General features: G+C 67.4%; 116 protein-coding genes (1 of these 116 running past the window's edge). 49 read left to right on the top strand and 67 right to left on the bottom strand.

Features of this window, described 5'->3' with window-relative positions; translation table 11 throughout:
- The 5 genes from AC5Y7V_RS25930 to AC5Y7V_RS25910 form a co-directional block, all read right to left on the bottom strand.
- Nucleotides 1–403, bottom strand: partial view of a twin-arginine translocation pathway signal gene (locus AC5Y7V_RS25930; protein ID WP_499882902.1) — the 5' portion only. Its footprint begins 254 nt before the window's first position; only the first 403 of its 657 coding nucleotides appear in the window; it begins with the start codon at nt 401–403; its stop codon lies off the left edge, out of view.
- On the bottom strand, nt 400–1,263 hold the full coding sequence (locus AC5Y7V_RS25925; RefSeq protein ID WP_499882901.1) for an Rv1363c family protein: 864 nt from the start codon (nt 1,261–1,263) through the stop codon (nt 400–402). The genes AC5Y7V_RS25930 and AC5Y7V_RS25925 overlap by 4 nt, the downstream gene beginning before the upstream one ends.
- A gap of 351 nt (nt 1,264–1,614) precedes the next feature.
- Nucleotides 1,615–3,072: a FadD3 family acyl-CoA ligase gene (locus AC5Y7V_RS25920; protein ID WP_499882900.1), complete on the bottom strand. Its 1,458-nt coding sequence runs from the start codon at nt 3,070–3,072 to the stop codon at nt 1,615–1,617.
- A complete protein-coding gene (locus AC5Y7V_RS25915; protein WP_499882899.1) occupies nt 3,069–4,259 on the bottom strand; it encodes an amidohydrolase family protein in 1,191 nt (396 codons plus the stop codon). Before AC5Y7V_RS25915 ends, AC5Y7V_RS25920 begins: the two co-directional genes overlap by 4 nt.
- A gap of 91 nt (nt 4,260–4,350) precedes the next feature.
- Nucleotides 4,351–4,773, bottom strand: coding sequence for a lipoprotein LpqH (locus AC5Y7V_RS25910; protein WP_499882898.1), 423 nt, complete (start codon nt 4,771–4,773; stop codon nt 4,351–4,353).
- Between the two features lie 118 nt (nt 4,774–4,891).
- On the opposite strand from AC5Y7V_RS25910, the gene AC5Y7V_RS25905 reads away from it, so the two are divergent.
- Nucleotides 4,892–5,638 (top strand): enoyl-CoA hydratase/isomerase family protein, encoded by a 747-nt coding sequence (locus tag AC5Y7V_RS25905; protein WP_499882897.1) that lies wholly within the window; start codon nt 4,892–4,894, stop codon nt 5,636–5,638.
- Nucleotides 5,635–6,063 carry an Rv2576c family protein gene (locus AC5Y7V_RS25900; protein WP_499882896.1) on the top strand — a complete coding sequence of 143 codons (429 nt, stop codon included), beginning with the start codon at nt 5,635–5,637 and terminating at the stop codon, nt 6,061–6,063. The genes AC5Y7V_RS25905 and AC5Y7V_RS25900 overlap by 4 nt, the downstream gene beginning before the upstream one ends.
- Here the strand turns inward: AC5Y7V_RS25900 and AC5Y7V_RS25895 are convergent.
- The gene (locus AC5Y7V_RS25895) at nt 5,979–6,692 is read right to left on the bottom strand and encodes a TetR/AcrR family transcriptional regulator (protein ID WP_499882895.1); all 714 of its coding nucleotides are present in this window, start codon (nt 6,690–6,692) and stop codon (nt 5,979–5,981) included. The genes AC5Y7V_RS25900 and AC5Y7V_RS25895 overlap by 85 nt on opposite strands.
- Nucleotides 6,693–6,882: 190 nt before the next feature.
- Between AC5Y7V_RS25895 and AC5Y7V_RS25890 the strand changes: the two genes are divergently transcribed.
- Nucleotides 6,883–8,160 carry a cytochrome P450 gene (locus tag AC5Y7V_RS25890; protein ID WP_499882894.1) on the top strand — a complete coding sequence of 426 codons (1,278 nt, stop codon included), beginning with the start codon at nt 6,883–6,885 and terminating at the stop codon, nt 8,158–8,160.
- Here AC5Y7V_RS25890 and AC5Y7V_RS25885 read toward each other — a convergent pair.
- The 5 genes from AC5Y7V_RS25885 to AC5Y7V_RS25865 all read right to left on the bottom strand — a co-directional run bounded on the left by AC5Y7V_RS25885 (nt 8,157) and on the right by AC5Y7V_RS25865 (nt 12,538).
- Nucleotides 8,157–9,920 carry a PE domain-containing protein gene (locus tag AC5Y7V_RS25885; RefSeq protein WP_499882893.1) on the bottom strand — a complete coding sequence of 588 codons (1,764 nt, stop codon included), beginning with the start codon at nt 9,918–9,920 and terminating at the stop codon, nt 8,157–8,159. The two genes, AC5Y7V_RS25890 and AC5Y7V_RS25885, sit on opposite strands and share 4 nt — an antisense overlap.
- A gap of 170 nt (nt 9,921–10,090) precedes the next feature.
- The gene (locus AC5Y7V_RS25880) at nt 10,091–10,378 is read right to left on the bottom strand and encodes a cytochrome C oxidase subunit IV family protein (protein ID WP_499882939.1); all 288 of its coding nucleotides are present in this window, start codon (nt 10,376–10,378) and stop codon (nt 10,091–10,093) included.
- Entirely contained in the window at nt 10,378–10,944 is a 567-nt protein-coding gene (locus tag AC5Y7V_RS25875; protein WP_499882892.1) for a cytochrome c oxidase subunit 3 family protein, read from the bottom strand. The genes AC5Y7V_RS25880 and AC5Y7V_RS25875 overlap by 1 nt, the downstream gene beginning before the upstream one ends.
- Nucleotides 10,941–11,747 carry a hypothetical protein gene (locus AC5Y7V_RS25870; RefSeq protein ID WP_499882938.1) on the bottom strand — a complete coding sequence of 269 codons (807 nt, stop codon included), beginning with the start codon at nt 11,745–11,747 and terminating at the stop codon, nt 10,941–10,943. Before AC5Y7V_RS25870 ends, AC5Y7V_RS25875 begins: the two co-directional genes overlap by 4 nt.
- Nucleotides 11,748–11,752: 5 nt before the next feature.
- Nucleotides 11,753–12,538 carry a hypothetical protein gene (locus AC5Y7V_RS25865; RefSeq protein WP_499882891.1) on the bottom strand — a complete coding sequence of 262 codons (786 nt, stop codon included), beginning with the start codon at nt 12,536–12,538 and terminating at the stop codon, nt 11,753–11,755.
- Nucleotides 12,539–12,644: 106 nt separating this feature from the next.
- Here AC5Y7V_RS25865 and AC5Y7V_RS25860 point away from each other — a divergent pair, with 106 nt between their 5' ends.
- Complete coding sequence (locus tag AC5Y7V_RS25860) at nt 12,645–13,226, top strand: TetR/AcrR family transcriptional regulator (RefSeq protein ID WP_499882890.1); 582 nt, start codon at nt 12,645–12,647, stop codon at nt 13,224–13,226.
- Nucleotides 13,227–13,288: 62 nt separating this feature from the next.
- A complete protein-coding gene (locus AC5Y7V_RS25855) occupies nt 13,289–13,564 on the top strand; it encodes an Mtp family mycobacterial-type pilin (RefSeq protein ID WP_499882889.1) in 276 nt (91 codons plus the stop codon).
- A 16-nt stretch (nt 13,565–13,580) separates the two neighbouring features.
- Here the strand turns inward: AC5Y7V_RS25855 and AC5Y7V_RS25850 are convergent, their stop codons facing one another.
- On the bottom strand, nt 13,581–13,973 hold the full coding sequence (locus AC5Y7V_RS25850) for a hypothetical protein (protein WP_499882937.1): 393 nt from the start codon (nt 13,971–13,973) through the stop codon (nt 13,581–13,583).
- 216 nt (nt 13,974–14,189) lie between these two features.
- Between AC5Y7V_RS25850 and AC5Y7V_RS25845 the strand changes: the two genes are divergently transcribed.
- The 3 genes from AC5Y7V_RS25845 to AC5Y7V_RS25835 all read left to right on the top strand — a co-directional run bounded on the left by AC5Y7V_RS25845 (nt 14,190) and on the right by AC5Y7V_RS25835 (nt 16,084).
- Complete coding sequence (locus tag AC5Y7V_RS25845; RefSeq protein WP_499882888.1) at nt 14,190–14,888, top strand: Rv1363c family protein; 699 nt, start codon at nt 14,190–14,192, stop codon at nt 14,886–14,888.
- Nucleotides 14,885–15,460: a twin-arginine translocation pathway signal gene (locus tag AC5Y7V_RS25840; protein ID WP_499882887.1), complete on the top strand. Its 576-nt coding sequence runs from the start codon at nt 14,885–14,887 to the stop codon at nt 15,458–15,460. Before AC5Y7V_RS25845 ends, AC5Y7V_RS25840 begins: the two co-directional genes overlap by 4 nt.
- Before the next feature lie 117 nt (nt 15,461–15,577).
- A complete protein-coding gene (locus tag AC5Y7V_RS25835; RefSeq protein WP_499882886.1) occupies nt 15,578–16,084 on the top strand; it encodes an Rv2253/PknI dimerization domain-containing protein in 507 nt (168 codons plus the stop codon).
- A 33-nt stretch (nt 16,085–16,117) separates the two neighbouring features.
- On the opposite strand, the gene AC5Y7V_RS25830 is transcribed toward AC5Y7V_RS25835, so the two are convergent.
- The 10 genes from AC5Y7V_RS25830 to AC5Y7V_RS25785 all read right to left on the bottom strand — a co-directional run bounded on the left by AC5Y7V_RS25830 (nt 16,118) and on the right by AC5Y7V_RS25785 (nt 28,865).
- On the bottom strand, nt 16,118–17,800 hold the full coding sequence (locus AC5Y7V_RS25830) for an MCE family protein (protein ID WP_499882885.1): 1,683 nt from the start codon (nt 17,798–17,800) through the stop codon (nt 16,118–16,120).
- A complete protein-coding gene (locus tag AC5Y7V_RS25825) occupies nt 17,801–19,243 on the bottom strand; it encodes an MCE family protein (protein ID WP_499882884.1) in 1,443 nt (480 codons plus the stop codon).
- A complete protein-coding gene (locus AC5Y7V_RS25820; protein ID WP_499882883.1) occupies nt 19,240–20,691 on the bottom strand; it encodes an MCE family protein in 1,452 nt (483 codons plus the stop codon). The genes AC5Y7V_RS25825 and AC5Y7V_RS25820 overlap by 4 nt, the downstream gene beginning before the upstream one ends.
- Nucleotides 20,688–21,770 (bottom strand): MCE family protein, encoded by a 1,083-nt coding sequence (locus tag AC5Y7V_RS25815; protein ID WP_499882882.1) that lies wholly within the window; start codon nt 21,768–21,770, stop codon nt 20,688–20,690. Before AC5Y7V_RS25815 ends, AC5Y7V_RS25820 begins: the two co-directional genes overlap by 4 nt.
- Nucleotides 21,763–22,803 (bottom strand): MCE family protein, encoded by a 1,041-nt coding sequence (locus AC5Y7V_RS25810; RefSeq protein ID WP_499882881.1) that lies wholly within the window; start codon nt 22,801–22,803, stop codon nt 21,763–21,765. The genes AC5Y7V_RS25815 and AC5Y7V_RS25810 overlap by 8 nt, the downstream gene beginning before the upstream one ends.
- Nucleotides 22,800–24,077 carry an MCE family protein gene (locus AC5Y7V_RS25805; RefSeq protein WP_499882880.1) on the bottom strand — a complete coding sequence of 426 codons (1,278 nt, stop codon included), beginning with the start codon at nt 24,075–24,077 and terminating at the stop codon, nt 22,800–22,802. Before AC5Y7V_RS25805 ends, AC5Y7V_RS25810 begins: the two co-directional genes overlap by 4 nt.
- A 19-nt stretch (nt 24,078–24,096) precedes the next feature.
- Nucleotides 24,097–24,942, bottom strand: coding sequence for an MlaE family ABC transporter permease (locus AC5Y7V_RS25800; protein ID WP_067011277.1), 846 nt, complete (start codon nt 24,940–24,942; stop codon nt 24,097–24,099).
- 22 nt (nt 24,943–24,964) lie between these two features.
- Complete coding sequence (locus AC5Y7V_RS25795) at nt 24,965–25,783, bottom strand: MlaE family ABC transporter permease (protein ID WP_067011023.1); 819 nt, start codon at nt 25,781–25,783, stop codon at nt 24,965–24,967.
- Between the two features lie 362 nt (nt 25,784–26,145).
- Entirely contained in the window at nt 26,146–27,351 is a 1,206-nt protein-coding gene (locus AC5Y7V_RS25790) for a CaiB/BaiF CoA transferase family protein (protein ID WP_499882879.1), read from the bottom strand.
- Complete coding sequence (locus tag AC5Y7V_RS25785) at nt 27,348–28,865, bottom strand: aldehyde dehydrogenase family protein (protein ID WP_499882878.1); 1,518 nt, start codon at nt 28,863–28,865, stop codon at nt 27,348–27,350. Before AC5Y7V_RS25785 ends, AC5Y7V_RS25790 begins: the two co-directional genes overlap by 4 nt.
- A gap of 281 nt (nt 28,866–29,146) precedes the next feature.
- Here AC5Y7V_RS25785 and AC5Y7V_RS25780 point away from each other — a divergent pair, with 281 nt between their 5' ends.
- The 5 genes from AC5Y7V_RS25780 (at nt 29,147) to AC5Y7V_RS25760 (ending at nt 33,907) form a co-directional block, all read left to right on the top strand.
- Entirely contained in the window at nt 29,147–29,848 is a 702-nt protein-coding gene (locus AC5Y7V_RS25780; RefSeq protein WP_499882877.1) for an SDR family NAD(P)-dependent oxidoreductase, read from the top strand.
- A gap of 23 nt (nt 29,849–29,871) precedes the next feature.
- On the top strand, nt 29,872–30,747 hold the full coding sequence (locus AC5Y7V_RS25775) for a mycofactocin-coupled SDR family oxidoreductase (protein WP_499882876.1): 876 nt from the start codon (nt 29,872–29,874) through the stop codon (nt 30,745–30,747).
- A 16-nt stretch (nt 30,748–30,763) separates the two neighbouring features.
- Complete coding sequence (locus AC5Y7V_RS25770) at nt 30,764–30,964, top strand: ferredoxin (RefSeq protein ID WP_499882875.1); 201 nt, start codon at nt 30,764–30,766, stop codon at nt 30,962–30,964.
- Nucleotides 30,965–31,098: 134 nt separating this feature from the next.
- Nucleotides 31,099–32,355 (top strand): cytochrome P450, encoded by a 1,257-nt coding sequence (locus AC5Y7V_RS25765; protein WP_499882936.1) that lies wholly within the window; start codon nt 31,099–31,101, stop codon nt 32,353–32,355.
- Nucleotides 32,356–32,500: 145 nt separating this feature from the next.
- Nucleotides 32,501–33,907 (top strand): alpha/beta hydrolase, encoded by a 1,407-nt coding sequence (locus AC5Y7V_RS25760; protein WP_499882874.1) that lies wholly within the window; start codon nt 32,501–32,503, stop codon nt 33,905–33,907.
- A gap of 57 nt (nt 33,908–33,964) precedes the next feature.
- Here AC5Y7V_RS25760 and AC5Y7V_RS25755 read toward each other — a convergent pair whose 3' ends face one another.
- The 3 genes from AC5Y7V_RS25755 to AC5Y7V_RS25745 all read right to left on the bottom strand — a co-directional run bounded on the left by AC5Y7V_RS25755 (nt 33,965) and on the right by AC5Y7V_RS25745 (nt 36,869).
- A complete protein-coding gene (locus AC5Y7V_RS25755; RefSeq protein ID WP_499882873.1) occupies nt 33,965–35,140 on the bottom strand; it encodes an acyl-CoA dehydrogenase family protein in 1,176 nt (391 codons plus the stop codon).
- Entirely contained in the window at nt 35,124–36,122 is a 999-nt protein-coding gene (locus AC5Y7V_RS25750; RefSeq protein ID WP_499882872.1) for an acyl-CoA dehydrogenase family protein, read from the bottom strand. Before AC5Y7V_RS25750 ends, AC5Y7V_RS25755 begins: the two co-directional genes overlap by 17 nt.
- Nucleotides 36,123–36,218: 96 nt before the next feature.
- Nucleotides 36,219–36,869: a nitroreductase family protein gene (locus AC5Y7V_RS25745; protein ID WP_499882871.1), complete on the bottom strand. Its 651-nt coding sequence runs from the start codon at nt 36,867–36,869 to the stop codon at nt 36,219–36,221.
- Nucleotides 36,870–36,937: 68 nt separating this feature from the next.
- On the opposite strand from AC5Y7V_RS25745, the gene AC5Y7V_RS25740 reads away from it, so the two are divergent.
- Both AC5Y7V_RS25740 and AC5Y7V_RS25735 read left to right on the top strand, forming a co-directional pair.
- Nucleotides 36,938–37,318 carry a carboxymuconolactone decarboxylase family protein gene (locus AC5Y7V_RS25740; RefSeq protein ID WP_499882870.1) on the top strand — a complete coding sequence of 127 codons (381 nt, stop codon included), beginning with the start codon at nt 36,938–36,940 and terminating at the stop codon, nt 37,316–37,318.
- 9 nt (nt 37,319–37,327) lie between these two features.
- On the top strand, nt 37,328–38,230 hold the full coding sequence (locus AC5Y7V_RS25735) for an NAD(P)-dependent oxidoreductase (RefSeq protein WP_499882869.1): 903 nt from the start codon (nt 37,328–37,330) through the stop codon (nt 38,228–38,230).
- Here AC5Y7V_RS25735 and AC5Y7V_RS25730 read toward each other — a convergent pair.
- Nucleotides 38,227–38,883, bottom strand: coding sequence for a hypothetical protein (locus AC5Y7V_RS25730; RefSeq protein WP_499882868.1), 657 nt, complete (start codon nt 38,881–38,883; stop codon nt 38,227–38,229). The genes AC5Y7V_RS25735 and AC5Y7V_RS25730 overlap by 4 nt on opposite strands.
- A 277-nt stretch (nt 38,884–39,160) precedes the next feature.
- Here AC5Y7V_RS25730 and AC5Y7V_RS25725 point away from each other — a divergent pair, with 277 nt between their 5' ends.
- The 4 genes from AC5Y7V_RS25725 to AC5Y7V_RS25710 are packed head-to-tail and all read left to right on the top strand — an operon-like array spanning nt 39,161 to nt 42,733.
- Entirely contained in the window at nt 39,161–40,252 is a 1,092-nt protein-coding gene (locus AC5Y7V_RS25725; RefSeq protein ID WP_499882867.1) for an amidohydrolase family protein, read from the top strand.
- Nucleotides 40,253–40,289: 37 nt separating this feature from the next.
- On the top strand, nt 40,290–41,435 hold the full coding sequence (locus AC5Y7V_RS25720) for an amidohydrolase family protein (RefSeq protein ID WP_499882866.1): 1,146 nt from the start codon (nt 40,290–40,292) through the stop codon (nt 41,433–41,435).
- A 1-nt stretch (nt 41,436) separates the two neighbouring features.
- Nucleotides 41,437–41,850: a Rieske (2Fe-2S) protein gene (locus AC5Y7V_RS25715; protein WP_499882865.1), complete on the top strand. Its 414-nt coding sequence runs from the start codon at nt 41,437–41,439 to the stop codon at nt 41,848–41,850.
- A gap of 16 nt (nt 41,851–41,866) precedes the next feature.
- Nucleotides 41,867–42,733, top strand: a complete 867-nt coding sequence (locus AC5Y7V_RS25710) for an alpha/beta fold hydrolase (protein ID WP_499882864.1) — start codon at nt 41,867–41,869, stop codon at nt 42,731–42,733.
- A 5-nt stretch (nt 42,734–42,738) separates the two neighbouring features.
- Here AC5Y7V_RS25710 and AC5Y7V_RS25705 read toward each other — a convergent pair whose 3' ends face one another.
- Nucleotides 42,739–43,212 carry a hypothetical protein gene (locus AC5Y7V_RS25705; RefSeq protein ID WP_499882863.1) on the bottom strand — a complete coding sequence of 158 codons (474 nt, stop codon included), beginning with the start codon at nt 43,210–43,212 and terminating at the stop codon, nt 42,739–42,741.
- Between the two features lie 31 nt (nt 43,213–43,243).
- Here AC5Y7V_RS25705 and AC5Y7V_RS25700 point away from each other — a divergent pair, with 31 nt between their 5' ends.
- The 8 genes from AC5Y7V_RS25700 (at nt 43,244) to AC5Y7V_RS25665 (ending at nt 50,516) form a co-directional block, all read left to right on the top strand.
- On the top strand, nt 43,244–44,524 hold the full coding sequence (locus tag AC5Y7V_RS25700; protein ID WP_499882862.1) for an NADH-ubiquinone oxidoreductase-F iron-sulfur binding region domain-containing protein: 1,281 nt from the start codon (nt 43,244–43,246) through the stop codon (nt 44,522–44,524).
- Between the two features lie 8 nt (nt 44,525–44,532).
- Nucleotides 44,533–44,829 (top strand): ferredoxin, encoded by a 297-nt coding sequence (locus AC5Y7V_RS25695; protein ID WP_499882861.1) that lies wholly within the window; start codon nt 44,533–44,535, stop codon nt 44,827–44,829.
- Nucleotides 44,811–46,472, top strand: coding sequence for a thiolase C-terminal domain-containing protein (locus AC5Y7V_RS25690; protein WP_499882860.1), 1,662 nt, complete (start codon nt 44,811–44,813; stop codon nt 46,470–46,472). Before AC5Y7V_RS25695 ends, AC5Y7V_RS25690 begins: the two co-directional genes overlap by 19 nt.
- Nucleotides 46,473–46,479: 7 nt before the next feature.
- Nucleotides 46,480–47,373, top strand: a complete 894-nt coding sequence (locus AC5Y7V_RS25685; RefSeq protein WP_499882859.1) for an alpha/beta hydrolase — start codon at nt 46,480–46,482, stop codon at nt 47,371–47,373.
- The gene (locus tag AC5Y7V_RS25680; protein WP_499882858.1) at nt 47,370–48,185 is read left to right on the top strand and encodes an NAD(P)-dependent oxidoreductase; all 816 of its coding nucleotides are present in this window, start codon (nt 47,370–47,372) and stop codon (nt 48,183–48,185) included. The genes AC5Y7V_RS25685 and AC5Y7V_RS25680 overlap by 4 nt, the downstream gene beginning before the upstream one ends.
- A 10-nt stretch (nt 48,186–48,195) precedes the next feature.
- On the top strand, nt 48,196–48,996 hold the full coding sequence (locus AC5Y7V_RS25675) for an NAD(P)-dependent oxidoreductase (protein ID WP_499882857.1): 801 nt from the start codon (nt 48,196–48,198) through the stop codon (nt 48,994–48,996).
- 105 nt (nt 48,997–49,101) lie between these two features.
- Nucleotides 49,102–50,307, top strand: coding sequence for a cytochrome P450 (locus AC5Y7V_RS25670; protein ID WP_499882856.1), 1,206 nt, complete (start codon nt 49,102–49,104; stop codon nt 50,305–50,307).
- Between the two features lie 11 nt (nt 50,308–50,318).
- A complete protein-coding gene (locus AC5Y7V_RS25665) occupies nt 50,319–50,516 on the top strand; it encodes a ferredoxin (RefSeq protein WP_499882855.1) in 198 nt (65 codons plus the stop codon).
- Here the strand turns inward: AC5Y7V_RS25665 and AC5Y7V_RS25660 are convergent.
- The 8 genes from AC5Y7V_RS25660 to AC5Y7V_RS25625 all read right to left on the bottom strand — a co-directional run bounded on the left by AC5Y7V_RS25660 (nt 50,506) and on the right by AC5Y7V_RS25625 (nt 57,434).
- Complete coding sequence (locus AC5Y7V_RS25660) at nt 50,506–50,814, bottom strand: DUF1330 domain-containing protein (RefSeq protein ID WP_499882854.1); 309 nt, start codon at nt 50,812–50,814, stop codon at nt 50,506–50,508. The two genes, AC5Y7V_RS25665 and AC5Y7V_RS25660, sit on opposite strands and share 11 nt — an antisense overlap.
- Nucleotides 50,807–51,013 carry a ferredoxin gene (locus AC5Y7V_RS25655; protein ID WP_499882853.1) on the bottom strand — a complete coding sequence of 69 codons (207 nt, stop codon included), beginning with the start codon at nt 51,011–51,013 and terminating at the stop codon, nt 50,807–50,809. The genes AC5Y7V_RS25660 and AC5Y7V_RS25655 overlap by 8 nt, the downstream gene beginning before the upstream one ends.
- The gene (locus AC5Y7V_RS25650; RefSeq protein WP_499882935.1) at nt 51,010–52,272 is read right to left on the bottom strand and encodes a cytochrome P450; all 1,263 of its coding nucleotides are present in this window, start codon (nt 52,270–52,272) and stop codon (nt 51,010–51,012) included. The genes AC5Y7V_RS25655 and AC5Y7V_RS25650 overlap by 4 nt, the downstream gene beginning before the upstream one ends.
- A gap of 132 nt (nt 52,273–52,404) precedes the next feature.
- The gene (locus AC5Y7V_RS25645; RefSeq protein WP_499882852.1) at nt 52,405–52,932 is read right to left on the bottom strand and encodes a hypothetical protein; all 528 of its coding nucleotides are present in this window, start codon (nt 52,930–52,932) and stop codon (nt 52,405–52,407) included.
- Nucleotides 52,929–53,540: a TetR/AcrR family transcriptional regulator gene (locus AC5Y7V_RS25640; RefSeq protein ID WP_499882851.1), complete on the bottom strand. Its 612-nt coding sequence runs from the start codon at nt 53,538–53,540 to the stop codon at nt 52,929–52,931. The genes AC5Y7V_RS25645 and AC5Y7V_RS25640 overlap by 4 nt, the downstream gene beginning before the upstream one ends.
- A 102-nt stretch (nt 53,541–53,642) precedes the next feature.
- The gene (locus AC5Y7V_RS25635; RefSeq protein ID WP_499882850.1) at nt 53,643–54,788 is read right to left on the bottom strand and encodes a thiolase family protein; all 1,146 of its coding nucleotides are present in this window, start codon (nt 54,786–54,788) and stop codon (nt 53,643–53,645) included.
- 51 nt (nt 54,789–54,839) lie between these two features.
- The gene (locus AC5Y7V_RS25630) at nt 54,840–56,006 is read right to left on the bottom strand and encodes an acyl-CoA dehydrogenase family protein (RefSeq protein WP_499882934.1); all 1,167 of its coding nucleotides are present in this window, start codon (nt 56,004–56,006) and stop codon (nt 54,840–54,842) included.
- Between the two features lie 129 nt (nt 56,007–56,135).
- Complete coding sequence (locus AC5Y7V_RS25625; protein ID WP_499882849.1) at nt 56,136–57,434, bottom strand: amidohydrolase family protein; 1,299 nt, start codon at nt 57,432–57,434, stop codon at nt 56,136–56,138.
- A gap of 283 nt (nt 57,435–57,717) precedes the next feature.
- Between AC5Y7V_RS25625 and AC5Y7V_RS25620 the strand changes: the two genes are divergently transcribed.
- From AC5Y7V_RS25620 to AC5Y7V_RS25585, 8 genes are read left to right on the top strand one after another with little or no spacing between them, the layout of a single operon-like run.
- Complete coding sequence (locus AC5Y7V_RS25620; protein ID WP_499882848.1) at nt 57,718–58,251, top strand: carboxymuconolactone decarboxylase family protein; 534 nt, start codon at nt 57,718–57,720, stop codon at nt 58,249–58,251.
- Between the two features lie 4 nt (nt 58,252–58,255).
- The gene (locus tag AC5Y7V_RS25615) at nt 58,256–59,533 is read left to right on the top strand and encodes an aromatic ring-hydroxylating oxygenase subunit alpha (protein ID WP_499882847.1); all 1,278 of its coding nucleotides are present in this window, start codon (nt 58,256–58,258) and stop codon (nt 59,531–59,533) included.
- Nucleotides 59,517–59,840: a hypothetical protein gene (locus AC5Y7V_RS25610; protein ID WP_499882846.1), complete on the top strand. Its 324-nt coding sequence runs from the start codon at nt 59,517–59,519 to the stop codon at nt 59,838–59,840. Before AC5Y7V_RS25615 ends, AC5Y7V_RS25610 begins: the two co-directional genes overlap by 17 nt.
- Nucleotides 59,841–59,843: 3 nt before the next feature.
- Entirely contained in the window at nt 59,844–61,058 is a 1,215-nt protein-coding gene (locus AC5Y7V_RS25605; protein ID WP_499882845.1) for a metal-dependent hydrolase family protein, read from the top strand.
- Nucleotides 61,042–61,464: a nuclear transport factor 2 family protein gene (locus AC5Y7V_RS25600; protein WP_499882844.1), complete on the top strand. Its 423-nt coding sequence runs from the start codon at nt 61,042–61,044 to the stop codon at nt 61,462–61,464. The genes AC5Y7V_RS25605 and AC5Y7V_RS25600 overlap by 17 nt, the downstream gene beginning before the upstream one ends.
- Complete coding sequence (locus AC5Y7V_RS25595; RefSeq protein ID WP_499882843.1) at nt 61,461–62,549, top strand: acyl-CoA dehydrogenase family protein; 1,089 nt, start codon at nt 61,461–61,463, stop codon at nt 62,547–62,549. The genes AC5Y7V_RS25600 and AC5Y7V_RS25595 overlap by 4 nt, the downstream gene beginning before the upstream one ends.
- A gap of 52 nt (nt 62,550–62,601) precedes the next feature.
- Nucleotides 62,602–63,348 (top strand): acyl-CoA dehydrogenase family protein, encoded by a 747-nt coding sequence (locus AC5Y7V_RS25590; RefSeq protein WP_499882933.1) that lies wholly within the window; start codon nt 62,602–62,604, stop codon nt 63,346–63,348.
- 56 nt (nt 63,349–63,404) lie between these two features.
- Nucleotides 63,405–63,668 (top strand): DUF4190 domain-containing protein, encoded by a 264-nt coding sequence (locus AC5Y7V_RS25585; RefSeq protein ID WP_499882842.1) that lies wholly within the window; start codon nt 63,405–63,407, stop codon nt 63,666–63,668.
- On the opposite strand, the gene AC5Y7V_RS25580 is transcribed toward AC5Y7V_RS25585, so the two are convergent.
- Nucleotides 63,665–64,840 (bottom strand): acyl-CoA dehydrogenase family protein, encoded by a 1,176-nt coding sequence (locus tag AC5Y7V_RS25580; protein ID WP_499882841.1) that lies wholly within the window; start codon nt 64,838–64,840, stop codon nt 63,665–63,667. The genes AC5Y7V_RS25585 and AC5Y7V_RS25580 overlap by 4 nt on opposite strands.
- A 219-nt stretch (nt 64,841–65,059) precedes the next feature.
- On the opposite strand from AC5Y7V_RS25580, the gene AC5Y7V_RS25575 reads away from it, so the two are divergent.
- The 3 genes from AC5Y7V_RS25575 (at nt 65,060) to AC5Y7V_RS25565 (ending at nt 67,551) form a co-directional block, all read left to right on the top strand.
- A complete protein-coding gene (locus AC5Y7V_RS25575) occupies nt 65,060–65,710 on the top strand; it encodes a TetR/AcrR family transcriptional regulator (RefSeq protein WP_499882840.1) in 651 nt (216 codons plus the stop codon).
- Between the two features lie 141 nt (nt 65,711–65,851).
- Entirely contained in the window at nt 65,852–66,703 is an 852-nt protein-coding gene (locus AC5Y7V_RS25570) for a mycofactocin-coupled SDR family oxidoreductase (RefSeq protein WP_499882839.1), read from the top strand.
- A gap of 11 nt (nt 66,704–66,714) precedes the next feature.
- A complete protein-coding gene (locus AC5Y7V_RS25565; RefSeq protein WP_499882838.1) occupies nt 66,715–67,551 on the top strand; it encodes an SDR family NAD(P)-dependent oxidoreductase in 837 nt (278 codons plus the stop codon).
- Here AC5Y7V_RS25565 and AC5Y7V_RS25560 read toward each other — a convergent pair.
- From AC5Y7V_RS25560 to AC5Y7V_RS25520, 9 genes are all read right to left on the bottom strand, one after another.
- Nucleotides 67,484–67,954, bottom strand: a complete 471-nt coding sequence (locus tag AC5Y7V_RS25560) for a hypothetical protein (protein ID WP_499882837.1) — start codon at nt 67,952–67,954, stop codon at nt 67,484–67,486. The two genes, AC5Y7V_RS25565 and AC5Y7V_RS25560, sit on opposite strands and share 68 nt — an antisense overlap.
- Nucleotides 67,955–68,006: 52 nt before the next feature.
- Complete coding sequence (locus AC5Y7V_RS25555; RefSeq protein WP_499882836.1) at nt 68,007–70,436, bottom strand: CaiB/BaiF CoA transferase family protein; 2,430 nt, start codon at nt 70,434–70,436, stop codon at nt 68,007–68,009.
- A complete protein-coding gene (locus AC5Y7V_RS25550) occupies nt 70,433–71,551 on the bottom strand; it encodes a M24 family metallopeptidase (protein WP_499882835.1) in 1,119 nt (372 codons plus the stop codon). The genes AC5Y7V_RS25555 and AC5Y7V_RS25550 overlap by 4 nt, the downstream gene beginning before the upstream one ends.
- A complete protein-coding gene (locus tag AC5Y7V_RS25545) occupies nt 71,541–72,782 on the bottom strand; it encodes a M24 family metallopeptidase (protein WP_499882834.1) in 1,242 nt (413 codons plus the stop codon). The genes AC5Y7V_RS25550 and AC5Y7V_RS25545 overlap by 11 nt, the downstream gene beginning before the upstream one ends.
- Entirely contained in the window at nt 72,782–73,843 is a 1,062-nt protein-coding gene (locus AC5Y7V_RS25540) for an amidohydrolase family protein (RefSeq protein ID WP_499882932.1), read from the bottom strand. The genes AC5Y7V_RS25545 and AC5Y7V_RS25540 overlap by 1 nt, the downstream gene beginning before the upstream one ends.
- 160 nt (nt 73,844–74,003) lie before the next feature.
- The gene (locus AC5Y7V_RS25535; RefSeq protein ID WP_499882833.1) at nt 74,004–75,248 is read right to left on the bottom strand and encodes a cytochrome P450; all 1,245 of its coding nucleotides are present in this window, start codon (nt 75,246–75,248) and stop codon (nt 74,004–74,006) included.
- Nucleotide 75,249: 1 nt separating this feature from the next.
- Entirely contained in the window at nt 75,250–75,444 is a 195-nt protein-coding gene (locus AC5Y7V_RS25530) for a ferredoxin (RefSeq protein ID WP_499882832.1), read from the bottom strand.
- A 10-nt stretch (nt 75,445–75,454) separates the two neighbouring features.
- A complete protein-coding gene (locus AC5Y7V_RS25525) occupies nt 75,455–76,120 on the bottom strand; it encodes a TetR/AcrR family transcriptional regulator (protein WP_499882831.1) in 666 nt (221 codons plus the stop codon).
- Between the two features lie 61 nt (nt 76,121–76,181).
- Nucleotides 76,182–76,991 carry an SDR family NAD(P)-dependent oxidoreductase gene (locus tag AC5Y7V_RS25520; protein WP_499882830.1) on the bottom strand — a complete coding sequence of 270 codons (810 nt, stop codon included), beginning with the start codon at nt 76,989–76,991 and terminating at the stop codon, nt 76,182–76,184.
- A gap of 140 nt (nt 76,992–77,131) precedes the next feature.
- Here AC5Y7V_RS25520 and AC5Y7V_RS25515 point away from each other — a divergent pair, with 140 nt between their 5' ends.
- The 4 genes from AC5Y7V_RS25515 to AC5Y7V_RS25500 all read left to right on the top strand — a co-directional run bounded on the left by AC5Y7V_RS25515 (nt 77,132) and on the right by AC5Y7V_RS25500 (nt 81,221).
- Nucleotides 77,132–77,899 (top strand): SDR family oxidoreductase, encoded by a 768-nt coding sequence (locus tag AC5Y7V_RS25515; protein WP_499882829.1) that lies wholly within the window; start codon nt 77,132–77,134, stop codon nt 77,897–77,899.
- A gap of 10 nt (nt 77,900–77,909) precedes the next feature.
- Complete coding sequence (locus tag AC5Y7V_RS25510) at nt 77,910–78,653, top strand: SDR family NAD(P)-dependent oxidoreductase (protein WP_499882828.1); 744 nt, start codon at nt 77,910–77,912, stop codon at nt 78,651–78,653.
- A gap of 6 nt (nt 78,654–78,659) precedes the next feature.
- The gene (locus AC5Y7V_RS25505) at nt 78,660–79,523 is read left to right on the top strand and encodes an ABC transporter substrate-binding protein (RefSeq protein ID WP_499882827.1); all 864 of its coding nucleotides are present in this window, start codon (nt 78,660–78,662) and stop codon (nt 79,521–79,523) included.
- A gap of 90 nt (nt 79,524–79,613) precedes the next feature.
- Nucleotides 79,614–81,221 carry a multicopper oxidase family protein gene (locus tag AC5Y7V_RS25500; RefSeq protein WP_499882826.1) on the top strand — a complete coding sequence of 536 codons (1,608 nt, stop codon included), beginning with the start codon at nt 79,614–79,616 and terminating at the stop codon, nt 81,219–81,221.
- Nucleotides 81,222–81,224: 3 nt separating this feature from the next.
- Here AC5Y7V_RS25500 and AC5Y7V_RS25495 read toward each other — a convergent pair whose 3' ends face one another.
- From AC5Y7V_RS25495 to AC5Y7V_RS25460, 8 genes are read right to left on the bottom strand one after another with little or no spacing between them, the layout of a single operon-like run.
- On the bottom strand, nt 81,225–82,046 hold the full coding sequence (locus AC5Y7V_RS25495) for an alpha/beta fold hydrolase (RefSeq protein ID WP_499882825.1): 822 nt from the start codon (nt 82,044–82,046) through the stop codon (nt 81,225–81,227).
- Entirely contained in the window at nt 82,046–83,038 is a 993-nt protein-coding gene (locus AC5Y7V_RS25490; protein WP_499882824.1) for a cyclase family protein, read from the bottom strand. The genes AC5Y7V_RS25495 and AC5Y7V_RS25490 overlap by 1 nt, the downstream gene beginning before the upstream one ends.
- Nucleotides 83,026–83,862, bottom strand: a complete 837-nt coding sequence (locus AC5Y7V_RS25485; protein WP_499882823.1) for a coniferyl-alcohol dehydrogenase — start codon at nt 83,860–83,862, stop codon at nt 83,026–83,028. Before AC5Y7V_RS25485 ends, AC5Y7V_RS25490 begins: the two co-directional genes overlap by 13 nt.
- Before the next feature lie 20 nt (nt 83,863–83,882).
- Nucleotides 83,883–85,187 (bottom strand): LLM class flavin-dependent oxidoreductase, encoded by a 1,305-nt coding sequence (locus tag AC5Y7V_RS25480; protein WP_499882822.1) that lies wholly within the window; start codon nt 85,185–85,187, stop codon nt 83,883–83,885.
- Complete coding sequence (locus AC5Y7V_RS25475; protein ID WP_499882821.1) at nt 85,184–86,944, bottom strand: FAD-binding protein; 1,761 nt, start codon at nt 86,942–86,944, stop codon at nt 85,184–85,186. Before AC5Y7V_RS25475 ends, AC5Y7V_RS25480 begins: the two co-directional genes overlap by 4 nt.
- Nucleotides 86,941–87,858, bottom strand: coding sequence for a 3-carboxyethylcatechol 2,3-dioxygenase (locus AC5Y7V_RS25470; protein ID WP_499882820.1), 918 nt, complete (start codon nt 87,856–87,858; stop codon nt 86,941–86,943). Before AC5Y7V_RS25470 ends, AC5Y7V_RS25475 begins: the two co-directional genes overlap by 4 nt.
- The gene (locus AC5Y7V_RS25465; RefSeq protein WP_499882819.1) at nt 87,806–89,512 is read right to left on the bottom strand and encodes a bifunctional 3-(3-hydroxy-phenyl)propionate/3-hydroxycinnamic acid hydroxylase; all 1,707 of its coding nucleotides are present in this window, start codon (nt 89,510–89,512) and stop codon (nt 87,806–87,808) included. The genes AC5Y7V_RS25470 and AC5Y7V_RS25465 overlap by 53 nt, the downstream gene beginning before the upstream one ends.
- Nucleotides 89,512–90,375: an alpha/beta fold hydrolase gene (locus AC5Y7V_RS25460; RefSeq protein ID WP_499882931.1), complete on the bottom strand. Its 864-nt coding sequence runs from the start codon at nt 90,373–90,375 to the stop codon at nt 89,512–89,514. The genes AC5Y7V_RS25465 and AC5Y7V_RS25460 overlap by 1 nt, the downstream gene beginning before the upstream one ends.
- A 128-nt stretch (nt 90,376–90,503) precedes the next feature.
- On the opposite strand from AC5Y7V_RS25460, the gene AC5Y7V_RS25455 reads away from it, so the two are divergent.
- Together AC5Y7V_RS25455 and AC5Y7V_RS25450 are read left to right on the top strand one after the other, a co-directional pair.
- Nucleotides 90,504–91,169, top strand: coding sequence for an IclR family transcriptional regulator (locus AC5Y7V_RS25455; RefSeq protein ID WP_499882818.1), 666 nt, complete (start codon nt 90,504–90,506; stop codon nt 91,167–91,169).
- Between the two features lie 26 nt (nt 91,170–91,195).
- Nucleotides 91,196–92,827 (top strand): FAD-dependent oxidoreductase, encoded by a 1,632-nt coding sequence (locus AC5Y7V_RS25450; RefSeq protein WP_499882817.1) that lies wholly within the window; start codon nt 91,196–91,198, stop codon nt 92,825–92,827.
- A gap of 14 nt (nt 92,828–92,841) precedes the next feature.
- On the opposite strand, the gene AC5Y7V_RS25445 is transcribed toward AC5Y7V_RS25450, so the two are convergent.
- From AC5Y7V_RS25445 to AC5Y7V_RS25435, 3 genes are read right to left on the bottom strand one after another with little or no spacing between them, the layout of a single operon-like run.
- Nucleotides 92,842–93,216, bottom strand: a complete 375-nt coding sequence (locus tag AC5Y7V_RS25445) for a nuclear transport factor 2 family protein (protein ID WP_499882816.1) — start codon at nt 93,214–93,216, stop codon at nt 92,842–92,844.
- 47 nt (nt 93,217–93,263) lie between these two features.
- Entirely contained in the window at nt 93,264–94,151 is an 888-nt protein-coding gene (gene meaB, locus AC5Y7V_RS25440; RefSeq protein ID WP_499882815.1) for a methylmalonyl Co-A mutase-associated GTPase MeaB, read from the bottom strand.
- 7 nt (nt 94,152–94,158) lie between these two features.
- Nucleotides 94,159–95,298, bottom strand: a complete 1,140-nt coding sequence (locus AC5Y7V_RS25435; RefSeq protein WP_499882814.1) for a thiolase family protein — start codon at nt 95,296–95,298, stop codon at nt 94,159–94,161.
- A 162-nt stretch (nt 95,299–95,460) separates the two neighbouring features.
- Between AC5Y7V_RS25435 and AC5Y7V_RS25430 the strand changes: the two genes are divergently transcribed.
- Nucleotides 95,461–96,321, top strand: a complete 861-nt coding sequence (locus AC5Y7V_RS25430) for a proline iminopeptidase-family hydrolase (RefSeq protein WP_499882813.1) — start codon at nt 95,461–95,463, stop codon at nt 96,319–96,321.
- Nucleotides 96,322–96,327: 6 nt separating this feature from the next.
- Here the strand turns inward: AC5Y7V_RS25430 and AC5Y7V_RS25425 are convergent, their stop codons facing one another.
- Genes AC5Y7V_RS25425 through AC5Y7V_RS25410 form a run of 4 tightly spaced genes read right to left on the bottom strand, consistent with a single transcriptional unit; the run spans nt 96,328 to nt 100,457 of the window.
- Nucleotides 96,328–97,095, bottom strand: coding sequence for an enoyl-CoA hydratase/isomerase family protein (locus AC5Y7V_RS25425; protein ID WP_499882812.1), 768 nt, complete (start codon nt 97,093–97,095; stop codon nt 96,328–96,330).
- A complete protein-coding gene (locus AC5Y7V_RS25420) occupies nt 97,096–98,184 on the bottom strand; it encodes an acyl-CoA dehydrogenase family protein (protein ID WP_499882811.1) in 1,089 nt (362 codons plus the stop codon).
- Nucleotides 98,171–99,076 (bottom strand): acyl-CoA dehydrogenase family protein, encoded by a 906-nt coding sequence (locus AC5Y7V_RS25415; RefSeq protein WP_499882810.1) that lies wholly within the window; start codon nt 99,074–99,076, stop codon nt 98,171–98,173. The genes AC5Y7V_RS25420 and AC5Y7V_RS25415 overlap by 14 nt, the downstream gene beginning before the upstream one ends.
- Nucleotides 99,054–100,457 carry a class I adenylate-forming enzyme family protein gene (locus AC5Y7V_RS25410; RefSeq protein ID WP_499882809.1) on the bottom strand — a complete coding sequence of 468 codons (1,404 nt, stop codon included), beginning with the start codon at nt 100,455–100,457 and terminating at the stop codon, nt 99,054–99,056. Before AC5Y7V_RS25410 ends, AC5Y7V_RS25415 begins: the two co-directional genes overlap by 23 nt.
- Nucleotides 100,458–100,556: 99 nt before the next feature.
- Between AC5Y7V_RS25410 and AC5Y7V_RS25405 the strand changes: the two genes are divergently transcribed.
- Both AC5Y7V_RS25405 and AC5Y7V_RS25400 read left to right on the top strand, forming a co-directional pair.
- Entirely contained in the window at nt 100,557–100,901 is a 345-nt protein-coding gene (locus tag AC5Y7V_RS25405; protein ID WP_499882808.1) for a 2Fe-2S iron-sulfur cluster-binding protein, read from the top strand.
- 19 nt (nt 100,902–100,920) lie between these two features.
- The gene (locus AC5Y7V_RS25400; protein ID WP_499882807.1) at nt 100,921–101,235 is read left to right on the top strand and encodes a hypothetical protein; all 315 of its coding nucleotides are present in this window, start codon (nt 100,921–100,923) and stop codon (nt 101,233–101,235) included.
- A gap of 95 nt (nt 101,236–101,330) precedes the next feature.
- On the opposite strand, the gene AC5Y7V_RS25395 is transcribed toward AC5Y7V_RS25400, so the two are convergent.
- The 4 genes from AC5Y7V_RS25395 to AC5Y7V_RS25380 are packed head-to-tail and all read right to left on the bottom strand — an operon-like array spanning nt 101,331 to nt 105,320.
- The gene (locus tag AC5Y7V_RS25395; protein WP_499882930.1) at nt 101,331–102,311 is read right to left on the bottom strand and encodes a CaiB/BaiF CoA transferase family protein; all 981 of its coding nucleotides are present in this window, start codon (nt 102,309–102,311) and stop codon (nt 101,331–101,333) included.
- Nucleotides 102,312–102,361: 50 nt separating this feature from the next.
- Nucleotides 102,362–103,318, bottom strand: a complete 957-nt coding sequence (locus tag AC5Y7V_RS25390; RefSeq protein WP_499882806.1) for an LLM class F420-dependent oxidoreductase — start codon at nt 103,316–103,318, stop codon at nt 102,362–102,364.
- A complete protein-coding gene (locus AC5Y7V_RS25385; RefSeq protein WP_066936910.1) occupies nt 103,303–103,743 on the bottom strand; it encodes a cobalamin-dependent protein in 441 nt (146 codons plus the stop codon). Before AC5Y7V_RS25385 ends, AC5Y7V_RS25390 begins: the two co-directional genes overlap by 16 nt.
- Complete coding sequence (locus AC5Y7V_RS25380) at nt 103,743–105,320, bottom strand: methylmalonyl-CoA mutase family protein (RefSeq protein ID WP_499882805.1); 1,578 nt, start codon at nt 105,318–105,320, stop codon at nt 103,743–103,745. Before AC5Y7V_RS25380 ends, AC5Y7V_RS25385 begins: the two co-directional genes overlap by 1 nt.
- A gap of 150 nt (nt 105,321–105,470) precedes the next feature.
- Here AC5Y7V_RS25380 and AC5Y7V_RS25375 point away from each other — a divergent pair, with 150 nt between their 5' ends.
- Nucleotides 105,471–107,009, top strand: coding sequence for an amidase (locus AC5Y7V_RS25375; protein WP_499882804.1), 1,539 nt, complete (start codon nt 105,471–105,473; stop codon nt 107,007–107,009).
- A gap of 3 nt (nt 107,010–107,012) precedes the next feature.
- Here AC5Y7V_RS25375 and AC5Y7V_RS25370 read toward each other — a convergent pair whose 3' ends face one another.
- From AC5Y7V_RS25370 to AC5Y7V_RS25360, 3 genes are read right to left on the bottom strand one after another with little or no spacing between them, the layout of a single operon-like run.
- Nucleotides 107,013–107,825 carry a class I SAM-dependent methyltransferase gene (locus AC5Y7V_RS25370; protein WP_499882803.1) on the bottom strand — a complete coding sequence of 271 codons (813 nt, stop codon included), beginning with the start codon at nt 107,823–107,825 and terminating at the stop codon, nt 107,013–107,015.
- Nucleotides 107,826–107,885: 60 nt separating this feature from the next.
- Nucleotides 107,886–108,569, bottom strand: coding sequence for a M15 family metallopeptidase (locus AC5Y7V_RS25365; protein WP_499882802.1), 684 nt, complete (start codon nt 108,567–108,569; stop codon nt 107,886–107,888).
- A gap of 30 nt (nt 108,570–108,599) precedes the next feature.
- The gene (locus AC5Y7V_RS25360) at nt 108,600–109,211 is read right to left on the bottom strand and encodes a TetR/AcrR family transcriptional regulator (RefSeq protein ID WP_499882801.1); all 612 of its coding nucleotides are present in this window, start codon (nt 109,209–109,211) and stop codon (nt 108,600–108,602) included.
- A gap of 62 nt (nt 109,212–109,273) precedes the next feature.
- Here AC5Y7V_RS25360 and AC5Y7V_RS25355 point away from each other — a divergent pair.
- Nucleotides 109,274–110,981: CocE/NonD family hydrolase (locus AC5Y7V_RS25355; protein ID WP_499882800.1), on the top strand; the 1,708-nt coding region annotated here is incomplete at its 3' end.

Raw genomic sequence — 110,981 nt, 5'->3', positions numbered from 1 at the left:
AGAAGTCGCCGGTCAGGTGCGACTTCGCGGAGGAGAAATCGCGGTCGAGGGTGTCAGGCGAATACGACAGCACCGCAACCGTTCCGTCGCTGGCGGCCGAGATCGCCGACTTCGCGGCCGACGCGTCGGTCGCCCGGTCCGGCCGGTAGGAGAACCAGTAAAGCCCACCCAGCAATGCCAGCGAGGCGACCACGAACAACGCCAGCACGGCCGGGACGGCCTTGCCGGCCGACCGCTTCTTCGCCTGGGCGGCAAGGCGTTTCCACCGTCCCGGCGCTTTGTCGTGGGCGTCGACGTCCTCGGCGGGCTCGGCCTTCGCCGACTCTTCGGCGTCCGCCGTTTCGGCCTCCGTGGTCTCCTCGACCTCGGCGGCGTCTTTGACCGATTTGTCGTCTGCGGTCACGGCACAAACTCGACTTTCGATATCTTGAGCTGGCCACCGTCGCGAGTCACCGTGACGATGAGCCGGTAGTTACGCGGATCCTGCTTGGCGCCGGCCGCATTGGTGACCTCGGAGGTGGAGGCCACCAACACCACCGCCGAATCCTTCGTCATCGAGTCCAGTTCCACGGCCGCGGCCTGAACGGTGCCCTGCGAGACCACCTTCGACTGCTCCACCACCTTGGTGAAATCGTCGGCCATCTTGAGGAAGTCGTCCTTGAAGCTGCCCGTGGAGTTCTCCACGATGCGCTGCACGCCCTGCTTGGCGTTGTTGAAGTCCAGCGACGTCAACGTGATGACGCCCTGACGCGCCGCCGCGACGAACTCGGCGGCACGCTGTCGCTGCTGGACCGCGTCGCGATGCTCCTTGATCATGTAGCCGCTGCCGGCCAGCGCGACGAGGGTGACGATGATCGCCAGGGACGCGGCGAGCGTGGACCACTTCGGGCGGCGAAGCCGCCCGGCAAGGCGGAGCCGACGGCCGGCCGGCTTCGGTGCCTCGGCCTCGGCAGCGTCGGCCTCGGCCTCCGGGGCCTCCGCGTCATCCACGGCCTCGGTCTCGTCCGCCGTCGCCTCGGGCGCCGAGTCGGCCGCCTCGGTCTCCGCGGATTCCGTTGCCTCCGCTTCGTCTTCTGCCGCGACGGCTTCGTCGGTGGCTTGTTGCTTGGCTTCGGCGAGCTGGGCCTCGCGGCGCAACTGAATGGCCCGGGCCCGGGCGCGGGCGGCGGCGGCAAGGGCTTCCGCTTCTTGGGCTTCCGCCTCGGCCTGCTCGGCCAGCGCCCGGATTTCGGCGGCGCTGCTTGGGGTTTCGTCCTCGTTCACCGGAACCGATTTCGTGTTAACGGCATTCTGGCGAGTGCCGCCACTCACCGCTCACCAGCCCGAGAACGAGGCTGCTCGTGACTCAATGCCAAACTCCTCTACCGCTCGCCGACGGGCCACGGCGTCCCAGCGAGGGCGTCGTTGCCGTTGGGCAACCCTACTCGGGATGCGCATTAGCGGCGAGCATCTACGTCGATATTCTTCCGCCGCGAATGTCGCGGCGACCAGGAGAGCCACGTTATCACCCTCGCCTGAGCGGACGCCGGCGCCGCTGCTTCGTAGCTCTGCAAACGCATAACAAGCTGTGGAAATGACGTTCTCTTATCGAGCAAACGATGTGGAGCCGCCCGGCTAGTGCAGCAAGTCCTTGACCACCTTGCCGGTGGCGTTGAGGGGCAGCGCCTCCAGGAACTGCACCGAGCGGGGCACCTTGAAGCCCGCCATGCGTTCGCGGCACCAACCGATCAGATCGTCTGCGCTGACCGCGTCCCCGCGGTCTTTACAGACCACGAACGCCTTGCCCACCTGTCCGAGCCGCTCGTCGGGAACGCCGATCACCGCCGCCTGCGCGACGGCCGGGTGGTTCATCAGGAAGCCTTCGATCTCGGCGGGGTAGGCGTTGAATCCGCCGACGATGAACATGTCCTTCTTGCGCCCGACGATCCGGAGCCGGCCGGACCCGTCGGTGAAGTTGCCCAGGTCTCCGGTGTGCAGCCAGCCGTCGGCGTCGATCGCCTCCGCGGTGGCGATGGGATCGTCGAGGTAGCCCTGCATGACGCCGTAGCCGCGAACCAGTACCTCGCCGTCGTCGGCGATGCGCACCTCGACACCCTCGCAGGGCACGCCCGCGGTGGTGGCCACGTCCTCGAAGGAGTCGCCGGGCAGGGACAGCGTGACGTTGCCGGCCTCGGTGAGCCCGTAACCGGTCATCAGCGTCTGGAACGGCAATTCGTCGTGGATGCGGCGGACCAGCTCGACGGGGATGTCGGCGGCACCGGTCACGCCGGCCCGCAGCGTCGACAGCTTGGCCTTGTCTTGCACCGTCAGCAGCGAGTGGTACAGCGTCGGCGGGCCGGGCAGCATCGTGATGCGTTCCCGCCCAATGAGATCCACCACCGTGTCGACGTCGAACACCGCGACCGGCAGCATCGTGGCCCCGCGCAGGAAGGACGTAATCAGCCCCGCCTTCAGGCCGAACGTGTGAAAGTAGGGGTTGATCTGCAGGTAGCGGTCGCCCCGGCGCAGATCCGCGAGCGTCGCCCATTCCTCGTACATCCGCAGCGTTTGGCGATGATTCATCATCGCGCCCTTCGGGCGGCCCGTGGTGCCCGAGGTGAAAATGATGTCCGAGATGTCGGTGCCGCTCACCGCACGCTCGAAAGGCGAGCCGCTGGAAAGAAAGTTGGACTTCAGGTCGATGACGGGAGTCCCCGCGGGCGCGGCGTAGTCCTGGCCGAGAAATCCTTTCTGCACCAGGACGGCTTTGACTCCGCTGCGGGCGATGATGTCGCCGGCCTCTTCGGCCTTGAACCGGGTGTTGACCGGTACCAGCACGCCGCCGGCGGTGAGCAGCCCGAAAGCCGCGACGATCCACTCCGCCGAGTTGGGCGCCCAGATCGCGACCCGATCGCCCTTGTCGACGCCGAGGCTCGCGAATGCGCCCGCGGCGCAACGGATTCGCTCGACGACGTCGTTGAACGACAAGCGCAGCGGACCGTCTACAACCGCTTCCGCGTCGCCGAAGCGGTCCGCCGCGCTCAAGACCATCTCGGGGATGGTCTGCCATGCCGGGGTTGGCCGGTGCGTCACACCGTGACAAGCCGACCGAGGTTGCCGCCCATGATCTTCGCCTGGTCGTCGACCGACAGGTGCGACAGCGCGTTGACGTAGAACGTCGGCTCAGCTAGCCCCTCGGGGTGCGGCCAGTCGGAGCCGTACAGCACCTGCTCCACGCCGACGAGGTTGATCAGGTCGTCGATGCCGTCCTCGAAGAACGGGCTGACGTGGATGCGGCTCTTGACCATCTCGACCGGATCGCTCGGGAACGCCTCCGGGGCCTTGCGGAAGACCTCGGTCAGGCCGTCCAACAGCGGGGTCATCCACTTCGAACCGGCTTCGACGATCGCGACCTTCAGCTTCGGGTGGCGGTAGAGCGCGCCGTGGATCACCCACGAGCCCACCGCATCCTGGATCGGCCGCCACTCGTTGAGGATGCCCATCGCGTTGGTCTGGAACGGCAGCATCTCCTGCTCGGCACCGTCCCACTCGGAGGTGTAGCGGGAGTAGCCGCTGTCGGACGAGTGCATGCCGACCAGCACGTCGTGCTCGACGACCCGCTCCCAGAACGGGTCGAACTCGGGCAGCGCGAACGACCGGGGACCGCGGAATCCGGGGACCGGAGCCGGGCGGACCAGGATGCAGCGGGCCCCGCGCTTGACCGCCCATTCCAGTTCCTCGATCGCCTTCTCCACGATCGGCAGGGTGATGACCGGGGTGGTGAAGATGCGGTTCTGGTAGTTGAAGCCCCAGACGTCGTCGAGCCACTCATTCAGCGCGTGGACCAGGACGTGGATGGCGACCGGGTCGTCGCGCAGCCGTTCCTCGAGCAGGCTGGCCAGCGTCGGGAACATCAGGGTGCGGTCCAGACCCAGCTCGTTCATCTTCTCCAGACGGGGGCCGGGCTCGAAGAACGCCGGGATAGCGCGCATCGGCTCGCCGAACAGCTCGCGTTTGGTCTTGCCGTCCGGGTTGCCGTACTTGAAGTACTCCTCCCAGGCCCCCGGCCGGGCGACGACCTCGAAGGTCGGGTTGGGGATGTAGTTGCTGATGTGGCCGCGGATCGCGATCTTCGTCCGCCCATTGACCTGCACGTACTGGACGTAGTCCTTGTACGCCTTGGGCAGGTATTTGGTCAGCGCCTCCGGCGGCTCGTACAGATGGTTATCCGCGTCAAAGATCGGAAACGGGACGTCCTCCCGGTGTGACAACTGACCCATGAGATCCTCCTTCGCAATTTCTGAGAATACTATTCTCTCCAGCCGCCCGCGCGCAACGTGCCCCCGGTCCGGGGCGCTGGGTCGGGCGCTATCAGCAGGTGGCGATGATCTTGAACGTCGCGGAAGCCGGCTCGGTCGGCTTGTCGCTCTTGTAGCCGTTGGCCGTACCCGTGATCGTGAATTTCTCGCCGCTCAAACTCATGTCGGCGTTGCCGCCGTCGTCCTTCGAGTACATGCCGGTGAATCCACCCAGATTCTGGATGCGCACCGATTGGGCGGTGAGTGGCTGCGCTCGTTGGTCGATGACGACCTTGGCCCCGGCGAAGTCGCCGCCGATGTCGATCGTCCGGTACCACTCCAGCTGGCTGCACTTGACGACGTTGATTTTCGCGTCGTTCCCGTTGACGGTCACCGAGGCGGTGCTGGAAAGTTGCATCGGCGCCTTAGGGCTGCAGGCGCCGAGGGCGGCGACGGCGAGCGCGGCGGCGGCAACGGCCACGATTCGGTTACGCACTGGGCCACCTCGATCCTGGCTGACGAACTTCTGGGACCTGCTGCGATGATGTTATTCTCCCCGAAAGAGAATGCCAATATCGGCGTTTCGGGTGTCCTTTTATTGGAGCGATGACCACATGGTGGACCTGGAGTTCGAGGATGGGCTTGCGGTGCTCACCATCGATCGCCCCCACGCGCGCAACGCCATCGCGCCGGACACCATGGAGCAGCTGGAGAAGGCGATCGATGCCGCGGCGGGCGCGCGAACGCTGGTCATCAAGGGCGCCGGCGACCGGGCGTTCGTCTCGGGCGGTGACCTCAAGGAGCTGAGCGCGCTTCGCACCGAGGAAGACGCCGCGGCGATGGCGAAGCGGATGCGATCCATCTGCGACCAGCTCGCCGCGTTCCCCGCCCCCGTCGTCGCCGCCCTGAACGGACACGCCTTCGGCGGCGGCGCCGAAGTCGCAGTGGCGGCCGACATCCGGGTGGCGGCCGACGACATCAAGATCGCCTTCAATCAGGTGGCGCTGGAGATCATGCCGGCCTGGGGCGGGGCCGAGCGACTGGCCGCGATCGTCGGAAAGAGCAAGGCGTTGCTGTTGGCGGGCACGGGGACCGCCCTCGACGCCGCCGAGGCCGAGCGGATCGGCTTGGTGGATTTGGTGTTTCCGCGCGCCTCGTTCGACGAGGGCTGGCGATCGATCGCCACGTCGCTGGCCCGCCACCCGGCGGCGGAGATAAAGCGGGTAATCAGCGGCGTTTCGCCCGACGAAGCGATAGCATCCTTTGCACGGCTGTGGGTTGCCGACGCCCACTGGCAGGCCGCAGAGCGGGTGATGAACCGCACCGCCAGTCCGCGCCCGGCAGCCGAAGGAGCGACATGATCAGCACCGCGAAGAGACTGCTGGGCGTCGGCTCGGCTATGTTGCTGGCGCCGGCGGGGCTGCTGGTCGGCGCCGGCCCGGCGCACGCCGACCCCGTCTGGCATCAGGTCGTGTACATCGTCTCGGCAAAGGTTCCGGCCTACGTCGACATCTTCTACCAGGATCAGGACCCCACGCTGTTCTCCGATTACAGCCACAACAACTACGCGTTCACCCCGCAGGTCCACGCCGACGTCGCGCCGGGTAAGCCGTGGGTTCAGCCGGTGAACCTGTTGAACCCGGATCAGTGGGCGATGGTGACGGCCACGACCGGTCGTGAACCGGTGGCAATGGGCGGCGTTCAGTGCGACCTGTCGGTGGACGGGAAGGTCGTGGTCTCCAACATCGGCCCCAAGGGCGCGCTTTGCTCGTTGCGGACCTGGTGAACCATCCAGCTTTGCGGTATCCCCGCGATGGGCTGCGGCTCCCCTTCCAGCCGGCGTAGATAACTTTCGACCAAATCCAAGGTTTCGGCGTGACCGCCGGAGATGCCGACGGCCTGCTCGAGCACCAAAAACCGCGACAGGCTGGTCATCAGGACCGTCCACACCACCGGCGGCACGTCCCCGCCGTCCCCGTGGCCGTCCACGCCGTAGCGCTGCAGCGCGGCCGCCACCGCCTTGCGCTGTTCCTCGCGGAATCGTTCGGCGTAATAAGCGATTTCGGCCCGCATCTCCTTGCGGTGATTGGCCAGTGCCATGAATTCCATCGAGATGCGCGTGAACGCGGGATCGGTGCCGAATCTCCACACCGCCCACAACGGCTGCGGGCAGTCCAGCGCGCGGGCCTGCACTTGCAGACCCTCCTCGGCGCGACGGCGGAAGACCTCGAGGAATAGCTCGTCCATGGTTCGGAAGTAGTAGTGCACCAGCTGCGGCTTCAAACCCGCCTTGCTCGCCAGGTGCCGCGACGTCACCGCGGCGTAGCCCTCTTCGACCATCAGCCGCTCGGCCGCGTCGAGCAGCAGGGCGCGGTTCTTCGCGTCCGGCGCCCCGATTCTGCGGGCCGAAGTCATATCCCTGCTCCGTATTTCTGCGTTGGTGCCGACCACACGGATCGTATCGCGGCACCGCGTTGCGACCTTGACCCTGACAATACCGCCATGCTAAGCAGGTGCTCAGCACATTTTTGGCTTTCGGAATTGGGCGGCGGTGCCGCTTGCCGCCGAACCTCACCGGTAGACCAGCCCAGGGAGACGCAGTCCTATGAGCAGCTTCGACACGATCGACTTCTTCACCGATCAATCGCTGGTGCCCGATCCGCACCCCTACTTCGACTACCTGCGCAGCCAGAACCCGGTGCTGCGGCTGCCGCACCACGGGGTCGTCGCGGTCACCGGCTACGAGGAGGCCACCGAGGTCTACAAGGACCCCGACACGTTCTCGAACATCGTCGCCCTCGGCGGGCCGTTCCCGCCGCTGCCGTTCCAGCCGGAGGGCGACGACATCAGCCCCCAGATCGACGAGCACCGCAGTTACTTCCCGATGTTCGAGCACATGGTGACGATGGATCCGCCGGACCACACCCGCGCCCGCTCGGTGCTGAGCAAGCTGCTGACGCCCAGCAGGCTGAAGCAGAACGAGGAGTTCATGTGGCGCCTCGCCGACCGTCAGCTCGACGAGTTCCTGACCAACGGCGAGTGCGAATTCATCAGCGAGTACTCAAAACCCTTCGCCACCTTGGTGATCGCCGACCTGCTCGGCGTTCCCGAGGAGGACCACAAGGAGTTCCGCGTCATCCTGGGCGCCGACCGTCCCGATGCGCGGGTGGGCGCCCTGGACCACGAGTCGGTCGGCATCAACCCGCTGCAGTGGCTCGACGAGAAGTTCTGCGCCTACATCGAGGACCGGCGCCGCGAGCCGCGCAACGACGTCCTGACTTCCCTGGCGACGGCGAAGTACCCCGACGGGTCCACCCCCGAGGTCATCGAAGTGGTTCGGTCCGCCACCTTCCTATTCGCCGCCGGCCAGGAGACCACGGCCAAGTTGCTCAGCGCCGCGCTGCAGGTGATCGGCGAGCGGCCCGACATTCAGCAGGAGCTGCGCGACGACCGCAGCCTCATCCCCGGGTTCATCGAGGAATCGCTGCGGATGGACAGCCCCGTCAAGAGCGACTCGCGGCTGGCCCGACGGGCCACCACGGTCGGCGGCGTGGACATCCCCGCCGGCACCGTCGTCATGGTGTTGCCCGGCGCCGCCAACCGCGACCCGCGCCGGTTCGACAACCCGCACGAGTTCGACCTGCGCCGCAAGAATGTTCGCGAGCACATGGCGTTCGCCCGCGGCGTGCACTCGTGTCCGGGCGGCCCGCTCGCCCGGGTCGAGGGGCGGGTCTCCATCGAGCGCATCCTGGACAGGATGAGCGATATCAAGATCAACGAGGCCAAGCACGGCCCTGCCGACGATCGTCGCTACACGTATGAGCCGACGTACATCCTGCGCGGGCTCAGCGAACTCCACCTCACCTTCACGCCGAACGGCTAAGTCCCGCCGTCGATCTGCTCGAAGATTCCCGAGAACTCGAACGGGGTCTGCGCGATTCCGCTGCCGTCGACGGCATCGATCGCGCCCAACGTGCCCGTGATGTCGCGGGGCAGTTCCCACATGGACAGCTCGCCGATGTTGTTCTGCTGGGCGAAGGTGGTCAGCTGCTGGGCGTCGGCGAGGCCGAAGATTTCGCTCGGGTCATCGTTGATTCCGATCAACGGCGTCACCCCGAGCATGTGCCACGCCTGCTGGCTGGTCATCGACGGGTAGAGCGTCATCAACTGGCCATGCGTTGCCGTCGCGGCGTCGATCGCGTACGCGCCCATGCCGGGGTTGCCGGGCTGGTCGAAACCGTTGCCGTAGTCCATGGCCATGATGTTCACCCGGGAGACGTCCACGCCGTTGGTCGCGGCGATCTGCAGGACGTTCAAACCGCCGCCCTGCCCCGCGACCAGGCCCGTGGGCAACACCGGGAGGGTGTACGAGACCGTCACGGGCGTGCCGTTGGCCGCCTCCTGCTGCTGCAGGATGGCGATGGCTTTCGATTGGGTGTTCATCGCTTGAGTGTTGCCCTGCAGCGCACCTTCGACATCGAAGTCGAGGTTGTAGATCTTGTAGGTGTTCACAATCGTCGCGTACTGCTGCGCCAGCGCGGTGGGAGTTTGACCGTTGACGGCAGACAGATCGTTGCCGAACGCGCCGCCGAAAGAGATGGTCCCGTTGATGCCGGCGGCCTTCATGTTGGCGATCTGGTTATCGATGAACGCGCCCTGGGAGCCGCCCGTCACGTCGTACGCCGAATAGCCACCCCAGGACGGCTGACCGGTCGGGTCGGCGTTGATGAAGGCGAGCGTGGCGTTCTTGACTCCGTGTTGAGCAGCGCTCGCAAAGTCATATCCGTTGGGGCCGGGCCAGAGCGTGATGTCGACGTAGGGCGAGTAGACCCCCGAACCGGTGCCGCCCCCGGTGCCGGGGCCACCGGTGCCGCCGCCAAGGCTGGTCCCGTCATGGCCCTTGCCGCCGTTGGCGCCCGGACTGCCGAACGTCGCCGAACCGCCGGCCCCGCCCGCGCCGCCGACGCCGCCCACGGCCCCGTCGCCGCCGGTACCCCCGTTCCCGCCGATGCCGCCGTTGCCGTACAGCAGGCCGCCGCTACCGCCGGCGCCGCCGGTGCCGCCGTTGCCTCCGTTGACGCCCGGGGAGCCGGCGACACCGACCGTGCCGGCCCCGCCGACACCGCCCCGGCCGCCGTTGCCGAACAGGCCCGCGTCGCCGCCTCGGCCGCCCGGCTTACCCGGCAGGCCGGATCCCCCGTTGCCACCGTTACCGGCGAGGAGCCCACCGGGCCCGCCGTTCTGCCCGGTCCCGGGTGCGCCGTCGGCGCCGTCGCCGATCAGCGGGCGACCCAGCATCGCGTTGGTGGGCGCGTTGATCAGACCCAGGACGTCCGCCTCGAGCGCCTGCAAGGGCGAGGCGTTGGCCGCCTCGGCGGCCGCATAGGCATTGCCCGCACCGTTCAGCGCCTGCACGAACCGCTGATTGAAGGCCGCCGCCCGGGCGTTCAGCGACTGATACGCGCGGGCGTAGCCGGCGAACAGCGACGCGATCGCGGCCGACACCTCATCGCCGGCGGCGGGCAGCAGCGCGGTGGTTCCGGCGGCCGCGGCCGCATGGGCCGCGGTAAGTGTTGAACCGATTCCGGCCAGCTGCGTGGCCGCCGCGGCCACGGTCGCCGGTGCGGCAATGAGAAACGTCATGGCGCCACCCGCTTTGTCGGCGTATTCCGAGATCTGGCAGATGCTATTGAGCGCGAATGAAACGCCAAAGGCGTCGCCGGATAACCGTTATTCAACCGTTATGCAAGACGTATACGCGGATGACACTACGCGCGTTCGCGTCCAGCGTATTGACATTGGCGTCCGAATAACTAGGCGAGCGTCCTGCCGATGAAGTAGCAGCCGAGGAGCGCGACGGCCATGAGCACGACCCAGGCGTCCGTCAGTCGGCACAGCAGCGCGGGGGCCTGACGCACCTCCATGAACTCCCGAAAGATGATGCGCACCTTGAAGAGTGCGATCACGATGACGCTCGACGTGACCACCGCGCTGGCTCGCAGCGTTCCGTCGAGCGAATGATCTATCCATAGGTAGGCGAGGGTCAGCGACGCCAGCACGAGCCAGACGACCAACAGCCTCTTGTTGAATTTGATATCGATCACCTCACCACGTAAAGCAACGCGAAGATGAGCACCCAGAGGAAGTCGACGGTGTGCCAGTACGTGGCGCAGGTTTCGACGAGCTGCTGTGATCGACGCAATTGGTAGACGACGACGCCGAGGACGACGAAACCAATCAACAGGTGCACGAAGTGGATTCCGGTGAGGAAGAAGTAGTAGGTGAAGAAGTCGTTGCTGTCGAACCCATTTCCCGTGCGGACCAACCGGACCCACTCAAACACCTTGAAAAAAAGGAACACTGCGGCCAATGCGACCGTGATGATCACATCCCGCAGGGCCGCTCGGTAGGCGCCGGCGCGGGACGATTGAACGCAGCGCGCCACCGACCACGAGCTGAGCAGCAAGACCAGGGTGTTGAACACCCCGATGCGCAGGTCCAGCTGCGCCTGGGCGTGCAGAAAGAGCTCGGGGCTTCGGGCGCGATAAAACAGGTAGAAGCCGAAATACCCTGTGAAGACCAGGGTCTCGAACAACACAAAGGCCCACATGTCGGGCTGGCCGGGCACGAACCTGGAGCTGCCGGTCTTGTCGGCCACGTCGGTCACGAGACAACCGCCTTCGGCCGCGCACGGTCGGGCAACGGCCCGTCGCCGAAGTCCTCGCGCTGGATCATCCGGAACAGCATGACGATGAAAGTGACTTGGTAGACGCCGAACACGACCATGTCCAGCCACCACGCGATCTGGCCGTTCCACGCCAGCACGCCGCGGCGAAAGATCCAGCACGGCGCCACGACGACCTCGGTCAGCGCGTTGCACAGGTTCAGATAGCCGAACCACTTTGGGAACACCCGATTCTTGTCGAGCAGAATCGCCAGCATCCAGATCAGCGAGCCGATCAGGAAGACTCCCATGGTCCCGTCGAAAGACAGGAAGGCAAAGTCGTAGAGCCAGCCGATCGCTTCGGGGTCACGCTCCGGCCGCAACGTCCCGACGATCAGCGCGATGTTGAGCAGCAGCATCCCGGGAACCGCACTGAACGTGTAGATGAGCAGGTACGAGTACGCGAACGCGCGGCTGACCGACATTCGTCGCATCGAGTAGGCGATCAGGGCGTCGTTGGTCGCGATAATGCCGCTGATGGCGAAGATGACGCCGAATCCGACGGGTATCCCGAGGTGGCGTTCACCGAACCAGTGCACCTGCGTTGCGAGATCCCACGTGGGCTGCGGTGGCGGCTGGACCTGCGCCACGATGAAGAACACCGGGAAGAAACAGTTGTAGAAGACGACCAGCGCCCCCCATGCCAGCCACAGCTCGCGTTTGGGGCCGCGCCACAGGTGCCAGGCGACCCGGCGGTGCAGCGGCCCCGGGGGCGGCGTGGCTTCAGAAACCGCCTGTGCCGCCAGGGCACTCACGCGCCGACCAGTTCGTCGCCGCTCTGATGGCTCTCGGCGCGCTCCCGGTAGATGGCTTGCCCCAGAACCACGCCCATCACGACGATCCAGACCGCAATAGCAACGTTTTTCACCCAGAACGTCAAGAAGCCGTCCCACGCCAGCGGTCCGGACAATGACACGCCGACGAAGGCGGCGGGCACCAGGGCGGCCGCCACCAAGAGGTTGAAGTGAGCCACCCAGCGACCGAATATTGGCTCGGGCTGATCGTCGAAATAGATTGCCACAGCTAGGATTACGCTTTGTCCGATCAGAAACGGGACCACGATGCTGAACGTGATCCAGCCGAAATCGTTGAGCAGCTGAGTCAGCTCCGGGCTTCGCTCGGGCCGGAACGCGGCCAGCAGCCAGCAGACGTTGGCGACGAGGAACAGCGTCGGACCGCCTGCGATGCAACCCAACATCGCGTACGAGAAGATCGGCGTCCGGTGCGCCATCCTACGGATCTGCAGCACGATCAGGGCCAGGATCGGGACGAGGCAGACGCCGAACCAATTGAAGACGATCATGCTGTAGCGGATCTGCGGCAGGTGCGCCGGATCGCGATAGAAGGTGGCCACCTGCTCGGCCGACATGCGGGGCGACATCGGCGGATTGAAGCCGGGAAACAGGCAAAAGCAGGCGATCCAGATGATCACCGTCGCGGGCAACGTCCACAGCAAGATCAGCTCACCGTCGGTACGCCGCAACGCAGTTCGCGAAGATCGGCGGGCCGCTGCGCCGTGCTCGCCGACATCGGACATCGCTTGGCTCCTTCGCTACGACGGCATGGTTGAACACCCCGGTTAGTCAGCGAAACTAGCCGATCGGCTATCCTCCGGTCAATAGCCGATCGGCTACGCTTCCGGTGTGGTTTCCCCGCAGACCCGGAGCCGGTTCCGTTTCATCACGCGCAGCGCCGCACAGACCCGCATCCTCGATGCCGCGCTGCAGTTGATCGCGGAGCACGGTGTCGGCGGAACCTCGCTGCAGATGATCGCCGATGCCATCGGGGTCACGAAGGCCGCCGTGTACCACCAGTTCAAGACCAAGGAACAGATCGTCATCGCGTTGACCGAGCGCGAACTCGGCGGCCTCGAGGAGGCCTTGGAGGCGGCCGAGGCAAACGACCATCGGAGCAGGGCAAGGCAGGTGCTGCTGGACCGGGTCATCGACGTCGCCGTCGAACGTCGCGGCGCCGCGAGCACCCTGCAATTCGACCCGGTAATCGTGCGACTCCTGGGCGAACACCAACCCTTCCAGCAATTCGTCCAGCGGCTCTACAGCGTGCTGCTCGACGACGCGGCCGAGGATGCGCGGGTCTCGGCGGCCGTGCTGTCGGGCGCGATCGCGGTGGGGGTCGTGTCGCCTCTGGTGGCCGACATCGACGACGACACCCTGCGTTCCCAGTTGGGGCGCATCACCCGCCGGCTGATCGACGCGACCGACTGATCGCCGCACCTGCACGCAATTTTTTTGGTCCGGTTGGGCGGTCGCTCGGGTACGGTTCTTCCATGAGCAAAGTCGCGCGTGTCGCCGCCGCGGCGATCATGGTCACCGCCGGCCTGGGCACCGCGACGGTCGCCCACGCCGACAATCCACCGTGGCCGTTCGTGGGCTATCACTGGTGCCCGGGCCAGATGTTCGATCCCTCATGGGGACCGCAATGGGAACCGACCACCTGCCACGACGCGCACCACCGGGACATGGACGGCACGGTCCACAACTTCGACTACTGGGGCCCCAGCCCCTTCCAGGACTGGCCGGAGATCCCGAACACCCGGCCGTGAATCGCGCCGGGTCGACTCAGGTGTCGCCGCGCTCCCAAACCTGTGTGCCGTCATGCGCGTTGCAGACGAGGAACAGGCCGTCCGGCGCCTGCGCGACGTAGTACTCCGGGAAATCGACGCACGACGAGCCCTCGTCCTTCACGCCGGCCATCGGGGGCGACCGGAACCAGCGGGGCTCGTAGCGCCTCGGCGAGCCGCAGAACATCAGGCGCCCCGGCTGCGTCGCGAACGACACGTAGTAGTCGGCGGTGCCGAACACGTAGTACGTGGTGTTGTCGCACGGCGCACCCAGCACCCGGTGCGGCATGATGCCGGGCGTGCAATCCGGGTAATCGCAATTAACCGGCGCGGCCGCAGCTTGCGGCGCCGCCAAGCCACCGAGGCCGAGCAACACGGCGAGCGTTGCCATTATGAATCGCACGTGATTACTTTAAATTACTTCGCCCACCTCTGGGAATAGAATTCTCGCGCTTGGAGAAGATGCGCGCCTAATGCCGCTGTCTCCGTCGCCGTCCCCCCTACCTGGCAGTGATAATGTGGCTCTCCTGTAGGCGCGGACGAGGAGGTGATCGGTGTGCCTCGGCGCAAGCTTCCCGCTGGGGCGACCGTCGCCGAAAATCGACGAATGGGTGCCCTATCCGCGTCACCGTCAACTTTGGACACGGGGGTTGCTGACGCCACAGACGTCGCCGAGGCGGAGGCTCGCGCCGCGGCCGCCCGCGCCCGCGCCCTGCGGTTGCGCGAACAGGCCGAGGCGGCGCCGAGCGACCAGAACCCCGGGGCCGCGAGCGCCGAAGCGACCAAGTCACCTTCGCGGTGGCGCCGCCTGCGTCCCCGTCGCCCCAGCCGGAAGGCCATGGCCGCGCTCGCGGCGGTTGTGGTCATCTGCGCCTCGCTGGCTGGCAGTGGGTACCTGGTTTGGCATCACCGCGGGGTTGTGCGGGAAAGGAATCGCAGCTCGGAATTCGCCGCGGCCGCTCGCGACGCCATCGTGACGATGATGACGATCGATCCGGCCAAGGCGCGAGAAGATCTGCAGCGATTCGCCGACGACACAATGGGAACGTTCAAAATCAGCATTCTGATGGGCGGGGAGGATGCCGTTAAGGCGGTAGAGCAGTCCAAGGTCATCTCCAAGGGCTCGGTGCAGGCCGCCGCCGTGCAGTCGATGACCCAGGATTCGGCGATCGTCCTGATCGCCGCGAGATCCGAGATCACCAAACCCGGTGAGGCCAAGCCGGAAACGCGCCCGATGCGGATCGTCGTAACCGTCGAACGCGACGCCGGGCAGCTGAAGATTTCTCGACTCGAGTTCGTCCCGTGACGGTCGACAGCGCGGCGCATGAAGAGGCGACCGAGGAGAAGGCCCGCGCCCGCCGGACCGCCGCGATCGGGCGCTGGACGCGACGCTGCCTGGCGCGGTGGCGTCCAATTCTGTTGACGCTCCTGCTGATTGCCGCCCTCGGCAATGCAGCCCGGATATTCTACTTCGACTACCGTCCGGATCTGCAGACCGATCGAGCGGCGGCGCACCAGGTGATCAGGGCGGCCAGCGAGGGTGCGGTGGCGTTGCTGTCCTACTCGCCCGAGACTCTTGATCGCGATTTCGCCAACGCCAAATCCCGGCTCACCGAGGATTATCTGGCCTACTACCAACGGTTCGCCGACCAGGTCGTCGGGCCGTCGGCGCAGCGCGGCCAAGTCACGACGACCGCCAGCGTGGTCAAGGCCGCCGTATCGGAATTGAATCCGAATTCGGCTGTGGTGCTGGTCTTCATAAAGCAGAAGACCACGAGCAAGGCGAAACCGGAACCGGTGGTGACGTCGAGCAGCCTGAAGGTGGCGATGGAAAAAGTCAAAGGTTCGTGGCTCATCGACAAATTCGATGTCCTGTGAGCGCTCCGGGCTTCGAAGTAAACCATTCCGCGACATGCGGGGGCGGTGTTAGTCTGTGAAGTCGATTCGCTTGGAAATGGCGGTCTTTAGCGCGTCAAGGAGCACATGATGCGTCCGATGAATATGGCGATTAGCGCAACAGTGGTGGCCGTCGGCGTCGTCGGCGGAGTCGGCGCGGCCCCGTCGGCGTGGGCCTATGACCCGGCCATCAACGGGACGTACACCGCCACCGTGGTCGGCGACTGGGCCCGCACCAACGAGGTGCTCCACCAGGAGCCGGTGGTGCGCAGCACCTGGACGATCACGACGTCGTGCTCCACCGCCTACCGGTGCGACGGCACGGTCGTCAGCGACCAGGGCTGGACCGCGCCGATATTCATGAACGAAGGGAAAACCTGGTTCGTCAAACGCGACATTCCCAATTGGACAACGTGTCAGGACGGCACTTCATACGTCGGCCACGACGTCATCCATTTCTATCCCGCCAATCCGGAGACCGGCGAGAACGTGGTTGGGTCGCCGGTGCTGGCCGGACGGGAACAAACGTCCGGCCCCAGCGGCGCCTGCGGCACCAACAAGCCGCTGTACATCGACCAGCCGTTCAGGCTGGACAAAATAGGCTGACCCAGTTCACCTGACAATGGCCCTGCGCGGCCATCAGGTGGCGAACATGTCCTTCCACGTTTTCGGCGCCTTCGGCGTCGTGGGCGCGGCAAGGTCCGACTGGCGGTAGACCTGGCCGTCCGGGGTCACATAGGTGCCGTTGTGCGGGTTGTACTGGGCGATCGCCACCGACGGGCCCGCCTGAGTCTCGTTGTGCCCGAACGCACTCGGCGCCGCCGACGGCTCCGCCGGCGGCCCGGCCGGTGGCGCGCTAGCCGCTGCGGGCGCCGGCGCGCCCGCGGGGGCGGCGGGGACATCGATCGGCGCTATGGGTGACACATCCCCCATTTGCGCCAACGGGCTGAGCGGCGCCGCGGGCGGCGGCAACGCCGAACCCGGCGGCGTTCCCCGCGGAACCGCGCCCGGCGGCAGCGGCGTTCCCTCCACCGGCCCGAAGATTCGGTCGCGGTACCAGTTCATGCGGTCGTCGGGCGGGATGCCCTGCGCGATCAGATTCGGATCCAGCGGGTACGTGCCGAAGACATGCTGCCTCATCGCCAGCGGCTGGAAAGGCTTGTCGCTCTCACAGATTTCGACGGTCGGCGCACGTTTCCCGGGCTGTCCCATGCAGGGATAGTTTCGGGCGCCGCGCACCGCGATGGGCGAATCCTGCGGCAGTTTGCAGTACAGCCCGTCCGGCGTGTCGATGGTGCGGGTGTCGGCAGCGGAACGCCATTGGCTCGGCGGCAGGAAGCCGACCGTGCACGCGGGCGGGTCACTGATGATGAGATTGAATGCGCCCGTGGCCAATCCGGTCGGCGACTTCGTCCCGATGAACGACTGGATCGCCGCGGTGAACGGCGGCAACAAAACCAAGAGCTGCTCGATCGACGCGTGATAGGTCACGCCGATCTGGCCAATCGTGGTGAGGTTCGCAAGCAGCACCGGCAGCGTCGGTTTGATTTGGTCAAGCAGCCGGGACGCCTCGTTGAGGGCCCCGGGCCCCTGCTGCAGCAGGGTCCGGAATTCTGGGTCGTTTTTCGCCAGCTGGCCGCTGAATCCGGCGAGGCTGCGCGCCCACGTCCGGATCGAATCGGCGGTCTGCGCCTGCGCGTCCAGGAAGGGCCCGGTGTCCTCTGTCAGGTTCCTGGTTTGGTCGGCGACGCCGTTGAGGTCACCCGAGAGCCGCGACGAACTGTCGAACAGCGATCCGAAATCGTAACCGGCGCCGTTGAAAGCCTTGAACGACTCGTCGAGCAATTGACCCAGCTTGCCCTTGGGGATGCTGTTGATCAACGCGCTGGACTGGTCCAGCACGGGGCCGATCGGCTGCGGGATCGTCGCGTCGTTCATCGCGATGACCGAGCCGTCGTGGAGGTAGGGCGGTGAGTCGTTTCGCGGCCGCAGATCGACGTAATACTCGCCCACCGCGGAGATGCTCAGCACCTCCGCCTTCAGGTCGGCCGGAATCTTCGGCGAAGTATCAAGAGACAGCGTGGCTTTCGCGCCGTCGGGAGTCAGCCCCACCGCGGTCACCTTGCCGATCTGAACCCCCCGGTAGGTCACATTGCTGAAGCGGTAGAGGCCGCCGGTGGCCGGCAGTTTCAGCGTGACCGTCATCTTCCCGATGCCGAGCAGGGTCGGCGCCTGGACGTACCACAACGCCATGATGACCACACCGGCGATCCCGACGATCGTGAAGATCGCCAACTGAATACGGACAAAGCGGGTCAGCATCTACGAGCCCCCGTCCGTCGGCTGGCTTGTGGTCGGCGTCGCGCCGGGCACCGGGGCGCCCTGGTCGGCCGGCGCCGAAGCGCCCGCCGGCGGCGGTCCGGGCAACGTCGCCGTCGGCGACTTCTGCGCATCCGGGCCTAGCCACGTCAGGCCCGCGATCAACGGCGACACCGGCGGCGGCGGCGGTGGGGCGGGTGGCGGCGCGTCCGCGGACTGTTGGTTCACCGGCCCCGGCCCCGGCGCCGCGGACGGCGGCGGTCCGGGCAGCGGCCGGCCCCAGGGCGGCGGTGGCCCGAACGGTGCCGGTTCGCCGGTCGGCCCGGGCTTGGTGAGCGCCCCGGGCGCGCCAGGCGGTGCGCCGTAACGGAATTGCAGGTATTCCGGATCCGCGGGTCCGGGCACGGCCTCGGCGCCGATCCGTTCCCAGTGGGTGCCGCGCAGGATGCCCTTGCGGAGCCCGGCGTTGGTCAGATCGATGATGAAGTACCCGTTGAGGTAGTCGCCCCGGATGTACCGGTCGATGATGCCCTGGGTCCATGGGAACGTCGGCGCGTACGCGATGGCGGCGTCCAGATCCGGGCCGATGTCGGCGAGCGCACCGAGCGCCGGCGCGAGATTCGTCAGGTTCTTCACCAGGTCATCGCCCGCGTCGTTGACGAGTCTGGTCGCGGTGTTGCTGAACGTGCCGAGCTTGTTCAGCGCGGTCGTGATGCGCGGGCGCTCCTTGATCAGCACGTCCAGTGCGGGCGGAATCTTGTTCAGCGCCTGGGTGATCACGTCGCGTTGGGCGGCGAACGTGCCCGAAAGGCGGTTGAGGGCGCGGATCGACGCGACGAGGTTGTCGCGCTGCTGGTCGAGGGTGCCCACGAACCGGTCGAGGCGCTCCAGCAGATCGCGAACGGCGCCTTCGTTTCCCGACAGGGCGGCGTTGAAGTTGTGGATGATGTCGCCGAATTGGCCCAGCCCGCCGGCGTTGAGGACCACCGACAGCGACGACAGCGTCTGTTCGGTCGACGGATAGGTAGTCGACCGGTTCAGCGGGATCGTGGCGCCCGGTTGCAGGCGTCCGGTGCCCTGTTGGCCCAGCGGCGGATTCAGCGCCAGATGCATGGAACCCAGCAGGCTGGTCTGGCCGACGCTGGCCACCGCGTTGGCGGGGATCACGGTACCGGGCTGCACCGAGATTTCGACGTCGGCGTGCCAACCCCGCACCGTCATCTTGCTGATGCTGCCGACGATGACGTCGTCGATCATCACCGGCGAATTCGGTTCCATCGTAACGACGTTGGCGAGTTCCACGTGGTAGGTGGTGGCGCCCGGACCTCGTCCCACGGCGCCCGGCAGCGGCAGCGAGTTCAGCCCGTTGAACGCGCATCCGCTCACGGCGAGCATGACGCAGCACGCGAGGCCGAGCGCGCGTCTCATCGCAAACCGGGCGGTCATGGTTGCGCTCCTTCACCCGGCAGCAGCATGTCCTGAACGTTCGCCGGGGCGGCCGGCGGCGGTGAGGCCGGCGGCGGTGGCGGCGGGACGGGCGGCGGTTCACCCGGCGGGGGCTGCGGCATCGCTGCGCCGGGGATGCGCCCCATCGGCACCGACCCCGGCGGACCAACCGGGTCGCCCGGCAGCCCGGTGTACGCGGAAACGGCGGGCGGCAGCAACGGCGGGCCCGGCCTGGGGCCCTCCCCGCCGGGCTTCAGCCGATCCTCGCTGTAGATAACATTTTCCGGCGCAAACGAGGGAGCCAGGATCGGGTTGACCGGGATCGGCAGATAGTTGAAGTTGACGAGAAAGTTCGGGTTGAACACCTTCAGCGCCGGGCTCAGATACAAACCGCACAGCTTGCCCGTCTCGACGGCGGTGACGTTCTCGATGGCCCCGATGCCCGCGCACCAGGCATACGTCGGGTTGGAGAAGTTCTGCAGGCCGACCCCGCCGCGGATGTTGCCGGAGTCCGGGTCGTAGGCGTTGTAGGCGTTTGCGAGCGCGGTCGGCGAGATGTGCAGCACGTTTTTCAGCGACATCTGGTGGTCGACGAGGATCTGCGTCAGGTCGGCCAACCGCGAAATCTGTTCGGAGGTCGCGTCACGACTGCCGGCGATGAACCGCTGCACCTCGCCGACCGCGTTCGCGAGATCCGTCAGCGCCGCATCCAAGTCGGACCTGTTGTCGTCGAGCACGCTGGTCAGCGTGGCCAGCCGGTTGTCGAACTGCACGATCTGGACGTTGCTGTCACGCAGCGCCCCGACGAACGCCTGCAGGTTTTTGATGATGTCGACGAGGTTGCCGCTGCCCTCGGCGAAGACCCGGGCGACCCCGGACAGTTGAGCCAGCGTCTGGCGCAGCTTCTCGCCGTTGCCGCCGCCCAGCGCGTCGGCGGCGCTGTCGATGAACCGCGCCACCGACGGGGTGGACACCTTGCTGTTGGGGCCCAATTCCGTTGCCAGGCGCATCAATTGCTCTTTGACCTGGTCCCACTCGACGGGCACCGCCGTCCGCTCGATCGGTATCACCCCGCCGTCGTGCATGGTGGGACCACTCGACCGGTAGGCCGGCGTGAGCTGCACGTAGCGCGCCGCCACCAGGTTCTGGGCGACGATCACCGCTTTCGCGTCCGCCGGAATGGGTATGTTGCGATCGACGTGCATCACCAGCTTCGCCCGGGTCCCCTGCGGCTGAATGGACGAGATGGTGCCGACCTTCATGCCGGACACCCGGACGTCGTCGCCCGGATAGATCGCGGTGGCGGTGGGGAAGTAGGCGGTGATCGTGGTCGGGCGAAAGAAGGTGTTACGGATGGCGATTGCCGCGCCGACAACCACCAGGCCCGCCAGCACGATCGCCAGCCCCACCTTGAGCTTGCTGCGCGGAATCGCCCCGAGCCGCGTCATGGCCGCCCCCCCGGGTCCTGGTTGAACGGGAACGGGAAGAACGCGCGCGGCCCGGCGGTGTCCGGCGGCTGACCGGGCGCGCCGTAGGCGCGGAACCCGAAGGCGTAGTCGAACAACCACTGGAAGAACTCCAGCTGGAAGAGGTTGGGGATGAACGGGTTGTAGTAGTAGCCGCTCGAAACGGTCTCCCCCTGCGTCAGCTCGTATTTCGCCAGACCGGGCAGCGCTTGGGCGAGATTGTCGCGGTTCTTTTCCAGGACCGCCGTCACCGAGTTGAGCTTCTCCAGTGTCGGGGCCAGCTTGGCTTCGTTATCATGCACCACGCCGGACAGCTGCCTGGCCACCGCGGACGTGCTGGCGAGCAGCCGCACGATCGCCTGGCGCCGCGCCACCAGCATCGACAACAGGTCATTGGCGTTGAGGATCAGCGTGTTGAGCTGCTGGCTGCGTTGCCCGAGGACGCCGGTGACGTCGGCGGCGCCCTTGAGCAGCTGCCCGAGCGTCTGGTTGCGGGCGTTCAGGGTCTGCGAAAGCCGGCTGACCCCGTCGAACGCCGGACCCAGTTGCGGCGCAACCTGATTCAGGGTCGCCGACAGGGTGTCGAGGGACTGGTTGAGCGACTCGGTGTTGGTTCCCTGGAGGTCGGTCGTCAGGTCACTGACGGCCTCGGACAGCGAGTACGGCGACGAGGTGCGCGACACCGGGATGACGGCCATCGGTTTCAGGTTGCCGCTGCCCGCGGAGTCGACCGTCAGCACCCGTTGGCCCAACAGCGAACCGGTCTTGATGTGCGCGGTGCTGGCCGAGCCGAGCAGGATGCTTCCCTTGGCGGTAAACGTCACCAGCACGTCGCCGTGCTGCAGCGTCATGCCGGTAACGCTGCCGACCTTGATTCCCGAGATCGTCACGTCGTTGCCCAGCGCGAGGCCGCCGGCGTCGGCGAACAGCGCCTGGTAACGGACCGTGGTGGCCCGCTGCACCAGCTGATCGGGGTTCAGCCCGACGGCGATGACCAACGCGATGAGGACGGCGCCGATGAATCCGGCCTTGATGAGGCCCGCTCCGCGGTACTTATTCATCGGGGTCCTTCGGCTCCGCGCACCGCCCGGTGGTCTGGTGCTTGATGCCCACTTCCACCGTCCGGTACTGCAAGTCGGACACCCGCAGCGCGAGGCCGCACAGGTAGTAGGGGAACCAGGCGCCGTACGCGCCGAGCCTGAGCAGTTTGCGGTAGTTGTGCGGCAACTTGTGCAGCGAGGTGTCGATGAGGTTCTTGTCCTGGTCGAGCAGCGGGGCCAGCCGATTCGCCTGGTCCACCGTCGCGGCCAACGGCGGTCGGGCGCGGGTGAGCAGATCGGCGATCGAGGCGGTCCCGTTGTCCAGGGCCGTTATCGCGGTGCCGATGGTGTCACGGTCCTGGTCGAATCCGCTGACCAATTTCTCCAGGCGGTCGATGGCGCTGGAGAACTTGGTGCCGTCCTTGTCGACGGTGGCCACCACGGCGTTGAGGTTGTCGATCAGCTCCTGCACCGTCTGGTTGTTGTCGGCCAACGTGTTGGAGAACGACGATGTCTTCGACAGCAGCGACTGGAGGGTGCCGCCCTCGCCCTGGAAGACCTGGATGAGCGCCGCGCTCAGGGCGTTGACGTCTTGCGGATTGAGGCCCTGGGTAACGGGTTTCAGACCGCCCAGCAGCAGGTCGATGTCGAGCGCCGGCGCGGTCCGATCGAGTGGGATCTCCGCCCCGGCCGGCAGCACCTTGGTGGATCCCGGGCCGTCGGTCAGCTCGAGGTATCGATCACCGACCAGGTTCAGGTAGCGAACCACGGCGCGGGTGCCGGTGGTCAGCACCACGCTGCGGTCGGCGTCGAACTTCACCAGGACCTTCTTGTCGGCACGCAGGTTGACGCTGTTGACCGTCCCCACCCGAATGCCGGCGACCCGCACGGTTTCTCCGGGCTTCAGCCGCGACACATCGGTGAAGAGCGCCGAATACCCGTTCGTGGACCCGGTGGTGTACTGCCCGAAGATGAAGAACAAGAACACGGTCAGCACAACCATCACGGTGGCGAACGCCCCGAACTTGAAGATCATCCCGCGCGACCCGGTCATCCGGGCATCCCGATCTGCATGGTGTTGCGGGGTGGTCCGTCAAGCGGCCCGTACAGCAGCTGCTTGAGCGCATCGGAGTTGAGCAGCAGTTGCTGATTGCCGTACTGCGTGGGGTTGGAGCCGTTGTCGGTCACCAAGAACGGCGGCGCCACGTCGAAGGGCACCACGGGAAGGTTCTGACATTGGGGCCCACCGGTCGCGGCCACCTTGGGCAGGTTGGACGGGTAGCGGTAACGCTCGGCGCCGAGGCCGATGACGACGGTGACCTTGACCATCGGCTCGGGCAGGTCGGGCGCGTGCAGGTTCCCCAGCGAACCGGCGATGCCGCAGTACAGCGCCTTGTGGTACTGGTTGAGCAGATCGGTGGTCGGCGCCAGCAGGTGCAGGTCGTCGGTCAGGGCTTGCCGGTTGCCGCCCACCACGTCATTGCCCATGTCCGCCAAGCCAATCGCGCTGATCAGGAAGGCGTCAAGGTTTTGTTGCTCGTCGACGATCGTCTTGCTGATCCGGACGGCGTTGTCGGCCGTGGCGAGCAGGTGCGGCGCCGCGTCCGCGTAGGCGTCGCTCACCGCGGGTAGGGCCTCGAGGTCGTGGCTCAGCGCGGGCAGGCTCGGCTCCTGGGTGGCCAGGAAGGAATCAAGATCGTGCAGCATCTGGCCGATCTTGTGGCCGCGGCCGTTGACCGCCGACGCGAGGGCGCCGAGGGTTTCGTTCAGTTTGGCGGGATCGATCGTCGACAGCAGCGACGTGAGTTGCTGGAACACCGTGTTGATTTCGACGGTGACGTGTTTGCCCTCGAGGACCTGACCCGCGCGCAGCGACTGTGGCGACGGCTCGGCGGGCGGCACCAGCTCGATAAACTTCGCGCCGAACACGGTCGTCGACGCGATGTCAACGAGCACATTGGCAGGGATGAGATGCATCTGCGACGGCTGCATCGCGAGGTGCAGGACGGCTTCGCCGTTGGGCCGCACGTCGATTGAGTCGACCTTGCCCACCTCGACGCCGCGCATCTTCACCTTGGCGTCCGGGTTCATCACCAGGCCGGCGCGCGGCGAGACGACGGTGACGGGCACGCTCGTGGTGAAGTCACCCCGAAAGAGGCCCACCGCGGCCGCGAAGACCAGGCCGATGAGGACGATGGTCGCCAGCCCCGCCAGGGGGCGCGCGTACGACTGCGCGCCGAAGTGGCGCCCGGGCGATGCCGCGACGGGCCGTGCGGCACTGGTGGTTTCGGACCGATGAATAGGGCCCGGCCCGAGGTCACGCGTCACTGTCCTGTCACCACCTTCCCTAGCCCGACAGGTTGAAGTTGCCGTTGGTGCCGTAGATGGACAGTGAGACGAGCAGCGTCACCGACACGACCACGATCAACGACGTGCGCACCGCGTTACCGGTCGCGACGCCGACACCGGCCGGTCCGCCCGAAGCAAAGTAGCCGAAATAGGTGTGGATCAACAAGATTGTGATGGCCATCAGGACGGCCTGCAGAAACGACCACAACAAGTCGATCGGATTGAGGAACGTCGAGAAATAGTGCTGATACAGCCCGCCCGACTGGCCGAAGAGAACCACTGTGGTGAATTGGCTGGCGAAGAACGACAGGATCACGGCGATGGAGTACAGCGGCGTGATCGCCATCATTCCGGCCGCGATCCTGGTGCTGACCAGATACGAAACCGGCCTAATCGCCATGGATTCCAGCGCATCGATCTCTTCGTTGATCCGCATGGCACCGAGTTGCGCGGTCACGCCGGCGCCGAAGGTGGCCGCCAGACCAATCCCGGCGACGATCGGCGCCGCGATGCGAACGTTGATGAAGGCCGCCAAGAATCCGGTCAGCGCCTCGATGCCGATGTTGCCCAGTGAGCTATAGCCCTGGACGGCCAGCGTGCCGCCCGCGGCCAGCGTCAGGAAGCCGACGATCACCAGCGTGCCGCCGATCATGGCCAACGTTCCCGCGCCCATGCTGATTTCGGCGATCAGGCGGATGACTTCCCGCCGGTAGTGGCGGACCGCGAAGGGGACGCCGGCAAGCGCCTTTCCGTAGAACAGCGTGTGATCGCCGATCCGGCTCAGGGTGCCGACCGGCTTTTCGAGCTGCCGCGTCAGGCGCGGGTAGGTGGCTCTCAGCGTCATCACGGTTTGGCCCTACACCTCCTCAGTGGCCCTTGGCCGACATGCGGATACCGATGGCGGTGACAACCACATTCACGACGAACAGCGACATGAACGCGTACACCACCGTCTCGTTGACGGCGTTGCCGACCGCCTTGGCGCCCCCGCCGGAGACGGTCAGTCCGCGGTAGCACGCGACCAATCCGGCGATCAGGCCGAAAAGCGCTGCCTTGACGCAGGAAATGACCACCTCGGGCACGCCGGTCAGCAGGGTGATGCCGGCGGCGAACGCCCCGGGATTGACGTCTTGGACGAACACCGAGAACACGTAGCCGCCGACGATGCCGATGATGACCACCAGGCTGTTCAGCAGCAGCGCCACCAGTCCCGCGGCCAGCATGCGGGGCGTCACCAGGCGCTGAACCGGGTTGATGCCCAGCACCTCCATCGCATCGATCTCTTCGCGGATCGTTCGCGATCCCAGGTCCGCGCACATCGCGGTGGAACCGGCGCCCGCCACGATCAACACCGTGACCAGCGGGCCGACCTGGGTCACGGCACCGAAGGCCGCACCGGCCCCGGAGAGGTCCGCGGCGCCCAGTTCGCGCAGCAGGATGTTGAGCGTGAAGCTGACCAGGACGGTGAACGGAATGGCCACCAGCAGTGTGGGAGCGAGCGCTACGCGCGCGACGAACCACGACTGCTCCAAGAACTCGCGCCACTGGAAGGGCCGGCGGAACACGAACTTGATCGCGTCGGCCGACATCGCGAACAAGCCACCGACGGCCTCCATCGGCTTGGAGCCCCGGCCGAGGGAAATGCCGCCGGTCCATCGCTCCGGGCCCGCTCGCTTAATCGCCATCGACGTCAATTCCTTCCAACATTTTCGAGACCGATGGTCTTGTTCCGCTGAAGGGGACGCGGTAGATTTGGCTGGACCGACGGCCACGAACGCGAGCGACGACAGTCGAAATGTGTAGCGGACAGCCGTATTCCGGCATTCGCTCCGGTGCGACAGCCACTACCACCCTCACGCCACTCCTCCGTTCTGTCGCGTGAGTTGGCGCTCCAAAACGAGGGGCCCAGTGTCTTGAAGCGTCCGGCGATTATGACTCATGCGGTGTCCAGGGGGAATGGAAAATCCAAAACCGTTATCGGACAGCTCATCGGATGAAAAGCGGCGTTCGCCTCAAACATTTCCCACAGCTCCGGTTCCTGTAGCACTCACGTGACGGCGCCGGCCGTCTTGAGTTCGATGATGCGGTCCCAATCGAGTCCGATTTCCACCAGGATTTCGTCGGTCTGCTCGGCGAATCCGGGCGCCGGGCCGGTGTGCGGCGCCGCGACATCGAACTGGACCGGGTTGGCGACCAGGTCGAGTTCGCCTGCGCGAACCAGGTACTCGTTGGCCCGGATTTGGGCGTCGTCGACCGCCTGCAAGGTGTCCTGCACGGGCGCCCATGGACCGGCGAGCGTGGCAAAGCGTTCGCTCCACTCGGCAAGAGTGCGGGTTGCGATCACCTTGGTCAAGATCTCGACGGCTTCCGGTGTATTCGCGGCGATTTTTTCGACAGTGGCGAATCGGGGATCGTCGGCCAGCTCCGGCAGCTCGACGTGCCGGCAAACGTCGGCCCAGAACTTGGTGGGCTGCATCATCACGAAGGAGATGTAGCGTCCGTCGGACGTGGTGTACAAGCCGACCAACGGGTTGTTGGGCGCACCATGCACCCCGGGCGGCGGCGCTTCCATCCGCTGTCCCAGATGCTTGGTCAACGCCACCGTGTGCCCCATCGCCCAGAAGCCACTGCCCAGCAGCGACACGTCGACGACCGACGGTTCGCCGGTGCGTTCGCGTTTGAGTAGCGCCGCCGCGATGCCGCCGGCGAGGTTGGTGCCGGAGATGGTGTCGCCGTAGGCCGGGCCGGGGGGCGCGATCATGCCGGGCATTCCCGCCGGGGTGATCGTCGCGGCGGTTCCGGCCCTGCACCAGAACGCGGTCATGTCGTAGCCGCCCTTTTCCGACTCGGGACCGCGCGGACCGAGCGCGCTCCCGCGGGCGTAGACGATTTTCGGGTTGACCGTACGAATGTCCTCGACGTCGATGCCGAACTTCTTCCGGTGAGCGGGAAGAAAACTGGTCAAGAACACATCGGACCGGCGGGCCAGCTCGTAAAGCACCTCTTTGCCCTCGGGCACCGACATGTCGAGTCCGATGCTGCGCTTGCCGCGGTTGGCGTGTTCGATGTTCGGGTTCGGGTCGCCCTCGACGCGCAACATGCCGGTCTGCCGGAGCCCGCGTTGCGGGTCGCCCGTCACGGCGTGCTCGACCTTGACCACGTCGGCGCCCCACTCGGCGAGCACGGCGCCCGCCGACGGGACGAACCCGTACATGGCGACCTCCAGGACGCGGATCCCCTCCAGCGGCCTCATGCGGGCGCCCCCACGACGGGAACCGCAAAAGTCTTGCTCTCCAAGAACTCCTCCATCCCGGCGACGCCCATCTCGCGGCCGACACCGGACTGCTTGAAGCCCCCGAACGGGCTGTCGGCGGCGAAGTAGTTGCCGCCGTTGATGGAGAACGATCCGCTGCGGATCCGGCGCGCGACCGCCAGCGCACGGTCCTGGTCGCGGCTGAAGACCGCGCCGGCCAGTCCGTAGACCGAGTTGTTGGCGATGCGCACCGCGTCGTCGTCGTCGTCGAATGCGATGACCACCAGCACCGGCCCGAAGACCTCGTCCTGGGCGATCTCGCTGTCGGGGTCGACGTTGGTGAGCAGCGTGGGCGCATAGAAGTAGCCGGGGTCCAGCCGCTTGCCGCCGGTGACCAGGGTCGCGCCCGCGGCGACGGCCCGCTGGACCATGCCGTCGACCTTGTCGCGCTGGCGCTCGTTGATGAGCGGGCCCATGAGTGTCTTCGGGTCGGCGGGGTCGCCGTGGCGCACCTTGGCGAAGTTCTGGGCGATCAGCTCGACGATCTCGTCGTGGTGCGACTTGGGCACCAACAGCCGGGACGTGAGCGCGCAGCCCTGCCCGGCGTGGGTGACCATGCTGAACGCCGCGAACAAGCTCGCGTTCGCGAAGTCGGCGTCGTCGAGCATGATCACCGCCGACTTGCCACCCAGCTCCAAAAAGACGCGTTTGACGGTCTCGCTCGCGGCGGCCATGATCTTGCGCCCGACCGGGGTGGATCCGGTGAAGGTGACGACGTCGACGTCGGGGCTGGTGGTCAGCGCGACCCCGACGGCCGCGTCTGACGAGGTAAGGACGTTCACCACGCCGGCCGGGATATCGGTGTGGTTGGCGATCAGCTCGCCGAGCGCCAGCGTGACCAGCGGGGTGTCCGGCGCCCCCTTGAGCACGACGGTGCATCCGGCGGCCAGCGCCGGGGCCAGCTTGGCGAGGGCGAGCTGGTTCGGATAGTTGTAGGCGATGATGGCGGCCACCACGCCCGCGGCTTCCTTCTCCACCCAGCGGTGATGAAGCATGCCCCGCGATTCGATCTCGCCGAGGTCTTCGGAGAACTGGTAGGTGCGCAGCAGGTCGGCGTAGAAGCGCACGATCTTGATCGGGTCGTCGAGCTGAGCGCCGTGGGTGAGCGCCCGGGTCGCGCCGACCTCGGCGATGGTGAGCTCGCGAAGCTCGTCGGCGTGCTCGACCAGCGCCGCATGCAACTGGTCGAGGCAACGGATCCGCAACTCGACGTCGGTCGACCAGCTGGTCGTGTCGAACGCGTGCCGGGCCGCCGCGATCGCCGCGTCGGCCTGCCCGACACCGGCATCCGGCGCGTGCCCGATGACGGCACCGGTGGCGGGGTTGATCGAGGGGAAGGTCTTGTCGGCGGTGACGAGCCGGCCGTCAATTAGCAGTCGGCGATCGACCTGTGACTCGGGCGCGGCATCCGCGATCGTCTTCGCGGTGGTCTCTGCCGTGTCCTGCACTGGCATCGCCTACTCCCTCATGTGGTGGCGGTCACGAAAATTTCATTCTCTTCCCCGGCGAATCTTACATTCGGGTCTCGAAAATTCAAGAAAGTCTCAGGAATGAGACCGGGCCGCCGACCAGCGGCGTTGTTGCGCATGTGTCGCAGTGGCGGGCCTCTCGGCGCAGGCCGTGCGCGGTTTCGCGATCATGTTGCATGCCGCTTCGCGGCGAGAGTAAGGTTCTCATAAATGTAAGGGAGATTCTTTGTGACTGAGACGCCCGCGTTTGGAGACGAGGTCTGGACGTGAAGACCGCGGTGGTCACCGGTGGCGGGTCCGGCATCGGTCAAGCGGTCGCGCAACGCCTGCGCGCCGACGGTCTCGACGTCGCCACCATCGACCTGCGGCCGTCGGAAGCCGATTTCGCCTTCACCGCCGACGTCACCGACCGGCCACAGGTGGATGCCGCGCTGGCGGCTATCCGCGCCCAGCTGGGGCCGGTGACAATCTTGGTCAACGCCGCCGGCCTGGACGGCTTCAAGCGCTTCGCCAACATCAGCTTCGAGGAGTGGCGGCGGGTGGTCGACGTCAACCTCAACGGCGTCTTCCACGTGACCCAGGCGGTGCTGCCCGACATGGTCGAGGCCGGGTGGGGACGGATCGTCAACATCTCGTCGTCGAGCACCCATTCCGGGGCGCCGTACATGAGCCACTACGTGGCGGCCAAGTCGGCGGTCAACGGCCTCACCAAGTCGCTGGCCCTCGAGTACGGGCCCAACGGCATCACCGTGAACGCCGTGCCGCCGGGGTTCATCGACACCCCGATGCTGCGCGCTGCGGAACAAAAGGGACACCTCGGCGACATCGAGGCGACCATCGCCCGCACGCCGGTGCGCCGGATGGGCAGGCCGGAAGACATCGCCGCGGCGTGCGCCTTCCTGATCTCCGAGGAAGCCGGCTACATCACCGGCCAGATCTTGGGCGTCAACGGCGGCCGGAACACCTGAGCATCGACACAAAAGGAGTGAGTGTGGGAGACGGCGCACCCGGGCGCGTTGAAGGAAAGGTCGCCTTCGTCACCGGCGCGGCGCGCGGGCAGGGCCGCAGCCACGCGGTGCGGCTGGCCGAGGAGGGCGCCGACATCATCGCCGTCGACCTGTGCCGTGACATCGACACCATCGGTTACCCCATGGCGGCGCCCGAGGACCTCGAGGAGACCGCCCGGCTCATCGAAAAGACCGGCCAGGGCGCCCTGATCGCCCAGGCCGACGTGCGCGACGCCGGGCAACTGAGCGCGGCCCTGGAACGCGGCGTCGCCGAGTTCGGCCGGCTCGACATCGTGGTGGCGCAGGCCGGCGTCGCCGGCATGAAGGGCCGGCCGCCCCTGCAGGCGTGGTGCGACGTCATCAACACCAACCTGATCGGAACCATCAACGCCATCCAGGTCGCGCTGCCACATCTGGGCCAGGGCGCCTCGATCGTGGCCACCGGATCCACCGCCGCGCTGATGGACACGGCCAAGAAGGACAACCCCGGCACCGACCCGGGCGGCATGGCCTACATCCACTCCAAGCGGGCGCTGTCGCATTACGTCCACGACCTGGCAACCGAGCTGGCGCCCTTGGGGATTCGCGCCAACGTGATTCACCCGACCAACACCAACACCCCGATGCTGCAGAGCGAACCGATGTACCGCTCGTTCAGGCCGGACCTCGAACACCCGACCCGCGCCGACGCCGAGCCGGTTTTCGGCGTGCAGCAGGCGATGAAGATTCCCTACGTCGAACCCGAGGACATCAGCAACGCCGTCCTGTGGTTGGCGTCCGACGAGGCCCGCTACGTCACCGGCGTGCAGTTGCGCGTCGATGCCGGCGGCTACCTCAAGTGGTATGACTACGACAATTGAGCCGCAAGGAGACACCGTGAAGGTCTGGGTTGATCCGGAACGCTGCCAGGGCCACACCCTTTGCGCGATGATCGCGCCGGATTCGTTCCAGCTCAGCGACATCGACGGCAGTTCGTCGGCGATCGACGAGGTGGTGCCGGCCGACAAAGAGGACCAGGTCCGCGAAGCCGCCCACTCCTGCCCCGAGCAGGCCATCGTCATCACGGATGAAACGTAAAGGGAGACAGTGTCTTGAGCGTCGACGACAGCGTTGATGACAAAGTCAGCGACAGCGACCGTAAGCGGAACCGGTATCACTTCGACCGGCACTCCGCCGATTACCGGGCGCGGTTCAAGGACGTCACCGAGGAGATGCACGCCCGGTGCCCGATGGCCTGGAGCGACACGTACGGCGGGCATTGGGTGGCGGCCGGCAGCCACGAGGTCTTCGAGCTCGCCCGCTGCCCGGCGGTCTCCAACGATCACGACGTGAACAACGAACGCCGTGGCTACAAAGGCATTTCGATCCCGACGGCCAGCCGCATCAACGGCATTCGGGGCGGCATCCTCGAGATGGACAACCCCGAGCACAAAACCTACCGAGCCGTGCTGAACCCCTACCTGTCGCCGGCCGCGGTCAAGCGCTGGGAACCTTTCATCGACGACGTGACGCGCGCCTGCCTCGACGACAAGATCGAGGAAGGCCGCATCGACTTCGTCGACGACCTGGCGAACGTCGTGCCGGCGGTGCTGACGCTGGCGATGATGGGCATCCCGCTGAAGAACTGGCAGATGTACAGCGAGCCGACCCACGCCGCGGTGTACACCCCGGAGCATTCCCCGGACATCCAACGGGTCACCGAGATGCACCGGCAGATGGGGATCGACCTGATCAACAACATGATCGAGATTCGGGAGAATCCGCGGCCCGGCCTGGTCAACGCCCTGCTCGAAATGCGCATCGACGGTGAGCCCGCGCCCGACCTGGAGATCATCGGCAACCTCGGGCTGATCATCGGTGGCGGCTTCGACACCACCACGGCGCTGACCGCCCATTCGCTGGAATGGCTTTCGCAGAATCCCGATCAGCGCGAGCTGCTCAGCAGGCAGCGCGACACGCTGCTCGATGCCGCGACCGAAGAGTTCCTGCGGTACTTCACCCCCGCCCCCGGCGACGGCCGGACCTTCTCCGACGACGTCGAGCTCGACGGCACCAGCTTCAAAGAGGGCGAGCGGCTGTGGATTTCGTGGGCGATGGCGAACCGCGACCCCGCGGTGTTCCAGGACCCGGACGAGATCATCCTCGACCGCAAAGGCAACCGGCACTTCAGCTTTGGGCTCGGCGTTCACCGCTGCGCCGGATCGAACGTGGCGCGCACGGTGTTCAAGTCAATGCTGACCGCGGTGCTCGACCGGATGCCCGACTACGCGTGCGACCCCGAGGGGACGGTCCACTACGAGACCATCGGCGTCATCCAGGGGATGCGGAAACTGCCGGCCACCTTCTCCCCCGGCCGCCGGGTTGGCGCCGGCCTGGACGAGACGCTGGAAAAACTGCAACGCGTCTGCGACGAGCAAGAGCTGGCCCGGCCGATCACCGAGCGTAAGGACGCCGCCGTCATCGACTAGGTGGGCCTGACGCCGTTCCTTCTCGCGGGCAGACACTCAGCGTTGGGGCCGCGGGCTCCAAGAATTCGTAGAGGCTTCGTAGAGGCCGACATTTGATCCTTCTCTCACAAGCGCCGATCACTGGCCGCCGGGAGGAGGAATAACGATGCAGCTCCTGAGTAACCACATCTCGTTGATGCACGGCTGGGTGCCGATCACGGTCGACGCCGCCACCGCGATCGCGCTGGGGCTGGCCGTCGGGCGGCGATCACGCCGTTGGCTCCTGCTGTGGCTGCCGCTGGCCACCGTGGTGGGCGGCGTGGCGGCCGCCGGGGCGCACTGGTACATCGGCGGTATCGCAACCGACCCGGCTCCGGGCGCGCTGTATGTGTGGATCGCGCTTGCCGGAACGGCCGCGGCCGTCCTGATCCTGGGCTGGCGCGGTGCACGCTGGTGGCGGCGCGTCGTGTCGCTCGTGTGCCTGCCGCTGTGCGTGCTGTGCTCGCTGCTGGTGCTCAACCAGTGGATCGGCTACGTGCAGACGGTGCAGAGCGCGTGGGACCAGTTCACCTCGGCGCCGCTGCCCGGCCAGACCGACAAGGCCACCGTCACCGCGATGGCGGCGAGCGGCACCAAGCCGTCCCGCGGTCGCGTGGTGCCGGTGCAGATCCCTTCCGACGCTTCGCACTTCAAGCACCGCGAGGAACTGGTGTACCTGCCGCCGGCATGGTTCGCGAGCTCTCCGCCGCCGCAGCTGCCGACGGTGATGATGATCGGCGGCATGATCAACACCCCCGCCGACTGGGTGCGCGCCGGCAACGCGGTGGACACCATCGACGCCTTCGCGGCCGCGCACGACGGCAACGCGCCGGTGCTGGTGTTCGTCGACCCGGGCGGCGCGTTCGACAACGACACCGAATGCGTCAACGGAAGCCGCGGCAACGCGGCCGACCACCTGACCAAAGACGTTGTGCCCTACATGGTCGCGAATTTCGGAGTCAGCCCCGACCCGTCGCGCTGGGGCGTCGTGGGCTTCTCGATGGGCGGGACCTGCGCGGTGGATCTGACCGTCATGCACCCCACGCTGTTCAGCACGTTCGTCGACATCGAGGGCGACCTGACCCCGAACACGGGAAGCAAGGCGCAGACCATCGCCAGCTTGTTCAGCGGAAACGCCGACGCGTGGGCGACATTCGACCCGACCACGGTGATCGCCCGGCACGGCCGCTACAACGGCGTGTCCGGTTGGTTCGCGATCACGTCGGGCGGTGCTCCGGCGCCGCATCGAGGCATCACCGTCGTCGACAGCACCGCGATGGCCGTCGCCGGCCGCGCCGCCTCGAGCGACCCGGGCAACCAGGCCGCGGCCGCGGCGTCCCTGTGCGCCCTCGGCCGGGCCAACGGGATCGACTGCGCCGTGGTCGCCCAGCCCGGACGACACGACTGGCCGACCGCCGGCACCGTCTTCGCCACCGCGTTGCCATGGCTGGCCGGCCGGCTGGGAACACCGGAGGTGCCCCGGATTGCGTTGCCCGGCACGGCCGCTGCGGCCCCCGACCACGGCCGAGCGTGAGGCTGGCCGCACGCTCGGCGCCGAACGTACGGCCCGCGGCACCTTCGGCGGACAGACCTAGCCGCGGGGCAGGCCGAGCACTCGCTGCGCGATGATGTTGCGCTGGATCTCCGAGGTGCCCCCGGCGATGGTGCCGGAAAAGCTTCGGGCATAACGCTCGAACCAGCTGGCGAAATAGTGGTCCAGGTTCATGTGCGCGTACGGGCCGGTCTGCCCGGGGTGGATCAGCCCATCGGATCCCGCGGACGTCAGCGCGAGCTCCATGCCGCGCAGCTCCGCCTCGGACCCGAGCAGCTTGAGCACCGAGATCGCGGCCACGTCGTCTTCGCCGCGCGAGGCGCGCGCCAGCGCAACCGAACCCAACAGGCGCAGCGCCTGCTTGTCCATGATCGTGCTGGCGTACTGGTCGCGCTCGACTTCGGTGCTCGGGCGAAAGTCGTCGATCATGTTGTCGAGCCGGTCGGCGAAACCCAGCCACATCATCGTGCGCTCGTGCCCCAGCGACCCGTTGGCCACCCGCCAGCCCTGGTCGAGCTCCCCCACCAGGTTCTCCGCCGGCACCCGCACATCGGTGAAGAACACCTCGTTGAAATCCAGATCGTCGGCACCGCAGATCGACGGGAACGGCCGGCGCACCAGACCCGGGGTGTCGGTGGGGATGATCAGCACGCTGATTCCCTTGTGCTTGGGCGCATCTGGATTGGTGCGCACGAACGTCAGCAAGACGTCGGCGTCATGGGCGCCCGAGGTCCACACCTTCTGCCCGTTGACCACGAAGTGGTCGCCGTCGAGCACCGCGCGGGTGCGCAGCGACGCCAGGTCGGAGCCCGCGCTGGGTTCGCTCATCCCCAGCGAGGCGGTGATCTCCGCGCGCAGGATCGGCACCGCCCAGCGCCTCTTCTGTTCGTCGCTGCCGAACGACAACAGCGACGCCCCAACGATATTCACGCCCTGCGGGTTGAAGCTGTGATAAATCCGGCGGCGGCTGAGCTCCTCCAGGTAGACGAACTGCTGAATGACCGTCGCGTTGCGACCGCCGAATTCCGGTGGCTGGCTCGGCAGCAGCCAGCCGTTGTCGAAGAGCAGCCGCTGCCAACGGCGCGCCCACTGCGGCATGTGCGACACCGAGCGCGGGCGCTCGAGCGTTTCGCTTGCGTCGGGCAGGTTTTCGTCAAGGAACGCGGCGAACTCGGCCCGGAACGCCTCGACGTCGGAATCAAAAGTCAGCTGCACGGTATTCCTCTGCGATCCGCGCCCGGTGTTGCGCGGCGCCGCCGAGCATCAGCTCACCCGCCTTGGCCCGCTTCAGCGCGAACTGCAGGTCGTTCTCCCAGGTGAATCCCATCGCCCCGAAAAGCTGTAAGCCGTGCCGGAATACGAGCGACTGGCACTCCCCCGCCGATGCCTTGGCCATCGCGGCCGCCAGCCGGCGCCGCGGATCGTCGGCCGCGATCGTCAGCGCGGCGAAGTAGGCCAGCGCCCGGGCGCGTTCCACCGCGATGTGCATGTCGGCGGCCTTGTGCTGCACGGCCTGGAACGAGCCGATCGGCACACCGAACTGCTGCCGGCTGCGGACGTGGTCGAGGACGAGGTCGAGGATGCGTTGGCAGGCGCCCACCATCGTGATCGCCATGCCCGTCAGCGCGACGTGCTCGGCGCGTTCAGCGTCGACGGTGAGCCGGGCGCTGTCGGGCACCCGGACTTCGCCGAATGACAAGTCGGCGACGTGCAGGACCGGGTCGAACACCGCGGAGCGGCGGGCGGACACCTGGTTGGCCGCGACGACGAACACGCCGGCGTCGGTCACCACCGCCAACCGGTCGACGCGATCGCCGTCGAGGACGTGGCGTGCCGTGCCGTCCAGTACCCACCCGTCGGCGTCGCGGTGCGCCCATACCCCGCCGTACACCGCGGTTCCGGCCTCGTGCGGGTCGAACCGATCCGCGACCAGCGGGGCGAATTGGCTCATCGTCGCCAGGAACGGGGTGGGGTCGGTCGCGCGCCCCAGCTCCTCGAGCACGATGGCCAGTTCCACGGCGCTCTCGGAGTCGTTCAGCTCCGTCCAGCCCTGGTCGACGTAGGACTTCCAGAGCGGGCTCGGGTCGACGCCGTCCTCGGCCACGCTGCGCACCAGCGACGGCGGGCACTGCTTGGCGACGGCGTCGCGAACGGTCTGCTGCCACAGCCGCTGATCAGCATCGAACTCCAACAGCATCCGGGCCGCCTCCTGTCGTCACCGCTTTCGCGAGAATAGCATTCTCTATCTCGGAAGTAATAATCTCGGAAAGCGGCTACGTGGTGTCCGGATGGCCTAGACGGCACCCAGCAGCTGGTCGGCCGGCGCGTCCCAGCGATCGAGGTTGACGAACTCCGAAAGCGGGCGACGGCGCAGCGTCCCGTGCCTGCCCTTGGGCCACCCGACCACGACGTGGCCGGCGACCAACCAGTCCTCGGGTATGCCGATGGCTTCGCGCAGCGGCCGCTCGCCACCGTACGAAGCCCAGCTGGTCAGGCACGCCCCCAAACCTTGGGCGCGCGCGGCCAGCAGGAAGTTCTGCATGGCGGGGAAGATCGAGCCGCCCAGCAACAGCTCGGACGCGGTCGGGTAGTGCTGCTGGGCGAAGAGGACCGACGTGAATTCGCCCGCACGATCGTGCAATTCGTAGGTGGCGCGGTACGTGCGGGCGCGGCGGCTGTTGTCGTCGTCGGCGGGCCGGCTCATCCCGTAGACGGGTTCGATCACCTCGAGGGCGTGGGCGGCCGCATTGGCCACGACGGCCCGCTGCTCGGGCGAGCGCAGCACGACGAACCGCCAGCCCTGCGCGTTGGCGCCCGACGGAGCCCACCTCGCCGCCTCGAGGCAGCGCGCCAGCGTCGCATCGTCGACCGGCTCGTCGGTGAATCGCCGAATCGTCCGGGCGGTCGCCATGACTTCCCAGACGTCGTTGCTTGCACCCGTCATTGCGTCTCCTCGGGGCTGGGCTGCTACACAAGGTCTATCAGGAGCACCTCGCGTTAAGGAGAAGACCAGTGGATGGCGAAACGTACCAGCGGGGCCTCGAGATCCGCTCTGCCGTGCTCGGCGAGGCGTATGTCAACCAAGCGTTGGCAGAAGCGGACGACTTCACCAAGCCACTGCAAGACCTCGTCACCGAGTATTGCTGGGGCGCGGTCTGGGGACGTGACGGACTGGCCCTCAAGACCCGCAGCATGCTCAACCTGGCCATGATTTCGGTCCTGAACCGCCCCAACGAATTACGGACGCACGTCAAGGCGGCGCTGACCAACGGCGTGACGCGCGACGAAATCCGGGAGATATTCCTCCAGGTCGCCATCTACGCCGGCGTGCCGGCCGCCGTCGACAGCTTTCGCATCGCGCGAGAGGCGTTCGCCGAAGTGGACGAGGGCTAGGGGTTGGCCATGGAGCTCGGTTTCATCGGGCTGGGGAACATGGGCTTTCCCATGGCGCGCCGCCTCATCCAACAAGGCCACGACGTCGTCGCCTTTGACACCAACGGCGCGGCGCTCGAGCGCCTCGTCGCCGTCGGGGCGCGCGCCGCGGACTCGTCGAAACAGGTCGGCGATCGGGTCGAGACGGTCATGGCCAGCCTCCCGACGCCGGTCGCGTCGGTCGCCGTGGCCACCGGTGCTGAAGGAGTGATCGAGGGTTGTCGCGTCAGGCGCTATGTCGATCTCTCGACCGTCGGTAGCCGAACGGCCGTGCGCGTGCACGATCTGCTGGCACAGCGGAACATCGTCGCGATCGACTGCCCCGTCAGCGGTGGTGTCGGCGGAGCCGAACGGGGCTCGCTCGCGCTCATGGTGTCCGGACCGCGCGACGAATTCGACGCCATACGAACCGCTCTCGAGGCGATCGGGCGTCCGTACTACATCGGGGAGAAACCCGGCTCGGCGCAAACGATGAAGCTCGCCAACAACATCTTGGCGGCCAACGTTCTGGTCGCGACGGCGGAGGTCGTCGTGATGGGCGTGCAGGCCGGTCTCGATCCGGGCGTGATGATCGAGGTACTCAACGCGGGTTCGGGCGCGACAAGCGCGAGCCGCGACAAGTTCCCCCGCGCGATCCTGCCGCGCACCTTCGACTACGGCTTCGCCACCGGGCTGATGGTCAAAGACGTGCGGCTGTATCTCGACGAGGTGAAAGCGCTCGGCGCACCGGCCGACGTCGCCGAAACGGTGGGCCGGCTCTGGGAGGCCGCCGCGATCGAGGAAGGCCCGGATTCCGATTTCACTTCGGTGATCAAACCGTTCGAGCGGGCCGCCGGCGTCACCGTGGGCCCGGTGGGACCGCCGTCACCCTAACCGATTCGTTCGTGAATCCCGTTGGGCGGCCAGCCGAAAAGCCAGGCCGCCAGCAGGAAGCACAGGGCGCCGAAGAACGTGCCGACGTTGGCCCAGACGAGGCTGACGTCGGCCCCCGAGCGCAACACCAGCGCGCCCACGGCCGAGGCGAGAAACAGCACGGAGCCCGCGAAGTTGAGGAAGGCGATGCGCTGCGAGGCGCTGGGCGCATGGGAGTGCCGCCGGGCCCGGACCTCGGGAACGATCGCGATGGCCGAGGAGACCAGGAACGCGACGGAGCCGACCATGTCGGGCACCCACACGTCGACGTCGATGAGCTCCGGGCGCGCGCCGATGGTTACCGCGGCGTCCACCGTGTTGATGTTGAACAGCACCGTCCCGACCAACTGGATCGCCGCGGCCAGCCAATCGCCGGTGCGCGCCCGCAGTGGCAGGGAGTGCCGCTCGGCGTCGGGTAGCTCTCGACGGGCGAGGAGGAGCTGGAGGGTCGCGGCGGCCGTGAAGAACACCGCCCCGACGGCGTAGGTCACCGCCGAGAGCAGCGGCGGTAAAGCGCGTAGCAGCGAAAGAAGGACACCGAGCGCGAACAGCGCCGCGCCGATCACGAACAGCAGGCCGGTCCAGCGCTCCATGGACGCGTGCACGGCCCTCACCCGGCGATCACGCGACGGATCGTACCGTCCGCGGGAGGGCGGCTTCGGCACTTGGCATGCACCGGTCGGCTCGGCCGACACGAGGGAGAATGCTATTATCCTTATTCAAGAACGCTACTTACCCGAATGATCGCGAAATCCGTGGCTACCAGGGCCGATGATTAACCGAAATGCTTACCGGAAACACCGTTGATTGGCGACCGACGAGAATGTTAGTTTATCTATCAGATGCCCTCATCGGGCTCACTTTTGCTTCCCGAGCCGAGGGACGGCTTACGTGATCGAACACGCTGACGGAACCCGCACGCCGGTGATCGACGCGAGCGTGCACATCTTCTTCCCGTCCAACAAGGACCTGCGTTCCGTCCTGCGCGAGCCTTTCAAGAGCCGCGGTTTCCCCGACTACGAGATGGACTGGTACGGCGCGCCGGGCGGCGAATACGCGCCGAACACCGAGGGGCCGGACCGCGAGTACCCGGGTTCGGATCCGGAATTCGTTGCCAACGAACTGTTTTCAAAGCGCGGCGTGGACATCGCGATCCTGCACCCGATGGGACGCGGCATCATGCCCGACCGTCACCTGGGCACCGCGCTGCACGCCGCCCACAACGAGATGATGGTGTCGCGCTGGCTGGACTCCGCCGAGTTCGGCGAGCGCTTCCGCGGCACGATCCGGGTGAATCCCGACGACATCGCCGGCGCCCTGCGCGAGATCGAAAAGTGGCGTGCCCACCCGCGCGTCGTGCAGATCGGTGTCCCGCTGCAGTCCCGCGAGCTGTACGGCAAACCCCAGTTCTGGCCACTCTGGGAGGCCGCCGCCGACGCGGGCCTGCCGGTGGCCGTGCACATCGAAACGGGCGAGGGCATCGGCTTTCCCCCGACGCCGTCCGGGCACACCCTGACCTACGAGCAGTACGTCAGCTTCATGGCGCTGAACTACCTGTATCACCTGATGAACATGATCGCCGAGGGTGTGTTCGAGCGCCTGGGGCACCTGAAGTTCGTCTGGGCCGACGGCGCCGCGGACTTCCTCACGCCGTTCATCTGGCGGATGGACACCTTCGGCCGGCCGCACCTGGAACAGACGCCGTGGGCGCCGAGAATCCCCAGCGACTACATCCCCGGCCACGTGTATTTCGTGCAGGGCAGCCTCGACGGTCCGCCCGACAGCGACTTCGCGGGCGAGTGGTTCGGCTTCACCGGCAAGGAAGACATGGTGATGTTCGGCTCCAGCTACCCGCACTGGCAGAACAACGACGTCCGCGGGCTGCCGGCATCGCTGTCCGCCGAACAGCGCGACAAGCTGTGCTGGCGCAACGCGGCCGACCTGTACGGAATCGACATTTCTGTCGACCTGGCAGCGGGCTAGTCGCAGAATAGGGACAAGGGAGATTGAGGAGACAGAGATGACGCTGACTCACATCCACGAACGGGTTCCCGCGGCCGAGCGCATCGCCGTCCGGTGCGTCGACTCCGACATCCACCCCGTACCCAGGCGCGGCGAGCTGACCCAGTACATCCCGGAGCCGTGGCGCAGCAAGTTCTTCCTCGACCACAAGGTCGGTGAGCTCATCTATTACGACGCGCCGGACTACGCGCACACGTTCGCGATGCGCGCCGACACCTTCCCGCCCGACGGCGAGTTCGCCTGCAGCGACCCGGACATGGCGTTCCGGCAACTGATCATGCAAGCCGGTTCGGACATCGCCATCCTCGAACCCGGTGGGCGCACCCCGCGCCTGGCCGAGGCGCACCAGGCGTTCTCGACCGCCCTGAACCACTGGCAGGCGAACCACTGGCTCGACAGCCACAACAACTGGCACGAGCGCTGGCGCGGATCGATCTGCGCGGCGATCGAGGACCCCGACGGGGCGGCGCGCGAGATCGAGACGTGGGCCGGCCATCCGTACATGGCGCAGATCCTGATCAAGGCCGAGCCGCGGCCGTCCTGGGGCCACCCGAAGTACAACCCGATCTGGGAGGCCGCCACCAAGCACGACATCACGGTCAGCTGCCACCTGTCGCGCAGCAACTACGAGATGCTGCCGACGCCGCCGGTCGGCCTGCCCAGCTACAACCACGATTTCATGGTGACCTACTCGCTGCTGGCCGCGAACCAGGTGATGAGCCTGATCTTCGACGGCGTCTTCGACCGGTTCCCGACGCTGCGCATCGTGTTCGTCGAGCACGCGTTTTCCTGGATCCTGCCGCTGATGTGGCGGATGGACGCGCTCTACGAGGCCCGCAAGTCGCGGGTGGACATCAAGCGCAAGCCGTCGGAGTACGTCAAGGAACACATCAAGTTCACCACACAGCCGCTGGACTACCCGGAAGACAAGACCGAGTTGACCCGCGCCCTGGAGTGGATGGAGTGCGACAAGATCCTGCTGTTCTCCTCGGACTATCCGCACTGGACGTTCGACGACCCCCGCTGGTTGGTCAAGCACCTGCCCAAGGCGGCCCGCGACGCGGTGATGTTCAAGAACGGGATCGCGACGTACCACCTTCCGGAGACCGTGCCGGTCCTCGAGGGCCAGACCCGGGTCTACTGAGTTGGCGTCTGAACAGGAAGGGGCAACCACCAGGCCGCCCCAGCCCCGCCTCGCGCAGGGCCGCGAGCACGTCGTGGCGACCGTGGACGAAATCCCGCCCGGCAGCCACAAACTGGTGCCGATAGGGCGGCACGGCGTCGGCGTCTACAACGTCAACGGCTCCTTCTACGCCATCGCGAACTACTGCCCGCACCAGGGCGGTCCGCTGTGCTCGGGACGCGCCCGCGGCCGCACCATCGTCGACGAGACCGCCGCCGGCGACGCCGTCATGGTGCGCGACCTGGAGTTCATCTACTGCCCCTGGCACCAATGGGGTTTCGAGCTGGCGACCGGCACCACCGCGGTCAAGCCGGAGTGGAGCATCCGCACCTATCCGGTGCGAGTCGTCGGCAACGACGTTCTGGTGATGGCGTGACGCGACGGGAGCATCTGTGTCGACATTCGAGGTGAATGGCGGAAACGTTGTCTACGAAATCCTCGGCGACACGGGCGATCTCATTGCGCTGACACCGGGCGGCCGGTTCAGCAAGGAGATCGAGGGCCTGCGCCCGCTGGCCGATGCGCTGGCGGCCGGGGGCTACCGGGTGCTGCTGTGGGACCGACCCAACTGCGGGGCCTCGGACGTGCAGTTCTACGGGCAGAGCGAGTCGCACATGCGGGCCGAGACGCTGCACAAGCTGGTGACGGGGCTGGGCTTCGAGCGCTGCATCCTCGCCGGAGGCTCCGGCGGCGCAAGGGATTCCATGCTCACGACGATGCTCTACCCCGAGATGGTCACCAAGCTCGTGGTGTGGAACATCGTCGGCGGCATCTACGGCACGTTCGTGCTGGGCTCCTTCTACATCATCCCGAGCATTCTCGCGGTGCGCGGCACCGGGATGGACGGCGTGGTGAAGGTGCAGGAATGGCGCGAGCGCATCGAGCAGAACCCGGCCAACAAGCAGCGGTTCCTCGACTTCGACAAAGACGAGTTTCTCAAGGTCATGCTGCGCTGGCTCAACGCGTTCGTCTCCAAGCCCGGACAGACGATCCCGGGTGTCGAGGACGAGATGTTCGACCGAATCAAGGTCCCCACGTTGATCATTCGTGGCGGCGAGAACGACATGGACCACCCCAAACGGACGTCGCTGGAGGTCAGCTGCCTGATCAAGGGCTCCAAGCTGATCGACCCGCCCTGGCCGGAGGACGCCTGGGAGCGGGCGTCCGAGGACCGCGCGGCGGGCAGGGTGTCGCACTTCAACATGTTCGACACCTGGGTGCAGGCCGCCCCCGCGATCCTCGAATTCCTGGGCTCCTGATGCGTTTACCCGGTGCGGATGTGAACCTCGCAATTGAGCGACGCCTCGAGGGCCGTGTGGATCCGGCTTTCCGGAACGCGCTCCAGGTCGGCCTCGCGCAGGGTCACGTAGACGATGTCGAAGCCCTCGTCGCCGGGCGTGCGGACGACCTCGCCGACGAGCCCGAACGCGGACAGCACGCCGTGCGCGTCGTCGTCGGTCCCCCGGCTGATGAACGTGACCACGCCGGCCACCGGCGCGGTACCGAACGCTTTGGCGCACAGCTCAACTCCGACGCGCTTGACGGTGTCGGCGTCGTCGCCGGCGACGAGCACCTCCACCTCGCGGCGGCCGGCCGGCATGGCCGAAAGATTGTTCTCGACGACTTCCAAGCCCCGCTCGCCGGCAAGCCCGAGGAGTGCGGTCATGCCCTGTCCTAGCTGTTGGGCCGTGAGCACGCCGGCAGGATCCACGTTGACGCGCACTACCGCGGTTCGCATGTGCGCCAGACTAACGATGGGGAGCTAGGCGATGGATATCACCGTCACCACCTGGCCCGGGTGTCCGGCACGGCTGCTGGGCGATCCGCCCGCATCGACGAGGGAAGACTACGCGGCCTACCTCGAACTCGGCGGCTATCGTCCGCTCGCCGACCCCGACGGACTGCTCGGCGAAGTCGAACGCAGCGGGCTGCAGGGCCGGGGCGGCGCGGCCTTTCCGATGGCGGTGAAGCTGCGCGCCGTGCGCGACAACGGGCGCGCCGCGGGCGGCTCGGTCGTCGTCGCCAACGGCGAGGAGGGCGAACCCGCCTCGATCAAGGATCGGTGGCTGCTGCGGCACCGGCCGCACCTGGTCCTCGACGGGCTGCGGCTGGCCGCGGCGATGGTTTCCGCCGACCGCTCCTACGTCTACCTGTCCGACGCAGAGTCGGCCCGCAGTGTGGCGGCCGCGCTCGCGGAGCACGCGCCCGGCGACATCGCGATCGAGATGGTCAACGTCGCACCGGGGTACATCGCCGGCGAGGAGACCGCGGTCACCCGCGCGATCAACGGCGGACCGGTCAAGCCAACGGACAAGCCGCCGAGGCCATTTCAGCAGGGCGTCGACGGGCGGCCCACGCTGGTGAGCAACGTGGAGACCCTGGCCAACCTGCCCTACCTGCAGCGGCACGGCTCCGGGGAGTTCCGCTCGCTGGGCACCCCGTCCTCCCCCGGCACCTTCCTGGTGACCCTGACCGGCGCCGGCCGGCCACCGGGCCTCTACGAGGTTCCGCACGGACTGCCGTTCGCCGATCTGCTTGCCCTGCACGGTGTTTCGCCGGATCGCGTGCAAGGCGCGCTGCTGGGCGGCTACTTCGCCGGGCTGCTCAACCGCGGCGTGCTGGACACCACGTTGGACCACGAGACGTTCCGTGGCCTCGGCAGCGGACTGGGCTGCGGAGCGATCGCGGTGATCGCCGACGACTGCCCGGTGGCGGTCGCCGCGTCCGTGCTGGCCTACTTCGACCGCGAAAACGCGGGCCAATGCGGTTCGTGCTTCAACGGCACCGCCGCGATGGCCGCCGCCGCGGGGGCGCTCCGCGATGGCGCCGCCACCCCCGAGGATCTCGACCGGCTGCGTCACTGGTCGGTGACGCTGCGCGGGCGCGGAGCCTGCGCCACGCTGGACGCCGCGACGAACGTGGCCGCCAGCATGCTCGACCAGTTTCCGCAGGCGGTGGCGCAGCATCTCGACGGCGCCTGTGAACCGTGCCGCGCCAACGTGTTCAGCGCCGGGCGCCCCTACGAGGTGGAGGCGGTGAGCTACGCGTGAGCGGGGGCATGAGAATCCACCTGGACCGCACCCTGTGCGACGGCTTCGGCATCTGCGCCAAGCACGCGCCCGAATACTTCTCGCTCGACGACTGGGGTTATGCGTGCCTGATCGGGGATGGCACGGTGCCCGAGGCCGACCGGGACGCGGTCATGCGCGCCCTGATGGACTGCCCGGTGCACGCCATCATGGAAATGGATGAACGCCGGCCGGATGACGTGCCGCCGCAACCGAGCACCGACGAGGACCCGGCCGCGCACGTCAAGACCGAGGCGAACGAAGCCGAATGGGGTTTCACGCGTTGACCGGTCGCCCGCTGCCGCAGATCACGCAGGAAAACGAATTCTTCTGGACTTCGGGCGCCGACGGCACCCTGCGACTGCAGGCATGCAAGAGCTGCGACTCGCTGATCCATCCGCCGGCGCCGGTGTGCCGCTACTGCCGATCCCGGGACATCGGTGTGCGGGCCGTGTCCGGCCGGGCGACGCTCGCCGGGTTCACCGTCAACGAGCGGTTCAGCCTGCCGGGGCTGGCGGCGCCCTACGTCATCGCCCAGGTGGCCATCGCCGAGGACCCGCGCGTGCGCCTGACGACCAATATCGTTGAGTGCGAACCGGATCGGCTCGAGCTCGGTCAGCAGGTGGAGGTCGTCTTCGAGCAGGTCGAGGACGTCTGGTTTCCGCTGTTCCGGCCGGTTCCCGATGCCGAACCCGCAGCCCTGCCATCCGACGAGATCGCGCCCGAGCGGTTCGGCGAACACGTGCAACCCATGCTGACGGCGGAGAAGTTCGAGGACAAGGTCGCCCTCACCGGCATCGGCATGTCGCCGATCGGCCGCCGCCTGATGCAGCTGCCGCTGGCCCTGACGGTGCAGGCGTGCGAGGCGGCGATCGCCGACGCCGGCTTGACGTATGCCGACATCGACGGCCTGTCCACCTACCCCGGCGCGTTGACGGTCGCTGGCATGGGGGAGGGCGGCGTCACCGCCTTGGAGGCCGCGCTGGGCATCCGGCCGACATGGCACAACGGCGCGATGGAGACGTTCGGCCCGGGCGGCTCGGTGATCGCCGCGATGCTCGCCGTCGCCTGCGGCCTGGCCCGTCATGTGCTGTGCTTCCGGACGCTGTGGGAAGCCACCCACGGCGAGCTGATGAAGCAGGGCAAAATCGCCCCCTCGATGGGCCGAATGTCGGGGTGGCAGATGCCATTCGGCGCCACCTCGGCCGCCCACACGCTGGCGATGAACGCGCAGCGGCACTTCCACCGTTACGGCACAACGAAAGAGACGCTGGGCTGGATCGCCCTGAACCAGCGCGCCAACGCCGAACTCAACCCGACGGCCATCTATCGCACCCCGATGACGATGGACGACTACCTGGGCGCGCGTCCCATCACCACGCCGTTCGGGCTGTACGACTGCGACGTGCCGTGCGACGGCGCGATCGCCGTCATCGTCTCGGCCGTCGACGCCGCCCGCGACCTGGCCAAGCCGCCCGTCCTGGTGGAGGCGGTCGGCACCCAGATCGTCGAGCGACTCGATTGGGACCAAAGCACTTTGACGCATGAGCCACAGGTGCTGGGCCAGGCCGCGCATGTGTGGACCCGCACCTCGTTGCGGCCCACCGATGTCGACGTCGCCGAACTCTACGACGGGTTTTCCTTCAACTGCCTGTCCTGGATCGAGGCGCTGGGATTCTGCGGCATCGGTGAGGCCAAGGAATTCCTGGACGGCGGCAAGAACATCGCGCGCGACGGGCAATTGCCGCTCAACACCCACGGCGGCCAACTGTCGCACGGCCGCACCCACGGCATGGGCCTGCTGCATGAAGCGGTCAGCCAGCTGCGCGGCGAGGCCGGCGACCGGCAGGTCGCCGACGCCCGCGTCGGCGTGGTCAGCAGCGGCGGCCTCACCCCCAGCGGGGTTCTCCTACTGCGGGCCCCGGAATGAGGCGAGCATGAGCCAAGCCGCGCCACGTCCCCGGTTGGTGATCGCCGACGGCGTGCCCATGTCGGCGATCGTCTGTGAAGCGGAGCAGCCCAGGGCCGTGATCGTGGCCATCCACGGCGGCGGCACCACCGCGTTGTATTTCGACTGCCCCGGCCACCCGTCATATTCGCTGTTGCGAACGGGCGCCGAGGCCGGGTTCACCGTGGTGGCCCTCGATCGGCCCGGCTACGGCAGCTCCGCGCCTTATCCCGAAGCGATGGCCTCCGGCGAGCAGCGGGTCAACCTCGCCTACGGGGCGGTGGAGCGCATCCTCGGCGAACGACCGCGTGGCGCAGGCGTATTCGTGTGGGGCCACTCCGGCGGCTGCGAGCTGACGATGCGAATGGCCGCCGACGCGCGCGGGGCCGACCTGCTCGGCATCGAACTGGCCGGCACTGGTCGGCACTACCACCCCGCGGCCAAGGAAATACTGAAGACCGCCACCCGCGAACGCCGCCCGCCCGGCATGCGAGACCTGCTGTGGAGCCCCGCGGAGCTGTATCCGCCCGAAGTCCTCGGCGGCGCAACGGTTTCCCCCTCGGCGCCGGCCTATGAGGACCAGATGGTGTCGGACTGGGCCCGGCAAACCTTTCCGGAGCTTGCGCCCGCCGTTCGCGTTCCCGTGCACTTCAGCATCGCCGAGCACGAGAAGGTCTGGCAGGCCGATGATGCGGCGGTGACCCAGATCAGTGCGCTGTTCTCCGGGGCGCCGCGGTTCGTCGTACATCGTCAATCTGACGCCGGGCACAACATCAGCCTCGGCCACTCCGCCCCCGAGTATCACGCGAAAGTCTTTGCGTTCGTGGAGGAATGCGTGGCCGCGGGTCCACACGAAGAAGAATCCGATTTGGAGGCGGGATGAAAGTCGGATTCATCGGGCTGGGCAGTCAGGGCGGCCCCATGGCGCGCCGGATCGTCGAGGGCGGCTACGCGACGACGCTGTGGGCGCGCCGTCCCGCGTCGCTGGAACCTTTCGCCGACACCCCGGCCGAGATCGCCGCGACTCCGGCCGAGCTGGCCGCGGCGAGCGATCTCGTCTGCCTCTGCGTCGTCGGCGACGCCGACATCGAGGAACTCACCGGCGGTGAGGACGGGCTGCTGGCGGCGATGAAACCGGGCAGCGTCATCGCGATACACAGCACCGTGCACCCCGACACCTGCCGCGAGCTCGCGAAAAATGCTGAATCTCATGGTGTTTCGGTCATCGACGCGCCAGTGAGCGGCGGTGGCGGGGCGGCGGCGGAAGGTCGCCTGCTGGTGATGGTCGGCGGCGACACCGAGGTCGTCGAGCGCTGCCGCCCGGTCTTCGAAACCTACGCCGACCCCGTCGTTCACCTCGGCGACCTGGGTTCGGGGCAAACCACCAAGCTGCTCAACAACCTGCTGTTCACCGCGAACCTGGGCACGGCGGCCGCCACCCTTTCGCTAGCCAACGAGCTCGGCGTCGCCCCGGATCGACTCGTCGAGGTCGTCTCGCGCGGCAGCGCAAACAGCTTCGCGCTCAACGCCCTTGGCGGGGTCGGCGGCCTGGATCGCCTGGCCCCGCTGGCGGGGACGCTGCTGCAGAAGGACGTCCGGTTGATCGTCGAGCTCGCCGAGCGGGCCGCGGCCGGCGGGGGCGCCGTGCTCGACGCGGCCGACGCCACCCTGACCCTGATGGGGCATCCCCGATGAAAGGCACCCGATGAAGGTCGGCTTCATTGGCGCGGGCCGGATGGGGCGCCCCATGGTGGTCCGGCTCATCGACGCCGGCCACAACGTCCGGGCAATGGCCCGCACGGACGAACAGCGCCGCGATCTCGCGTGGCTCGGCGCCGACGCCGTCGGCGACGCGGGCGAGCTCGGTCCGTGGGCCGACATCGTGGTCGTCTGCGTGTTCACCGACGAACAAGTGCGCCAGGTCTGCCTGGACGGAGCCCTGCTGCGAACGATGCGGCCGGGTTCCACGCTGGTCGTGCACACCACCGCAAGCCCGAAGACGATCGAGGCCATCGCGGCCCGCGCCGACGACGTCGGCGTGCTCGACGCCCCGGTCAGTGGCGGCCCGCACGACGTCGCCGCCGGAGGGCTGACCCTCTTCGTCGGCGGCGCCGCCGACACGGTGGACCGAGCGCGAACGGTGCTGGGCTGCTACGGCGACCCCATCCTGCACGTCGGGCCGATCGGCGCCGGCCAGAAGGTGAAGCTGGTCAACAACGCGCTGTTCGCCGGCCATATCGGGCTGCTCGCGGAGGCCGTCCGGCTGGGCGAGAGCGTGGGCGTCCCGCAGTCGGCGCTGCTGGCTGCCCTGCCCCACGGCAGCGCCGCCAGCCGGGTGCTGGACATCGTCGCCGCCCGGGGCTCCGTCGGCTCGTTCGTCGAGGTAGTGGGCGAATTCGTCGCCAAGGACGTGGCGGTGGTGCGTGGCATCGCCGCGGAACTGGGCGGCGACCTGGGCGCCCTGGGCCAGGTCATCAATGCCGTAGAGGTCGGCGGGAAGGTCTGACGTAGTGGTGTTTTGGTCTTTTCGCGGCGTCACGAAACCGCTACCGTTAGCGTTACAGTGAGGCAATCCGCTGTAACGGTTCAGCCCGCCGATGAGGAGCATGCAGTGACCAAGCCCAAGGTCGTCTTCGATCCGTTCTCCGAGGAGTTCTTCAACAATCCGTTCGACATCTATCGACGGATGCGCGAGGACGCGCCGCTGTACTACGACGAAAAAGAGGACTTCTACGCGCTGACCCGCCACGAAGACGTCGCTGCGGCATTCAAGGACTTCGAGACGTATTCCTCGGCGCGCGGCTGCGACCTGGCGATGGTGCGGAAAGGGATCTCCCCCGAGCAGAAGTCGATCATCTTCATGGACCCGCCGGAGCACCGCCACATGCGCAGCCTGCTCAACAAGGCGTTCACCCCGCGGGCCATTCAGTCGCAGGTCGAGACCATCACCGAGGTGATCGAGAAGTACCTGGGCGCCGCGGACCCCGACAATTTCGACGTCGTGCAGGACTTCTCCGGACCGTTCCCGGTGGAAGTCATCACCCGGATGGCCGGCGTTCCAGAGGAATACCGCCAACAGGTTCGCCACTGGATCGACACCAGCCTGCATCACGAACCCGGGCAGATCGAGATCAGCGAAGCCGGGATGCAGGCGAACATCGATACCGCGATGTACTACTTCGGCCTCATCCAGGAGCGGCGCGCGGAACCGCAGGATGACATGATCAGCCGGCTGATCGCGGCCGAGATCCCCGGCGAGGACGGTCAGCCCCGCAAGCTCGACGACATCGAGATCACCGGCTTCGCGACCCTTTTGGGCGGCGCGGGCGCCGAGACCGTCACCAAGCTGCTCGGCAACGCCGCGGTGATCTTCGCCAATCACCCCGACCAGTGGCAGAAGCTGCAGAACGACCGCAGCAAGATTCCCGGAGCGGTGGAAGAGCTACTGCGCTACGAGGGGCCGGTCCAATACAACGTCCGCTACACCCTCAAGGAGGCGCACGTCAGCAGCGGCGTGATCCCGGCGGGCAAGCCCGTGTTCCTTTGCGGCGCAGCCGCGAACCGCGACCCGGAGGCCTTCACCGACGCCGACACCTTCGACATCGAGCGCGACCAGACCGAGGCGCAACATCTCGGTCTCGGATACGGAATCCACAGCTGCCTCGGCGCGGCGCTGGCCCGCCTGGAAAGCAGGCTCGCGCTGGAGCGGCTGCTCGACTTCATGCCGCGCTACGAGGTCGACTGGGCCGGATGCACACGGGTGAACATGCAGAACGTCGCCGGCTGGAAGAATGTACCCGTCAAGATACTTCGGTAAGGGGAATCGCGATGACGAAGAAGATCGAAGTCGACTGGGGGCTCTGCGAAAGCAACGGCGTTTGCATGGGCATCAACCCCGAGATCTTCCACCTCGGCGACGACGACATGCTGACCGTGCTGCAAGAGGAAGTGACCCCGGAGATCGAATCGGACGTGCGCGAGGCCGTCCGTCAGTGCCCCCGGCAGGCCATCTCGATCAAGGAGTAGCGGCCGTAGGTGCCTCGAATCCGGCGACGATGACCGCGTTGCAGTCGGCCGCCGATTGGCGCAGCTTCGCCGCCTTTTGGTAGGCCTCCGACTCGTACCACGCCCGGGCCGCGTCCACCGAGTCGAATTCCAGCACGACGGTCTGGTCGCCGTGCCAGGTGCCCTCGATGACCTTGGGAGCGGTGTCCACCGCCAGAATGTTGACCCCACCCATCGCCGCGCCCGCGGCCCGGCCGTAGGCCTTCATCCCCTCGGGATCCTTGATGGCCTCGGTGAGGATCACGTATCCCTTAGCCATTCGAATCTCCCTGCGTCTCGGTGATCGCCTGCTCCGGGCAGCAGTCGATGGCCTCTCGGGTGGCGGCCTCGAATTCCGTTGGGACGTCGGACGTTATCGACTCCGCGTAACCGTCGTCGGTCAGGTTGAACACCTCGGGGCACAGCGTGACGCACACGCCGTGACCGCGACAGCGCTGGTCGTCGACCGAGACTCTCATGCCGGCGTGAACTCCAGGTGCAGTTCGGTCAGGCCGCGCAGGATGTAAGTCGGAACGTATTGGTAGCGGCGGTCATTCGCCGGACCGTGCACGCTCTCGTCGATCCTGATGTCGGATGTCCGGTCGAGCAGCCGCTCGATCGCCACCCGGGTTTCGGCCCGCGCCAGCGGCGCGCCGGGGCAGCTGTGGATCCCCCGCCCGAACGAGATGTGCTGGCGGGCGTTCTTGCGGGCCGGGTCGAATGTGGTGGGGTCCTCGAACCGGCGCGGGTCGCGGTTGGCGGCCGCCTGCACGATCATCACGGTGGTGCCCGCCGGCAGGTCGACGCCGCCGACGTTGACGGGCACCCGGTTCATCCGGAAGTCGCCCTTGACGGGGCTTTCGTGGCGAAGCGACTCTTCGATGAAGTTGGGGATCAGGCTGCGGTCCCTGCGCAGCTGCGCCTGGATGTCCGGGCGTTCCCCGATTGTCTGCAGCGCGGCGCCGAGCAGCCGCACGGTGGTCTCCTGGCCCGCCGAGAAGACGTTGCTGGCCACGCGCGCCACGTCTTCGACGTCGGGAATCGAGCCGTCGGGGAAGGTGGCGGTCGCGAGGCCGGTCAGCACGTCGTCGCGGGGCTCGCGACGGCGGTCGCGGACATAGTCGGAGAAAAGGCCGTAAAGGAATTCCAGCGGACTGTGTGCCAGCGACTCCTTGCCGGTGCCCCCGACGCCGCCACCCGCATGCTCGGCGATGCCCTTGACGAACTTGTCCCGGTCCTCCATCGGCACGCCCAGCAGGTCGGCGATCACCAGCAGCGTGAACGGGCCGGCGAAGCCCTTGATCCAGTCCCCCCGGCCGGGCGCCAGGAAATCGTCGAGTGCCTGGTCGGCGAGCGCCCACATCGCGTCCTCGTTCTCCTTGAGGCGCTTGGGGGTGATCAGCCGCATCAGCAGCGAGCGGTGGTTGGTGTGGGTCGGCGGATCCAGCGTGGGCAGCTGGTCGCTGAACGGCAGCTCGTCGCGGTGCTGCTCGATCAGCTCGGTGATGTCGCTGTCGCCCAGGCCCTCGAGGCTGACCGGAAAGCCGGGAAACGGGCCGGTAACCGAGTTGCACGACGACCACGTCGCGGCGTCGTTGAGCACCGCGCAGGCCTCGTCCCAGCCGGTCACCATGGTTACGCCGTGGTGGGATTCCCGCGTGACCGGGCACTGCTGCCGCAGCGCCTCGTAGTAGGGGTACGGGTCCGCGATGAGCTCTTTGCCGCGGAAGAAGTCCATCTTGGTGAAGTCGTTCACCGTGTTGCTCCGTTCGAATCTCAGCAGTGAGAATGAGCCTCTCAGAGATGAGTATTACATTTCCACACGGTCCAGGCGTCGTCAAACGACGGCTGCCGAGTTTGAAAGCGGCGACTAGCCGGCCGGGACCAGGTCGGCGGCTACCGAGGGCCAGGCCAGCAGCCCGCTGCGGAACGTTTCGAGGCAGCCGACCGAGCCGTGCGGCACTCCGCCGCCGTTCAGGGCCGCCGCGAGGGCCTGGCCCTTGAAGATCTTCGCCGCCATGCTCAGCCGGTGTTGTACCAGGCCAACGCTGTCGTCCAGCTCGGCCGGCCAGCTCTCGCCCCACAGCGTGACCTCGGTGACGCCGTGGTCGAGGGCCTGCAGCACGCCTTGGCGCACCCGGGAGTCGCATCCGAACAGGTCCGCCGCGGCCGCCAGCGCCTGGGGGTGCGGCCGCGATTCCACCGCGGCCAGCGCATCCTCGAGGTCGAGCGTCCGGGCGCCGATGATCTGCAGCGGCCGGAGGTCGGGGCAGTCGGCCAGGTCGGTCAGCAGCACGGTCACGTCCCAGCCCGCCATCGAGCGGTCGAAGAGCCAGCCGCCGGCGTACCGCACCACGTCGGCGACGCTGCTGGCGACGACGTCGAGGCGGTACCTCATGTCTTGCGGATCGTCGGCGGCGCGAAGTCCCGGGCCAGCGCCTCCGCGTACTCCTTGAACGCGTCGGTCAGCGGTATCGAAGGGTCGAGCAACCATATTGTTTCCATTCCGTGGACGAAGGCGAGGATTTCCACCGCCTTGACGGCCGGGTCGATGTCGGTGCGATACCGGCCGTCGGCCTGACCGCGCCGGATGAGTTCGCCGACGATGTCGATGGCTTGACGCTGCCGGGAAAGCATGCGGTGGTGCAGCGGGGCCTCGGGATCGATGTTTTCGATCAGCAGCACGGTGAACGTGCCGACCATGTCGGGTGCCCGCGTGAAGCGGTCGGCGACCCGCGCGATCTCAACCATCAGATCGCCGGACCGGTCGGCGTGGGAGTCGTCATCGGCGTCACGGGCGTCGAGCACCGCGTGCAGCAGCTGCTCCTTGGATTCGAAGTGGTGCAGCAGGCCCGCGGGGGTGACGCCGGCCTCGCCGGCGATCTGGGCCAGCGTGGTGTTGCGCCAGCCGTTGCGCGTGAGCAGGCGTTGCGCGACGTCGAGGATCCGCTGCTTGCGGTCCTCACCTTTGGCGAGAAGCGTGTCGTATCGCCGTGCGACGGGCACCGGGCTCCCTCTGGACTAGCGGGTGCAAGAACCTACTGAACACACAGTAGGTTGGTTTACCGCCTGTGACAAGGGTCGCATCGGGCGCCGTTGCGGCGGGCGTTAAGAGACCAGCTCGACCAGGGTGGCGTTGGCCGTGCCGCCGCCCTCGCACATCGTCTGCAGGCCGTATCGGATGCCGTTGTCCCGCATGTGGTGGGCCATGCGCGTCATCAGCACCGCGCCGGAGGCGCCCAGCGGGTGTCCCAGCGCGATAGCGCCGCCGAGCGGGTTCAGGCGATCGGGGTCCGCTCCGGTTTCCGCGAGCCACGCCAGCGGGACGGGCGCGAACGCCTCGTTGACTTCGAAGACCCCCACGTCCGCCAGCGAGATGCCGGCCTTGGTCAGCACCTTCTCGGTCGCCGGGATGGGGCCGGTCAGCATGAGCACCGGATCCGCCCCCGTGACGGCGCCGGCCCGGTAGCGCAACAGCGGCGTCAAACCCAGCTCGACGGCCATCTCCGACGTGGTCACCAGCAGCGCCGCCGCCCCGTCGGAGATCTGGGAGGAATTGCCCGCATGGATCACGCCGTCGTCGACGAATGCGGGCTTGAGCCCGGCGAGCTTCTCCACGGTGGTGCCCCGGCGCACCCCCTCGTCGGCGACGACGGTCCCGTCATCGGTGAACACCGGAACGATCTGGTCGGTGAAGGCGCCCGCGTCCTGGGCGGCGGCGGCCAGCTCGTGGGACCGGACCGAGTACTCGTCGAGCCGGCTGCGGGAAAACCCCCACTTCTTGGCGATCATCTCCGCCGACAGCCCCTGGTTGAACGAGAAATCGTCATAGCGCTCAAGGACTTTCGGCCCGTAGGGCATCCCCGAAGCCCGGGCCGCACCCAGCGGAACGCGGCTCATCACCTCCACGCCGCCGGCCACGACGACGTCCTGCTGTCCCGACATCACCGCCTGCACAGCGAAGTCGAGCGCCTGCTGGCTGGAACCGCACGCCCGGTTGACCGTGGTCCCCGGAATGGTTTCCGGCCAGCCGGCGGCCAGGACGGCGTAGCGCCCGATGTTGCTGGACTGGTCGCCGACCTGCGAAACGCATCCCCAGATCACGTCGTCGACGATCTCCGGGCCCACGCCCGCGCGGTCCAGCACCTCGTTGAGGACGACCGCGGACAGGTCCGCCGGATGCACACCGGACAGCCCGCCGTTGCGCTTTCCTACCGCCGTCCGCACCGCCTCGACGATGACTGTCTCACGCATCTTGTTCTCCGTTTTGCTTCGTCAGATGTTCCATGATCGCCGACGTTAGGCCTAGTAGCTCCTCGGCAGTTTCAGGACGTTGGCTCCCAGGAAATTCAGAATCATCTCCTGGCTGACCGGCGCGATCTTCATCAGCCGGGCCTCGCGGAAGTAGCGGGTGATGTGGTATTCCTCCGCGTAGCCCATGCCGCCGTGGGTCTGCAAAGCCCGGTCCGCGGCGGTGAAGCCCGCGTCCGCGCACAGGTATTTGGCGGTATTGGCTTCGCGCCCACAGGGTTTGCCGTTGTCGTAGAGCCAGGTCGCCTTGCGCAGCATCAACTCGGCCGCGTCGAGGCGGGCCAGCGAATCGGCGAGCGGGAACTGCAGGCCCTGGTTCATGCCGATGGGCCGGCCGAAGACCTCACGCTCGTTGCCGTACTTCACCGCCTTGTCCAGCGCCACCCGGCCGATGCCGAGCGCTTCGGCGGCGATCAGCATCCGTTCGGGGTTCAGGCCGTCCAGGATGTACTGAAAACCCTTGCCCTCCTCGCCGATTCGATCCTCGACGGGCACCTCGAGGTTGTCGATGAACAGTTCGTTGGAGCTGACCGCGTTGCGGCCCATCTTGCGGATGGGGCGGATGTCGACCCGGCTGCGATCCAGGTCAGTGATGAACAGCGTCATGCCGTCGGTCTTCTTGGCGACCTCGTCATAGCTTTGGGTCCGGGTTAGCAGCAGGATCTTGTCCGACTCCATGGCTTTCGAGATCCACACCTTGCGGCCGTTCACGATGTAGCGGTCGCCGTCGCGTTTGGCGAACGTGGTGATGCGCGACGTGTCCAGCCCCGCACCGGGTTCGGTGACCCCGAAGCAGACGTGCACCTCGCCGGTCGCGACCTTGGGCAGCGTGCGCGCCTTGAGTTCCTCGGAACCGTGCACCACCACCGGTTGCATGCCGAAGATCGACAGGTGAATCGAGCTGGCCGCGTTCATGGCGCCGCCGGACTTGGCGACCTCTTCGAGCAGGATGGTGGCTTCGGTGATCCCCAGGCCGTGGCCGCCGTACTCGGTCGGAATCGTCATGCCGAGCCAGCCGCCGTCGGCTATGGCCTTGTAGAACTCGGCCGGGAACTCGTGCGCCTGGTCCTTTTCCATCCAGTACTGGTCGTCGAACTTGCGGGCCAGCTCGGCGACCGACCGGCGGATCAGCTCCTGGTCATCGGTCAGCTCGAAGTTCATTCCACCGCCGGGCACTGCTGGATCTCCTTGTCAGCGCGAGCAGACGCAAAATCGCACGGTTGGCGCCCGAAATATGCGATTTTGCGTCTGCTCGCCGGGCACCGGCGCACTGAGCACTCCGGTGATGCGTCAGTCCGTATTGCCGGTAAGGGCTTTTGCGTTGGCCGCAAATTCCGCGAAGGACGAGCCGCCCCGCGAGTCCTTGTCGTGGCCCTTCGCTTTGATGGACACGTCGTGGCCCTCGGCGGCCTTGCGTAGTGCGCCGACGGTCGCCTGTTCGCGCGAAATGTGCGTGAACGGGTCGAACGAGTACCAACGCATGGCGTTCTCGTAGGCCATCTTGTTGATCTCGTCGTCGGGAACGCTGTTGAGGGACAACACGTCCCACAGTTCTTCGGGCGCGCCCGGCCACATCGAGTCGCTGTGCGGGTAGTCGGCCTCCCACGCGATGTTGTCGATGCCGATCATGTTGCGCAGCGCGACGCCCACCTTGTCGCTGATGAAGCACGTCAGGAAGTGCTCGCGGAAGACGTCGCTGGGCAGCTTGCCGCCGAAGTTCTGGTGGGTCCACGCGGAATGCATTTCGAACGTGCGGTCGGCCCGCTCCAGGAAGTAGGGGATCCACCCGGTGCCGCCCTCGGACAGGGCGATCTTCAGGTCGGGGTACTCCTTGATCGGCCGCGACCACAGCAGGTCCGCGGCGGCCTGCACGATGTTCATCGGCTGCAGCGTGATCATCACGTCCATGGGCGCGTCGGGCGCCGTGATCGCGAGCCGGCCCGAGGACCCGATGTGCACGTTCATCACGGTGTTGGTGTCGCACAACGCCTTCCACAGCGGGTTCCAGTACTCGTCGTGGAAGCTCGGGTAGCCCATCGCGGCCGGGTTCTCGGTGAAGGTCAGCGCGTGCACGCCCTTCTTCGACACCCGGCGCACCTCGGCGGCGCACGCCTCGGCGTCCCAGATCACCGGGATCGCCATCGGGATGAACCGCGCGGGGTACGCGCCGCACCACTCGTCGATGTGCCAGTCGTTGTACGCCTGCACCAGCGAGATCGAGAAGTCGTGGTCCTCGGTGGCGAACAGCCGCCCGGCGAAACCCGGAAACGACGGGAAACAGATCGAGGCCAGGATGCCACCGGCGTTCATGTCCTTGATGCGTTCGTCCACGTCGTAACAACCCGGCCGGATTTCGTCGAGCCCGGTCGGCTCGATGCCGTACTCCTCCTTGGGCCTGCCGGCGACCGCGTTCAGCGCCACGTTCGGGATCACGGTGTCGCGGAACTTCCACATGTCGGAACCGTCGGGGTTGTGCACCAGCCGGGGCGCGTCGTCGATGTACTTCTTCGCCAGGTGGTTCTTGAACATGTCCGGCGGCTCGACGGTGTGGTCGTCGACGCTGATCAGGATCATGTCTTCCTTGTTCATGGCCATATCCTTCCGAGTCTGCGATCCATCTCAGTCATTCGGGCGTGCCGCTCCCACACGGCATCGACAAACCAACGCCCGGCGCCAAGATCACTATTTTGAAAACTATCTTCTCGCGCAGCGAGAATCAACATCCAGCGGACGTCGCGGGCCCGGCCAGCGCGGATCCCGGCCGTCGGCATTGACCAACCGTCCGAATCGTGCAAGTCTGTTGGTTGGAAATGAGAATCTGATTCTCTTTCGCCGAGAGTTAGTCGCGAGAACGCCGAGAGGAGACGCGCGGATGCGCCTGCCGCCGCTGCCCGCGGACCAGTGGGATGAGGCTGTCGAGCAGTCGCTGTCCGGCATGCTGCCCCCGGAACGGCGTAATCCGCGCGATGCCGGCACGCTCATGTCGACGCTCGTGCGCCACCCGAAGCTGGCCCGCGCGTACCTGCGGTTCGGCGGGTATCTGCTCATGGCCTCCTCCCTCCCCCCGCGCATCCGCGAGCAGGCGATCCTTCGGGTCGCCCATCGACGTGACTGCGCCTACGAGTGGTCACACCACGTGGACATCGCGAAGGAAGCGGGACTCACCGACTCCGAGATCGCGGCCGCCAAGACCGGCCGGGCGGACGACGAGTTCGATCGCGCCGTGTTCGCCGCCGTCGACGAACTCGACGAGAAGTCGAACGTCTCGGACCAGACATGGGCCACTCTCGGCGAACGGCTTGACGAGCGTCAGCGAATGGATTTCGTCTTCACCGTCGGCGGCTACATCGCGCTCGCGATGGCCATCAACACTTTTGGCGTACGGCCCGAGAACGAGAAAGGTTAGAGCCTTGCCCCACTTTCCGAAACCGGCTGCCGGCAGCTGGACAGAGAACTACCCCGAACTCGGGACCGCCCCGGTCGACTACACCGACTCGATCGACCCGAAGTTCTTCGAGGCCGAGCGCGAGGCGGTCTTTAAAAGGCAGTGGCTCAACGTCGGCCGGGTCAATCGCCTGCCGCGCACCGGCAGCTACTTCACCAAGGAGCTGCCGTCGGCCGGCAAGGGCATGTCGGTGATCGTCGTCAAAACCAAGGACGGATCCGTCAAGGCTTATCACAACGTCTGCCGGCACCGCGGAAACAAGCTGGTGTGGAACGACTTTCCGCAGGAGGAGACGTCGGGCACGTGCCGGCAGTTCACCTGCAAGTACCACGCCTGGCGCTACAGCCTGGACGGCGAGTTGACCTTCGTCCAGCAGGAAGACGAGTTCTTCGACCTCGACAAGAGCCAATACGGCCTGGCTCCCGTCCGCTGCGAGGTGTGGGAAGGATTCATCTTCATCAACTTCGACGACAACGCCTCGCCGCTGACCGACTACCTCGGGCCGCTTGCCAAGAGCATCGAGGGCTACCCCTTCGGCGAGATGACGGAGACCTACTCGTACCGGGCCGAGGTCGGCAGCAACTGGAAGCTGTTCATCGACGCGTTCGTCGAGTTCTACCACGCGCCGATCCTGCACCAGGGGCAGTACACCAAGGAAGAAGCCGCCAAGATCCAGAAGTACGGCTACGAGGCGCTGCACTACGAGGTGGCCGGTCCGCACAACCTGCAGTCGACGTGGGGTGGTCAGGCGCCGCCGTCGGACATGAGCATGGTCAAGCCGATGGACCAGGTTTTGCGCAGCGGTTTGTTCGGCCCGTGGGACAAGCCGGATATCATCGAGAACCTCGAGCTGCCGCCGGGTGTCAACGTGAAGAAGGTGCCGCAGTGGGGCATCGACTCGTGGCTGTTCTATCCGAACTTCATGCTGCTGATCTGGGAGCCGGGCTGGTTTTTGACCTACCACTACTGGCCGACCGCGGTGGACAAGCACATCTTCGAATGCACGCTGTATTTCGTTCCGCCGCGCAATGCGCGGGAGCGGTTGGCCCAGGAGCTCGCCGCGGTGACCTTCAAGGAATACGCGCTGCAGGACGCCAACACGCTGGAAGCGACCCAGACCATGATCGGCACCCGGGCCGTCAAGGAATTCCTGCTGTGCGATCAGGAGGTCCTGATCCGCCACTTGCACAAGACCACCGGCGATTACGTGAAGGAGTACGCCCACAATGGCGCTGCCCACTGAATTCGCCGATCTGGAGCCATATTTGGATTGGGACCTGGCGACCGAACCCGAGCGCTACGCCAAGCGGCTGGCCTCGACCATGGCCGAGATGCAGGCTTTCTACGACGTGGCGTTCCCCCGCCTGAACGACGCCATCGCCTACTGCGACAAGTTCCCGCTGGACGATCTGCCCGAGGACGCCCGTACGCTGATGCACATCATGCAGTCACTCGTCATGGTGTCATTCCCGATCGAGGCGTGGAAACAACCGCGGGTGCCCGACAGCGGCGCGGCGTGGGTGGAGTGCATCCGGGAACCGGTGATCTAACCGGTGTTGACGCTCAAGGCCGCCGGGCTGCTTGACGTCGACGCCGGTGAGATCGTGTCCCCCGGTGTCGTCCGGATCGAGGGCGACCGGATCGCCGGCGTGGGCGGTGATCCCGAGGGTGAGCTCATCGACCTCGGCGACCGAATCCTGCTGCCCGGCCTGATGGACATGGAGGTCAACCTCCTGATGGGCGGGCGCGGGGAGAAACCGGGGCTCTCCCAGGTTCAGGACGACCCGCCGACGCGGGTGCTGCGCGCGGTCGGCAACGCCCGCCGCACGTTGCGCGCCGGCTTCACGACGGTGCGAAACCTCGGGTTGTTCGTCAAGACCGGCGGTTACCTGCTCGACGTCGCGCTGGGCAAGGCCATCGACGCGGGCTGGATCGAGGGCCCGAGAGTGGTGCCGGCCGGCCACGCGATCACCCCGACCGGCGGCCACCTGGATCCGACGATGTTCGCCGCGTTCGCGCCCCACGTGCTGGATCTGACGGTCGAAGAGGGCATCGCCAACGGGATCGACGAAATTCGTAAGGCGGTGCGGTACCAGATCAAACACGGCGCCGAGCTGATCAAGGTCTGCTGCTCGGGCGGGGTGATGTCGCTCACGGGACCGCCGGGCGCCCAACACTATTCGGACGAGGAACTGCGTGCGATCGTCGACGAGGCGCATCGGCGCGGGCTGCGCGTCGCCGCGCACACGCACGGGGCGGATGCGGTCAAGCATGCCGTCGCGGCCGGCATCGACTGCATCGAGCACGGCTTCCTGATCGACGACGAGGCGATCGCCACGATGGTCGAGCACGGCACGTTCCTGGTGTCCACCCGGCGTCTGGCCGAGGGCATGGACGTCTCGCACGCCCCACCCGAGCTGCAGGCCAAGGCCGCGGAGATATTCCCGAGGTCGCGCACCTCGATCCTGGCCGCCCACAACGCCGGTGTGAAGATCGCCGTCGGCACCGACGCCCCCGCGATCCCGCACGGCAAGAACGCCGACGAGCTCGTCACCCTCGTCGAATGGGGCCTGCCGCCGCTGGCGGTGCTGCGCGCCGCCACGGTGACCGCGGCCGAGCTGATCAACTCGACCGACCGGGGACGGCTGGCCGAGGGCCAGCTCGCCGACATCATCGCGGTCCCCGGAAACCCGTTGGACGACATCACCGTTACCCAGCACGTCAGCTTCGTCATGAAAGGCGGCAAGGTCTATGCCAACCAGAACTGACGACCTGGTCGAGATTCAGCAGCTGCTCGCGCGCTACGCGGTCACCATCACGCAGGAGGACATCGACGGGCTCGTCGGCGTCTTCACGCCCGACGGCACCTACAGCGCCTTCGGCTCCACCTACCAGTTGGACCGGTTTCCCGAGTTGGTGGCGGCGGCCCCAAAGGGGTTGTTCCTCACCGGAACTGCCCTGATAGAAAACATCGATGGTGATTCCGCCAGCGGCACCCAGCCGCTGTGCTTCATCGACCACGCCACCCATGACATGAGAATCGGCTACTACCGCGACACCTACACCCGCACCGCCGACGGATGGCGGCTGAAGACACGGGCGATGACGTTCATCCGTCGCAGCGGCGTGCACGACTCGGGGCGCCCGCACGCCGTCGGCCGTCCGCAGCCGTGAATGTCGAGGAGTTCCGGGCGGGCCTGTGCGCGTGGCTCGAAGAAAACGATCTGACCCCGGGGCCCGACCACTCGCTGCAGGGCCACATGGAGCAATTCGCCCGCGTCAGCCGTGCGTTGTATGACGCCGATTGGATGCGCTACGGCTGGCCGGTCGAAGTGGGCGGCCTGGGTGGTCCCGCGGTCCTGCGCGCGATCGTCGGCGAGGAGGTGGTGGGCCGCCGGCTGGCCGAGCCCGGTCCCTACTCGATGCTCGAAGTGCTGGCGCCCACGATGATCGATTACGCGCCCGCCGAACTCGCGGCGGAAATGGTGCCGCGGCTGCTCAGCGGCCGCGAGCACTGGTGCCAGGGGTTTTCGGAGCCGGGGTCCGGCAGCGACCTCGCGTCGCTGACCACCCGCGCCACGCCCCAGGGCGACAACTGGATCGTCAACGGCCAGAAGGTCTGGACCAGCTTCGCGCAATTCTCGACACGCTGCATCCTGCTCACCCGCACCGCGCCGGGTCACCACGGAATCACCGCCTTCTTCGTCGACCTCGACACACCGGGCATCACCATCCGGCCGCTACGCACGATGCACGGGGTCGACGAATTCTGCGAGGTCTACTACGACGACGTGGTGATCCCGGCGAGCCGGATGCTCGGCCGACCCGGAGACGGCTGGCAGCTCGCGATGGACCTGCTCCCCTACGAGCGCTCCGCCTGCTTCTGGCAGCGGATCGCCTACCTCTACTCGCGCTTCGACGAACTCATTGCCGAAGCGCGGGAACCCGACGAATCCGCCCTGGGCTCGGCCTATCTGGCGCTGCACACGCTGCGCTGCCGATCCCGCGACACCCAGCACCGGTTGCGCGACGGCGCACGACTGGGACCGGACACCTCCATCGACAAGGTGCTGCTGGCCACCGCCGAGCAACGCCTCTACGACACCGTGCGCGACCTGTTGCCCGGGACGCTGGAGCTCGACGACACACCGTGGCGGTCGGAGTACCTGTACTCGCGCGCCGCCACCATCTACGGCGGCACCGCCGAGATCCAGCGCAACATCATCGCCCGTCGGCTGCTCGACCTCGGGAAGGAGTGAATCGGTGGACTCCGAGGCGCTGCAGCTGCTGGCCGACTCGCTGCGCACCACCATGACCGCCGCGAGTGGGGCCAAGCTGGATGTCGCGCTGTCCGATCTCGGCTGGCACGACATGCTCGACGAAATACCCGACGTGGCAATGCCTTTGGTGTTCCGGCTGCTCGGCGAGACCGGCGCGCACGCGCCGGTGCTCAACGATGTGGTGCTGCGGGCGGCCGGACGCGACGACGGCGGAACCGTACCCCTGCCGTTCGCCGGGGGTTCATGGGTGGTGTGGGAGCGTGACGACCGCGCGACCCCGGCGATGGACGGGCTGCCGATACACCATGTGCCAGAATGCGATCCGGTTCCGCTCGCCGAGGGACGGCGGGCGGTGGGCTGGTGGCTGGTCGGCACCGGCCGGGCGATGCTGTCGCTGGCGCGCCAGCACGCCGTCGACCGTGTTCAGTTCGGGCGGCGCATCGGCTCGTTCCAGGCAGTCCGGCACCGGCTGGCCGAAACGCTCGTCGCGATCGAGGGCGCCGAGGCGACCCTGAACGCCGCTGCGCAGACGGACGACGCCGACGGCCTGGCTTCCCTGCTGGCCAAGGCCGCGGCGGGCCAGGCCGCGCTCACCGCCGCGCGCCATTGCCAGCAGGTGCTGGGCGGCATCGGCTTCACCGCCGAGCACCGGCTCCACCATCACGTCAAGCGGTCGCTGGTCTTGGACGGGCTGCTGGGCAGCGCGCGGGAATTGACGCGTGAAGCCGGAACGATGTTGCGAACCAAGGGCTTCGCGCCGCGGCTCGCGCAGCTCTAACCGACCCGCGGATTCCTGCGCGTACACTCGTCTCGCAACCACGACGATGGGACGCGATGAGCCAGCCCGACAGACCTCGAAACGAGGTCGGCGTCGCCTCGCTGCTCGTGGGCATCGTCGCACTCCTCACCTGCTGGATGCTGATCGGAGTGCCCTTCGGCATCGTGGCGGTGATAACCGGCGACGTCGCCCGCAGGCGAGTGCAGCGCGGTGAGGCGAACAATCCCCGAATCGCGATGGCGGGCATGGTCTTAGGGGCCGTTTCGATCGCGGCCGGGCTCGTCGCGATCGGCTACTACGCCTGGCTCGACGCCCGCTAGTTGCGCGGCAGGCCGAGCACCCGTTCGGCGATGATGTTCCGCTGGATCTCGGAGGTGCCGCCGGCGATGGTTGCCGCGAAGCTGCGCGCGTAGCGGTCGAACCAGCTGCGGTAGTGGCTGTCCAGGTCCAGCGGTGCGAACGGGGCGGTGACCGCGTGGTACACGAGACCCTCGGCGCCCGCGGCGTTCAACGCGTCCTCGGCGGCGCGTTGCAGGGCCTCCGAACCGAGTAGCTTGAGCACCGACTGGGCGGGCACATCCTCTTCGCCGCGGGCGGCGCGGGCCAGGGCCGCCGACCCCAGCAGTCGCAGCGCGTAGGAGTCCATCACCAATGTGGCGTAGCGGTCCCGCTCGAGCGGTCCGGACGGGCTGAAATCGGCGGTCAGGCCGTGCAACAGATCGACGTATCCCGTCCACAGCATGATCCGTTCGTGGCCGAGCGAGCCGGTTGCCACCCGCCAGCCCTCGTCGAGCTGACCGATCAGATTTTCGGCCGGCACCCGTGCGTCGGTGAAAAACACCTCGTTGAAGTCGATTTCGTCGCCGTCGCACATCGACGCGAACGGGCGGCGCACCACACCCGGGATATCGGTCGGGATCATCAACGCGCTGATGCCCTTGTGTTTCGGCTTGCCCGGGTCGGTGCGCACGAAAGTCAACAGCACGTCGGCGTCGTGAGCCCCCGACGTCCACACCTTCTGGCCGTTGACCACGAAGTGGTCACCATCAAGCACCGCGCGCGTTTTCAGCGACGCGAGGTCCGAACCCGCGCCCGGTTCGCTCATCCCCAACGACGCGGTGATCTCCGCCCGTAGGATCGGCACCGCCCATCGCCGCTTCTGCTCCGGGGTGCCAAACGTCAGCAGGGACGCGGCGATGATGCCGACGCCCTGCGGATTGAAACTCTGATAGATGCGCCGGCGTCCCAGTTCCTCCATGTACACGTATTGCTGCAAGAGGGTCGCGTTGCGGCCACCGAATTCCGGCGGATTGCCGGGCACCAGCCACCCACTGTCGAAGAGCAGCCGTTGCCAGCGCCGCGCCCACTCCGGGATGTGCGAACTCGACCGCGGTCGCTCGAGAGTTTCCGCCTCGGCGGGAAGATGCTCGTCGAGGAAGGCCACGAACTCGGCGCGGAACGCCTCGACGTCGGCATCGAAGGTCAGCTGCACAGCACTCCTGCGAAAGACGGTTTGCGGATTCTCGGCGACGGCGCGGTTCGCTCTAGCGATTAAGCTTCCATACACACGTGTAAGAGAATAGTATTCTCGTCGTGAGAAAGTTACAATCTCAGACACGACGTCCATAGGGGGTCGAGCGCACCGATGGCACGGCGTTCTCCGGTAGAGTCCAATCATGTTCTCCCCACGCGGCAATCGTCTGAGCCGGCCGTGACAAGCCCGAGCGAAGAGCCGGCCTGGAAGCAGCGCGCCGTCGAGCGGTCGATCAAGACCGCGAAATTGCGCGCGGCACAGCGCGTTCAGCGGTTCCTCGACGCGGCGCAGGCGATCATCATCGAGAAGGGCAGCACCGACTTCACCGTCCAGGAGGTCGTGGATCGCTCCCGCCAGTCGTTGCGGAGCTTCTACCTGCAATTCGACGGCAAGCACGAGCTCTTGCTCGCCCTGTTCGAAGACGCGCTGAGCCGTTCCGCCGATCAGATCCGCGCGGCCACGGAGAGCCACACCGACGCGCTGGAGCGCCTCAAGGTCGCCGTCGAGCTGCTGTACGAGTCGTCACGTCCGGATCCGACGGCCAAACGGCCGTTGTTCACCGACTTCGCTCCTCGTTTGCTGGTCACGCACCCGGCAGAGGTCAAGGTCGCGCACGCGCCGCTGCTGGCGTTGCTCACCGAGCTCATGGAGGCCGCCGCCGACGCCGGTGAACTGCGCGCCGACATCAACCCGAAGCGGGTGGCCGCGATGACCATGCAGACCGTGATGTTCATCGCACAATCCAGCGGCGGCTCCGACGACGCGACGGTCCATCCCATCACGGCCGACGAGGTCTGGGACTTCTGCTCACGCGGATTCGTCGGCTAGCAACCCGTAGCAAAGCGAGCAAATAGCGCACGGCATTGCCAGGCGAGAATGATGTTCTCTAATATCTAGAACCGGAAGTAGCCGAAATGGATCCGGCGTTGACAAGCGTCGGCGGGTTACTCGTGGAATGAGGGAATGACCATGACTGGACGTGTCGAGGGCAAAGTCGCCTTCATCACCGGGGCGGCGCGCGGTCAGGGCCGCAGCCACGCGGTGCGGTTGGCGCAGGAGGGCGCCGACATCATCGCGGTCGACATCTGCAAGCCGATCCGCGAGGGCCTGGTCGAGGGCGCGGCGATCCCCGCGTCGACGCCGGAGGACCTGGCGGAGACGGCCGACCTCGTCAAGGGGCACAACCGCCGGATCGTCACGGCCGAGGTCGACGTGCGCGACTACGCCGCGCTGAAGGCCGCCGTCGACAGCGGTGTCGAGCAGCTGGGCCGGCTGGACATCATCGTTGCCAACGCGGGCATCGGCAATGGCGGTCAGACGCTGGACAAAACCAGCGAAGAGGACTGGACGGAAATGATCGACGTCAACCTGTCCGGGGTGTGGAAAACGGTGAAGGCCGGCGTCCCGCACATCCTGGCCGGCGGGCGCGGCGGATCGATCGTCCTGACCAGTTCGGTCGGAGGGCTCAAGGCGTACCCGCACACCGGGCACTATGTCGCCGCCAAGCACGGCGTGGTGGGCCTGATGCGCGCGTTCGGAGTCGAGTTGGGGCAACACATGATTCGGGTCAACTCGGTGCACCCGACCCACGTGAGCACGGCGATGATCATGAACGAGGGCACGTGGCGGATGTTCCGGCCGGACCTGGAGAACCCGGGCCCCGACGACATGGCGCCGATCTGCCAGATGTTCCACACGCTGCCGATCCCGTGGGTCGATCCGATCGACATCAGCAACGCGGTGCTGTTCTTCGCCTCCGACGAGTCCCGCTACGTCACCGGCGTGACCCTGCCCATCGACGCGGGTAGCTGCCTTAAGTAGCGTTCCGTCCCATGGACGGATTCGAGGGACGCAGCGCCGTGGTCACCGGCGGGGCGAGCGGCATCGGCCTTGCCACCGCCACCGAGTTTGCCCGCCGGGGAGCCAGGCTCGTGCTCGCCGACGTCGACCAGCCCGCACTGGAGCAGGCCGTCGCGCACTTGCGTGGCGAGGGGTTCGACGCCCACGGCGTGATGTGCGACGTGCGGCACCTCGAGGAGATGGTTCACCTCGCGGACGAAGCGTTTCGCCTTCTCGGCCAGGTGGACGTCCTGTTCAGCAACGCCGGCATCGTGGTCGCGGGCCCGATCGCGCAGATGACGCACGAGGACTGGCGGTGGGTGATCGATATCGACCTGTGGGGGTCGATCCACGCCGTCGAGGCGTTCCTGCCGAGACTGCTCGAGCAGGGCACCGGTGGCCACATCGCGTTCACCGCGTCGTTCGCCGGGCTGGTTCCCAACGCGGGCCTCGGGGCGTACGGCGTGGCCAAGTACGGCGTCGTGGCTTTGGCGGAGACGCTGGCCCGCGAGGTCAGGGACAACGGCATCGGCGTCTCGGTGCTGTGCCCGATGGTGGTCGAAACCAAGCTGGTCTCCAACTCGGAACGGATCCGCGGCGCGGATTACGGGCTGGCGTCGACGCCCGACGTGACGGGTTCGCTCGGGCCGCTGCCGGCGCAGGACCAAACCCTCGGCGTCGACGACGTGGCGCGGCTAACCGCCGACGCGATCCTGGCGAACCGCCTGTACGTCCTGCCGCACGAGGCGGCGCGCGCCTCGGTCAAGCGTCGATTCGACCGCATTGATCGCACTTTTGACGAGCAGGCCGCCGAGGGCTGGTCCCACTAGCGGTTCGCACCGGGATGAACAGCGCCGCCGCGACCACCACGAGCAGCGGCAACAGAATCGCATTCACCGTCGCGTCCCGGGTGTTGTACATCTGCAGCATCGGCAGGTGATAGACGCAGTGCAGTGTGTTGTAGACCAGCCACATGACCGCCGTGACCCTGACGAGGGTCTGGTTGGCGACCAGGACGAACGCCACAGCCGTGACCGCGGCCATGGCCAGATACATTGCCCCGACGTCCTTCACGAAGTGCTCGTTGTACGGGCCGAGCGGCGGGAGCCAGCTCATGCCGAAGCCGGGAAAGGTGTCATACCAGCGGCGCGGCGCCGCGTAGGCCCACCCGCCCGTCACGGCGCCGCCGGCACCCAAAATGGCCAATGCGCTTCGATGCAGTAGTGCGTTCATACCCCTTCAGACTCCGCAGCGGTCGGAAATGTGACGGCGACGCCGTAGCGGCTTACATCGCCGGAGCGCTGGCGATGATTCCCTCGGCCTCCAGGTCCGCGATCTCCGCTCGGGTCAGACCGAGTACGGAGAGCACCTCTTGGTTGTGTTGCCCGAGCGTGGGTGCCGGATTCGGGTGGAGCCGCCCGGGCCGGCCGGAGAACCTCATGGGCACCGTGCTGAGCCTGGCCCGGCCGTTCAGCGGGTCGTCGACCTCTTCGAAGAAGCCGCGAAATGCCAGCTGCTGCAACTCCGTCTGGCGGTGGGGCTGCATCACCTTGGCCACCGGCACGCCGGCGTCCCAAAGCGTGGCGACGATGTCGTCGCGGCGGCGGTGCTCACACCACGCGGCCAGCCGCTCGTCGATCAGATCCTCCGCAGCGCGCCGCCCGGCTTGGGTCGACAGCTTGGGATCGGTTGCCCAGGAGGGTGATCCGAGCGCGTCGCACAGCTGTTGCCACTGATCGTCGGTTTGCACCGCGATGGCGACCCAGCAATCGGGCCGGCCGAATTCGTCGATGTCGGCGGCGCGGTAGAGGTTCTGGGGTGCCGCGGCCGGCCCGCGGTTGCCGGCGCGCTGCAGCAGCGCCCCGTACGCGGTGTACTCGATGACCTGCTCGGCGGCGATGTTCAGCGCCGCGTCCACCATCGACGCCTCGACCAGAACCCCGTCCCCGGTGCGGCGTCTGTGCTCCAGCGCCAGCAGCAGGGCGTTGAGGGCGTGGACGCCGGCGTTGGGGTCGCCGATCGAATACGGCTCGTACGGCGGGCGGTCGGGGTAGCCGGTCAGCCAGCTCAGGCCCGATGCCGATTCGATGGCGTAGGCGAACGCCGGGTTGTCGCGCCACGGCCCGTCGAGCCCGAACCCGGGCATGCGCAGCATCACCGCATCGGGCCGGACCGCTTGAACCGCCGCGAAATCCAGACCGATCTGGTCGAGCACCCGGGGGGTGAAGTTTTCCACGATCACATCGCACGTCGCGACGAGCCGCAGCAGGACCTCCCGTCCTCGCGGACGCTGCAGGTCCAGCGCCAGGCCCTTCTTGTTGGTATTGAGGGCCGCGAAGATCGGCGACTTGTCCCACCACTGCCTTTCGGTGCTGGGTATTCCGGCGATGAGCCGCGTGCCGTCCGGCCGGCGGGCGGACTCGACGTGGATGACTTCGGCGCCGAGCATGGCCAGGAAGTGGGTGCAGCAGGGCCCGGCCCAGAAGGTGGTCAGGTCCAATACCCGAAGCCCACTGAACGGCAAGGGTTTCGGCACCCCGGAGGGCGCCGGCGTGGGCCGCGGGGTCAGCGTCGCGGCCCGGTGGCGCTCGGTGTGCTCGCCCAGCCGCGGCGCCCCCGCGGGCGGCCGTAGCCTCGCGGGCCGCATCCGGTAGGGCTGGTTGGGCTGGTGAAAGTCGCCGCGCGGGTTGCGCACGAAGGAGCCTCGTTCGACGAAGTGTTCCAATGACTCGATGTTGGCGCCGTTGGCGACCGGCGCGTTGGGGATTCGGAAGGCCGTCGCGAGCTCGCGGATCTCGTCCACCAGGTTGGCCTCGACCCAGGCGTAGATGTCGTCGGCGTGGATGTTGGCCTGTTCGGTGATGGTCAGCGGCGACTTCTCATCGATCCACTCCGGGTGGCCGACCATCGCGCACAGGTCAAACCACTGCTGCGCGGTCCCACAGCCGAGGTCGACCAGACCGTCCTTCGCCTGGGCCACGCCCGGCACCGTGAGGCGTCTCGCGTCTCGCCAGGGCCGGCCGAGCATCTCGAAGTAGCTCACCGGATAGTAAGTCAGGCACAGGATCTGGGTCTCCAGCATCGACAGGTCGATGATTTCGCCGGGGCCGGCCGAGCCGTCGCGGCGCGACCGCGACGCCAGGGTGGCGGCGCTCGCGTACGCGCCGGCCATGTACTCACCGACCTGCCCACCGACGAAGACGGGCGCCCGTTCCGGCAACCCGCGACCCAGCCCGACGATCCCGCCCGACCATGCCTGCAGGGTGAATTCGGTTGCGGGCCGGTCTTTCCAGGGTCCCCGCAGGCCGAACGGCGTGATGGAGGTGACGGTCAGGTGTGGGTGTGCCCGATGGATCGCCTCGGGCGTGAATCGCGGGTGTTCGGCAACCCGCGAGCCTCGGGACCACACCACCGCGTCCGCAGTGGTCAGTAACCGGCTGACCAGGTCGATGTCGTCATCAAGCGCGGGGTCGGCGACCACGCTGTGCTTGGCACCGGACAGGAAGCCGAACAGCGCCCCGTCGGCTTCGGCGGGGAAGGACGCGCCCGAGGCCGACCACCGGCGCAGCGGATCGCCTTCGGGCGGTTCGACTTTGATGACGTCGGCGCCGCCGTCGGCGAGCAGCTTGGTGCAGTAGGCGCCCGCTATTCCGGTGGAGAGGTCGACCACCGTGCAGCCGGCCAGGGGCGCTTCGACCCGCGGTCGCTCACTCATGCCCGCCATGACGGGCTCGAGGTCAGCACCTCGGGCCCGTCGGCGGTGATCAACACCGCCTCACGCCCGAACACCGCCCCGACTCCCTGTTCCCAGACGTAGCCCGTCACGGCCAAAACCATTCCCGGCTCGAGCCGTTCGTCGGCCGCGGTGCGCGGCAGGTGGTTGGACACCACCGGCGGGTCGAAGCCCATGCCCAGGCCCCGGGCCACCGGCATCGGCGGCGCGGGTTCCCCGGCGGCCTCGTAGGCCGCCAGCAGGTCGCCGGCCGCGGCGCCGGGCCGGCACGCGGCGAGCAGCCTGTCCCACAGATCGTCCCAGCGCCGATACAAGGCGGGGGCGCCACGGCCCTCGCCCGCCGGCCAGGTGCGCCCGACCTCGCCCATGTAGCCGCCGGCGAGGACGCCGGCCGAAAACGCCACCAGATCACCATCGTTCACGCGGCCGTCCCCGGTGACCCGCCGCCACGGGTGGTCGGGCGAGGTGATCCACGCGAACTCCTGGTTGGACGGCGTGCTCACGCCGCCGGCCGCCATGGCCTCCAGCATGACGCCGGCCAGGGTTTGTTCACGCACGCCGGGGTGCAGCTCGGCCACCGCGGCAGCGAGGCCGGACTCGGCCACCGCGCACGCCTCCCGGAGCGCGGCGACCTCTTCGGCGGTCTTGACGCGCCGGGCGGCGCGCATCGCGACCTCGCCGTCGACCAGCTCGGCGTTGGGAAAGGCGGTGGGCAGCAGCTGCGCGAAAGCCGGTGAGAGCGCGTCGGTTCCGACGCGGCGCGCCGTGGCCGCACCATCGATGCGTCGCAGCACCGACATGGTGGTGGCAGGGTTCCATGAGATGCCGTACAGGTTCTCGTGGGGAATGTCATCCGGGACGCCTTCATCCCACGTGCTGAGCAGGTGAATGGCGCCGGTCGCCCGAACCAGCACACACGACGGGCCGAACGGCCGGGTGCCGGCGACCCACAGCTGCGGGGTGCCGGTGACGTAGCGGGTGTTGGCCTGCCGACCCAAAACCAGAACGTCGAGGTCGTGCGCGGCCATCTGGTCCAGGGCGCGCTGACGGCGACCCGATCGTAGCGCCCGCGCGTCGGGGCAGACGTCAACGGACATGGGAGCCATAGGGGGCGTAGGGGTAGTCGGTCAATCGAGTCGAGCCTTCCTCGGTTATCACCACGACTTCTTCGCTGCGGTAGCCGCCGGTGCCGTCCTCCCAGACCACCGGCTCGAGCACCAGGACCATGCCCGCCTGCAGGACGAAGTTGTCGTCGAACTGCTGGCCGAGATCCGTTCCGATCATGGGCATTTCGGCGGCGTTGACGCCGATCCCGTGCCCGAGGTAGAAGTGCGGCAGCCAGGGTCGCGCGCCGTCGTTGGCCGCGATGGCGGCCCTGCCCAGATCGCCGGCGGTGGCGCCGGCGCGGGCCACGGCCTCGACGGCGGTCATGATGTTCTGCCACCTGTCGAACTGCGCCTGCTGACGCGGTGTCGGTTCCCGGCCCACGATCCAGGTGCGGCCGAAGTCCGAGCAATACCCGTGGTAGGTGATGCTGACGTCGGTCCACAGGACGTCGCCCTCGGCGAGTTCGCGCTCGGTGCTCAGCAGCGGCAGCGCCAGGTCCCCATGTGTCGTCCAGACCCCTTCGGCCTTGCTCGGCGGCATGACCTGCCAGATCGGCTCCAGCATGCTGGCCATGGCGCCCAATTCGAAGGCCCGCCGTAAAAAGCTTGCGGACAGGTCTGTCTGGCGGACGCCGGGGGCGAGGGCCTTGACCACGTCGACCATCGCCTCGTCGGTGATCCGGACGGCGGCGCGGATGCAGGCCAGTTCGTCGGGGGTCTTGACGACCTTGGCGGCGCTGACAATGGGCGCCGCATCGGCGGGAGCGCCGTTGGGGAACAACGACTTCGCGGCTCGCGACATCGCGCCGGTGCACTCGTCCACCGCGATCACCGCCCCGGCCGGTATCAGGCCGGCCAGCCGGCGGGCGAAATCGGTGACCCCTTCGTCGAATTCGAGGTAGACCGGACCGTGGAGATGGTCGGCGGGAAGCCCCGACTCGTGCGCGACGCCCTCGCGGAACGGCAGGAACAGGTGCGGCCAGTCGTCGGCGGCGAGCACCACGGCCACCGGCCGCTCGACATAGGACAGGCCCGCATCACCAAGCGGCCAACTGGTCCCGGTGGCGTACACCACCGCGTTGTTGCCCAGCAGGATCATCGCGTCGACCCCGCGTTCGGCCATCGCCGAGCGCAGCCGCGCGCCGGTCTCGCGGCGCATCCGGGTCAGGTCGGGTGTTTCGGGGATCACCAGACCGGCGCCCGATTGTGCCAACGTCGTCATTACAAACCCAGGAACTCGGTGACGTTGCCGCTGACGATTCGCGCCGCGTTCTCCGGTCCGACGGCGGCAACCACGGCGGCCAGCGATTTCTCCGAGTAACCGTAGGTGCTTTCGTTGTGCGGGTAGTCGCTGGACCACATCACCTTGTCCACGCCGATCTTGTCGATCAGCTCCAGGCCCAGCGGGTCGACCATGAACGACGCGCTCATGTGGTTGTCCCAGTAGTAGCGCACGTCGTGTTCCAGCGGCCGGTTGAACATGTGCTGATAGGACGCCACCAGGTGCTCGGCGTCTTGCAGCGCCCACGGCACCCAGGAGATCCCGCCCTCGAACCAGCCCATGCGCAGCGCCGGGTGCCGGTCGAGGATGCCGCCGAAGATGTACTTGGCGAACGTTTCCCGGAATCCGTCGATATTGATCATCATCCCGACGACGACGCTGTTGAACTCGGTCGGGCTCTTCGGCGGCGTCTCCCCGATGTGGTGGGTGATCGGCAGGCCGGCGGCTTCGATCTCGTCCCAGACGGCGTCCATCGACGTGCTCGAGTAGTCGATCGGATTGCCGTCGTCGTCCTTGCCGGGGTTGAGCGGCATCAGAAACGTCTTGAGCCCCAGCGATTTCAGCTCATCCAGCGTGCGCCGGGTGCCCTGGGGATCCCACCAGTTGATCAGCCCGGCGCCGTAGAAGTGGCCGTTCGAGCGCTCCTGGAGCTCGGCGATGTACTCGTTGTAGATGCGGAAGGTGAGTTCGCGAAGCTTCTTGTCCGGGTAGTGGAAGAGCGCGAGCACCGCGTTGGGGAATGCCAGTTCCTTGTCGACGCCGTCGTCGTGCAGCTCCTGGATGCGTGCCTCGATGTTGTTGCTCGCGGCCCCGGGCAGGTCGTCGTACTGCATCAGCACGGCGCTGAAGTCACCCGGCAGAAACGACTGCCCCTTTCGCCCGACCTGATAAGCGCCGTCCTCGTACCAGATCCGCGGTGCCTTGTCCTTGAACTCCTCCGGGAAGCGCTCGTAGAAGATGTCGGCGGCCAGCGAGATGTGGTTGTCGGCGGAAAAAACCACCGTCCCTTCGGGCAGCCCCACGTTGCTGCCGCTGGCGTGGCCGCGGCGATCCTTCGGTGCGCCAAAACCTCCCGGCGGGTAGAGCGAAGGTGCGCTTGTTTGAGTCGTCATCGTTGACCCTCCATTCGGGATAGGCTTTTTTGGGAGTAATCGGGCCGGTTCACCAGGTCACCGGCAATTCGTAGACGCCGTAGGCGAGCCGGTCGTGTTTGAACGGCACCTCCTCGAACGGGATGCTCAACTCCAGCGTCGGGACGCGGCGGAACAACGTGCGGTAGATGATTTGCAGCTCCGCGCGGGCGAGTTGTTGCCCGACGCACTGGTGCCTGCCGTAGCCGAACGCGACATTGCGATCCGCCCCCGACCGGTGCAGGTACAGCCGATCCGGCTCGGTGAACGCCCGTGCATCCCAGTTCGCCGGGGCAAGGTCGATGATGATGCCCTCGCCGGCGCGGATGACCTCGCCGGCGATGTTGATGTCGTCGAGGGCCACGCGCCGCTGGCCGTTCTGGATGATGCTGAGGTAGCGCAGCAGTTCCTCGACCGCGTTCGCGACGATCTTGGGGTCCTCGGCATCCCGGATGACGGCCAACTGGTCTGGATTCTGCAGCAGCGCAAGCACGCCCAGCCCGACCATGTTCGCGGTGGTCTCGTGGCCCGCGATCAGCAGCCCGGTAGCGAGCTGGGCGGCCTCTTTGACGCTGAGTTCCCCGGCTTTGACGCGCTCGGCGAGGTCGGACACCGCGTCTTCTGCCGGGTCTTCCATCTTGGCCTCGACCAGCTGGACGAGGTACTTGTTGAGGCTCATCGCGCCCTTGACGGTGTCCTCCCCCGTCGCGTAGCGCGCAAGCCCGACGTTGGCGTGGTGCTGGAACATTTCGGCGTCCTCGTAGGGCACCCCGAGCAGCTGGCTGATCACCAGCGACGGGACCGGCAGCGCCAACGCGGTAACCAGGTCCGCGGGCTGCGGTCGGGCGAGCATCGCGTCGATGTGGTCGTCGGTGATCTGCTGGATGCTCGGCCGCAATCCCTCGACCCGCTTGAACGTGAACGGCTTCGACAGCATCCGCCGGAAGCGGGTGTGTTCTTCGCCGTCGGAGGTGAAGACCGACCGCGGGCGCTTGTGCACGGTGGACAACATGCCCTCGTTCCAGTGCGGAAACCCCGGCGTGCGGTCGTCGACGCTGACCCGGGCGTCGGAAAACAGTTCCCGCACTTGGTCGTAGCCCGTGATGAGCCACGGTGTGCTGCCGTCCCAAATCCGGACCCTGGACAGCGGCTTGGCCTCGGCGAGCGCCATGACGTCCGGAGGAGGCGCGAATGGACAGCCGGCGTCGCGGGCCATCGGGTATTCCGGGATCTGTTGATCCGTCCCGGGTTTCGCGCTCGTCAAGGTGTCCGACATTTCATTCCTCGATGTGGATGGCCAGTGCGGGGCACGCCGCGGCCGCGCGGCGTGCGCCCTCGGCCTGCCCGGCCGGCGGATTCGGATTGAGCAACACGACAACCCCGTCGTCGTCGCGCTGGTCGAACACCTCGGGCGCGTTCATGACGCAGTTGCCCGACGACGCGCAGGCGTTCTGATCGACAGTGACTTTCATCGGCCGGCCCCTATTCGTCCGGGGTCACGGGCGCCAGCCACAGGCCCACGATGGCGTCGATGAGGCCGGATGCGGCGGCGCGCCAAGACGATTGGTGCATCGTGGAACCCGCCGCCAGCGCCCGTTCGCGATCGGCGCAGGTGTGCATCAACAGGTTGCGGGCCATGATGTTGCGCTCGAACCGAACGTCGGCCGGCAGGTTGGGCAGGCAGCCGTTGATCCCGTCGACGACCTGGACCAGCGACGGCGAGCTGAGCGCCCCCTTGACGATGATGTTGTAGTAGGCCGGGTCGGTCATCGCCTGCGCCGCGAAACGCGCGTACCAGGTGGGGTTCCCCAGCTCCGCGAGGTGGTCGGTGAGCGGGCGCACCAGGCAGGCCACCCAGTCCCGCATCTCGATGGAACCGCGCGACTCCAGCAGCTCGGCCACCATCTGTTCGCGCAGCTGCTCGACGGGCCCGCGATGCTTCTGCTCGATGGCGCGCACCAGGTCGGCCTTGGTGCCGAAGTGGTAGCCCACCGCGGCGTTGTTGCCCTGCCCGGCCGCCTCGCTGACCTGGCGGTTCGACACGGCGAACATGCCGTGCTCGGCGTATAGGCGCTCGGCCGCCGCCAGGATCGCCTCCTGGGTGGAGCTGGCCCGCTCGGTGCGAACGGTCCTGCCTGCGGTCGTCATTCCGCTAGTCAACCCCGCTTCTCACTTTAAGTCAAGCGCTTGATTTAAATTCATGGACCGGTCATTCCTTCCGCTTGGACCGGATGACCTTGCCCGCGACCGTCCCGCCGTCGACGGGCAGCACGGTTCCGGTGACGTAGCGCGACCGGTCGCTGGCGAAGTACAGCGCGGCCTCCGCGATGTCGTCGGCCGTCCCCTCGCGTTTCAGTGGCCGGTCGGACCGCATCGTCTCGCGAATCCCGGCCTCATATCGCTCGAGCTCCGCGGGATCCATGTCCACCGCCGACGTCTTCAACAGGGGCGTGGGGATGTTGCCCGGCGCGATGGCGTTGACCCGAATCTCGTAGTACGCCAATTCGATTGCCGCGGACTTGGTGAACTGGATGACCGCCGCCTTGGACGCGCGATAGGTCATCACGCCGCCGCCGGCCTGGATTCCACCGATCGACGTCATGTTGATGATCGATCCCCCGCCGTGGGCGGCCATGTGCCGCGCGGCATCTCGGGTACCAGCCATCACGCCCAGCACGTTGACCGCCATGATCCGGTGGAAGTCGGCCAGGTCGTCCTCGAGAAACCGGCGGTGCATGGTGCCCGAGACCCCGGCGTTGTTCACCATGACGTGCAGACCGCCGAACCTTTCCACGGCCGCGGCAACCAGCGCCCCGACCTGTTCTGGGTCGGAGACGTCCGTGCGCCGGAACAACGCGTCGGGTCCCAGCGCCGTCGCCAGCGCCTCGCCCCGGTCGGCATCGACATCGGCGATGACGACCCGCGCGCCCTCGGCGACGAACTTCTCCACCGTGCCGCGGCCGATGCCCGACGCCCCGCCGGTGACGACGGCTACCTTGCCCGCGAGATCGTTGACCACACGACGAGTTAATCGGCGTGAGGCGCGTTAAGTCAAGCAGTTGATTTAAGCCGTTCGTCGACCTCGGCCTATATCAATCCGGTTGCGGAGATGGAAGGCTGGGATCACCGGTTCATCGGCTAATTCGGGAGGGCTTCACTATGAAGGTTTTGGTCATCGGCGGCACCGGACTCATCGGCTCGCAGGTCATCGCGAATCTGACCGAGATGGGACACGAGGCGATCTCGGCCTCGCCGCGCTCGGGCGTCGACTCCGTCACCGGCGAGGGCGTCGCCGAAGCCGTGGCGGGCGTGGACACGGTGGTGGACGTGGCCAACTCGCCATCCTGGGAAGACGACGCCGTACTGCACTTCTTCACCACCTCTTCCCGTAACCTCCTCGCCGCGGAGAGCGAGGCCGGGGTGCGGCACCATGTCGCGCTCTCGATCGTGGGCGCCGACCGCACTCAGGACAGCGGCTATATGCGGGCCAAGGTCGCCCAGGAGAAGGTGATCGAGGAATCCGGAGCGCCGTATTCGATCGTGCGGGCGACGCAGTTCTTCGAATTCGTCAGCGGGATAGCCGATTCGGCGGCCGACGGCGACACCATTCGCCTGCCGCACGCGGCGTTCCAGCCCATCGCCGCCAAGGATGTCGCCACGGCAGTCACCCAGGCCGCGATCGGCGATCCGACCAACGGCATCACCAACATCGCCGGCCCCGAAAAGCTCGGCATGGACGACTTCGCCCGCGCCAGCCTGGCCGCGGACGGCGACGCCCGTCAGGTCGTCACCGACCCCACGGCGCCCTACTACGGTGCAGTGCTCGACGACCAGAGCATCGTTCCCATCGACGGCGAAGATCCGACGATCTACCCCACGCGCTTCAGCGACTGGAAGGCCGCTCACGCTTCCAGCGGCGCGCAATAACCCGACGCCGGTGCCACGGGTCGCATTGATCACCGGTGCCAGCCGTGGCATCGGCGCGGCGACGGCACGGGTCCTTGCCGCACGCGGTTTTCGGGTGGTGGTCAACTACCACTCCAGCGCCGGGGAGGCGCAGGAGGTGGTCGCCGGCATCGCGTCGGCGGGCGGCGAGGGCGTGGCGATTCGGGCCGATGTCACCGCGCCCGGTGACGTCTGCACCATGGCCGACGAAATCGCGGGGCGCTGGGGTGGGGTGGACGTGCTGGTGCACAACGCGTTGATCCCGTTCGTCGTCACCTCGTTCGCCGACCTCACCTGGGAGCAGCTCGGAGGCAAGCTGGACAGCGAGCTGCACGCCGCCTATTCGCTGACGAAAGCCGTTGTGCCGGGCATGATTTCCCGCGGGTACGGCAGGCTGATCTTTCTCAGCACCGGGCTCTCGCGGCGACCGCGCGACGGAATGATCGCGCTGGGCACGGCCAAGGCGGCCCTGGACCAATTCGTCCGCTACGTCGCACTCGAGCTGGCGCCGCACGGGATCACCGCGAACCTGGTGGCGCCGGCCACCGTCGGCGGAACCAGGGTGACCGGGCAACTTTCGCCGGAGCGGATAGGTCAGCTCGGGGAGGCCGCACCGATGGGACGGCTCGTCACCCCCGACGAGGTGGCCCACACGATCGCGTTCTTGGCGAGTGAGGATTCCGGCTTCACCACCGGGCACTATCTGCCGGTCAACGGCGGCCTTGCGATGGACTGACCGGCCATGGACACGATCGACCTGGCCTACGTCGGGCGCGGCATCCACGAAGAACTGGTCGCCTACATCGCCGACCAGGAGGGTTTCTTCCAGGACGAAGGCGTCCACGTCGCCGTGCGTGACGGAATCAGCTGGGACACAGAGCGTCTGCGCTCCTGCGCGACGATCGGCCTCGGCCGCGCCGTCCTGTCGCGGTTGACCCATGGCATCGAATGGACGGTGCTGAGTGTGAACACCCACCGCCCGTTGTTCTGGTTCCTCGGCGGGCCCGGCGTGTGCACCATGGCGGACCTTCGCGGGCGCCGGCTCGCCGTACACGCCCCGCACACCGCACCGGGTTGCTTCGCGCGAATCGTGTTGCGCCAGCACGGTCTCGACCCCGATCGCGATCTCGAGTGCGTGGTGCGATCCCCGGGTGACTACCAGATGGATCTGCGGCGGCTGCGGGACCGCTCGGTCGACGCCGCTTACGTCGGCAGCACCCTTGCGCCGGAGCAGGTCGCCGAGGAGGAAGGCTTCCACACGCTGGCGTGGGTCGGCGACTTCTTCGAGATCCCCACCGTGGGAGTAGCGGTGGACGCGAGCCGCCTTCAGCCCGACAGCACGGCGGTGCAGGCGGTGGTGCGGGCCAATCAACGCGCCCTGCGGACCATGGCCGAGCGACCCGAGCTGGCCGTCGCCCACCTGGCATCGTTTCTGGACCGGCTGACGCCCGACGAGGCGCAACGCCACTACGAGCGTTACATCGGTCCGCACTTCACCGCCGACGGCCGGGTGGACCTCGACATCGCCCGGCGCGCGGTCGACGCCGTCGCGGCCGAACTCGGTGTCGCCTCGATACCGGCGGAGCGGATCTACCGGACCGTCTGAGGGCGCACGAGCCGGGCTTGCGCTCCGCCGATTGTCCGAGCACGGTATAACTCGTCAGGGGGCGATTCGACCCGAGACGAGGAGCGCTCAATGCCCGTGCCGCCCACAAGCGGGGTCCCCTTCGACGCTGCGCGGCTGACCCGCCGCGGCTTCATGGCCGCCGGCATCGCCGGCGGGCTCGCGCTGGCGGCCTGCAGCCAAACGAAATCCCAAGTATCGGGCGCCGCAGCGCAAATGGCCGCCGCCATCGACGCGGCCGAGCGGGCGCGGCCGCACAGCGGACGCACCGTCACCGCCAGCCTGACGCCGCAGCTGGCGGACATCGATCTGGGTGGACCCGTCGTCCGCACGATGGCCTACGGCAACGCCATTCCCGGGCCGCTGATCCGGGCCAAGATCGGCGACGAGCTCGCCGTCAGCGTCTCCAACCGGCTCGACGTCGCGACATCCGTGCATTGGCACGGGGTCGCGCTGCGCAACGACATGGACGGCGCCGCCCCCGCCAGCGCGAACATCCCGGCCGGCCAGGACTTCACCTACCGATTCTCCGTCCCGAATTCGGGCACCTACTGGGCCCATCCGCACACCGGCCTGGACGCCGACAAGGGGCTTTACCTGCCGGTCATCGTCGACGATCCGAGCGAGGGCGACTACGACACCGAATGGATTGTCGTCCTTGATGATTGGACCGACGGCGTCGGTAAGAGCCCGCAGCAGCTCTACAGCGAGCTCACCAGTCCGGACAAGCCGAGCCGGTCGACCATGCCGACGACGTCGTCGACGACATCGACCACCGCTACGACCAGCACGTCCCCCACCAGCTCGACGACCTCGACGACGGCGACGTCGGGGATGCCCGGGATGTCGGGTAGCCGGGGTGGCGCGAGCGACCTGCTCGGCGGCGACGCCGGTGACATCGACTACCCGTACTACTTGATCAACGGCCGAATCCCGGCGGCGCCCACCACATTCACCGCCAAGCCGGGTCAGCGCATCAGGATCCGCTTCATCAATACCGGCTCGGACACCGCGTTTCGCGTCGCGCTGGCCGGCCATTCGATGACGGTCACCCACACCGACGGCTTCCCCGTCGTACCCACCCTGGTCGACGCCCTGCTCATCGGCATGGCCGAGCGCTACGACGTCATCGTGACCGCCGCCGACGGCGTCTTCCCGCTGGTCGCGCTGGCGGAAGGGAAGAACGCCTTGGCGCGCGCGCTACTGTCCACCGGCACCGGCAGCTCACCCGACGCGGGATTTCAGCCGGCCGAGCTCAACCAGCGGGTCGGCACCATTGAAATGTTCACGGCCACAACGCCCGTCAACCTGGGCCGCCCACAGTCCGACCTCAACCTTCCGGTGGTGTTGGGCGGCAACATGACGCAATACAACTGGATGATCAACGGCAAACCCTACGGCCAGACGGATCCGCTGCACGTCCGCGAGGGTGAACGGCCCACGATCACGTTCGACAACACCACGATGATGTATCACCCGATTCACCTGCACGGCCACACCTACCAGCTGATCAAGGCCGACGGCAGCCCCGGCCCACGCAAGGACACTGTCATCGTTCTGCCCAAGCAGAAGGTGCTCGCCGTGCTGGTCGCCGACAACCCGGGCGTGTGGCAGTTGCACTGCCACAACACCTATCACCAGGAGGCCGGCATGCAGACCCGGCTCGAGTACGTCTTTTAGATTTCAGGCGGTCGCGAGGAAATCCAGCAGCAACTCGTTGACCGTGGCGGCCCGTTCGATTTGCGGGCAATGACCGGCCTTGGCCACCACCACCGCGCGGGCACCGTCAATCTGTTTGGCGATCTGGTCGGCCCACCCGGACGGGAGAAGTTTGTCGTCGCCCCCCTCGATGACAAGGGTCGGCACGGTGATGCGTTCGTAGGCGCGCGTGCTCGACGGGGTCGGGGAGGGCGCGGCGTCGGGACGACGAAATCGCGCCGCCGCCACCGCCTCCCACGCGCCGGGGGCGGTGCTCGATTCGTAGCGCCGACGCACGTAGTCCTCGTCCGCCGGGTAACCAGGGTCGTGGAACAGCGCCTCGACGATGCGCCGCATCGCCGGGAGCGTCGCGTCGTACTGTTGCAGCGCATCGAAATGCCGGTTCTGCTGGATCTCGCCTCCCCCGCAGATGATGACCAGGCTGCGGACCGGCAGCAGCGGCGTGTCCGCGGTGGCGTCGGTGAGCAGGTTGATGGCGCCCATCGAGTTGCCGACGAAATTTGCGGAGCCGACGCCGAGCTCCTCGCAGAATCGCGCCACGTGCCGAATCCGCATCCGGCGCCCTTCGACGAAGTCGATGACCTTCGCCGACTGCCCGAACCCCAGCTGGTCCGGTGCCAGGACGCGGTATTGCGCGGCCAGGGCGGCGATATTGCGCTCCCAGCCGAGTTCTGCGCCGGCGCCGAACTCGCCGCCGTGCAGCAGCACCACCGGATCGCCTTCGCCCGCCTCCAGGTAGCTGGTGAGCAGGCCGTCGACCAGAACCGTTTTGCGCTGAAACTCCATCACTTGATCGCAATCGGGTTGACCGGGGAGCCCACGGCGCCGACCACTCTCAGGGGCGGCGCGACGAGCTGGAACTCGTACACGCCGTCCGCGGCGCAGTCGTCGGCCAGCGGAGTGAGGTCCCAATACTCGCCGAACATCATGCCCATGTCGCGCAGGCAAAGCAGATGCAAGGGGAAGGTAATCCCCTCGATGCCGGACACCAGGTCCTCGACCTGGAGGTTGTCGGCCGCGACCGCCGCGATCTCGTGATCGTGCAGCCACGAAGCGCACCGCCAGTCCAATCCGGAGTAGCCTTCCAGCTTGTTGCCGGTCGTCAGAAACCTTGTCCACCAACCGGTTCGGATCAACAGGATGTCGCCGCGGCCGACGGCCACCCCCTGCGCGCGAACCACGTCGTCCAGTTCCTCGGGAGTGATCGGGTTCCCGGCCTCGAGGAAGACCTCCGCACCGCGGTGGCGGACCAGGTCCAGCAGCACACCGCGGGAGGTGATGCCCTTGCCGTCGACCTTGTCGATGCCGCATCGGTAGGCACCCAGGCTGGTCACCGAATCGGCCGGGAAGCCGTTGTAGAGCTGATCGTCGTAGTAGACGTGCGACAGGGCATCCCATTGGCTGGCCGCCTGCAACGGCATGATGATCATGTCGTCGTTGAAGCGGAACGGATTGTCGGCGGTCATATATTGACTGAGCTGCTGGGCCACCGGGTTGCGCGCCCAATCGGGCCCGTATTTGGTCAGCGTGTTGACATCGCCGCCGTCCACCGTCATGACATGCACCGGATTATGCCGAAACTCGAAGGCGCCCTGCGGTCCTGATGCGCCGAAGTCCACGCCGAGCGGAAAGACCTTGCCGTGCCGGACCAGACCGGCGGCCTGCGCGACCTTTTCCGCGGTGATGAAGTTCAGGGTGCCCAGCTCGTCGTCGGCTCCCCACCGCCCCCAGTTGGAGACGTCGCGGGCGACTCGCCGGAAGTCGGTTACGTTGGCCACGGCGCTCCTTCCTGTCCTTCTGAGAGTTCACGCGCAATCGCCGCGCCGACATTCCCACCATCGACCCACAACACCTGGCCGGTGATGTAGCTGGCCGCGCGGCTATTCAAAAACAATAGGACCGCGGCCTGTTCGGCCGGCTCCGAAACGCGCCCCAATGGCTTGGGAATGTCGTCTAAGAAGCCCTGCCCGTACGCCGTGCGCAGCTGGTCGAGGATCGGGGTTTCGGTGACGCCAGGGCCGGTGCAGTTGATGCGGATGCCGCGCGCGCCAAGGGGTGCGGCGTTTCGCATGGTGTAAAGGATGATCGCCTCTTTGGACAGTTGGTAGCCGCCGCCGGCCAGCGCGTCGGGGTGCGCGTGACACCAGTCGATGCCCTCGGCCATCGTCGCGGTGTTTAGCAGGGGCGCCACCGCGTTCAGGTGGTCACGGTACGCCGACGCGGCCAGTGACGAGACGCTGACGATCGACGACCCGACTGGCATCTTGTCGATCAGTGCCTCGGTGAGGTGGCGCAGTCCGAGGAAGTTGATCGTGACAACTAGCGGAGGGTCGCCGATCCCGGACGAGACGCCGGCCACGTTGAACAGCGCGTCGACGGGCCCCTCGACGGCGGCCGCCGCCCGATCGACGGAGGCCGGATCGGCGAGGTCAAGCTCGTGAAACTCGTTGAGCGCGAGGGCCGGACGGCGCTTGTCCAGCCCGACGACGTCGGCCCCGAGTTCGCCGAGCTGCCGAACCACGTGTTCGCCGATGCCCGAGGCACATCCGGTCACCACGGCGCGGCGGCCGTCGTAGCGCCACAGATCGTCGATGTGTCCCACGGCTCAATCCGCTTCCGGCGTCACTTGCCGTTCTCTTGCTCCTTGGCCCGCCGCGCCGCCTGAACGCGGCCCTCGTTGATCTCCGCCATGGCCTCGGGGATCTCGCTGGCGGTGAACTTGTCGCGGCCGGTGGGCAGGCCACCGAAGGCGTAGGTTTCGTCGAACAGCGGCGCGGTCGACTTCGGCCGGCGCGCCTCGACCTTCTCGATGACCGGCGCCAGCCGCTTGGCCTTGTCGGCCACGGCCTTGTGGTCACGCTCGATGAACTCCGGCAACACCTCTTTGCCCATCAGCTCAATGGATTCCATCGTGCCCTCGTGGCTGCGCGGGTTGAGCAGCAGGATGATCTCGTCGACGCCGCTCTGCTCGTAGCCGCGCAGGAATTCGCGCACGGTGTCCGGTGATCCAATGGCGCCCCGCCCCGGGCCGTACGCCAGGGTCGGGTCCTTCTCGACCTCCTCGAGATACCGCTGCCACACGCCGGTCCGGCCGGGGACGTGCATCCCGGTCAGGTAGTAGTGCATGATCCCGAACGAGAAGAATCCGCCGCCCTGCCCCAGCCGCTGCAGTGCCTCCTCCTCGGTCTTGGCGACCATCATGGACAGGTCCCCACCGATGGCCAGGATGTTCGGGTTGATCTGCGGCGTGATGGGCACGCCGTTCTCCTCGAACTCCTTGTAGTAGCCGTTGACCCGGTCGGTCAGCGGCCCGGGACCGGTGTAGGCGAAGCTCAGTGCCCCGATACATTTTTGGGCGGCCATCTGCACACTCGCCGGCCGCGTGCAGGCCACCCAGACCGGCGGATGCGGCTTTTGCAGCGGCTTGGGAATGACGTTGCGCGGTGGCATTTGGATTTGATCGCCCTTGAAACCGGTGAACGGCTCTTCGATCATGCATCGGATCGAGACCTCGAGGGCCTCTTCCCACTGTGCGCGCTTGTCGGCGGGATCGACGTCGAACCCGCCGAGTTCGCCGACGGAGGAACCTTCCCCGGTGCCGAATTCCACGCGCCCGTTGGACAGCAGGTCGATGGTTGCGATGCGTTCGGCCACGCGCGCGGGGTGATTCACCGCGGGCAGCAGGTGCATGATCCCGAAGCCGAGCCGGATGTTCTTGGTCCGCTGGCTGGCCGCGGCCAGGAAGATCTCCGGCGCGGTGGAATGACAGTACTCCTCGAGGAAGTGATGCTCGGTGAGCCAGACGGTCGAGAACCCGGCCTTATCTGCGGCCTCTACCTCGTCCAGGCAGTCCTGCAACAGGACGTGTTCGTCGTCCGGCGCCCACGGGCGCGGCAGGGCGAACTCGTAGAACAGCGAAATTTTCATTGATTACCTCCCATATGGGTTAAGGGGCCTGTTTGTCCTGATTGGGCTGCAAGGTGTTTGGCGGCCACGTAGCCGAACGTCATGGCCGGGCCGATGGTCGCTCCGGCGCCGGCATAGCTGCGGCCCATGACCGGCGCCGACGTGTTGCCGACCGCGTAGAGCCCCGGCACCACGGTGCCGTCGGGCCGCAGCACGCGGGCGTGTTCGTCGACGCGCAGGCCACCCGATGTGCCCAAGTCGCCCAGGACGATCCGGAATGCGTAGTACGGCGGCTTGCCCAGCGGATACAGGTTCGGGTTGGGCAAGGTCGGATCGCCGTAGTAGTTGTCGTAGACGCTGTCGCCGCGGTTGAAATCGTCGTCGTGCCCCTGCCGCGCAAGGTCGTTGAAACGGCTTGCGGTTTCGGAAAGTTGATGTGCCGGTACTCCTATCTTGGCGGCCATTTCGTCCCATGTCATGGCCGCTTTGACTACACCCGATTCCAGCCACGCGGCGGGTACCTTGCGGCCGGTGGGTACCGGCGCGCCGGGAATTTTCGGTATCGGGAGATGGCCGCCGACGACATAGCGATTGAACGACCGGTGATCGGTGATGAGCCAGCACGGGATGTGGGTCACCCCCGACTTCTGGCCGTCGATCATGGCGTGGCCGAAATCCATGTAGGGCGCCGCCTCGTTGATGAAGCGCTTCCCGTCGCCGTTGACGATGAACTGCGCCGGCATCATTCGTTCGTTGAGCATGAACTGCATCCGGCCGTCGGGCCACTGGATCGCCGGGAACCACCATGCCTCGTCCAGCAGTTCGGTTGCGGCGCCGACCTTCTCGCCCGCTCGGATGCCGTCGCCCATGGCGGCGGGGTTGCCGAAGCTCCAATCCTGCTCGATGACCGGCAGTTGTTCCTTGCGCCAGGCGAGGTCGTGGTCGAAGCCGCCGGACGCGAGGATGACCCCCCGTCGCGCACCGACCCGCTGGGTGGCGCCGTTGCGCCCCACCACCGCCCCGGTCACCGCGCCGCGGGCGTCGGTGAGCAATTCCACCATCGGTGCGTCCAACCACAGTGGGATCCCGCGTTCGCGCATGGCCAGCCTGAGCCGGGCGGCCAGTGACTGTCCGATCGCCGCCATCCGCTCGCCGAAAACTCTGGCCCTGACCATCCGCGCGATCAGCTTCAACAGCACACCCTTGCCGGCCCAGGACTGCCGGATCCGGTAGAAGGTCCGAAGCTCTTTGGGGCCCAGCCAGATTCCCTTGGGGGCGAGCGCCAACGGTTGCAGCAGCGTCTGCTCGTGGGGGCCCAGCCTACGCAGGTCGATGGGGGGCACATTGATGGTGCTGCCCAGCTCGGAGCCGCCGGGCAGCTCCGGGTAGTAATCGGCATAGCCCGGCTTCCAGACGAATTCAAACCAGCTCGAGAGGTTTTCGAGGAACTCGAGCATCCGCGGCGCCGAATCGACGTACTGGCGTATCCGTGCGTCGTCGACCAGCCCGTCGGTGATTTGCCGCAGGTACTCGACGACCCCTTCGGGCGACGGCGCGTAGCCCTCCCGCTGTTGCGCCGGTGCGCCGGGAACCCAGATGCCCCCGCCCGAAAGGGCGGTCGAACCACCGAAATACGAGGACTTCTCCACCACCAGGGCGTCCAGCCCCGACGCGTGCGCGGTCAGCGCCGCCGTCATGCCGCCGCCGCCGGAGCCGACGACGAGCACGTCGACGATGTGGTCGAAGACGCCGGGGGTGGCCGAGAACGAGGACGTCATGTCGGCACCGCCGTCCGGATGGCGAAACCGGCGATCAGCTCGGGAGCCGGTTTGTAGTACTGCAGCGTCGTCCGGTACGGGCCGGCGGCCTCCAGCGCGGCAAACGCCGCCACCCACGTTCTGATCTCTTGCGCGGAGCTGCCCCCCTCGTGGGCCACGAACGAGTTGGACCACTGATCGAGATCGGAAAGCCTTCCACTGTCGATGATCTCGAGGAAGCGGTGGTCCCACGCCGGGTTGAGCGGTTGCAGCCCACCCGCACCGGCCGCAAAACTCTTGGCCGCGTCGATCACGGCGAGCTGCCGGGCTTGTCGCTGCTCCGGCGTCATCGGCCGGCCATGCACGATCCGCTCGCGCACCGGCGGCGGCGCGGTCGCCAGCGTCGGCACCGGCGGGCTGTGGGAAAGCCCCCCGGATCCCAGCAGCAGGACCCGCTTGTCCAGGGTGGCCAGGTAGTTGCCCACCGCGGTGCCCAGCGCCCGGCACCGGTGCAACGGCCCCAGCGGCGCGGCGACCGCGTTGAGGAAGATCGGTATCACCGGTCGCGCGGTGGCGTGACCGAAAAGCTTTTCCAGCGGTTGGACCGTGCCGTGATCGACGTCCATGCTGACCGACACGGCCACGTCGATCCCAGCGCCCAGAACCGCTTTGGCGCATTCGTTGGCAAGGTCGTCCGGGACATCCAGCGGCCCGGCGTGGGTACCGTAGTCCCCCACGCCGTTGGCGCTCGTTCCGATGCAGAACGGCGGCATCACCTTGTAGAAGAACCCGTTGAAATGGTCCGGGGAAAATGTCACCACGAGATCCGGCTGGTAGTCCCGCACGAACTCGCGCGCCTGGGCGATCGCGGCTTCGATGTCGTCAAGCAGGTCCCGCGACGGCCCCGGAAGATTCAGCAGCGGGCTGTGCGACATACAGCACAGAGCCAGTGCCACTTGGCAAATCACCCCCTCCCGGCTTGAGGGCGAGCGCCTCGATGAGACGGGCGCTCAACTCCGGTGCGCGCTGAGCGATGCACGCACCGGCGATGCACCGATCGGGGCGCAGGAACAGCACCGACTCCTGATGGGTGTCGAACCACGACTTCAGTCCGCCGTTGCGGTCCCCGACGATCACGACGTCGGGATCGTCGTGGCCTTCCCAGTGCAGCTGGGTCGCCGGTCGCAGCGCAAAGAATCTGGCGCCCAGGGCTTTCCAGCTTTCGAACGCCACGTCACCGAGGATGTCGCGCGGGTTGTTGTTCCAGCACACCACGGCGAGCCAGTCGCCCAGCACGTCGTCCAGCAGCACATCCTGCCGGTCACGTGTGTCGACCCTTGGCTGGATGAACAGGGTGCCGACCGGCGAGTCGGCACGGCCGGGGTCCGTGTGCACGACGGCCCCCTGGTCGTAGCGCGGCATCGGCTTGAACCGCATTTCCAGCACATACCGCTTGAGCGACGGCACGATTGACGCCGAGCGCACCAGGACATCGCGCAGACCGGCCACCCGGCGGTTGGTCGGGGAGATGGCGCGACCGACCATGGTGGACAGGTCGATCATCGCCCGCGCATGCTTGCGGCGCTCGATGTCGTAGGTGTCCAGCAGCCTGTCGTCCGCCAGGCCGCGCACCACCGCGGCAAGCTTCCAGCCCAGATTGAACGCGTCGCGAATCCCGCTGTTGTAGCCCTGCCCCTGCCACACCGGCATCAGGTGCGCGGCGTCTCCTGCCAGCAGCAGCCGGCCCGAACGGAACGCGCCGGCGATCCGCGAGTGGTGGGTGTAGACGCGGCGCCGGATCACGTCGACCCGGTCGGGGTGCGGCACCATCCGCGACAGCATCTGGCGCAGGAAGGCCGGATCCTCGGCCTGCTCGTCGGACTCGTCGCCGTGAATCATGAACTCGAAGCGGCGAATTCCGTGCGCGATCGAGATCGAGGCGTACGGGCGTTCCGGGTCGGCGCCCACCTCGCTGTTCGGGTGGCCGAGCGGATCGTTGGCGACGTCTACCACCAGCCAGCGTGTAGAGGAGGTCGTCCCGTCGAACGACACGCCCATCATGCGCCGGGTCATGCTGCGGCCGCCGTCGCAGCCGACGACGTAGCGGGCCCGCAACGGGGATGCGTCGCCACCCAGCTCGACGGTGACCCCGTCGCCGTCCTGCCGGCAGGCCGTCATCGGCCGCTCCCACCGCACCTCGACGTGGTCGAACCGGTCCAGACCGCGCAGCAATTCGGCGTCGACGAGCGGCTGCACGAACCCGTTGCGCTTCGGCCAGCCGAAACGCGCATCGGGAGGGGCCATTTCGGCGAGGACGCGGCGCTTGGCGTCGACGAAGCGAAGGATCTGGTTGGGCACGGTGTGCGGCAGGATGCGGTCGACCAGGCCGATCGACTGGAAGGTGCGCAACCCCTCGTCGTCCAGCCCGACGCCGCGCGGATAGTCGATGAGCGATGCCCGTTCGTCGACCACCAACGTGCGGACGCCCTGCAGGCCAAGGATATTGGCGAGCGTCAGCCCCACGGGACCGGCGCCTACGACGAGGACCTCGACGTCGACCCCGAGTGCGTCGCGCTCCACAGCTACCATCAGCGGCCCAGCAGGAAGTCGAGATGTAGGCGGTTGAAGGTCTTGGCGTCCTCGTACTGCGGCCAGTGGCCGCAGCCGGGCATCAGCTCGAAGCGCGCGTTGGGAATCATCGATGCGATGCGGCGGCCCTCGGTCACGTCGGCGGTGGGATCGTCACTGGTCCATAGCACCAGGGTGGGCGCGGTGATCGAACCGTATTCGTCCGCGGAGATGATGTTGCGGGCGCGGATCTCGGGATCCTGCAGGGCCATGATGTCGCGCATGGCGTCGACGAATCCCGTTTGGCGGTATACCCGTTGGCGACTGGCGACCAGGTCGTCGTAATCCTTTGACTTGTCGGCCATCAGCCATTTGATCCGGGCTTGCACCGTTTCCCAGGTCGGGTTCTCGGCGGCGGCCATGGACAGCGTGATGATCCGCTGCATCACCTCCGGATCGGCCTGGGAGCCGCCGGCGGTGTTGAGGACCAGTCGGTCCACCGCGTCGGGATGGTCGATGGCGGCGCGCGCGGCGACCCAGCCCCCGAGCGATTCACCGCTGATGCTGGCGCGGTCGACCCCGATGTGGCGCAGCACCTCCATCAGGTGGTCGACATAGTGGGTGACCTCCAGCGGGTGGCCTGGTTTGTCGGTGTAGCCGTGGCCCAGCATGTCGATGGACCAGGTCCAGAAGTGCTCCGCGTGCGCCGCCAGGTTCCGGACGTACGCCTCCGCGTGGCCACCGGATCCGTGCAGGAACATCAGCACCGGCTTGCCGGAATCGCCGGCGCGCAGGTAGCGGGTGCGCACTCCGCCGGCATGGAGGTAGCCCTGCGAAAACGCGACACCCTGGAGATCGCTCCATACGCTCTCGAATTCCGCCACGGTCCCTCTCACGCCTGCTGATACTCGGAAATATTGTTCTCGTCTTTGGCCAACGTCGTGTGCTAATATCGCACACTGATGTGCGTTATCTATAGAGCTTCGCTCTCGGATGGGGGTCTGTCAAGGTCATGACGGGCTCCCAGACGCTGGCCAGGGGGCTCACGGCGCTGCACATGGTGGCCGATTCGCCGAACGGGCTTACCGTGCAGCAACTGGCCGACCAGCTCGGGGTGCACCGCACGATCGCCTATCGACTGCTCGCCACGCTCACCGAGTTCCGGTTGGTGGCCAAAGGCGAGGACGGGCGCTATCGCCCGGCAGCCGGCCTGGCCGTGCTCGGCGCGTCGTTCGACCGCAACGTGCGTCAGGTCAGCCTGCCGATCCTGCGCGCACTGGCCGACGACCTGAGCACCACCGTGTCGCTGCTCATCGCCGAGGGCGACCAGCAGGTGGCGATCGCCGTGATCGTGCCCAGCCATGTCGCCTACCAACTGTCCTTCCACGAGGGCAGCCGATATCCGCTGGACCGCGGTGCCGCGGGAATCGCCTTGCTCGCGAACATGCCACCGCGCCCGGGCGAGCGGGAGCTGGTGACCAAGACTCGGGAGTGCGGCTGGGTAATCACCTACGGCGAAATCGAGCCGAACACCTACGGTTTGGCCGTGCCGGTCAACCGCCCGGCGCCGTCCCCGCCGACCTGTATCAACCTCATCTCGCACCGTGAGGATGTCGTGATGCGCGGCAAAGACGCGGTCATCACCGCGGCAAAGCAGTTGGCGGAGCTGTTGAGCTAGCCACGGAGCTGAAGGGATAACCATCCATGTCATGGGACCGTGAAGTCGATGTCGCCGTGCTCGGCAGCGGAGGCGCCGGACTCACCGCGGCGCTGACGGCGGCGGTGGCCGGCGCGTCCGTGGAGGTGTTCGAGAAGGCCGCCACGGTTGGCGGCACCACCGCCGTGTCCGGCGGCGTCGTGTGGATTCCCGCCCATAACCGTTCTCCCGATGGGGAATTGACCGTGGCGGACGCGTTGCAGTATTTGCGCGCGCAGTCCCTTGGCGCGATGGACGACGCCTTGGTCGAGACATTCGTGCGGACCGGCCCGCGGATGCTCGACTTCGTCGAGGCGAACAGCAAGCTGCACTTCGAGATTGCCACCGGCTTTCCCGACTACCGGCCCGAGTTGCCCGGAGGGCAGCCCGGCGGTGGCCGCTCGCACATCCCGGCCCCGTTCGACCTGAATCGATTGGGCGAGTGGGGCACCCGGATCACGGCGTTCCCGATCGATTTCTCCAATGTGGGCTTCGACGCCGAGACCCTGGCCCGCTTGCACGCGGCCCGCCTCGATGCGGCGGCCGACGAACAACCCGGGAACCTGTGCGTCGCCGGTGCCGCACTGATCGCCGGCCTGCTGGGCGGCCTGCTCGACACCGGCGCGACGATCCACGTCGACGCGCGCGCCGAGCAGCTCATCGCCGATGCCGGGGAGATCATCGGAGTCCAAGTCGCCCTGCCGGGCCGGACCATCCGGGTGCGCGCCCGCCGCGGAGTCGTCCTGGGGACGGGCGGCTTCGAATGGGATCCGGTTCTGACACAAGCGTTTCTGCGCGGCCCCATGCACGGCGCCGTCTCGCCGCCGTACAACACCGGCGACGGGCTGCGCATGGCGATGTCGCAGGGAGCGGATCTGGCCAACATGGGCGAAGCCTGGTGGGTGCCGATCGTGCAGATCCCGGGTGACACCATCGAGGGAAAGCCGCGAAGCCGCAGCGTCCGCCTGGAACGCACCCGTCCGAGGAGCATCATCGTCAACTCGGCCGGGCGCCGGTTCGTCAACGAGGCATCCGACTACAACTCGATGGCCGGCGCGTTCCAGTACCTGGATCCCCGAGGGGGATACGTCAACGATCGCGGATGGATGGTGTTCGACTCGGTCCACCTGCAGCGGTATGGCTTCCTGGGTATCGCACCGGGGCAAGCGGTTCCGGACTGGTTCTGCGAATCGGCCGACCTCGCCGAGTTGGCCGCGAAGACCGGCATCGACGCCGACGGCCTCGGCCGCACCATCGAGGACTGGAACCGCCATGTGGCCGCCGGGGCCGATCCGGACTTCGGGCGCGGTTCCAGCGCTTACGACGGCTATTGGGGCGACGACAGCGCCACCACCCTCGCCGGTAAGACCCTCGGCCCGATCGACACCGCGCCGTATTACGCCGTGCCGGTGCGCATCGGCGCCATGGGCACCAAGGGCGGCCCGCGCACCGACGCCGACGCCCGCGTCCTCCACGTCGGCGGCGACCCGATACCGGGCCTGTTCGCCGCGGGCAATGCCATGGGCGGCGTTACGGGGCGGGCCTACGGCGGGGCCGGTGGAACCATCGGCCCGGCAATGGTTTTCGGCTATCGTGCAGGGCACGCGGCCGCCACCGGGAAATCGGTCGACCTTCAGTAGCCGATTGCCAGCACCTAGCCGAACGCGCTGGTGATGGCGGCCATGTCGAAGTAGTCGCGCCACGCGACGATCCGGTCGTCCTGCACCTCGAACACGCCCATCACCGGCAACGGGAACGTCCCGCCGTCCTTGCGCCGCATCACGTCCGTGCGCTCGTTCATCACCAATGTGCCGTCGCTGATCTGCCGGTGCACGTTGAAGTCGATGCCGTCGAACGCGGCAAGGAACCCCGCGATGAATTCCTTGATCGCCTCTCGGCCGCGCACCGGATCCATCGGGATGTTGTGGTAGACGGCGTCTTCGGTGAAGTACCCGGCCAGCTCGTCGGGCTGCGGGGACGCCCAGCTTTTGCAGAATTCGGTTACCAGCTCATCGGCGGAACGTGTCATGGGATTCATGCAACACAGCGATGCCGAGCAAAGCAAGAGCCCGGTCGTCAGTCGCCTTCTTCGGTCGGGGAAGAAAGCAGCTTTTCGGCAGCCGTGTACGGATCGTCGTGGCCGTCGACCACCGCCTCGGCAAGCCGGTCGAGACCCGGCCGGGTCCGCAGTCGCGTTTGCGCCATCGACAGGATCTGCGCCCGGGCCCGCGCCAACCGGCGCTCGCGGCTGTCGGTGCGGTGGTGATCTTCGATGGCGGCCACCAGATCGGCGACGCCCTCGCCCCGGGCGGCGACGAGGCTGACGATCGGGGCGCTGGTCTCGGCGCGCAGATCCCGCACCGTCTGTTGGGCGCCCTCGCGGTCGGCCTTGTTGACCGCCACGATGTCGGCGACTTCGAGCACGCCGGCCTTGGCCGCCTGCACCGCGTCGCCCGCCCCCGGATTGAGGATGACGATGGTCGGGTCGGCGACGGCGGCGATTTCGATCTCCGACTGCCCAACACCGACGGTCTCCAGCAGCACCACGTCGTACCCGATGGCGCCCAGCAGCCGGATGGCCGCGGGGACCGCGGCGGCCAGCCCGCCGATGTGACCTCGGGTGGCAACCGAACGGATCAGGACGTCGGAGTCGTTGATGTGCGCGGTCATTCGGATCCGGTCGCCGAGCAGGGCCCCGCCGCTGAACGGCGACGACGGGTCCACGGCCAGGACGGCCACCCGGGACCCGCGTTCGCGGTAGGCGCCGACCAGGGCACCGACGGTCGTCGACTTGCCGGCGCCCGGTGGTCCGGTGATGCCGATGACGCGGACCTTGAGCGCCGTCGCGGGCCCGATGCTCGCCAGTACCTCGTCCCGGCGGTCGCCTTCGACGAGGCTGAGCAGCCGACCCGCGGCGCGCGGAGATCCGTTGCGCGCTCCCGCGATCAGGTCGGCGATCGTCATGTGCGCATTATGGCGCAGCGACCTCGATGACCGTCGCTGAACCCATTCCGCCGCCCGCGCACATCGCCGCCACCGCTATTCCGCCGCCGCGGCGGCGCAATTCGTGCACCAGCGTGACCAGCATCCGGGCCCCCGTTGCCGCGACCGGATGGCCAAGCCCGCAACCGCTGCCGCTGACGTTGACCTTGTCGGGGTCCAGGTCGAGCAGCTTGATGGTGGCCACGCACATCGCCGCGAAGGCCTCGTTGATTTCGAACAGGTCCACATCCGAGATCGAAAGCCCCGCGCGGGCAAGCGCTTTCGGTATGGCGTCGACGGGCGCCAAACCGGTGACGGCCGGATCGACGCCGACGGACGCCCAGGACCGCACGGTGGCCAGCGCGGGCAGGCCGAGGGCGTCGCTCGCGATGGTCAGCACGGCCGCACCGTCGTTGGCGCCGCAGGCGTTGCCGGCGGTGATCGAGAAGCCCTCGATCTCCGGATGCAGCGGCTTGAGCGCGGCCAGCTTCTCCATGGTGGTGTCGCGGCGCGGGTGCTCGTCGACGGAGAACAGCCCGTGCGGCGTCTCGATCGGGACGATCTCCTCCTTGAAGCGCCCCTCGTCGACCGCCGCGATGGCGTTGCGGTGCGACCGCAGCGCCCAAGCGTCCATCTCCTCGCGAGTCACGCCCGCCTTGACCGCGGCGTTCCAGCCGACGGTGATCGACATGTCCATGTTCGGTGCGTCGGGCCGGTCCGGGTGGGTCGGCGGGAACCAGTCGACCCATTCCCCGTCGACCTGCATTCGCGACCGCGGGGAGGTGGATGCCGAGTTCACGCCGCCGGCGATGACGAGCTGGTCCATCCCGGCGCGCACACTCGCGGCCGCGCTCTGCACGGCCGCCTGGCCCGCCGCGCAGTGCCGGTTGTTGGCCAGGCCCGGCACCCGGGGCAGGCCCGCCGTGATGGCCGCGTGGCGTGCGACCACGCCGCCACCGTAGAGGCCCTCGCCCAGGATCACGTCGTCGACCTGCGCCGGGTCCAGCTCTTTCGCCGCCTCGCTGACCACGTGGTGGGCGAGGTCGAACGCGCTGGTATCGCGCAGCGTCCCCTTGCGGGCGGTGCCGATGGGGGTCCGCAGGGCGGACACGATGACGGCTTCGGGCACGGGATCTTCTCCAATTCGGCAAGCGCAGTGCGGACGGGAGGCCCCGCACGTTCACGAGAACCTTATTCTCTCATTCCGAGAGTGCGAGTTGCAACAAACCGAGCGGGTGGTGCGGCGATCCGCTGGCGAGCAGGAAGGGCGCGTATTTGCAATGGTGGGTGGATGACTCAGAGCACGATCGCGGTCCCGGGCGGCGACGTGTGGTTCAAGCGGGTCGGTGGCGGCGCGGGCCGCCCGCTGCTCGTCGTTCACGGTGGACCCGGTTTGCCGCACAGCTACTTGCGCTCGCTGGAGCGGTTGGCCGACGAGCGGGAAGTCGTCTTCTGGGATCAGCTGGGCTGCGGAAATTCCGAACGTCCCTCCGACCCGGGTCTTTGGACGATGGAACGTTCGGTCGCCGAGATGGATGCCGTGGTAAAGGGACTGGGGCTGAACCACTTCCACATCTTCGGCAACTCCTGGGGCGGGATGCTCGCGCAGCAGTACGCGCTCGATGTGCCATCCGGGGCGGCCAGCCTGACCATCTCCAACAGCATCGCGTCGATACCCGAGTTCTCGAAGATGGTTGCGCGCTTGAAATCCGAGCTGGACTTGGCAACGCAATCCGCCATCGACCGTCACGAAGCGGCCGGCACCACCTACTCCGCCGAATACCAGGCCGCCATCCGCACCTGGAACGAAACCTACCTGTGCCGCGTGCGCCCCTGGCCCGGCGAGCTCGAGGACGCCTTCCGGACCATGGGAACCGAGATCTTCGAGACGATGTTCGGCCCCAGCGACTTTCACATCGTCGGAACCATCCGGAATTGGGACGTGTTCGACCGGTTGCCCGAGATCTCGCTGCCCACCCTGGTCGTCGCGGGCAGATACGACGAGTGCGTTCCGGAACACGCACGGGAAATGCACCAGCGCATAACGGGTTCGCGGTTCGAGCTGTTCGAGTCGAGCGCACACATGCCGTTCATCGAGGAGCCCGAGAAGTTCGACCAAGTCATGCGCGGCTTCCTGCGGCTACACGACTGATCGCGGTCAGCTCTTGCCGGCGTTCAGCTTCGCGACGATCGACCGGAAATCCTCGGTGGTGAACGACTGGTGCTCGGCCGAAAGCGCGTAGTCCAGGCTGGCCAGCACCGCGCGCTCCAAGTGAATGTTGAGGACCCGCTTGGTGCTCTCGACCGCCTGCTGGGGTAGCTCCAAAATCTTTTTGGCGCAGGCGATTGCCTCGGCGACCGGGTCCGCCGCCACGTGGTTGGCCAGTCCCAGTTCGACGGCGCGCTGCGCGCTGATGCGGGTGCCGGTCAGCGCGTACTCCTTGGCCAGCAGCAGGCTGATGTGCAGCGGCCACGTCAGCGGTCCGCCGTCGGCGGCCACCAGGCCCACCTGCACGTGCGGATCGGCGAGGAAGGCGTGTTCGGCGATGTAGACGATGTCGCTCAGCGCGACCAGGCTGCAGCCCAGCCCGACGGCCGGCCCGTTGACCGCCGCCACCACGGGAATTCGGCAACGCGCCATCCCCAGCACGATCTCTCGTCCGTCCCGGATGGTCTTGGCGCGCAGGGCGGCGTCCTGGGACAGCTCCTGCAGATACGCGAAATCCCCGCCCGCCGAAAACGCCTTGCCGCTGCCGGTCAAAACCGCCGCGCGGGCACCCGGATCGTCGGTCAGTCGCTGCCACAGCCGCGCGAGGCCGACGTGCAGGTTGTCGTTGACCGCGTTGAGGTCGTCCGGGCGGTTCAGGGTGATGATCCGCAACGCCCCGTCGGCGCGGACGTCGATTTCGCTTGGCATGTCGTACATTCAGACTCCCAATCCCAGGATTCGCGAGGCGATGATGTTCTTCTGTATCTGTGACGTTCCGCCCATCACGCTCTGTGCGCGACTGTATAGATAGGCGCTGAGCAGGTCCGCATCGCGGGTGCCGGCGACCGCCAGCGCGGCGTGCCCCACCGATTGCTCGACCCAGGTCATCAGCAGCTTGTCGAGCGATCCTTCCGGGCCGTGCGAGACCCCGTCCAGTTGCTCGGACAGCCGCCGCCGGACATGGTGCGTCAGCATCTCCGACTCGACCGCCGCCCACGCGAGCTCTTCCGGAATCGGCCCATCGTTACGCGCGAACAGGTTTCGGACCAGCTTGCCGTACCGGGCCGCATAGCCGAGCGTGGAGGGCTCGCGCTCGTGCCCGACGACGGTCATGGCGACGGCCCAGCCCTCCCCGGGGGCACCCACCATCCGATCCGCGGGCACCGTGGCACCGTCGAAGAACACCTGCCCGAATTCGTTGGTGACGCCGTTCATCATCCGCAACGGGCGCTGTTGCACGCCAGGCTGTTTCATATTGAGCACGAACGCCGACAGGCCGCGATGGCGTTTGGCGTCGGGGTCCGTGCGGGCCAACAGCAGACACCAGTCCGCCACATCGGAGTAGCTGGTCCAAATCTTGTGTCCGTGCACCACATAGGTATCGCCCTCGAGCGTGGCGGTGGTGATCAGCGATGCCAGATCCGAGCCGGCGCCCGGCTCGGAGAAACCCTGACACCACCGCTCGGTGCCGTTGATGATGCCGGGCAGGAAGCGCTTCCGCAGTTCATCACTTCCGTGGCGGCCGATGCCGAAAACCAGGTAGCCCACGCTGGGGCGGGGCGGTGCGCCGGCGCGCACCAGCTCCTCGTCGACGATGACGTCGTAGACCGGTGCCAATTCCTGGCCGCCGTAGGCGCGGGGCCAGGACAAGCCGAAAAAGCCGTTGTCGTAGAGGGCCCGGTGCCAGTCGGCCATGCGCTCCCAGTACTCGTCGCCGGAGCCGGAATATTCCTTGGCGTGCAACGCAAGCCACGACCGCAGGCGCTCCCGGAAGGCGGCCTCGTCGGGCGAATCACGAAAGTCCAAAGTCGATCTCCTTACACGTGACGGGCCACAGTTCGGTCGATGTCAGCGCGCGGCGCAGGTAGACATGGGCGATGCAGTCCCAGGTGTTGCCGATGCCGCCGTGCACCTGCACCGCGGTCTCGCAGACGGTGCGGGTGGCGCGCGCGCAGTACACCTTGGCGACCTGCGCGGCCCGAATGGCCTCGACCGGCGTGAGTTCGTCCACCGCCCAGGCGGCGTGGCGCAACACGCTCACCGAGCCTTCGATCAGCGCCAGGCTTTCGGCCAGCAGGTGCGCGATGGCCTGATAGGAGCCGATCGTCTTGCCGTATTGTTCGCGGATTTTGGCGTAATCGCACGCCACCGCGTGCGCGCCCCGCGCGATGCCGACCAGGTCCGCGGACGTGGTGACCAGTGCGAGCGCCAGCCATCGCCCGGCCGCGTCGGGCGACACCTCACCCAGCGTCGTCGGTGATCCCGCCGCGTCGGCCTCGGCGCGGGTCAGGTCGGCGCCGGCGCGGGTGTCCGCCACGTCGGTGGCCAGGACCGCGGTACCGGACAGGGACAGGGCGCGCCGCGCGCCCCGGGCGTCGATCACCCGGTCGTCCACCGCGACGGTCGAACCCGAACTCTCGGCACCGACGTGGCGCGCCAGATCGTCGGCCAGCACGGGACCGAGGAACGGTGCATCGACCAATCGGCGCCCGAATTCCTCGGCGACGATGGCCACTTCGACGCCAGAAGCGCCGTCGGAGCGCAGGGACCGCCACCCGGTCGTTTCAATCTGCTTGTCCAGCCGCGCGATTCGGCTCGGCTCGTCGAGATCCTGAACCGCACCGGGTCCGAGATCATCGGCCAGTTTGGCGGCGGCGTCGCGGAGCTGCTGCTGTTCAGCTGTCAGACGTACATCCATAAGACTCCTTCAGCACTCGGCGCAGCACCTTGCCCGAGGGCAGGCGTGGAATATCGTCCACGAACACGATGCGGCTCAGGTGTTTGTAGGACGCTAGCTTCTCGTCCACCCGGGCGGTGAGGTCGGATGGGTCGACGGGCGCGCACGCGGCGACGGCCGCGACGATCGCTTCGCCGTTGATGCCGTCGGGAACGCCGAACACCGCGCAGTCTTTGACGGCCGGATGGCCGTGCAACACCGTCTCGATCTCGGCGGGCGCAACCTGGAAGCCGCGCACCTTGATCATCTCCTTCAGACGGTCGGTGATTCGCAGCCAACCGGCACCGTCGAGCCAGCCGACGTCCCCGGTGCGATACCAGCCGTCGCGGATCGCCTCCGCGGTCGCCTCGGCGGGCAGGTAGCCGGCCATCAACGACATCGACCGCGCCTGGATCTCGCCGACTTCTCCCGGGCCGACGGGCTGGCCGGTCTCCAACGAGACGATCCGCAGCTCGACCCCCGGCACCGCACGCCCGACCGAGTCAAGTCGCGCCCCCTGCAACGGATTACACGCGATGACGGGCAATTCCGTGGTGCCGTAGGCGGGAACCCAACCGAGGCCGGTCCGCCGGGTCACGGTCTCCGCGACGCTGGGGCTGACCGGCGTCGCCCCCCACATGATGAAGCGAAGCGAGGACAGGTCGTAGGTTTCCAGCCGGGGGTGCGACGCGATGGCCAGCGCGATGGGTGCGACGGCCATTTCGACCGTGATGCGGTCCTCTTCGATCGTCCGCAGCATCCGGTCGACGTCGAATCGCGGATGCAGGCGCATCCGGGCGCCGGTCCGCAGCGCGGTGAGGATGTTGAGCAGGCCGAGGATGTGTGACGGCGGCGTGGCGACCTGAATCCGGTCGTGTCGCGTCAGCTGTAGCGCCGCGCGCCAGTGCCCCACGGCCTCCCCTAAACCCGCGTGGGTGTGGCGCACGGCCTTCGGCAGGCCGGTGGTCCCGGAACTGAACACCAGCACCGCGTCGGCGTCGGGCGGCGGCGGCCCGGCCGGCGGCTCCCCCGTCGAGACCGGTTCGTCCAGGTGCAGCATCGGCATCAGCCCGGCCAGCACCGGATGGTCGCCGACGGCGTGGGCGGGGCCGGTGATGGCCAGCGCGTGGTCCACCTCGTCGCGCTTCCATGCGGGGCTGACGAGGACCGCGGTGGCGCCCAGCCGCCAGATCGCGAGCAGGACGGCGACAAACTCGGGCCGGTTCGACGCCATGACTGCCACCCGCTGACCTGCGATTACACCCCGTTTCGCCAAGGTCACGGCCAGCCCGTCGGCCAACGCGTCGAGCTGCGGCGGGCTGAACCGCCGTTCCTCGAACACGAGCGCTGCCGGCTCGGTCACGTCCCGTTCCTTCCAGCAGTCGAACGCCTTGAGAAGACCCTATCGCTCTGTGAGAATACTATTCTCTATACTGAAGAACGCAAATATGGGAGGGCGGTCATGGCGACGGTCACCACGATCATCGAGGAGACTTCACGGGTGACAGATCCCGCATCCGATACCGGCGCCAAGGTCGGCACGGTGACGATTCACCTCGACCGCAAGAAGGCGACGGTACCGCTGGTTCCCGGCGAAACGCTGCTGGAGAGCGCGCGGCGAGCCGGCCTGGAACCGCCGTTCAGTTGCGAAGCGGGCAACTGCGGCACGTGCATGGCCCGGCTCGAGGAGGGCCACGCGACCATGCGGGTCAACGACGCTCTGGACGACGACGAGGTGGCCGACGGCTACATTCTGACGTGCCAGGGCGTGCCGGACACGGATTCCGTCACGGTGCGCTACGAGTAGCCAGAGAGAGGCGGCGGCAATGGCCAAGGGAATCATGCTCGTGGAGAGTCGGCCCAGTTCGCCCGATCGCGAGCAGGAGTACAACACCTGGTACGACGAGGTGCACCTGCCGGAGCTTCTGGCGCTTGACGGAATCGTCGGGGCACGCCGGCTGCGTCCGGTTCACGGTCAGGGCCCGTATGTCGCCATCTACGAACTCGAGGGCGACGACCTGCAGGCCATCTTGGACAACATGATTGCCAATGCGGGTCAGCTGCACATGTCCGATGCCCTGCTGTTGGATCCCGCGCCGGTCCCGCGACTGCTCGAGACGACCATCGAGTGCGGCGGCTAACGGGGCCGAGATTATTGGGGCACGCTCGCGGTCCTCGAACGTGCGGCTGGACGCACACTCGAGCGCGAGCGTGCGGCTGGACGCACGTTCGGCGCTTAGTCGGCTAGTTCCGGCGGGGGCCGGTAGTCGGGCTCGTAGCCCGAAACATGGATCGGGCTGCCGACGAGGCGGAAATCACCGGCCGTCACAACCACTTCCGGCGTCGCCTTGAGCGCCTCCGGCAGCGTCCTGACGGCGGCGGCCGGAACCCCGAGCGGACGAAGCCGTCGCTCCCAGCCGGCGGCGGTGTCGGTGGCAAGCATCGACGTGACGACGCCGAGCACCTCGTCACGCCGGGCCACCCGCTCGGCCATGGTCTCGAAACCGCCGATGCCCGCCTCGGTGGCGAAGGATTTCCAGAAGCCGTCGTGCGTGATGAACAGCGCCAGATATCCGTCGGCGGTCGGAAAAAGCTGCGCCGGAACGTAGTACGAGTGCGCCCCGTGGGGCCGGCGCTGCGGTTCGACGCCGTTGTTGAGGTAGGCCGACGCGTGATAGTTGAGCTGCGACAGCATCACGTCGCGCAACGACACGTCCACCTGCCCGCCCGTGCCGGAGACGACCTTGGCCAAAAGCCCCAGCGCCGCGCACATTCCGGTGGAGTTGTCGGCCGAGGAATAGCCGGGCAGTGTCGGCGGGCCGTCGGGGTCGCCGGTCAGCGCGGCGATCCCGACGCCCGCCTGGACCACGTAGTCGAAAGCCGGGTCGTCGCCGCCGTTGAGGCCGAATCCGGTGATCGCCACGCAGACGATCCGCTCATTGTGCCGGCGCAGCGCGTCGTAGGTGAGCCCGAGGCGCCGGATGGCCGACGGCTTGAGGTTCACCAGCAGCGCGTGCGACTCGGTGACCAGCTCACCCAGCTTTCGCTGTCCCGCTTCGGAATTCAGGTCCAATGTGACGCTGGACTTGTTGCGGTTGAGGCTGGCGAAGTAGCTGGCCCCGACCCCGCGGGAGATCTCGCCGCCGCGCGGCTCGATCTTGGTGACTTCGGCGCCGAGGTCGGCCAGCAGCATGGTCGCGTACGGTCCGGCCAGCATGGTGCCGACCTCGAGGATGCGTATCCCCGCCAGGGGCCCGGCGCTGTCCGTCAACGCAACTCCGCCGCGAGCGAGGCCAGCATCTCCCGTGTCCGCCGCTTGGAGGCGACGAGCTCGTCGCGGTTGTCGCCGATCGGCAGCAGCCGCACCGACAGGTCGGTCACCCCGGCGTCGGCGAATCGGCGCATCCGGGCCAGGATGGCGTGCTCGTCGCCGGCCGCGCACAGATCGCCGACATCGCGCGCGTCGCCGCGATCGAGCAGGCGCTGGTAGTTGGGCGACACCTCGGCCTCGCCCAGGATCCGGTTGGCCCGCTCCTTGGCCTCGTCGACTTGTGCAGGCGCACAAAGGCATACCGGGATCCCCGCGACGATCCGCGGCGCCGGCCGACCGGCGTCCGCGGCGGCCTTGGTGATCTTCGGCGCGATGTGGTCACCGATGGCGCGCTCGTCGGCCATCCATAGCACGGTACCGTCGGCGAGTTCGCCCGCGATCTGCAGCATCACCGGCCCGAGCGCGGCGACCAGCACCGGCATCGGGGTGTCGGCGCCGATCGCCGTCGGGTTGTGCACCGTGAAGGAATCGTTCTCGACGTCGACCGGTCCGGGGCCGGCGACGGCGGCGTTGAGGACCTGCAGGTAGTCGCGGGTGTAGGCGGCCGGTTTCTCGTAGGGCAACCCGAGCATGTCCCGGATGATCCAGTGGTGTGACGGCCCGACGCCCAGCGCCAGCCGTCCCCCGGCCACCGCATGCGTCGAGAGCGCCTGGCGGGCAAGGGCAATCGGATGCTGGGCCTGCAACGGCACCACCGCGGTGCCGAGCTCGATGCGGGAGCTGTGCGCGGCCATCAGCGACACCATGGTCAGGCAGTCGAAGTCGTTGGGCACCTGCGGCATCCACGCGGTGTCCAGCCCGGCGGATTCGGCCCATTCGATATCCGAGACCAGCTTTTCCACCTTGCGGGCCATATCGCCACGCTCGGCGCCGATCATCACTCCGACGCGCACTGTTCCTCCACAACGGGTTCTTTCGGTTCAGATTCCGCAGTTCCGGTCAACGCGCGGATCTCGCGCACCAGCACGTCGAGCGCCGTCCCCGTCGGGAATACCGCTGCGGCGCCGGCGGATAGCAGTTTGGGCACGTCGGCGTGCGGGATCGTCCCGCCGACGACCACGGCGATGTCGGCGGCGTCCGCGGCGCGCAGCGCCTCGATGGTCCGCGCGGTGAGCGCCAGGTGGGCGCCCGACAGGATGCTCAGGCCGACCACGGCGACGTCTTCCTGCACGGCGATCGACGCGATGTCCTCGATGCGCTGCCGGATGCCGGTGTAGATGACCTCGAATCCCGCGTCACGCAGCGTGCGGGCGACGATCTTCGCACCGCGGTCGTGCCCGTCGAGGCCGGGCTTGGCGACCAGAATCCGCGCGGCCATCAGAACACCACCGGTTGCTGGAATTCGCCCCACACTCCCTTGAGCGCGGAGACCATCTCCCCGACCGTGCAGTAGGCGTTGGCGCAGTCGATCAGCTTGTGCATGAGGTTGTCGGTCCCCTCGGCGGCCTGTGACAGCGCCGTCAGGCTGGATGTTACTGCGGCCGTATCCCTTTCGGCCTTCACCTTGGACAGCCGCTTGAGCTGCAGATCGCGACCCTCGGCGTCGAGCTCGTAGGTGACGACATCGTGTTCCGGCTCCTCGGTCACGAACCGGTTGACCCCCACGATCGGGCGGGTGCCGGCTTCGACGTCCTGATGCATCTTGAAGGCCTCGTCGGCGATCAGGCCCTGCAGGTAACCGTCCTCGATCGCCTGGACCATTCCGCCGTGCCGCTCGAGGTCGGACATGATCTCGATGATGCGAGCCTCGGTGGCGTCGGTGAGCGCCTCGACGAAGTAGGAACCGCCCAGCGGATCCGCGACGCTGGCGACGCCCGTTTCGTGGGCGAGGATCTGCTGGGTGCGCAACGCCAGCGTGGTGGTTTCCTCGGTGGGCAGGGCGAAGGGCTCGTCCCAGGCCGCGGTGAACATCGACTGGACACCGCCCAGCACCGCGGCCATCGCCTCGTAGGCCACCCGAACGATGTTGTTGTGGGCCTGCGGCGCGTACAGCGACGCGCCACCACAGACGCAGCCGAAGCGGAACATCGCCGCCTTCGCCGTCGTCGCCCCATAGCGCTCCCGCACGATCGTCGCCCAACGGCGCCGTCCCGCACGGTATTTGGCGATCTCCTCGAAGAAGTCGCCGTGGGTGTAGAAGAAGAACGAGATCTGCGGTGCGAACTGGTCGATGGTCATGCGGCCGCGCTCCACCACCGTGTCGCAATAGGTCACCCCGTCGGCCAGGGTGAACGCCATCTCCTGCACCGCGTTGGCCCCGGCGTCGCGAAAGTGCGCGCCGGCCACCGATATCGCGTTGAACCTCGGCACCTCGGCCGCGCAGAACTCGATGGTGTCGGCGATCAGCCGCAGCGACGGCTCGGGCGGCCAGATCCAGGTTCCGCGCGACGCGTACTCCTTGAGGATGTCGTTCTGGATGGTCCCGGTGAGCTTGGCCCGCGGTATGCCTTTTTTCTCGGCGGCGGCGACATAGAACGCCAACAGGATCGCCGCCGTTCCGTTGATCGTCATGCTGGTGCTGAGCTTGTCCAGCGGGATGCCGTCGAACAGGATCTCGAAGTCGGCCAGGGTGTCGACGGCGACGCCGACCCGGCCGACCTCTTCACCGAACTCGGGGTCGTCGGAGTCGTAGCCGCACTGGGTGGGCAGGTCTAGCGCCACCGACAGCCCGGTCCCGCCCTGCTCGAGCAGGTAGCGGTAGCGGCGATTGGACTCCTCGGCGGTGCCGAATCCAGAGTATTGCCGGAAGGTCCAGAGCTTGCCGCGATAGCCGGACGCGAAGTTACCCCGGGTGAAGGGGAACTCCCCCGGCTGCGGAGGCTCCGCGGTCACGTCCGACGGCCCGTAGACGGGCTGCAGCGGGATGCCAGACGGAGTGTGGGCCGTATTATCCATCGATGAATAACGTACTTGCAAAAAAAGAGAATGCCAATACCGCATGCCTGACCTGGGCAAATAACTTCAACTCGCATGGGTTGCGGCCGTGATTGACGGCCGCGCCCTAAGCTCCTGGTCGCGAGGGCCGAGACGACGACGGAGGTCGAAATGACCGATTCCAGACCATCGGCAGCGGACATCGAAGCCGCGGCCAAACACTTCGGCTTCCATCTCGACGCCGACGCCCAACGTAGCTACCTGGAGGTTGTGCGCCACACGTTGAGGTCGTATGACGTGATCGACGAGCTGTACGACGAGCTCGCGCGCCCGCAGGCTCCGGACAGGGCCTATCGGTTCCCGGAGCCCGGCGACAACCCCCTCGGCGCCTGGTATGTCACCACCGACATTGCCACCGGCGCCGAAGGGCCGCTGAGCGGCCGGGCCGTGGCGATCAAAGACAACATCGCCGTGGCCGGCATTCCGATGATGAATGGATCACGCGCGGTGGAGGGCTTTGTCCCCAGCCGCGATGCGACCGTCGTCGAGCGGCTGCTTGCCGCCGGGGCGACGATCGCCGGCAAGAGTGTCTGTGAGGATCTATGCGCGTCCGGGTCCAGCTTTACCTCGGCATCCGGACCGGTGCGCAACCCGTGGGACACCACCCGCGAAACCGGTGGGTCATCCAGCGGCAGCGGCGCATTGGTCGCCGCCGGTGAGGTCGAGCTGGCGCTCGGCGGCGATCAGGGCGGATCGATCCGGATCCCGGCCTCGCTGTGCGGCATTGTCGGACACAAGCCGACGCACGGGCTGATCCCCTACACGGGAGCTTTCCCCATCGAGCGGACGATGGATCACCTCGGGCCGATGACGCGGACCGTCGCTGACGCCGCGCTGCTACTCACCGTGCTCGCCGGACCCGACGGCCAAGACCCGCGCCAGCCGTCTGAGATTGCCGCGGTCGACTATCGGGCAGCCCTCACCGGCGACGTGGCCGGTCTGCGAGTGGGCGTTGTCACCGAGGGCTTCGGGCAACCCGGCTCACTGCCCGAAGCGGACGACCTGATCCGGTCGGCGGCCGAGCGGTTCACCGAGATCGGTTGCACCGTAGCCGAAATCAGTGTGCCGTGGCACCGCCACGCCCTGCATCTGTTCGCCGTCCTCTTTACCGACGGCGCTAGCTATCAGATGTTGGATGGCAATGGCTATGGGCTCGGCGCCAGCGGCCTGTACGACCCAGAACTCATCGCGCACTTCGCACGACAGCGAGTCATCAAGGCCGACGAGCTCTCCAGCATCATCAAGGCGACGGCACTATGCGGCCACTTTGGCTTGAAAGCGCTTGGTGGCGCCAGCTACGCCAAAGCACGCAACCTGGTGCCGCAGCTGCGCACCGCCTACGACGCCGCGCTCGCGCAATACGACGTACTGGTCATGCCGACCGTGCCCAGCACCGCCAACGCCCTCCCGGCCGGCAGCCCGCAAGAACTCGCACTGCTCGAACGCATGGTTGGTAAGGCAACCAACACCGCACCCATCGACATCACCGGCCATCCGGCGATCTCGGTTCCCGCCGGCCTGCTCGATGGCCTGCCCGTTGGGATGATGATCGTGGGCAAGCTATTTGACGACGCCGCGGTCCTCAAGGTCGCCGATGCCTTCGAATCTCTTTGCGGGGGTTTCCCTGCGCCCCCGAACCCGACAGCGTGAAGGTTATGCGCGGCAGAGGATCTCGCCGTGCGGCATCGACAGCCAGCCGTCCGGGGCCGCGGCCCACGCGCGCCACGCCGCGGAGATCTCCTCGAGCTGCGCCGCGGTGGACAGCCCCGCCGCCAGCAAATCCCGAGCCACGTCGGAGTGCAGGATCCGGTCGGCCCACATGCCGCCCCACCAGTCGCGGGTGTCCGGGGTCGCGTAGCACCAGACGCTGCCCGACGGCGTGACGTCGTCGAAGCCGGCCCGAAGCGCCCAGGACAGCAGGCGCCGGCCGGCATCCGGTTCACTTCCGTTGGCGCGGTGCGCCTTTCGATAGAGATTGAGCCACAAATCCAGCGCCGGAAGCTGTGGGAACCAGATGAAGCCGGCGTAGTCGGCGTCCCGCGCCGCGACGATGCCGCCCGGCCGGCACACCCGCCGCATCTCGCGCAGCGCGCGCACCGGATCGGCGACGTGCTGCAGCACTTGATGAGCGTGCACGACGTCGAACGCGTCGTCGGGGAAGTCGAGGTTGTGCACGTCGGCCGTGGCGAGCGTGACGTTCGACAGTCCGCGCCCTTCGATTTCGGCGCGGGCCACGTCCAGGACGTCGGCAACTTGATCGACGGCCACCACCGCCGCGGGGGCGACTCGCTCGGCGAGGTCGGCGGTGATGGTCCCGGGGCCGCAGCCGATGTCCAGCACGGTCATTCCCGGCTTGAGGTGCGGCAGCAGGTACGCGGCCGAGTCTTCCGCGGTGCGTCGCCGATGACTGCGAAGCACCGACTCGTGATGCCCATGCGTGTAGTGCGCCCGGGGTTCGTCGTTCATGCCCGAAGCCTAACGGGGCGGATTCATATTATGAAATAGTCGTCTTACTATGTGAGACAGCTAGTCGACCGGAACATTGAGGATCGGCCGGTCGACCGCCGCGCCCGGACCGTCGAAGTGCCACCACTCCCCGGAGTAGGGGGCCAGCCCGCCGTATTGCATGGCGTCCCGCAGCAGCTTCCGGTTCGCCTGCTCGTCGGCGCTGACGCCCTGGGTCGCGTATGCCGTTGCGCGCGAGGAGAAGTCGTCGAAGTCGGTGCCCATGTCGGCCAGGCAAAACCCGTCGACCTGTCGCTCAGCCGGGCACTGCTGCTGCACGCTGGTGAACGTCACGTCGACGGAGCGTCCGGACTCGTGGCTGTGCGCGTACTGGCCCGGGCGGGCCACCCAGGCCGGGTTCGGCACGGCGTTGAACAGCTTGACCTGCACGTCGTGCGGTCGGTAGCAGTCCCAGAACACCAGCACGTGGCCCTGCGGGCGCAGCGCCGTCGCGGCGGTCGCCAACCCCGGTGCCATGGTTTGGTGCACCAGGCAGCGCGCGTCCGAGGGATACAGCTGCGTGTGGGTGAAGTTGTTGGTCGTCGCGTAGCGCAGGTCGATGATCGCGTCGGGAACCACGCTGCGGATGTCGACGAAACCCGCGGCGCGCGCGGCGTCGCTGACCGGCGGCACGTCGGGGCCGGCCTGCGCCGGCGCGGCCGCGACCAAAGCCAGGGTTGCCACGAGCGGAAGCGTCACACGCATCCGGCCATTGTCGCCGTTAGCCGACTCCAATCACGTTAAATTCGCGGCGATGTCGCCGTCGACGTAGCGCTGCAGGTTGGGCGCCATCGCGGCCACCACCTCGTCCTCGGGCATCGAGGCGATCGGCTCGATCTTCCAGACGTAGCGCAGCAACGCGAAGCCGATCAGCTGGCTGGCGATCAGGCCGCTGCGGCGCAGCCGCTCGTCCTCGTCGTCCCCGAGGGTGGATCCGCCGATCAGGCCGCGCTCCACGATCAGCCGCAGCTTTTCTCGGGTCTTGGGCTCGTGGGCGGCGGTCAGCACCACGGCGCGCAGGGCGGCCCCGACCTCCTCGTCGGCCCAGATCTCCAGCACGTTGCGGATCAGTCGCTCGCCCAGTTCCGCCTTCGGCGTCGACCACGTCGCGGTGACCGAATCCAGCCACTTCTGCGGCGGAGCGGTGGCGGCGTCGAGCAGCCCCTCCTTGGAGCCGAAGTAGTGGTAGATCAGCGCCGGGTCGACGTCCGCGGCGCGGGCGACCGCCCGGATCGCCGTGCCGGCCCAGCCGTGTTCGGCGAATTCTGCGCGGGCCGCGGCGACGATGCGCGCCGCCAGCACGCCGCGCTCGTCGCGCGGGCCCGGGGGGATCGATCGCTTCGCCACCGTCACACCATACCGCGAAATTTCATCTTGCGTTGAGACTAGTTTCAACGTAGCGTGAAATTATGACCACGACGCTGAACGGCCCGCAGACCACCGGCCGGCAATACCGCAACCTCAGCGAGCCGCAATACGCGAAGCGCAGCGACATCAACACCGCGATCGCCATGCGCGACGGCACAAGGCTTTTGGCCGACGTTCATCGGCCCGATTCCGGCGGCCGCTTCCCGGCGCTGCTCGCCGCCTCGCCTTATCCGAGGCAGATCCAGGACCTGGGCGCCCCGGCCGGATTCATCGAGGCCGGCGTGACGGACTTCTGGGTGCCACGCGGGTATGCGCACGTCATCGCCAACCTGCGCGGCACCTGCGGCTCCGACGGCACCTTCACGTTGTTCGACGCCCAGGAACGCAAGGACGTACACGACCTCGTCGAATGGGTGGCGGCGCAACCCTGGTGCGACGGCAACGTCGGCATGATCGGCATCAGCTACTTCGCGATGACTCAGCTCGCGGCGGCCGTCGAACGGCCGCCCCACCTCAAGGCGATCTTCCCGCTGGCTGTGACCGCGGACCTGTACGACGGTGCGAACCACCACGGCCTGTTGAGCTCGTCCTTCGTCACACCGTTTCTCGCCATGACGGGTTTGACCTCCGACCGCAGCGACGAGTTCTGGCGCAGCAGGCCGGTCGCCCTGGCCCGGCGCGTGCTGAAAAGCCCACGCGTGCATAAGAAGTTCGAGACGGCCAACGGCGAGGCGGCGGTGACCATGCTGCGCCGGGTTCTCCGGTTACCGCACAATCCGCACCCGTGGGACGAGTTGTGGCAAGAGGCCGTCCTCAAGCACCCTACGCGCGACGAGTGGTGGGAGCAGCGAAACCTCTTGCCGCTGTTGAAGGAAATCGACATTCCCGTGTATCTCGGCTGCGACTGGGAGAACGTGCCGTTGCACCTTCCCTCAACCTTCACCACGTGGAAAGGGCTGTCGGACAACGCTTGTGTACGTATGGGCATGCTGGGCAAGTTCGGGCTGACGTGGCCGTGGGAGAGCATGCACACCGAGGCGCTGGCCTGGTACGACCACTGGCTCAAGGGCCGCGACACCGGCATCACCGAGGGGGCACCGATTCGGTACTTCCTGCCCGGCGCCGACGAGTGGCGCACCGCCGACTCGTGGCCACCGTCGCAGGCCCCGCATCGTGAGCTCGCCCTGCGCGCCGACGGCACCCTGGGCGAGGACGAGGGTGAGCCGGGCGGCCGCGAATTCATGGTCTTGGGCCCGGGCCTGGGCCGCGTCAAGCCCAGCGAAATCGATCCGCCGTCGGCGCAGACCTGGACCGGCGAACCGCTCGACGAGGACCTCGACGTGGTCGGCGACATCGAGCTGCGGCTGGTCGCCTCGGCGACGGCGATCGATACCGCGTGGATGGTGACGCTGCAGGACGTGGGGCCCGACGGCGAGGCCACCGATGTGACGGCGGGCTGGCTGCGCGCCAGCATGCGCGAGGTCGACGAGGCGGCCAGCCGCCCCGGCGCGCCGGTCCTGCCGTGCCGCAACGCGCAGGGGGTACCGCTGGGCGAGGACGTCGAGTATCGAATCCCGTTGGTCCCCAACGCCCGACGGTTCCGCGCCGGCCACCGCATTCGGCTGATTCTCACCAGCGATGACCAGGACCCGTCGGCGCCCGTGATCATGAACTTCCGCCACGCCGGTGTCGGCACCAGCAGCCTGAACACGGTTCGCTCGTCGTCGCGGCTGCTGATCCCGGTGCTCG

The organism is Mycobacterium sp. NGS34, from assembly GCF_059812845.1.
This window is presented reverse-complemented; position numbering and strand designations above follow the sequence as displayed.

Bases quoted from the DNA above. Each gene is read 5' to 3' on its own strand.
- AC5Y7V_RS25915 (WP_499882899.1), bottom strand. From the start codon at position 4,259: ATGGGTCAGTTGTCACACCGGGAGGACGTCCCGTTTCCGATCTTTGAC.
- AC5Y7V_RS25905 (WP_499882897.1), top strand. From the start codon at position 4,892: ATGGTGGACCTGGAGTTCGAGGATGGGCTTGCGGTGCTCACCATCGAT.
- AC5Y7V_RS25900 (WP_499882896.1), top strand. From the start codon at position 5,635: ATGATCAGCACCGCGAAGAGACTGCTGGGCGTCGGCTCGGCTATGTTG.
- AC5Y7V_RS25895 (WP_499882895.1), bottom strand. From the start codon at position 6,692: ATGACTTCGGCCCGCAGAATCGGGGCGCCGGACGCGAAGAACCGCGCC.
- AC5Y7V_RS25890 (WP_499882894.1), top strand. From the start codon at position 6,883: ATGAGCAGCTTCGACACGATCGACTTCTTCACCGATCAATCGCTGGTG.
- AC5Y7V_RS25885 (WP_499882893.1), bottom strand. From the start codon at position 9,920: ATGACGTTTCTCATTGCCGCACCGGCGACCGTGGCCGCGGCGGCCACG.
- AC5Y7V_RS25865 (WP_499882891.1), bottom strand. From the start codon at position 12,538: ATGTCCGATGTCGGCGAGCACGGCGCAGCGGCCCGCCGATCTTCGCGA.
- AC5Y7V_RS25855 (WP_499882889.1), top strand. From the start codon at position 13,289: ATGAGCAAAGTCGCGCGTGTCGCCGCCGCGGCGATCATGGTCACCGCC.
- AC5Y7V_RS25850 (WP_499882937.1), bottom strand. From the start codon at position 13,973: ATGGCAACGCTCGCCGTGTTGCTCGGCCTCGGTGGCTTGGCGGCGCCG.
- AC5Y7V_RS25845 (WP_499882888.1), top strand. From the start codon at position 14,190: ATGGGTGCCCTATCCGCGTCACCGTCAACTTTGGACACGGGGGTTGCT.
- AC5Y7V_RS25835 (WP_499882886.1), top strand. From the start codon at position 15,578: ATGAATATGGCGATTAGCGCAACAGTGGTGGCCGTCGGCGTCGTCGGC.
- AC5Y7V_RS25830 (WP_499882885.1), bottom strand. From the start codon at position 17,800: ATGCTGACCCGCTTTGTCCGTATTCAGTTGGCGATCTTCACGATCGTC.
- AC5Y7V_RS25825 (WP_499882884.1), bottom strand. From the start codon at position 19,243: ATGACCGCCCGGTTTGCGATGAGACGCGCGCTCGGCCTCGCGTGCTGC.
- AC5Y7V_RS25820 (WP_499882883.1), bottom strand. From the start codon at position 20,691: ATGACGCGGCTCGGGGCGATTCCGCGCAGCAAGCTCAAGGTGGGGCTG.
- AC5Y7V_RS25815 (WP_499882882.1), bottom strand. From the start codon at position 21,770: ATGAATAAGTACCGCGGAGCGGGCCTCATCAAGGCCGGATTCATCGGC.
- AC5Y7V_RS25810 (WP_499882881.1), bottom strand. From the start codon at position 22,803: ATGACCGGGTCGCGCGGGATGATCTTCAAGTTCGGGGCGTTCGCCACC.
- AC5Y7V_RS25800 (WP_067011277.1), bottom strand. From the start codon at position 24,942: ATGACGCTGAGAGCCACCTACCCGCGCCTGACGCGGCAGCTCGAAAAG.
- AC5Y7V_RS25795 (WP_067011023.1), bottom strand. From the start codon at position 25,783: ATGGCGATTAAGCGAGCGGGCCCGGAGCGATGGACCGGCGGCATTTCC.
- AC5Y7V_RS25790 (WP_499882879.1), bottom strand. From the start codon at position 27,351: ATGAGGCCGCTGGAGGGGATCCGCGTCCTGGAGGTCGCCATGTACGGG.
- AC5Y7V_RS25785 (WP_499882878.1), bottom strand. From the start codon at position 28,865: ATGCCAGTGCAGGACACGGCAGAGACCACCGCGAAGACGATCGCGGAT.
- AC5Y7V_RS25765 (WP_499882936.1), top strand. From the start codon at position 31,099: ATGCACGCCCGGTGCCCGATGGCCTGGAGCGACACGTACGGCGGGCAT.
- AC5Y7V_RS25760 (WP_499882874.1), top strand. From the start codon at position 32,501: ATGCAGCTCCTGAGTAACCACATCTCGTTGATGCACGGCTGGGTGCCG.
- AC5Y7V_RS25750 (WP_499882872.1), bottom strand. From the start codon at position 36,122: ATGCTGTTGGAGTTCGATGCTGATCAGCGGCTGTGGCAGCAGACCGTT.
- AC5Y7V_RS25745 (WP_499882871.1), bottom strand. From the start codon at position 36,869: ATGACGGGTGCAAGCAACGACGTCTGGGAAGTCATGGCGACCGCCCGG.
- AC5Y7V_RS25735 (WP_499882869.1), top strand. From the start codon at position 37,328: ATGGAGCTCGGTTTCATCGGGCTGGGGAACATGGGCTTTCCCATGGCG.
- AC5Y7V_RS25720 (WP_499882866.1), top strand. From the start codon at position 40,290: ATGACGCTGACTCACATCCACGAACGGGTTCCCGCGGCCGAGCGCATC.
- AC5Y7V_RS25705 (WP_499882863.1), bottom strand. From the start codon at position 43,212: ATGCGAACCGCGGTAGTGCGCGTCAACGTGGATCCTGCCGGCGTGCTC.
- AC5Y7V_RS25700 (WP_499882862.1), top strand. From the start codon at position 43,244: ATGGATATCACCGTCACCACCTGGCCCGGGTGTCCGGCACGGCTGCTG.
- AC5Y7V_RS25695 (WP_499882861.1), top strand. From the start codon at position 44,533: ATGAGAATCCACCTGGACCGCACCCTGTGCGACGGCTTCGGCATCTGC.
- AC5Y7V_RS25690 (WP_499882860.1), top strand. From the start codon at position 44,811: ATGGGGTTTCACGCGTTGACCGGTCGCCCGCTGCCGCAGATCACGCAG.
- AC5Y7V_RS25685 (WP_499882859.1), top strand. From the start codon at position 46,480: ATGAGCCAAGCCGCGCCACGTCCCCGGTTGGTGATCGCCGACGGCGTG.
- AC5Y7V_RS25680 (WP_499882858.1), top strand. From the start codon at position 47,370: ATGAAAGTCGGATTCATCGGGCTGGGCAGTCAGGGCGGCCCCATGGCG.
- AC5Y7V_RS25675 (WP_499882857.1), top strand. From the start codon at position 48,196: ATGAAGGTCGGCTTCATTGGCGCGGGCCGGATGGGGCGCCCCATGGTG.
- AC5Y7V_RS25665 (WP_499882855.1), top strand. From the start codon at position 50,319: ATGACGAAGAAGATCGAAGTCGACTGGGGGCTCTGCGAAAGCAACGGC.
- AC5Y7V_RS25660 (WP_499882854.1), bottom strand. From the start codon at position 50,814: ATGGCTAAGGGATACGTGATCCTCACCGAGGCCATCAAGGATCCCGAG.
- AC5Y7V_RS25655 (WP_499882853.1), bottom strand. From the start codon at position 51,013: ATGAGAGTCTCGGTCGACGACCAGCGCTGTCGCGGTCACGGCGTGTGC.
- AC5Y7V_RS25650 (WP_499882935.1), bottom strand. From the start codon at position 52,272: ATGGACTTCTTCCGCGGCAAAGAGCTCATCGCGGACCCGTACCCCTAC.
- AC5Y7V_RS25645 (WP_499882852.1), bottom strand. From the start codon at position 52,932: ATGAGGTACCGCCTCGACGTCGTCGCCAGCAGCGTCGCCGACGTGGTG.
- AC5Y7V_RS25635 (WP_499882850.1), bottom strand. From the start codon at position 54,788: ATGCGTGAGACAGTCATCGTCGAGGCGGTGCGGACGGCGGTAGGAAAG.
- AC5Y7V_RS25630 (WP_499882934.1), bottom strand. From the start codon at position 56,006: ATGAACTTCGAGCTGACCGATGACCAGGAGCTGATCCGCCGGTCGGTC.
- AC5Y7V_RS25625 (WP_499882849.1), bottom strand. From the start codon at position 57,434: ATGAACAAGGAAGACATGATCCTGATCAGCGTCGACGACCACACCGTC.
- AC5Y7V_RS25620 (WP_499882848.1), top strand. From the start codon at position 57,718: ATGCGCCTGCCGCCGCTGCCCGCGGACCAGTGGGATGAGGCTGTCGAG.
- AC5Y7V_RS25610 (WP_499882846.1), top strand. From the start codon at position 59,517: ATGGCGCTGCCCACTGAATTCGCCGATCTGGAGCCATATTTGGATTGG.
- AC5Y7V_RS25600 (WP_499882844.1), top strand. From the start codon at position 61,042: ATGCCAACCAGAACTGACGACCTGGTCGAGATTCAGCAGCTGCTCGCG.
- AC5Y7V_RS25590 (WP_499882933.1), top strand. From the start codon at position 62,602: ATGACCGCCGCGAGTGGGGCCAAGCTGGATGTCGCGCTGTCCGATCTC.
- AC5Y7V_RS25585 (WP_499882842.1), top strand. From the start codon at position 63,405: ATGAGCCAGCCCGACAGACCTCGAAACGAGGTCGGCGTCGCCTCGCTG.
- AC5Y7V_RS25570 (WP_499882839.1), top strand. From the start codon at position 65,852: ATGACTGGACGTGTCGAGGGCAAAGTCGCCTTCATCACCGGGGCGGCG.
- AC5Y7V_RS25565 (WP_499882838.1), top strand. From the start codon at position 66,715: ATGGACGGATTCGAGGGACGCAGCGCCGTGGTCACCGGCGGGGCGAGC.
- AC5Y7V_RS25560 (WP_499882837.1), bottom strand. From the start codon at position 67,954: ATGAACGCACTACTGCATCGAAGCGCATTGGCCATTTTGGGTGCCGGC.
- AC5Y7V_RS25555 (WP_499882836.1), bottom strand. From the start codon at position 70,436: ATGAGTGAGCGACCGCGGGTCGAAGCGCCCCTGGCCGGCTGCACGGTG.
- AC5Y7V_RS25550 (WP_499882835.1), bottom strand. From the start codon at position 71,551: ATGTCCGTTGACGTCTGCCCCGACGCGCGGGCGCTACGATCGGGTCGC.
- AC5Y7V_RS25545 (WP_499882834.1), bottom strand. From the start codon at position 72,782: ATGACGACGTTGGCACAATCGGGCGCCGGTCTGGTGATCCCCGAAACA.
- AC5Y7V_RS25535 (WP_499882833.1), bottom strand. From the start codon at position 75,248: ATGTCGGACACCTTGACGAGCGCGAAACCCGGGACGGATCAACAGATC.
- AC5Y7V_RS25530 (WP_499882832.1), bottom strand. From the start codon at position 75,444: ATGAAAGTCACTGTCGATCAGAACGCCTGCGCGTCGTCGGGCAACTGC.
- AC5Y7V_RS25525 (WP_499882831.1), bottom strand. From the start codon at position 76,120: ATGACGACCGCAGGCAGGACCGTTCGCACCGAGCGGGCCAGCTCCACC.
- AC5Y7V_RS25515 (WP_499882829.1), top strand. From the start codon at position 77,132: ATGAAGGTTTTGGTCATCGGCGGCACCGGACTCATCGGCTCGCAGGTC.
- AC5Y7V_RS25505 (WP_499882827.1), top strand. From the start codon at position 78,660: ATGGACACGATCGACCTGGCCTACGTCGGGCGCGGCATCCACGAAGAA.
- AC5Y7V_RS25500 (WP_499882826.1), top strand. From the start codon at position 79,614: ATGCCCGTGCCGCCCACAAGCGGGGTCCCCTTCGACGCTGCGCGGCTG.
- AC5Y7V_RS25495 (WP_499882825.1), bottom strand. From the start codon at position 82,046: ATGGAGTTTCAGCGCAAAACGGTTCTGGTCGACGGCCTGCTCACCAGC.
- AC5Y7V_RS25480 (WP_499882822.1), bottom strand. From the start codon at position 85,187: ATGAAAATTTCGCTGTTCTACGAGTTCGCCCTGCCGCGCCCGTGGGCG.
- AC5Y7V_RS25475 (WP_499882821.1), bottom strand. From the start codon at position 86,944: ATGACGTCCTCGTTCTCGGCCACCCCCGGCGTCTTCGACCACATCGTC.
- AC5Y7V_RS25470 (WP_499882820.1), bottom strand. From the start codon at position 87,858: ATGTCGCACAGCCCGCTGCTGAATCTTCCGGGGCCGTCGCGGGACCTG.
- AC5Y7V_RS25465 (WP_499882819.1), bottom strand. From the start codon at position 89,512: ATGGTAGCTGTGGAGCGCGACGCACTCGGGGTCGACGTCGAGGTCCTC.
- AC5Y7V_RS25455 (WP_499882818.1), top strand. From the start codon at position 90,504: ATGACGGGCTCCCAGACGCTGGCCAGGGGGCTCACGGCGCTGCACATG.
- AC5Y7V_RS25450 (WP_499882817.1), top strand. From the start codon at position 91,196: ATGTCATGGGACCGTGAAGTCGATGTCGCCGTGCTCGGCAGCGGAGGC.
- AC5Y7V_RS25445 (WP_499882816.1), bottom strand. From the start codon at position 93,216: ATGACACGTTCCGCCGATGAGCTGGTAACCGAATTCTGCAAAAGCTGG.
- meaB (WP_499882815.1), bottom strand. From the start codon at position 94,151: ATGACGATCGCCGACCTGATCGCGGGAGCGCGCAACGGATCTCCGCGC.
- AC5Y7V_RS25430 (WP_499882813.1), top strand. From the start codon at position 95,461: ATGACTCAGAGCACGATCGCGGTCCCGGGCGGCGACGTGTGGTTCAAG.
- AC5Y7V_RS25425 (WP_499882812.1), bottom strand. From the start codon at position 97,095: ATGTACGACATGCCAAGCGAAATCGACGTCCGCGCCGACGGGGCGTTG.
- AC5Y7V_RS25415 (WP_499882810.1), bottom strand. From the start codon at position 99,076: ATGGATGTACGTCTGACAGCTGAACAGCAGCAGCTCCGCGACGCCGCC.
- AC5Y7V_RS25405 (WP_499882808.1), top strand. From the start codon at position 100,557: ATGGCGACGGTCACCACGATCATCGAGGAGACTTCACGGGTGACAGAT.
- AC5Y7V_RS25400 (WP_499882807.1), top strand. From the start codon at position 100,921: ATGGCCAAGGGAATCATGCTCGTGGAGAGTCGGCCCAGTTCGCCCGAT.
- AC5Y7V_RS25395 (WP_499882930.1), bottom strand. From the start codon at position 102,311: ATGCTGGCCGGACCGTACGCGACCATGCTGCTGGCCGACCTCGGCGCC.
- AC5Y7V_RS25385 (WP_066936910.1), bottom strand. From the start codon at position 103,743: ATGGCCGCGCGGATTCTGGTCGCCAAGCCCGGCCTCGACGGGCACGAC.
- AC5Y7V_RS25380 (WP_499882805.1), bottom strand. From the start codon at position 105,320: ATGGATAATACGGCCCACACTCCGTCTGGCATCCCGCTGCAGCCCGTC.
- AC5Y7V_RS25375 (WP_499882804.1), top strand. From the start codon at position 105,471: ATGACCGATTCCAGACCATCGGCAGCGGACATCGAAGCCGCGGCCAAA.
- AC5Y7V_RS25370 (WP_499882803.1), bottom strand. From the start codon at position 107,825: ATGAACGACGAACCCCGGGCGCACTACACGCATGGGCATCACGAGTCG.
- AC5Y7V_RS25365 (WP_499882802.1), bottom strand. From the start codon at position 108,569: ATGCGTGTGACGCTTCCGCTCGTGGCAACCCTGGCTTTGGTCGCGGCC.